General features: G+C 61.2%; 94 protein-coding genes and 4 pseudogenes (1 of these 98 running past the window's edge). 30 read left to right on the top strand and 68 right to left on the bottom strand.

Annotated features, from left to right (window positions below; all coding sequences use genetic code 11):
• From PQR08_RS08385 to PQR08_RS08355, 7 genes are all read right to left on the bottom strand, one after another.
• Nucleotides 1–1,969 carry the 5' portion of an adenylate/guanylate cyclase domain-containing protein gene (locus tag PQR08_RS08385; RefSeq protein ID WP_250485924.1) on the bottom strand. Its footprint begins 1,373 nt before the window's first position, so only the first 1,969 of its 3,342 coding nucleotides appear in the window; its start codon is at nucleotides 1,967–1,969; its stop codon lies off the left edge, out of view.
• 404 nt (nucleotides 1,970–2,373) lie between these two features.
• Nucleotides 2,374–2,796, bottom strand: coding sequence for a RidA family protein (locus PQR08_RS08380; RefSeq protein WP_250485923.1), 423 nt, complete (start codon nucleotides 2,794–2,796; stop codon nucleotides 2,374–2,376).
• Entirely contained in the window at nucleotides 2,783–3,544 is a 762-nt protein-coding gene (locus tag PQR08_RS08375; RefSeq protein WP_408161252.1) for a DUF3726 domain-containing protein, read from the bottom strand. Before PQR08_RS08375 ends, PQR08_RS08380 begins: the two co-directional genes overlap by 14 nt.
• Nucleotides 3,502–5,250: a hypothetical protein gene (locus PQR08_RS08370; RefSeq protein ID WP_250485921.1), complete on the bottom strand. Its 1,749-nt coding sequence runs from the start codon at nucleotides 5,248–5,250 to the stop codon at nucleotides 3,502–3,504. Before PQR08_RS08370 ends, PQR08_RS08375 begins: the two co-directional genes overlap by 43 nt.
• Nucleotides 5,247–6,806: a BCCT family transporter gene (locus PQR08_RS08365; protein WP_408161251.1), complete on the bottom strand. Its 1,560-nt coding sequence runs from the start codon at nucleotides 6,804–6,806 to the stop codon at nucleotides 5,247–5,249. The genes PQR08_RS08370 and PQR08_RS08365 overlap by 4 nt, the downstream gene beginning before the upstream one ends.
• Nucleotides 6,807–6,865: 59 nt before the next feature.
• Nucleotides 6,866–7,858: a dipeptidase gene (locus PQR08_RS08360; RefSeq protein WP_408161250.1), complete on the bottom strand. Its 993-nt coding sequence runs from the start codon at nucleotides 7,856–7,858 to the stop codon at nucleotides 6,866–6,868.
• 17 nt (nucleotides 7,859–7,875) lie between these two features.
• A complete protein-coding gene (locus tag PQR08_RS08355; RefSeq protein WP_250485917.1) occupies nucleotides 7,876–9,318 on the bottom strand; it encodes an aldehyde dehydrogenase family protein in 1,443 nt (480 codons plus the stop codon).
• A 104-nt stretch (nucleotides 9,319–9,422) separates the two neighbouring features.
• Here PQR08_RS08355 and PQR08_RS08350 point away from each other — a divergent pair, with 104 nt between their 5' ends.
• From PQR08_RS08350 to PQR08_RS08340, 3 genes are read left to right on the top strand one after another with little or no spacing between them, the layout of a single operon-like run.
• Nucleotides 9,423–10,340, top strand: coding sequence for a LysR family transcriptional regulator (locus PQR08_RS08350; RefSeq protein WP_250485916.1), 918 nt, complete (start codon nucleotides 9,423–9,425; stop codon nucleotides 10,338–10,340).
• A gap of 4 nt (nucleotides 10,341–10,344) precedes the next feature.
• The gene (locus PQR08_RS08345) at nucleotides 10,345–10,596 is read left to right on the top strand and encodes a 3-keto-5-aminohexanoate cleavage protein (protein WP_250485915.1); all 252 of its coding nucleotides are present in this window, start codon (nucleotides 10,345–10,347) and stop codon (nucleotides 10,594–10,596) included.
• A 48-nt stretch (nucleotides 10,597–10,644) separates the two neighbouring features.
• Complete coding sequence (locus tag PQR08_RS08340) at nucleotides 10,645–11,163, top strand: IclR family transcriptional regulator (RefSeq protein WP_250485914.1); 519 nt, start codon at nucleotides 10,645–10,647, stop codon at nucleotides 11,161–11,163.
• Between the two features lie 75 nt (nucleotides 11,164–11,238).
• On the opposite strand, the gene PQR08_RS08335 is transcribed toward PQR08_RS08340, so the two are convergent.
• On the bottom strand, nucleotides 11,239–11,988 hold the full coding sequence (locus tag PQR08_RS08335) for an IclR family transcriptional regulator (protein ID WP_250485913.1): 750 nt from the start codon (nucleotides 11,986–11,988) through the stop codon (nucleotides 11,239–11,241).
• Between the two features lie 228 nt (nucleotides 11,989–12,216).
• Between PQR08_RS08335 and PQR08_RS08330 the strand changes: the two genes are divergently transcribed.
• From PQR08_RS08330 to PQR08_RS08310, 5 genes are read left to right on the top strand one after another with little or no spacing between them, the layout of a single operon-like run.
• Nucleotides 12,217–13,365, top strand: a complete 1,149-nt coding sequence (locus PQR08_RS08330) for a CaiB/BaiF CoA transferase family protein (protein WP_250485912.1) — start codon at nucleotides 12,217–12,219, stop codon at nucleotides 13,363–13,365.
• Nucleotides 13,362–14,090 carry an enoyl-CoA hydratase/isomerase family protein gene (locus PQR08_RS08325; protein ID WP_250485911.1) on the top strand — a complete coding sequence of 243 codons (729 nt, stop codon included), beginning with the start codon at nucleotides 13,362–13,364 and terminating at the stop codon, nucleotides 14,088–14,090. The genes PQR08_RS08330 and PQR08_RS08325 overlap by 4 nt, the downstream gene beginning before the upstream one ends.
• Before the next feature lie 12 nt (nucleotides 14,091–14,102).
• Nucleotides 14,103–14,936 carry a CoA transferase subunit A gene (locus PQR08_RS08320; protein WP_250485910.1) on the top strand — a complete coding sequence of 278 codons (834 nt, stop codon included), beginning with the start codon at nucleotides 14,103–14,105 and terminating at the stop codon, nucleotides 14,934–14,936.
• Nucleotides 14,929–15,663, top strand: a complete 735-nt coding sequence (locus PQR08_RS08315) for a CoA-transferase subunit beta (protein ID WP_238217971.1) — start codon at nucleotides 14,929–14,931, stop codon at nucleotides 15,661–15,663. The genes PQR08_RS08320 and PQR08_RS08315 overlap by 8 nt, the downstream gene beginning before the upstream one ends.
• Nucleotides 15,664–15,676: 13 nt before the next feature.
• The gene (locus PQR08_RS08310) at nucleotides 15,677–17,212 is read left to right on the top strand and encodes a class I adenylate-forming enzyme family protein (protein WP_250485909.1); all 1,536 of its coding nucleotides are present in this window, start codon (nucleotides 15,677–15,679) and stop codon (nucleotides 17,210–17,212) included.
• Here the strand turns inward: PQR08_RS08310 and PQR08_RS08305 are convergent.
• On the bottom strand, nucleotides 17,200–18,216 hold the full coding sequence (locus PQR08_RS08305; protein ID WP_250485908.1) for a TauD/TfdA family dioxygenase: 1,017 nt from the start codon (nucleotides 18,214–18,216) through the stop codon (nucleotides 17,200–17,202). The genes PQR08_RS08310 and PQR08_RS08305 overlap by 13 nt on opposite strands.
• 158 nt (nucleotides 18,217–18,374) lie before the next feature.
• Between PQR08_RS08305 and PQR08_RS08300 the strand changes: the two genes are divergently transcribed.
• Nucleotides 18,375–19,271 carry a LysR family transcriptional regulator gene (locus PQR08_RS08300; protein ID WP_250485907.1) on the top strand — a complete coding sequence of 299 codons (897 nt, stop codon included), beginning with the start codon at nucleotides 18,375–18,377 and terminating at the stop codon, nucleotides 19,269–19,271.
• Nucleotides 19,272–19,286: 15 nt separating this feature from the next.
• On the opposite strand, the gene PQR08_RS08295 is transcribed toward PQR08_RS08300, so the two are convergent.
• From PQR08_RS08295 to PQR08_RS08275, 5 genes and pseudogenes are all read right to left on the bottom strand, one after another.
• Nucleotides 19,287–20,585, bottom strand: a complete 1,299-nt coding sequence (locus tag PQR08_RS08295) for an MFS transporter (protein WP_250485906.1) — start codon at nucleotides 20,583–20,585, stop codon at nucleotides 19,287–19,289.
• 256 nt (nucleotides 20,586–20,841) lie between these two features.
• Nucleotides 20,842–22,281 (bottom strand): annotated as a pseudogene (locus PQR08_RS08290) (TIGR00366 family protein).
• Between the two features lie 114 nt (nucleotides 22,282–22,395).
• Nucleotides 22,396–23,511 carry a Rieske 2Fe-2S domain-containing protein gene (locus PQR08_RS08285; RefSeq protein ID WP_250485904.1) on the bottom strand — a complete coding sequence of 372 codons (1,116 nt, stop codon included), beginning with the start codon at nucleotides 23,509–23,511 and terminating at the stop codon, nucleotides 22,396–22,398.
• Nucleotides 23,512–23,605: 94 nt separating this feature from the next.
• Nucleotides 23,606–24,625, bottom strand: coding sequence for a PDR/VanB family oxidoreductase (locus PQR08_RS08280; protein WP_250485902.1), 1,020 nt, complete (start codon nucleotides 24,623–24,625; stop codon nucleotides 23,606–23,608).
• Between the two features lie 160 nt (nucleotides 24,626–24,785).
• Nucleotides 24,786–25,694: a LysR family transcriptional regulator gene (locus tag PQR08_RS08275; protein ID WP_250485901.1), complete on the bottom strand. Its 909-nt coding sequence runs from the start codon at nucleotides 25,692–25,694 to the stop codon at nucleotides 24,786–24,788.
• 182 nt (nucleotides 25,695–25,876) lie between these two features.
• Here PQR08_RS08275 and PQR08_RS08270 point away from each other — a divergent pair, with 182 nt between their 5' ends.
• On the top strand, nucleotides 25,877–26,728 hold the full coding sequence (locus PQR08_RS08270; protein ID WP_051626623.1) for a GntR family transcriptional regulator: 852 nt from the start codon (nucleotides 25,877–25,879) through the stop codon (nucleotides 26,726–26,728).
• A 19-nt stretch (nucleotides 26,729–26,747) separates the two neighbouring features.
• Here the strand turns inward: PQR08_RS08270 and PQR08_RS08265 are convergent, their stop codons facing one another.
• Both PQR08_RS08265 and PQR08_RS08260 read right to left on the bottom strand, forming a co-directional pair.
• Nucleotides 26,748–27,242: an aconitase X swivel domain-containing protein gene (locus PQR08_RS08265; RefSeq protein ID WP_213233659.1), complete on the bottom strand. Its 495-nt coding sequence runs from the start codon at nucleotides 27,240–27,242 to the stop codon at nucleotides 26,748–26,750.
• On the bottom strand, nucleotides 27,239–28,474 hold the full coding sequence (locus PQR08_RS08260) for an aconitase X (RefSeq protein WP_250485900.1): 1,236 nt from the start codon (nucleotides 28,472–28,474) through the stop codon (nucleotides 27,239–27,241). Before PQR08_RS08260 ends, PQR08_RS08265 begins: the two co-directional genes overlap by 4 nt.
• A 353-nt stretch (nucleotides 28,475–28,827) precedes the next feature.
• Between PQR08_RS08260 and PQR08_RS08255 the strand changes: the two genes are divergently transcribed.
• Entirely contained in the window at nucleotides 28,828–30,072 is a 1,245-nt protein-coding gene (locus PQR08_RS08255) for an SLC13 family permease (protein ID WP_250485899.1), read from the top strand.
• Here PQR08_RS08255 and PQR08_RS08250 read toward each other — a convergent pair.
• The 16 genes from PQR08_RS08250 to PQR08_RS08175 all read right to left on the bottom strand — a co-directional run bounded on the left by PQR08_RS08250 (nucleotide 30,065) and on the right by PQR08_RS08175 (nucleotide 50,233).
• The gene (locus PQR08_RS08250; protein ID WP_250485898.1) at nucleotides 30,065–30,961 is read right to left on the bottom strand and encodes a LysR family transcriptional regulator; all 897 of its coding nucleotides are present in this window, start codon (nucleotides 30,959–30,961) and stop codon (nucleotides 30,065–30,067) included. The two genes, PQR08_RS08255 and PQR08_RS08250, sit on opposite strands and share 8 nt — an antisense overlap.
• A gap of 67 nt (nucleotides 30,962–31,028) precedes the next feature.
• Nucleotides 31,029–32,363, bottom strand: a complete 1,335-nt coding sequence (locus tag PQR08_RS08245) for an MFS transporter (protein ID WP_250485897.1) — start codon at nucleotides 32,361–32,363, stop codon at nucleotides 31,029–31,031.
• 122 nt (nucleotides 32,364–32,485) lie between these two features.
• Complete coding sequence (locus PQR08_RS08240) at nucleotides 32,486–33,172, bottom strand: isochorismatase family protein (protein WP_187609075.1); 687 nt, start codon at nucleotides 33,170–33,172, stop codon at nucleotides 32,486–32,488.
• Nucleotides 33,173–33,370: 198 nt separating this feature from the next.
• Complete coding sequence (locus PQR08_RS08235; protein WP_408161249.1) at nucleotides 33,371–34,405, bottom strand: porin; 1,035 nt, start codon at nucleotides 34,403–34,405, stop codon at nucleotides 33,371–33,373.
• Entirely contained in the window at nucleotides 34,402–35,739 is a 1,338-nt protein-coding gene (locus tag PQR08_RS08230; protein ID WP_456264721.1) for an MFS transporter, read from the bottom strand. The genes PQR08_RS08235 and PQR08_RS08230 overlap by 4 nt, the downstream gene beginning before the upstream one ends.
• Nucleotides 35,740–35,874: 135 nt before the next feature.
• Complete coding sequence (locus PQR08_RS08225; protein WP_250485893.1) at nucleotides 35,875–37,629, bottom strand: hydantoinase B/oxoprolinase family protein; 1,755 nt, start codon at nucleotides 37,627–37,629, stop codon at nucleotides 35,875–35,877.
• A 13-nt stretch (nucleotides 37,630–37,642) separates the two neighbouring features.
• Nucleotides 37,643–39,736 (bottom strand): hydantoinase/oxoprolinase family protein, encoded by a 2,094-nt coding sequence (locus PQR08_RS08220; protein WP_250485892.1) that lies wholly within the window; start codon nucleotides 39,734–39,736, stop codon nucleotides 37,643–37,645.
• A 523-nt stretch (nucleotides 39,737–40,259) separates the two neighbouring features.
• Complete coding sequence (locus tag PQR08_RS08215; protein ID WP_250485891.1) at nucleotides 40,260–41,441, bottom strand: porin; 1,182 nt, start codon at nucleotides 41,439–41,441, stop codon at nucleotides 40,260–40,262.
• A 145-nt stretch (nucleotides 41,442–41,586) separates the two neighbouring features.
• Nucleotides 41,587–42,987 carry a GntP family permease gene (locus PQR08_RS08210; RefSeq protein ID WP_250485890.1) on the bottom strand — a complete coding sequence of 467 codons (1,401 nt, stop codon included), beginning with the start codon at nucleotides 42,985–42,987 and terminating at the stop codon, nucleotides 41,587–41,589.
• Between the two features lie 307 nt (nucleotides 42,988–43,294).
• Nucleotides 43,295–44,065 carry an SDR family NAD(P)-dependent oxidoreductase gene (locus PQR08_RS08205; protein WP_250485889.1) on the bottom strand — a complete coding sequence of 257 codons (771 nt, stop codon included), beginning with the start codon at nucleotides 44,063–44,065 and terminating at the stop codon, nucleotides 43,295–43,297.
• Between the two features lie 67 nt (nucleotides 44,066–44,132).
• Nucleotides 44,133–44,429: a DUF1330 domain-containing protein gene (locus PQR08_RS08200; protein WP_250485888.1), complete on the bottom strand. Its 297-nt coding sequence runs from the start codon at nucleotides 44,427–44,429 to the stop codon at nucleotides 44,133–44,135.
• A 29-nt stretch (nucleotides 44,430–44,458) separates the two neighbouring features.
• Nucleotides 44,459–44,917, bottom strand: coding sequence for a cupin domain-containing protein (locus PQR08_RS08195; RefSeq protein ID WP_250485887.1), 459 nt, complete (start codon nucleotides 44,915–44,917; stop codon nucleotides 44,459–44,461).
• A gap of 57 nt (nucleotides 44,918–44,974) precedes the next feature.
• The gene (locus PQR08_RS08190) at nucleotides 44,975–45,970 is read right to left on the bottom strand and encodes an NAD(P)-dependent oxidoreductase (RefSeq protein ID WP_408161247.1); all 996 of its coding nucleotides are present in this window, start codon (nucleotides 45,968–45,970) and stop codon (nucleotides 44,975–44,977) included.
• The gene (locus PQR08_RS08185) at nucleotides 45,904–47,445 is read right to left on the bottom strand and encodes an acetolactate synthase large subunit (protein ID WP_238217947.1); all 1,542 of its coding nucleotides are present in this window, start codon (nucleotides 47,443–47,445) and stop codon (nucleotides 45,904–45,906) included. The genes PQR08_RS08190 and PQR08_RS08185 overlap by 67 nt, the downstream gene beginning before the upstream one ends.
• An 84-nt stretch (nucleotides 47,446–47,529) precedes the next feature.
• On the bottom strand, nucleotides 47,530–48,753 hold the full coding sequence (locus tag PQR08_RS08180) for a CaiB/BaiF CoA transferase family protein (RefSeq protein ID WP_250485885.1): 1,224 nt from the start codon (nucleotides 48,751–48,753) through the stop codon (nucleotides 47,530–47,532).
• 40 nt (nucleotides 48,754–48,793) lie between these two features.
• Nucleotides 48,794–50,233 (bottom strand): aldehyde dehydrogenase family protein, encoded by a 1,440-nt coding sequence (locus tag PQR08_RS08175; RefSeq protein WP_250485884.1) that lies wholly within the window; start codon nucleotides 50,231–50,233, stop codon nucleotides 48,794–48,796.
• A gap of 554 nt (nucleotides 50,234–50,787) precedes the next feature.
• Between PQR08_RS08175 and PQR08_RS08170 the strand changes: the two genes are divergently transcribed.
• Nucleotides 50,788–51,594, top strand: coding sequence for an IclR family transcriptional regulator (locus tag PQR08_RS08170; protein WP_250485883.1), 807 nt, complete (start codon nucleotides 50,788–50,790; stop codon nucleotides 51,592–51,594).
• Between the two features lie 573 nt (nucleotides 51,595–52,167).
• On the opposite strand, the gene PQR08_RS08165 is transcribed toward PQR08_RS08170, so the two are convergent.
• Nucleotides 52,168–52,986, bottom strand: a complete 819-nt coding sequence (locus PQR08_RS08165) for an IclR family transcriptional regulator (RefSeq protein ID WP_250485882.1) — start codon at nucleotides 52,984–52,986, stop codon at nucleotides 52,168–52,170.
• A gap of 156 nt (nucleotides 52,987–53,142) precedes the next feature.
• Between PQR08_RS08165 and PQR08_RS08160 the strand changes: the two genes are divergently transcribed.
• The 4 genes from PQR08_RS08160 (at nucleotide 53,143) to PQR08_RS08145 (ending at nucleotide 57,919) form a co-directional block, all read left to right on the top strand.
• On the top strand, nucleotides 53,143–54,126 hold the full coding sequence (locus tag PQR08_RS08160; RefSeq protein WP_250485881.1) for a hydroxymethylglutaryl-CoA lyase: 984 nt from the start codon (nucleotides 53,143–53,145) through the stop codon (nucleotides 54,124–54,126).
• Nucleotides 54,123–55,397 carry a CaiB/BaiF CoA transferase family protein gene (locus PQR08_RS08155; protein WP_250485880.1) on the top strand — a complete coding sequence of 425 codons (1,275 nt, stop codon included), beginning with the start codon at nucleotides 54,123–54,125 and terminating at the stop codon, nucleotides 55,395–55,397. Before PQR08_RS08160 ends, PQR08_RS08155 begins: the two co-directional genes overlap by 4 nt.
• A gap of 81 nt (nucleotides 55,398–55,478) precedes the next feature.
• On the top strand, nucleotides 55,479–56,786 hold the full coding sequence (locus PQR08_RS08150; protein WP_250485879.1) for an MFS transporter: 1,308 nt from the start codon (nucleotides 55,479–55,481) through the stop codon (nucleotides 56,784–56,786).
• A gap of 2 nt (nucleotides 56,787–56,788) precedes the next feature.
• Entirely contained in the window at nucleotides 56,789–57,919 is a 1,131-nt protein-coding gene (locus tag PQR08_RS08145; RefSeq protein WP_250485878.1) for an amidohydrolase family protein, read from the top strand.
• A 561-nt stretch (nucleotides 57,920–58,480) separates the two neighbouring features.
• Here PQR08_RS08145 and PQR08_RS08140 read toward each other — a convergent pair.
• The 7 genes and pseudogenes from PQR08_RS08140 to PQR08_RS08110 form a co-directional block, all read right to left on the bottom strand.
• Nucleotides 58,481–59,665, bottom strand: coding sequence for an epoxide hydrolase family protein (locus PQR08_RS08140; protein ID WP_250485877.1), 1,185 nt, complete (start codon nucleotides 59,663–59,665; stop codon nucleotides 58,481–58,483).
• A 361-nt stretch (nucleotides 59,666–60,026) separates the two neighbouring features.
• Nucleotides 60,027–60,566: a YbaK/EbsC family protein gene (locus PQR08_RS08135; RefSeq protein WP_250485947.1), complete on the bottom strand. Its 540-nt coding sequence runs from the start codon at nucleotides 60,564–60,566 to the stop codon at nucleotides 60,027–60,029.
• 179 nt (nucleotides 60,567–60,745) lie between these two features.
• Nucleotides 60,746–62,278 (bottom strand): histidine ammonia-lyase, encoded by a 1,533-nt coding sequence (gene hutH, locus PQR08_RS08130; RefSeq protein WP_250485876.1) that lies wholly within the window; start codon nucleotides 62,276–62,278, stop codon nucleotides 60,746–60,748.
• 154 nt (nucleotides 62,279–62,432) lie between these two features.
• Entirely contained in the window at nucleotides 62,433–63,383 is a 951-nt protein-coding gene (locus tag PQR08_RS08125) for a LysR family transcriptional regulator (RefSeq protein ID WP_238294671.1), read from the bottom strand.
• A gap of 138 nt (nucleotides 63,384–63,521) precedes the next feature.
• A pseudogene (locus PQR08_RS08120) lies at nucleotides 63,522–64,333 on the bottom strand (LysR family transcriptional regulator).
• Nucleotides 64,316–64,620, bottom strand: a pseudogene (locus PQR08_RS08115) (aconitase family protein); the annotation flags it as partial. The pseudogenes PQR08_RS08120 and PQR08_RS08115, both read right to left, overlap by 18 nt.
• Before the next feature lie 3 nt (nucleotides 64,621–64,623).
• Nucleotides 64,624–65,502: an alpha/beta fold hydrolase gene (locus PQR08_RS08110; protein WP_250485875.1), complete on the bottom strand. Its 879-nt coding sequence runs from the start codon at nucleotides 65,500–65,502 to the stop codon at nucleotides 64,624–64,626.
• Between the two features lie 117 nt (nucleotides 65,503–65,619).
• Between PQR08_RS08110 and PQR08_RS08105 the strand changes: the two genes are divergently transcribed.
• Nucleotides 65,620–66,537 carry a LysR family transcriptional regulator gene (locus tag PQR08_RS08105; RefSeq protein ID WP_250485874.1) on the top strand — a complete coding sequence of 306 codons (918 nt, stop codon included), beginning with the start codon at nucleotides 65,620–65,622 and terminating at the stop codon, nucleotides 66,535–66,537.
• Nucleotides 66,538–66,704: 167 nt separating this feature from the next.
• Here PQR08_RS08105 and PQR08_RS08100 read toward each other — a convergent pair whose 3' ends face one another.
• Nucleotides 66,705–67,562: a PA4780 family RIO1-like protein kinase gene (locus tag PQR08_RS08100; protein ID WP_250485873.1), complete on the bottom strand. Its 858-nt coding sequence runs from the start codon at nucleotides 67,560–67,562 to the stop codon at nucleotides 66,705–66,707.
• A 777-nt stretch (nucleotides 67,563–68,339) separates the two neighbouring features.
• Here PQR08_RS08100 and PQR08_RS08095 point away from each other — a divergent pair.
• From PQR08_RS08095 to PQR08_RS08080, 4 genes are all read left to right on the top strand, one after another.
• Nucleotides 68,340–68,807 carry a cupin domain-containing protein gene (locus tag PQR08_RS08095; RefSeq protein ID WP_250485872.1) on the top strand — a complete coding sequence of 156 codons (468 nt, stop codon included), beginning with the start codon at nucleotides 68,340–68,342 and terminating at the stop codon, nucleotides 68,805–68,807.
• Between the two features lie 139 nt (nucleotides 68,808–68,946).
• On the top strand, nucleotides 68,947–69,153 hold the full coding sequence (locus PQR08_RS08090; protein ID WP_250485871.1) for a DUF2970 domain-containing protein: 207 nt from the start codon (nucleotides 68,947–68,949) through the stop codon (nucleotides 69,151–69,153).
• Nucleotides 69,154–69,416: 263 nt separating this feature from the next.
• The gene (locus PQR08_RS08085) at nucleotides 69,417–69,854 is read left to right on the top strand and encodes a DUF3331 domain-containing protein (protein ID WP_408161246.1); all 438 of its coding nucleotides are present in this window, start codon (nucleotides 69,417–69,419) and stop codon (nucleotides 69,852–69,854) included.
• A gap of 124 nt (nucleotides 69,855–69,978) precedes the next feature.
• Complete coding sequence (locus PQR08_RS08080; protein WP_250485870.1) at nucleotides 69,979–71,037, top strand: porin; 1,059 nt, start codon at nucleotides 69,979–69,981, stop codon at nucleotides 71,035–71,037.
• A 410-nt stretch (nucleotides 71,038–71,447) separates the two neighbouring features.
• Here the strand turns inward: PQR08_RS08080 and PQR08_RS08075 are convergent, their stop codons facing one another.
• Together PQR08_RS08075 and PQR08_RS08070 are read right to left on the bottom strand one after the other, a co-directional pair.
• Nucleotides 71,448–71,651: a hypothetical protein gene (locus PQR08_RS08075; RefSeq protein ID WP_250485869.1), complete on the bottom strand. Its 204-nt coding sequence runs from the start codon at nucleotides 71,649–71,651 to the stop codon at nucleotides 71,448–71,450.
• Nucleotides 71,652–71,769: 118 nt separating this feature from the next.
• Nucleotides 71,770–72,519 carry an SDR family NAD(P)-dependent oxidoreductase gene (locus tag PQR08_RS08070; RefSeq protein WP_250485868.1) on the bottom strand — a complete coding sequence of 250 codons (750 nt, stop codon included), beginning with the start codon at nucleotides 72,517–72,519 and terminating at the stop codon, nucleotides 71,770–71,772.
• Nucleotides 72,520–72,601: 82 nt separating this feature from the next.
• On the opposite strand from PQR08_RS08070, the gene PQR08_RS08065 reads away from it, so the two are divergent.
• Together PQR08_RS08065 and PQR08_RS08060 are read left to right on the top strand one after the other, a co-directional pair.
• Entirely contained in the window at nucleotides 72,602–72,943 is a 342-nt protein-coding gene (locus tag PQR08_RS08065; protein ID WP_238218534.1) for a winged helix-turn-helix transcriptional regulator, read from the top strand.
• Nucleotides 72,944–73,347: 404 nt separating this feature from the next.
• Nucleotides 73,348–73,593: a DUF4148 domain-containing protein gene (locus tag PQR08_RS08060; RefSeq protein WP_309297560.1), complete on the top strand. Its 246-nt coding sequence runs from the start codon at nucleotides 73,348–73,350 to the stop codon at nucleotides 73,591–73,593.
• Between the two features lie 90 nt (nucleotides 73,594–73,683).
• Here PQR08_RS08060 and PQR08_RS08055 read toward each other — a convergent pair whose 3' ends face one another.
• Nucleotides 73,684–75,099: an aminotransferase-like domain-containing protein gene (locus PQR08_RS08055; RefSeq protein WP_250485867.1), complete on the bottom strand. Its 1,416-nt coding sequence runs from the start codon at nucleotides 75,097–75,099 to the stop codon at nucleotides 73,684–73,686.
• Nucleotides 75,100–75,769: 670 nt separating this feature from the next.
• On the opposite strand from PQR08_RS08055, the gene PQR08_RS08050 reads away from it, so the two are divergent.
• Nucleotides 75,770–76,576, top strand: a complete 807-nt coding sequence (locus tag PQR08_RS08050; RefSeq protein ID WP_250485866.1) for a helix-turn-helix domain-containing protein — start codon at nucleotides 75,770–75,772, stop codon at nucleotides 76,574–76,576.
• An 89-nt stretch (nucleotides 76,577–76,665) separates the two neighbouring features.
• Here PQR08_RS08050 and PQR08_RS08045 read toward each other — a convergent pair whose 3' ends face one another.
• The 4 genes from PQR08_RS08045 to PQR08_RS08030 all read right to left on the bottom strand — a co-directional run bounded on the left by PQR08_RS08045 (nucleotide 76,666) and on the right by PQR08_RS08030 (nucleotide 79,342).
• Nucleotides 76,666–77,547 (bottom strand): MBL fold metallo-hydrolase, encoded by an 882-nt coding sequence (locus tag PQR08_RS08045; RefSeq protein WP_250485865.1) that lies wholly within the window; start codon nucleotides 77,545–77,547, stop codon nucleotides 76,666–76,668.
• Nucleotides 77,548–77,711: 164 nt separating this feature from the next.
• Entirely contained in the window at nucleotides 77,712–78,545 is an 834-nt protein-coding gene (locus PQR08_RS08040) for an alpha/beta fold hydrolase (RefSeq protein WP_250485864.1), read from the bottom strand.
• A gap of 74 nt (nucleotides 78,546–78,619) precedes the next feature.
• Nucleotides 78,620–78,961: a hypothetical protein gene (locus PQR08_RS08035; RefSeq protein ID WP_250485863.1), complete on the bottom strand. Its 342-nt coding sequence runs from the start codon at nucleotides 78,959–78,961 to the stop codon at nucleotides 78,620–78,622.
• 30 nt (nucleotides 78,962–78,991) lie between these two features.
• On the bottom strand, nucleotides 78,992–79,342 hold the full coding sequence (locus tag PQR08_RS08030) for a BON domain-containing protein (protein WP_250485862.1): 351 nt from the start codon (nucleotides 79,340–79,342) through the stop codon (nucleotides 78,992–78,994).
• 830 nt (nucleotides 79,343–80,172) lie between these two features.
• Here PQR08_RS08030 and PQR08_RS08025 point away from each other — a divergent pair.
• Entirely contained in the window at nucleotides 80,173–81,573 is a 1,401-nt protein-coding gene (locus PQR08_RS08025; protein ID WP_250485861.1) for an FAD-dependent oxidoreductase, read from the top strand.
• A gap of 658 nt (nucleotides 81,574–82,231) precedes the next feature.
• Here PQR08_RS08025 and PQR08_RS08020 read toward each other — a convergent pair.
• The 3 genes from PQR08_RS08020 to PQR08_RS08010 all read right to left on the bottom strand — a co-directional run bounded on the left by PQR08_RS08020 (nucleotide 82,232) and on the right by PQR08_RS08010 (nucleotide 87,620).
• Entirely contained in the window at nucleotides 82,232–85,552 is a 3,321-nt protein-coding gene (locus PQR08_RS08020; protein WP_284509106.1) for an adenylate/guanylate cyclase domain-containing protein, read from the bottom strand.
• Between the two features lie 136 nt (nucleotides 85,553–85,688).
• Nucleotides 85,689–86,135, bottom strand: a complete 447-nt coding sequence (locus PQR08_RS08015) for a YybH family protein (protein WP_238294667.1) — start codon at nucleotides 86,133–86,135, stop codon at nucleotides 85,689–85,691.
• A 912-nt stretch (nucleotides 86,136–87,047) separates the two neighbouring features.
• On the bottom strand, nucleotides 87,048–87,620 hold the full coding sequence (locus PQR08_RS08010; protein WP_238210579.1) for a hypothetical protein: 573 nt from the start codon (nucleotides 87,618–87,620) through the stop codon (nucleotides 87,048–87,050).
• An 80-nt stretch (nucleotides 87,621–87,700) separates the two neighbouring features.
• Between PQR08_RS08010 and PQR08_RS08005 the strand changes: the two genes are divergently transcribed.
• The 3 genes and pseudogenes from PQR08_RS08005 to PQR08_RS07995 all read left to right on the top strand — a co-directional run.
• Entirely contained in the window at nucleotides 87,701–89,116 is a 1,416-nt protein-coding gene (locus PQR08_RS08005; protein ID WP_250485859.1) for an MFS transporter, read from the top strand.
• A complete protein-coding gene (locus PQR08_RS08000; protein ID WP_250485946.1) occupies nucleotides 89,113–90,891 on the top strand; it encodes a winged helix-turn-helix domain-containing protein in 1,779 nt (592 codons plus the stop codon). The genes PQR08_RS08005 and PQR08_RS08000 overlap by 4 nt, the downstream gene beginning before the upstream one ends.
• Before the next feature lie 831 nt (nucleotides 90,892–91,722).
• Nucleotides 91,723–91,845 (top strand): annotated as a pseudogene (locus PQR08_RS07995) (IS5/IS1182 family transposase); the annotation flags it as partial.
• Between the two features lie 413 nt (nucleotides 91,846–92,258).
• On the opposite strand, the gene PQR08_RS07990 reads toward PQR08_RS07995, so the two are convergent.
• The 10 genes from PQR08_RS07990 to PQR08_RS07945 all read right to left on the bottom strand — a co-directional run bounded on the left by PQR08_RS07990 (nucleotide 92,259) and on the right by PQR08_RS07945 (nucleotide 103,354).
• Nucleotides 92,259–93,191, bottom strand: coding sequence for an amidohydrolase family protein (locus PQR08_RS07990; protein WP_250485858.1), 933 nt, complete (start codon nucleotides 93,189–93,191; stop codon nucleotides 92,259–92,261).
• Nucleotides 93,192–93,193: 2 nt separating this feature from the next.
• On the bottom strand, nucleotides 93,194–94,519 hold the full coding sequence (locus tag PQR08_RS07985; RefSeq protein WP_250485945.1) for an MFS transporter: 1,326 nt from the start codon (nucleotides 94,517–94,519) through the stop codon (nucleotides 93,194–93,196).
• A 25-nt stretch (nucleotides 94,520–94,544) separates the two neighbouring features.
• A complete protein-coding gene (locus PQR08_RS07980) occupies nucleotides 94,545–95,774 on the bottom strand; it encodes an MFS transporter (protein WP_250485857.1) in 1,230 nt (409 codons plus the stop codon).
• Nucleotides 95,771–97,051, bottom strand: a complete 1,281-nt coding sequence (locus PQR08_RS07975) for an MFS transporter (RefSeq protein WP_250485944.1) — start codon at nucleotides 97,049–97,051, stop codon at nucleotides 95,771–95,773. The genes PQR08_RS07980 and PQR08_RS07975 overlap by 4 nt, the downstream gene beginning before the upstream one ends.
• On the bottom strand, nucleotides 97,051–98,094 hold the full coding sequence (locus PQR08_RS07970; protein ID WP_250485856.1) for an amidohydrolase family protein: 1,044 nt from the start codon (nucleotides 98,092–98,094) through the stop codon (nucleotides 97,051–97,053). Before PQR08_RS07970 ends, PQR08_RS07975 begins: the two co-directional genes overlap by 1 nt.
• 26 nt (nucleotides 98,095–98,120) lie before the next feature.
• On the bottom strand, nucleotides 98,121–99,272 hold the full coding sequence (locus tag PQR08_RS07965) for a porin (protein ID WP_250485855.1): 1,152 nt from the start codon (nucleotides 99,270–99,272) through the stop codon (nucleotides 98,121–98,123).
• Nucleotides 99,273–99,324: 52 nt separating this feature from the next.
• Complete coding sequence (locus PQR08_RS07960; RefSeq protein ID WP_250485854.1) at nucleotides 99,325–100,698, bottom strand: MFS transporter; 1,374 nt, start codon at nucleotides 100,696–100,698, stop codon at nucleotides 99,325–99,327.
• A 72-nt stretch (nucleotides 100,699–100,770) separates the two neighbouring features.
• Entirely contained in the window at nucleotides 100,771–101,697 is a 927-nt protein-coding gene (locus tag PQR08_RS07955) for an SMP-30/gluconolactonase/LRE family protein (RefSeq protein WP_250485853.1), read from the bottom strand.
• A 20-nt stretch (nucleotides 101,698–101,717) separates the two neighbouring features.
• Nucleotides 101,718–102,662 (bottom strand): NAD(P)-dependent oxidoreductase, encoded by a 945-nt coding sequence (locus tag PQR08_RS07950; RefSeq protein WP_250485852.1) that lies wholly within the window; start codon nucleotides 102,660–102,662, stop codon nucleotides 101,718–101,720.
• Nucleotides 102,662–103,354, bottom strand: a complete 693-nt coding sequence (locus PQR08_RS07945) for an RraA family protein (protein WP_250485851.1) — start codon at nucleotides 103,352–103,354, stop codon at nucleotides 102,662–102,664. Before PQR08_RS07945 ends, PQR08_RS07950 begins: the two co-directional genes overlap by 1 nt.
• A gap of 203 nt (nucleotides 103,355–103,557) precedes the next feature.
• Between PQR08_RS07945 and PQR08_RS07940 the strand changes: the two genes are divergently transcribed.
• Entirely contained in the window at nucleotides 103,558–104,271 is a 714-nt protein-coding gene (locus PQR08_RS07940; RefSeq protein WP_250485850.1) for an IclR family transcriptional regulator, read from the top strand.
• 554 nt (nucleotides 104,272–104,825) lie between these two features.
• Here PQR08_RS07940 and PQR08_RS07935 read toward each other — a convergent pair.
• The 7 genes from PQR08_RS07935 to PQR08_RS07905 form a co-directional block, all read right to left on the bottom strand.
• Nucleotides 104,826–105,026 (bottom strand): copper chaperone, encoded by a 201-nt coding sequence (locus tag PQR08_RS07935; RefSeq protein ID WP_250485849.1) that lies wholly within the window; start codon nucleotides 105,024–105,026, stop codon nucleotides 104,826–104,828.
• Between the two features lie 147 nt (nucleotides 105,027–105,173).
• Entirely contained in the window at nucleotides 105,174–106,727 is a 1,554-nt protein-coding gene (locus PQR08_RS07930; protein ID WP_238210596.1) for a DHA2 family efflux MFS transporter permease subunit, read from the bottom strand.
• A gap of 57 nt (nucleotides 106,728–106,784) precedes the next feature.
• Nucleotides 106,785–107,978: an HlyD family secretion protein gene (locus PQR08_RS07925; RefSeq protein ID WP_250485848.1), complete on the bottom strand. Its 1,194-nt coding sequence runs from the start codon at nucleotides 107,976–107,978 to the stop codon at nucleotides 106,785–106,787.
• 27 nt (nucleotides 107,979–108,005) lie between these two features.
• Nucleotides 108,006–109,475: an efflux transporter outer membrane subunit gene (locus tag PQR08_RS07920; RefSeq protein WP_250485847.1), complete on the bottom strand. Its 1,470-nt coding sequence runs from the start codon at nucleotides 109,473–109,475 to the stop codon at nucleotides 108,006–108,008.
• Nucleotides 109,476–109,533: 58 nt separating this feature from the next.
• Nucleotides 109,534–109,971: a MarR family winged helix-turn-helix transcriptional regulator gene (locus tag PQR08_RS07915; protein WP_238210599.1), complete on the bottom strand. Its 438-nt coding sequence runs from the start codon at nucleotides 109,969–109,971 to the stop codon at nucleotides 109,534–109,536.
• Nucleotides 109,972–110,051: 80 nt separating this feature from the next.
• A complete protein-coding gene (locus tag PQR08_RS07910) occupies nucleotides 110,052–110,747 on the bottom strand; it encodes a CBS domain-containing protein (protein WP_250485943.1) in 696 nt (231 codons plus the stop codon).
• Between the two features lie 156 nt (nucleotides 110,748–110,903).
• Nucleotides 110,904–111,722, bottom strand: coding sequence for an alpha/beta hydrolase (locus tag PQR08_RS07905; RefSeq protein WP_250485846.1), 819 nt, complete (start codon nucleotides 111,720–111,722; stop codon nucleotides 110,904–110,906).
• A gap of 403 nt (nucleotides 111,723–112,125) precedes the next feature.
• Between PQR08_RS07905 and PQR08_RS07900 the strand changes: the two genes are divergently transcribed.
• Nucleotides 112,126–115,260 carry an acetoacetate--CoA ligase gene (locus tag PQR08_RS07900; RefSeq protein WP_250485845.1) on the top strand — a complete coding sequence of 1,045 codons (3,135 nt, stop codon included), beginning with the start codon at nucleotides 112,126–112,128 and terminating at the stop codon, nucleotides 115,258–115,260.
• The last annotated feature ends 83 nt before the right edge of the window (nucleotides 115,261–115,343 follow it).

Below are 115,343 nucleotides of genomic sequence, written 5' to 3'. Positions count from 1 at the left end.
TGGCCAGCGCGCGTGCAATCGCCGCATGAATCTGCTTTCGCCGGCTCATCAGTAGCCCGTCGTAGGCGACATCGCGCACGAGCGCATGCTTGAACATGTACACGGCTTCCCCACCGCTGCCATGCCTGAAGACCAGTCCGCTGTCGACGAGGCGGTCGAGTGACTCCTGCAAATCAGCCTCGTTCGTCGGGCTGATCGCCGCGAGCAGTCCGCGATCGAACTCGCGGCCGATGCACGCGCCGATCTGAGCGACTTCTTTGCATGTTCCGAGACGATCGAGGCGTGCCATCAACGAGTCCTGAATCGTTGTTGGAATCGCTGGCGGCGGCAGCGGTCCCGGCAGTTCCCAATGGTCGCCAGCATCGCGCAGGATACCGGACTCGAGCACCGCCTGTGTCAGCTCCTCGACGAATAGTGGCACCCCGTCGGTACGTTCGAGAATCTGGTCGAGCAATTCCCCGGGCAATGGCTTTCCGCTGACGAGTTGATCAGTGATCGCCTCTCCCTGCCGTCTCGACAGGCGGTTCAGATGCAGCAGCGTCACGTTGCCGTGTCCCGTCCAAGGTGGCACGAATTCGGGGCGACAGGTTACGATGAGGAGGACGGGTGCTTCACGTATCCGCTCGACCATCAACGCCATCGTCTCGAGTGTCGCTGGGTCGGCCCACTGTGCGTCTTCGCAGATCATCAGGATGGGCTGGCGTTTCGCCAAACGCAGCATCTGCTCGACCAATGCGGCTATCGTCTTCTCCCTGTGCTTTGGCGGTGCGAGCATCTGCGTCGGATAACGATCGGTCGGCAGCGACAGTAGCGCGGCAAAAAAAGGTGCGACGAGCGGCAACTCGTCGAAGTCGAGATTCAGTGACGCTTCCAGCCTATCGAGCTTCTGCTCTGGCGTATCATCGCGCTCAAATCCAAAAGCGCGCTCGAACGGTTCGACAAGCGGATAGAAGGCCGAACCGTTGTGATAGGGAGAACATTGATAGAACTGCCGCAGATGATGTGTGTCAGCGAGATGTCGACTGAGCACGTGTGCAATGCGACTTTTCCCGATGCCGGGTTCCCCGGTCAGTAATACGACCTGACCTTCGCCTTCGTGCGCGTTGTCCCAGCGGGACAGAAGTAAAGCAACTTCGGACTCGCGACCAACAAAAGGTGTATAGCGGCTTTTTCGGTTCGCGTCGAACCGGCTTTCACTACGTGTCAGATCCCTGACGAGATATGCCTTTACGGGTTCGGTGATGCCTTTCAGCGCGTGCTCACCGAGATCCTCGATCCTGAAGGCATTTCCGAGCAACCGACATGTGCCCGAAGAAATCACAATTTGATCTGGGTCGGCAAGCGCGGTCAGACGCGCGGCAAGGTTGGGGGTTTCGCCCACGGCCGCATTCGATCGCAGAGCGTCCCACGCGCCGCTGTCGCCGACAACGACCGAACCGGTTGCGATGCCAACATGCACTCTCAACGGAGTTGAAGCAGGCACTTTGCTGACGACGGCTACCATTTCGAGCGCAGCGCGCACGGCGCGCTCCGCGTCATCCTCATGCGCCTGGGGAAAACCGAAGTACACGACTATGCCGTCGCCGAGGTATTGCGCCACGTGACCGGCATAGCGGGAAACAATATCCCCGCATGCGCGTTGGTAAGCGTGCATCAGGTCCCTTAGCATCTCCGCGTCGAGCCGCCGCGCGAGTTCCGTCGAGCCGACAAGGTCGCAGAACAGTACAGTGAGTTGTCGGCGCCCGGCATCCTGGGCCGATTGCATTGTCGACGCCACAACGTGCCTGTCGTTGTCAAGCGTGCAAATAGCTTTTAATAAAAGCCTGCGGTGCCCGAGCAGCACGCCGAGTTTGACTAGATCTTCCTCCGAGAGAAGTGGCAGCGAATGCAGGTCAATGCCATGGGATTCGAACAATGGCACGTACTGGTCAAGCCCGAGGGGGCGCAGCCACGATGCGAGCGTATCCATGGACAGACTCTGGTGACGACTGCAACCTGCTTGCCAGGCCAGGGCGTCAAGGTGAAACGCAATTAATCTGGGCAACCAAACCTACTACATACCGTAGCAAGCAGATGGCTCGTAGGCAAGGCGCATTTTTGTGGGCTACAAACCATACATCATGCACGTGCGGAAACTGAAGTCTGGGAGTATCACGCGTTTGCTGGCAGCGGGACCTGACAACGGTTGGACGGCAGGAAAGCGACTTCTGTACCGCGTCACCGATGTCGTTAGGCGTTGACGAAGGTGCCATTGCGGGCCGGCTCGTCGACGCCTGCGGTCTGCCGTTTGAATGTCTGCAGTCTCTCGACGGTGAACGTCTGGAATTGGCCGAGCCAGCCCTCATCACATCGACACCGCAGCAACGCATCTAGTCAGGCATTGTTCCCCACGCCTGCGTACGCAACGATCTCGATTAGCATCTCTTCGCGCGCGAGACCGGCCACGACGAACGACGCACGATTTGGAAACGGCGCCCGAAAATGCCGCAGCCAGACCGCGTTAACGAAAGGAAGCCACGCCCGGTCCGTCACGTAGATGAGCACCTGAGCGACGTCGCCGGCCGTAGCGCCCGCGGCCTCGAGCGTCCGGAACAGGTTTGCGAACACCTGCTCCGTCTGTGCCTCGATGCCGCCGCTCACAAGCGCGCCGTCCGCGCTCACGGGAATTTGTGCGGTATAGAGTGTTCCGTTCGCCGCGACCGCCCAGGAGAAGAGCGACTCGGCGCGCTCCGGTAGTCCGGTGTGAATCTGCCTGATGCTGCCCGCCCCCCGCGCGTTTCGGTCAGAAGCCGTCATCGGAACCTCCTGCCCCATGCGTGCGCGACGCCTCGCTCTCGGCCACTAGCACGCGGCGCTTCCAGTCGACTAGCCGCGCCAGTTGCGCGGGCTCTACATCGACGCCATTCCAGATCGCTCCGTGATGCCGCGCTTCAAGCTCTTCCGGATCAACCTCGTGCGAGAGGCCGGGTTCTACGTCGATCGGCGAAGGAATCGCTTCGCTCGTGCGGCAGCATACAACGATCTCCCCAGTAACCGCACCGGAGCGCGCGTTGCAGCCCAGATAGGTGGGGTAAAGGCCGCGCCCATCCGTCCAAGCGAAATGACAGCCGGCCGCGTCCCGCCACGAAAGATCGAAGCGGCGCGAGCGCCCGCTCATCGTCTTAAGACCATGCAGCGCGAGACGCGGCGCAAGTGCACCCGAAACGCGCACCACGCCGATTCCTTCTTTCGTCGCCCTCGCCCATGCAAGCTCGAACGCCAGCACGCATCCGGCGAGACCGGGCGCTTGCCGTGCCGGATGTTCGCCACAGGCCGCGCCCTTGACGGTGTATTGCTCGCGCGCCTGCGCGCCGAGCATGCCATCAAGCGCTTCGAGACCGCCAAAGCCTACAGCCTGAAGCCATACGGCCGCATCCGCTGCATCCTCGTAATCGCCCTGCGCCCATCCGCTGCCTTCCAGCGCCGCGCGGCACAGCGACGTCAACTCATTCATCGCCGTCTTCATGCTTGTCCAATTCCTCTTTCGTTGCTGTCCGGCACGCACGGAAAAATCCAGTCATCGGCCATGTCTGCCGCGAGCTCATCGAGTGTCGGCGCGCCCTGGAACAATGTGACGCGCACCCAGAGGTTCGACTTGGGATCGAACTTGCTCGCACCGAACATCGCGAGCTTGGCACGCATCAGGTCGATCGGCAGGGTGTCCGCCGCCAGCAGGTTCTCGCGGATCTCGCCGTATGGCCGGCCAATCAGGGTCTGCACGCGGCGCACGATCGCGCGGTGCTCCGGATGCATCGCGACGAACTCCGCGACGCTCATGTCGTCGTCGCGCAGCGCGTGCAGGGCCGCGTGAAGCCGTCCGACCTGGCGCGCGATATCGAGTGGCAGTTCACGCTCCGAGCCCGGCTCACGGTCTCGTACGCCCAGACGCGGCTCCTCTTTTTCCGCCGAGCGATACCAGAAGAAATGCGTATCGTCGCGGAGCGCAGAGGGCTGCTGCAACGCCCATCGATAGTCGTCCTCAACGAGCTGGCGCAACTCGCCCGTACGCATATCGGAATCGAGGCGCAAGGTATCGTCGACGGGCGCGCCGCAATCGATCGAATCGACGAGTTCTGGATAGAGTTCCAGCAGGACGGCCACCAGCACCTCCTGCGCGGCGCTCGACACCCGCTCGCCGGTCCACGCCAGCAACATATCCCAGTGGAATGCTTCAGGCGTCGCGGCAAGGCGCCGCAGCGCATCCTGGATGATCGGCAGCTCGCCGACGATCACCGCGTTGCGCGCGGCCTCGCGCGGATGGTCCGTGTGCACCTGCGCGATGTGACGCGCCGCACGGGCCAGCAGGGCTTGCGCGCGTGTCGTCGCAGGGGCATCGACGGACTCGACGGCCAGCACGCGTGCTAGCGCGGTCTCCCGTCCGCGCACCCATTGATCGAGCTGAAGCGGATGCCGTATGAGGAACGGCGCCATGCCAAGCCCGGTGGCGTTGCCGACGCCGAGATAGCGCCGGCAACTGCGCGCGAGCTTCACGGCGATGCGTGGATTACGGCGCACCGCGACGTGTTCGGCGAGACGCACGCTGAAGTCCCGCAGCACATACACGGCGCACATCTGCGCCGAAAAGCCCGAGCGAAACGCTCGAGTGCCGGCAATCCGCGGATAGTCCGCGATACCGAACTTGCCGTTGCCATACACGGCCGTCGTGCGAACCAGGTAGCCGACCCGCTCGAAGACGGATGAATCCGGCTGACGCCCCTCGGCGAGACAGCTCACCACATGGTCGAAGTTGCGCACGCTCTTGTTGGCACGGCACAGCACGAGATCGTTCGCATCGAGCCGGCCCGCCTCCTGCAACGGCACATTGGCGCGCAATCGCTCGAGGTCGCCCGGCTGCGGCACGCCGCAGATGAGTGCGGACGTGATGTCCCACTTCTGCGCGATCACGCGATCCGTGCGCTCCGCCGCGTCGAGATGCTGCGAGAAAATTACCTGGCTGTAGCGCTCGCCGTAGGCTTCGATCGAATAGATGCAGACGCCGTAGCCCTCGTCGTCCAGCTCCATGTGCGCGACGCGAACCCGCCACTGGTCGCGCGCCATGCGCCTGACGAGCGCCCGCACGAAGCTCAGCCGCGTGCCGTGCATCGCGCCGAGACGTTCGGTGCGGTTCGTGACGTCGGCGCTGCGCAGCGCCGGATGCGTGTTCTGCATGATGTTCACGCTGTCGTCATTCATGATGGCCTCATCGTTCATCGGTCGACTCCTTGCTCGATCGCCATCGTCCGGGCAATGCGCACGGCGTCCCAAAGCGAGGGCAGAATCAGGATCGACACCGGCACCGCCGTGATGACGATGAACGACTGCAGCGCGCTGACGCCGCCTGAGCCCATCGTGATCAGCACCGCGCCCACCAGCCCCATGCCGATGGCCCAGAAAATCTTGAGCCAGTGACGCGGCTCACCGCGATCACCCGACATCGCCATGGCGATCGTATACGCCATCGAGCCGCCGTTGGTCACGACCGAAAAGAAGCTGAGAAACAGGAACAGCGCCGAGATCAGGTTGCGCAACGGCAGCGCCTGCGCCACGCCGAGCAACAGCGCCTCGGGCAGGCTTCCGTGCGAAACGACGCTACCCGGTGAGGCAAGCTCGATGCCGATGCCCGCGCCGCCCACCAGCGTGAACCACAGCATCGTGATCACGGGCGCTGCGATGGAAAGCAGCACGACCAGCTCGCGAATGGTGCGGCCGCGCGACACCTTCGCGACGTAGATCGCCATCATCGGCGCATAACCGATGAACCAGCCCCAGTAGAAGAGCGTCCAGGCATTGAGCCACTTGTCGTCGCCGCGATACATCGCGGTCTGGACGAAATCGACGACATGCGTCGCGAACGCCTGGAAGAACACGCTCGTCAGAAAGGCCGTCGGCCCGAAGACGTAAAGATAGGCCGCCAGCCCGAGCATGAGCCACACGTGGATCTTGCAGACGAAGCGCAGCCCTTCCAGACCCGCGATGCAGGCCGACGTGAAAATCACGGTCACCGCGAGAATCACGAGCGCCTGTGTCACGACGGTGTCGGGCACGGCCCAGACCGAATGCAGCACATAGGCGATCTGCAGCCCGAGAAAGCCGATCGGGCCGATGGTGCCGGCCGCCACCGCGATGATCGAGGTGGCGTCGGCGAGCGTCGCGATCGGGCCCTTGAGCGCGCGCGCTCCGAAGAGCGGATAGAGCAGCGTGCGCGGCGCGAGCGGCAAGCCGCGGTCGAAGTGCAGATGCATCAGCACGATCGCGAGCAGGCTGCCGAGCACGGCCCACGCGAGAAAGCCCCAGTGCAGGAAAGACTGGGCGAGCGCCGCCACGGCCCCTGCCTGTGTGCGCGGCGCCGCGCCGAAGAACGGCGGAGGGCTCATGAAATGCATGAGCGGCTCGGCGGCGGCCCAGAATGCGCCGCCGCCGGCCAGCAGCGCGCACATGATGATGACGACCCAGTTGAACGTCGAGTTCGACGGAACCTGCGCGGCGCCGCCCAGCTTCACGCGGCCGAGCTTCGAGAAGGCGATCGCGAGACTGACCGCGAAGGTCGCGAGCGTCAGCACCTGCCAGTAGAAGCCGAAGACGCGCGTCGCCCAGCCGAAGGCGGTATCGACGACCGTCGAGAGCCACGAGAGGTTGCACAGCGCCGCCACCAGGAACAGCACGAAGAAGCCGCCGCTGATGAGAAAGATGGGCCAGTCGATGCTGCGCGCATGAACTTCCCGCTCATCGCGTCTGGCCGCAAGCGCGGGCGTGGTATCTATTTCCATGTCTCCTCCAGTTCGAATAGTAGTCTCGTGCGATGTAGTCTCGTGCAACGCACCGCGCGCTAGTCGCGCCGCTCGGCGTCGCACAGAATGCGCATCCAGTTGCCGCCCATGATCTTCGCCACCTCGGCATCGGAGAATCCCGCGCGGGCGAGCGCCTCGGTGAGCTTTGGAAAGTCCGCGTTCGAGCGGAACCAGTTCACGGGGTCGGGCCACGCGGCGTGCTCCGCGCTGCCTTCGCCGTAATCCGTCTGCTTGCTCCAGCGGCCGTTGCGCATCCATTCGAGCACGCTGTATGGCTGTGCCTGACACAGGTCGCTGCCGATGCCCACGTGGTCGACGCCGATCATGTCCACCGTGCGCGCCACCATGTCGGTGAACTCGCCCGTCGTGCAGCGGCTGCCGTTCTTCAGGTGAAACGGATAGAGGCTGAAACCGACGAGACCGCCCCGCTCCGCCAGCGCGCGCAGCACCGCATCCGACTTGTTGCGCTTCGCCGCATGAAAGAAGGAGGGGTTCGCGTGACTGATGACGATCGGCCGCTTCGACAGCGCGATCGTCTCGAGCGTCGAACGCTCCGCGCTGTGCGACATGTCGACGATCATGCCGACGCGGTTCATCTCCTCGATCACCGCGCGCCCGAAGCGCGTGACGCCGCCGTCGCAGGCTTCATAGCAGCCCGTCGCGAGCAGGCTCTGATTGTTGTAGGTCAGTTGCATCGTGCGCACGCCCAGATCGCGGAACACCTCGACGAGACCGATGTCGTCCTCGATCGGCGAGCAGTTCTGCAGCCCGTAGAGAATCGCGATCCTGCCGCTGCGCTTCGCGACGAGCACGTCGTTCATAGTGCGTGCCGGCATCACGAGATCGGCATGGCGCTCAAAGCGCGCGTTCCATTCGGCAATGCGCGACAGCGTCTCACGCGCGTTTTCCCAGTAGACGATGGTGGCGTTCACCGCCGCCACGCCACCTTCGCGCATCTCCTCGAAAATCTGCCGGTTCCAGTTCGAATACTGCGTGCCGTCGATCACCACCAGCGAGTCGTGCAGGCTCATCATCTTTCCTTGTCCGTTCATGCCCGTGTGTAGGCGGTCTTGAGCGTCGTGTAGAACTCCGCCGCGTGCGGCCCCTGCTCGCGCGGACCGTGACTCGACGCCTTGCGGCCGCCGAAGGGCACGTGATAGTCCGTGCCCGCGGTCGGCAGATTGACCATCACGCAGCCGGTTTTCGCGTGGCGGCGGAAATGCGTCGCGTGCCGCAGCGACTGCGTGACGATGCCCGCCGTGAGCCCGAAGGGCGTGTTGTTCGCAACCGCCAGCGCTTCCTCGTAGTCGCGCACGGGAATCACGCATGCGATCGGCCCGAAGATCTCATCGCGATTGATCTGCATGTCGTTGCGGCCTTCGTCGAACAGTGCGGGCGACATGCACCACGCGCGCTCCGGCCGGGCCAATGCCTCGCCGCCGCACACGAGCCGCGCGCCCTCCTGTCGGCCCAGCGCGACGTATCGAAGGTTCGATTCGAGCTGACGCTGGTCGACCACCGGCCCCATCTGCACCCCGTCGTCCAGCGACCGTCCGACGCGCACGTCACGCAGACGCTGCGCGAGCCGTTCGACGAACGCCGCACGGATGCCGGGCGTCACGACGAGGCGCGACGAAGCCGTGCACTTCTGTCCGGTGCCGGAGTAAGCGCCGTTGAAAGCGCAATCGACGGCGAGATCGAGATCGGCATCGTCGAGCACGACGAGTGCGTTCTTGCTGCCCATTTCCATCTGCAGCCTGATGAGCTGCGGCGCCGCGGCGGCGGCCAGGCGCCGGCCCGTCTCGAGCGAACCGGTGAAGGTGATGCCGTCCACGTCCGGCGAATCCGCGAGCGCGCGGCCGATCGCCTCGCCCGGTCCCATCACCAGGTTGAACGTGCCGGCGGGCAGCGCCTGGCGGCTGATGATCTCGGTCAGCGCCCAGGCGCTCGCCGGCGTCAGATTGGCCGGCTTGAACACCACCGCGTTGCCGAACGCGAGCGCGGGCGCGATCTTCCAGCTCGCGGTGGCCATCGGGAAATTCCAGGGCGTGACGATACCGACGACGCCGAGCGGCTCGCGCTGGATATCGATTTCGACGCCGGGACGGACGGAATCGGCCTTGCCGCCGAGCTGACGCAGCACTTCCGCGGCGAAGTAGCGAAAGAACTGTCCCGACCGCGCGACTTCGCCGATGCCTTCGGCAAGCGTCTTGCCCTCTTCGCGCGACAGCAGCCGGCCCAGTTCGTCGCGGCGCGCGATCAGTTCATCGCCGATCGCGCGCAGCACGTCGTGACGCGCTTCGAGACCGTTCGCCGCCCAGCGCGGTTGAGCCATGCGCGCCGCTTCGATCGCCTCGCGCGCCTGCGCTAGCGTGGCCTGCGCGTAGCGGCCGATCACGTCCTCGGTGTCCGACGGACTCCGGTTGTCGATGAACTCATCGCCGGCCTGCCAGCGTCCATCGATGTAATTCAAAAAGGTCTGCGACGTCATACCCGATCTCGCTTTTTCCATTGACTTGAAGCGATTCTAAAAATCGGGCTAAGATAATCAAAGCCAAATATTTTTATGATTTTATTTGCTTCTCTTATCGATAAATGGACCGCCTCCCCGACGTCAAGATCACCCAACTGCGTCATTTCGTGGCCGTGGTCGAGTATCGCGGCTTCAAGGCTGCCGCCGCCGCCGTGTTTCGGAGCCAGCCCGCGCTGTCGCTGTCCATCAAGGAGCTGGAAAGCGCGCTGGGCGCCGCGCTCTTCGAGAAGGGCAGTCACGCGTCGCCCACACCCTTCGGCACCATGCTCTACGGCGAGGCGCGCAAGCTGGTCGAGCATTACGAGCGCGTGATCGGCTCGGCCGTCGACGTCGTCCGGGTGCGGCATGGGCGCGTGCGCGTGGCCGCGGTGCCATCCATCGCGCACGAAATGCTGCCGCGCGCGATCAGCCGCTTCGCGCAGCGCTATCCCGGCATCGAATTGCATGTGGAAGACGGTACCGCGGACTATATCCACGACCGGGTGCGCTCGGGCGTGATCGACTTCGGCATCGCAGGCGAGCCCAAGGGAGAGCCGGAGCTGAGCTTCACACCGCTTCTGTCCGATGTGATGTGCGTCGTGGTGAAGGCGGGCCATCCGCTCTTCCGGCATCGGAAGATCAAGTGGAAGGATCTGTCTGGGTATCAACTCATCGGCAACGGTACGATGCGCGCATTGCCGGCATCCCTGCTCGATGCGATTGGACAGATGGAGATCTTCATCGCCAACACCACCGCCCTGCTCTCGGCCGTCGAGGGTGAAGTCGGTCTCACCGTACTGCCTTATCTCGCGCAGCAGCGACATCGGGACATGCTGCGCTTCATTCCGCTTGACGAACCGCCTGTCGAGCGCACCGTGGGCTTCGTCGAGCCGACCGGAAGGTCGTTGAGTCCGGCAGCGCTCGCGCTGCGCGAGAGTTTCCTGGAGAATCTCGGCGTGTCGGCACTACCGAAGCAGGTTCGCCGCTTGGCGTTCGATTGATGCGATGGTCTGGAACGCGCAGATCGCGGACATGCTGAATGTGGGTCAGCGTGATCGCACTATCGGTAAAGCGTTCAGCCGCCTTGGGACTGCAGCGCGCCGCATTGCTGACCTCCGCGATGCGGTGCAGACGCGGCTCGCGTCGAGCAACGCGGAACTCGTCGGCAAGATCGTCGACGCTTGCGAGCGCTTCGATCGCGTACCCGCGACGCCCGAGGAAGCGCGCGCGATCCTGAAGCTGCCGCAGGCGGCGTGAAGGGGTGCTCACGTACAATGGCCGCTTCGAGGAATCTTGCGACGCGCAATGCTGAACGTTGACCCACAGAAGCCGGAATCGACCGCGTTGAGGGCGTTTGCCGTACTCGAATACGTGGCGCATGCGAACAAGCCCGTTTCCCTCGACGACGTGACCCACGCCTGCAAGCTGCCCAAGCCGACGGTGTTCCGCATCCTGTCAATGCTCTTCGAGGCCGATCTCGTCTATCGCGAACCGCTCGGCAAGCGGTACACGGTGGGCGCGCGCTCGGCCGCGCTCGCGCTCGACGTGCTGCGCCATTCCACCTTGCGCTCGCAACCTCACACGGTCCTGCAGGAACTCGTGGACGCAGTGGGCGAAACCTGCAACCTGACGATCCTCGACGGCAATCAGGTGCTCTATCTCGATCGCGTCGAAACGCCGATGCCCTTGCGTCTGCATCTGGAGCCGGGTACGCGCGTGCCGCTGCACTTGCGTGGAGCGGCCAGCGCCATCGCGGATGCAATGGCGCCGCTCAACAAACAAGCCAGCCACGTGACCCAGAGCGATTCGGCCGAATTGTTGTAGGAAACGACCCGCATCCGCCCAACGCAGCGAACATCCGGCGCCAGGGCAAATGCCCCGGCGCCAGCATCGCTCACTTCACTTGCGATATCCCATGGCCCGCGAGATGTTCAGCGCCGCATCCTGAACCGCCGGCGCGAATTCCTTCATGCGCTTGACGCTCAGGCGCTCCAACGGCCCCGAGATTCCGATGGCCGCAGCCGGAAGGCCGAACGCATCGAAGATCGGCGCGGCAACACCGCCCACACTGTCCCGCCATTCGCCACGATTGATCGCATAGCCATTGGCCGCCGCGCGCGCGAGCTCGACCTTGAGCGCCTGCAGATCCGTGATGGTGGCCTTCGTATGCGCGGAGAGATCGACCAGATGCCGCGCGAGGAATTCCTGCGTCTGATGCGCGAGAAGAATCTTGCCCGTCGCAACGCAATACGCAGGCGCATGGCCGCCGAGCACGGAATACGCACGCACGGGCTGCGCGCTCTCGATCTTGTCGACATACACGACCGAGGCGCCATCGAGAATCGACAGGTGCACCGTCTCTTGCGTGAGATCGACCAGCGCACGCATATGCACGGCCGCGAACTGCCGCACGTCGATCTGCGCCATCTGCTTCGCACCCAGCTCAAAGAGTTTGAACGTGCTCCGATAGTTGCCCGTGGTTTCATCGCGCGTTGCATAGCCTGCGTGCGCGAGCGTTTGCAACGTGCGGTGCGTGTTGCTCTTCGTGAGCCCGACCTGCTCGGCCAGCACCGGGATCGTGACGGGCTTGCCATTCTGATCGGCGAGCGCCTCCAGCAGCATCAGGCCCTTCAGCAACGTCTTGTCCATTGTCCTAAGATTTAGGATTAAAAGTTCATTCTACACCGCGCGTAGCGGCAAGAGCCGCGTATCGATCCGGCAATCTCCCCGGTGCGTGTTCACGGTACTCTGCCACACCATCCTATTTTATAGGATGCGTATATCATTTTTTGGTTTACACGCCCGGAAGATCGCGCCACAATCGAATCGACGCGCACGAGCGCCGCCGCATGCCAACGGGATCGCCAGGGAAAACACATGGATCAGCCACTTCAAGGAATCAGGGTCATCGAGTTCTGCAACGTCGCGGCGGGGCCGTATTGCGGAATGCTGCTCGCGGACATGGGCGCGGACGTCATCAAGGTCGAGCATCCGAACGGCGGCGATACGTTGCGTGCGTGGCCACCCATTTCCGATGGCTATAGCGAGAATTTCGCGTCGCTCAACCGCAACAAGCGCTCGGTCACGCTCGATCTGAAAAACCCCGAGGACATCCTTCAGGCGAAGTCGTTGATTCAGACAGCCGATGTCGTCATCGAGAACAATCGTCCCGGCGTGATGCATCGCCTCGGGCTCGGTTACGAAGACATTCGCGCGATGAAACCATCCATCGTCTATTGCTCGATCTCCGCGTATGGTCAGACCGGGCCGCGTTCGCAGGAAGGCGGTTTCGATCTGACCGTGCAAGCGATGAGCGGCATCATGAGCATCACGGGCGAACCCGATGGTGCGCCGGTCAAGTGCGGCGTACCGCTCGCGGATTTCTCCGCTGGCCTGTATGCCGCGTTCTCGGTGACATCGGCGCTGCGCGGTGTTGCGGCAACGGGCGAAGGCACGCATATCGACGTGCCGATGCTCGGCGCGACCCTCGCCATCGCCGCATTGCAGACGTCCGAATACTTCGGCACGGGGCGCGATCCGCAGAAGCTCGGCTCGGCGCATCCGCGTAACGCGCCCTATCAGGCGTTCAAGGCGCGGGACACGTATTTCGGCATGGCTGCAGGCAATAACGCGCTGTGGGAATCGGTGTGCAAGGTCGTGCAACGTGACGATCTCAAGGCGGACTCGCGTTATGCGACGACCACGCTGCGCGCGCAGCATCAGGTCGAATTGCGCGACACGCTGGAGGCGATCTTCGCCGCCGACGACGCCGAACTCTGGATCGAGCGCTTTCGTGCGGCGGGCGTGCCGTGCGCGCCGATCAACACGTATTCGCAAGTGTTGAAGGACACGCAAGTCGAGCATATGGAATGGGTGCAGCCGCTCGAATTGCCCAACGGCGTGCAGACGAAGACGTTCGCATCGCCCGTCAAATTCTCCGGTAAAACGCCTGACATTCGCCTGCGTCCGCCGGGACTCGGTGAACACAACGCCGAGCTGCTGAAGCGCTCGGAGGTCGAGGCATGAGCGGCATCATCGTCGAGAAAATGCCGACGCATTGGTCGATCACGCTCAATCGGCCGGACAAGCTGAATGCGTTATCCGCGAGTATCGTGGAAGAACTGATTCAGGCTTTCGACGCTGCCGATGCCGCAAAAATATCGCTCGTCACGCTGCAAGGCGAAGGCCGATGCTTTAGCGCGGGATTCGACATGAGCGACGTGCATGCGCAAAGCGAAGGCGATCTTGTGCTGCGTTTTATCCGCATCGAAACGTTGCTGAACAAGATTGCGAGCGCGTCGTGCTTCACCGTGGCGCTCGCGCATGGCAGAAATTTCGGCGCGGGTGTCGATCTGATTGCGGCGTGCAATCTGCGCGTGGCCGCGCCCGGTTCGACGTTTCGCATGCCGGGGCTGAAGTTCGGACTCGTGCTGGGTTCGGCGCGATTCGCGCGAATCGTCGGCACGCGTGAGGCGCAGCGCATTCTCGAAACAGCCGCCACGTTCGATGTCGAACGTGCCTGCGCGAACGGGTTTATCGAACGCGTGGCGGGTCCGGAGCAGTACGCGGAAGTCGTCGCCGAAGCGGTGGAACGCGCGCGCGCGTTGCCCGCCGAGAGCCGCGCCATGTTGCGACGCGCGCTGGACACCGAAGAGGCCGATACCGACCTCGCCGCGCTCGTTCGATCGGCGTCTGCGCCGGGCATTCACAAGCGCATCGAAGCGTATCTGGCGTCGTCGAAGAAGGCTTAGGAGACATCTCGTATGAGTTCGGGATTCGCAAGCAAGGACAAACAGGTCTCGCTCGCCGAACTGGCCGCGCTCGTACCCAATGGCGCGTCATTGGGCCTGGGCGGCAGCTTTCTGCATCGCGGGCCGTTCGCGTTCGTGCGCGAACTGATCCGGCAAGAGAAGCGCGACATCGAAATCATCAAGCAGTCGCCGGGCTATGACATCGACATACTTTGCCGCGCGGGCGTGGCCTCGCGCGCGCGTTGCGGCATCGTCGCGATGGAAGGCAATTTCGGGCTTGCGCCATGGTATCGGCGCGCGGTCGAGAAGGGTCATCTGAAGCTCGAAGAACACGCATGCGCGAGCCTCACCGCGGGACTGCGCGCGGCTGCCTTCGGCGTGCCGTTCATGCCGTGCGGCGGCTTGCACGGCAGCGATCTCGTGCGGATCAACGACTGGAAATGTCTCGACGATCCCTATGGCAGCGGCCAGAAAACCTACGTGATTCCCGCAATTTCGCCGGACTTCGCCGTGATTCATGCATCGAGCGTGGATCGCGATGGCAACGTGCGCGTGGCCGGCACGTATCACTGGGACCGAATCATGAGCCGCGCCGCCAAAAGCGTGCTCGTCGTGGCCGAAGAACTCAGCGATATGCGCTTCGCCGATCAGCCCGAACTCACGATCGTCCCTTATTTCATGGTGCAAAACTACGCGATCGTGAAGAACGGCGCATGGCCGGGCTCGTGCTGGCCATCATATGCGATCGACTATCCGGCGGTAGATGCGTATCTTCAAGAAGGCCCCGAAGCGCTCGCACGCCATATCGATGCCGCGCCCGAAGCGGAGGTTCATCGACATGGCTGAACAATGGAGCGGCTTCTCCTACATCGTCACGAATCTCGCGCGCTTCATCCGGCCGGACGAGATCACGTTCAGCGGCGTGAACTCCACGCCGCCGATGCTCGCATGTCTGCTCGCAAAGCGCGCTTATGACTGGGACTTCGTGTATATCAACGTGGCCGGCGGCGTCGATCCGTCGCCCTCTTCCATTCCGATTTCGAGCTCCGACCCATTGCTTGCGGAAGGCTCGGCATCGATCTTCGCCAACGAGGATTTCTACGATCTTTGCACGCGCGGCCGCATGGATCTCACGTTCCTCGGCGCGGCGCAACTCGACGGCGCAGGCTGCGCGAACAACTCGTGCATCGGCGAATGGGCGCATCCGAAAGTGCGACTGCCGGGCGGCGGCGGCGGCGCGGTCATGCTGCCGACGGCCAGACGCGCCTGCACGTGGCGCACCGAGCATTCGAAACGCACGCTCGTCGCGAAGCTCGACTTCGTGACATCGTGGGGCGGCATGCATGGCGTGGTCACGCCCATCGCCGTATTCGTGAAGCGCGACGGCAAGCTTGCATTGCAATCGTGGCATCCGGAATCGAGCCTCGATGAAGTGCGCGAACGCACCGGCTTCACGTTCGATGCAAGCGACGCCGAGCCCACCGCGCCGCCGACATCGCGCGAACGTGAAGCGCTCGAATCACTCGACCCGCACGGGCAATTCGAGCGCGATGCAGCCGTTCGACTCAGGTAACGAGAACGACACAGTGACGACGGCCACCGCATTGCATTTCGATGTCAGACCGACGAGTCTCGCGCAAGCCTTCGAACAGTACTGGCATGTGCGCAATGTGCAGAACCTTCCCGCAATCGGCGATGGCACGCGTTCGCTGACGTATGCCGAACTCGCACGCGAGACCGGCAGCGTCGCGGCGCACTTGTCGGGCCGCCACGCGCGCCCCGGCGATGTCGTCGCTATCACGATGTCGCGCTCGCTCGATGCCGTTGTGTTGTTGCTCGCAGCGATTCGCGCGGGACTGTGTCCGTGCGTGTTCGAACCGAAGCTCGCACCGGACGAAGTGAGCGCGCGTCTCGTCGAGACAGGTGCACGCTTTCTCGTGCATGACGACGACAACACATCTCTCGTGAGCGAACTTGCCATTCCTTCGCATACGACCATCATCGACTTCGCGCGTCTGACGGAACCGTCGTACTGGCCGCCTGTCGATGTCGCCGCCGATTGCCCTGCCCTTCTGCTCTTCACTTCGGGCAGCACGGGACGTCCGAAAGTCGTGCAACTCACTCAGGCCGCGCTGCTGAACAATGCACTCGGCGTACTCGAACAAAGCGCCTTAGCGAGCGACGACAGGCTGCTTCATGTCATGCCGATCTATCACACGAATGGCGTGAACAATCAGTTGTTCGCGCCATTGCTCGCGGGCGCGAGCGTCGTGTTTTGCCCGCGTTTTCGTGCGGAAGACATGCCCGATTTGATGACGCGCTTCAGGCCGACCATCATCACCGGCGTGCCTACGATGTATTCGCGCATGCTGGCGCAGCACTTCGACGCCGACTCGCTCGCAACGCTGCGCATGGCGCGCTGCGGTTCCGCGCCGATCATGGAAGCCTTGCACCGCGAAGTGGAAGCGAAGCTCGGATGTCCGCTCGTGATTTCCTATGGTTTATCGGAAGCGACATGTACGAGCACGCTCAATCCGCCGAACGCGCGACGCGTGGGTTCGGTCGGCAAGGTCGTGCCGGGACAGACGGTCAGGCTGCGCGCCGCCGACGACACGATGATCGATACACCGAATGTCGAAGGTGAAATCTGCATTGCAGGGCCGAATCTCATGACAGGCTATCTGGGCGCCGCCTATGAAACCTCGCGCACGATCGTCGATGGATGGCTGCGCACCGGCGATCTCGGCCGCTTCGACGACGATGGCTATCTCTACGTGACAGGCCGCATCAAGGACGTGATCATCCGCGGCGGCGAAAACATTTCGCCGTTGCTGATCGAGAGCGTGATCGTGGCGGAAGGAAATGTCGCTGCGTGCTGTGTCGTGGGCCGCGCGGATCGCGATCTCGGTGAAGTGCCGGTTGCGTTCGTCGTGCCGAGAGACCTTACCGCGACACATGCCGAACGCGTGAAGGACGCCGTACGCAAGCGCCTTTCACGCATCTACGTGCCGCACGACGTGGTGTTCGTCGAATCGTTGCCTGAGACGGCGGTCGGCAAGGTGGATCGCAAGGCGCTCGCGGCGCGCCTTGCCAAAGGCTTCTACGATACTCAGCCGTTATAGAACCGCCGGCGTGCATCGCGAAGCCACAGACGCACGAGATGCCGCTTGCGATGCTCTTCATCGAAATCGACGAAGTTCGTGCGTCGATGTCCACAACGCAAGTTATCGACGATCTGAATCTGGCCTGGCTCGAAGAAAAACTCACGCGCCCATTGCGGTTCGCGCATGACGGCTTCGAGCGTTTCCAGTGCTTCGAGGGTCTCCTCGTCCATCTCCCGCTGCGCCATCCGATAGCCGTTGATCACATGACGATGCGAAAGCCTGCACACGACACCGTCCGCTTCTTTGCAAAATAGAGGATGACTGATGATAGTCGAATCGCCGGGTGCGTGCTCGCGTTGCCGATCGAACAGATACGGCCGATGCAAGCGCTCAAGCAAATGCGGATAACGCTCGATCATCTGGTTGTAGACGGTATAGAAACTGACGATACTGCTCACGCCGCCTTCCTTGGCGGGATGCAGGCACAACAGCGCGACGTAATCCGGCGGGCAGACGTTATAGCTATTGTCCGTATGAAAGTTCTGTTCCGCGTTGGTGATGTCCGGCCGCACGCCGTTGCCGGGCGGCTTGCCGAGATCGCGCACGTCATAAATCATCTTGCCGTCCCAGCTCTGCGCGACGGGACGCGAGACCATCTGCGCGAGCAGCCAATACACCGCCGTCGCTTCTTCCTTGCTCCACAGTTCCATCGGCAAGCGATCGACGATCACGAAGCCCGGCCCGTCGCTCAGCAATTGCGCCGCCTCGCGCATCATCGCGCGGCAGCTTTCGAGCGAAAAGTCGTCCGGACGCAGAAGCGGCGTCGGCAGCGGATTCGCACGCAGCGTCGCCACGACTTCATCGAGTTCGCGGCGGCACGCATCGTCGATCTTCACGATGCCGTCTCCGGGCGCGAGGCTGTCACGCGTCCACGCAATCTTGCCGGTGAAAGGCGTCATGCGTACCGGCTCGCCGAGATCGTGCGCGGCGTCTTCTTCCAGTATCATCGTTTGATCCGTCATCTCCGAGGCTCCTTTTTTTTGCGGCGCAATGTCGTGTGTTTTATGCCGCGATGCAAGCCAGTCTAGGGCGTGCGCGCCGCGCCGGATAGCGAGACTTTCCGATCGCGCATCATCGAAATAAGCGATGAAGTGATGCCGCCCAACCGCCATGAAGAGCAATGGACATTCGACAACTGGAGACCTTTCTGCGCATCGTGGATACGGGCAGTTTCGCGGCCGCCGCGCAAACGCTCAACGCGACGCAATCGACCGTTTCCGCGCGCATTCGCGAGCTTGAACGCTCGCTCGGCGTCGATCTGTTCGATCGCAGCCAGCATCGCGCGCGGCTCACGGCGAAGGGGCAAGACCTCGTTGTATCGGCGCGCGAGATCGTCGCGCTTGCATCGCGCGTGAGGCATCGTATCGGCGATAAGGACGCGCTCACGGGCACGGTGCGACTCGGCGTCGTGGGGCTCGTCGCGATTACGTGGCTGCCGAAGTTGATGGGCGCATTGCGCGAGCGCTATCCGAATCTCGCGGTCGTGCTCGATATGGGTCTGACGGCGACGCTCGTCGACAAGCTGCGCATCGGCGATCTCGATCTCGCGCTCGTGACGGGCCCAGTCGTGCAAAGCGGGCTTCGAGCCATTTCGCTCGGCTACGACGAATTCGTCTGGATGTGCTCGCCCGCGCTTGCCGTGCCCGCGCGCAAGCTATCGCCCGCCGAGCTAGCGACGTGGCCTGTGCTGGGCTTGTCGTCGCAATCGCATCACTATCCGGTCATCGAACGATGGTTCCGCGATGCGAACGCCGATTATCGTCCGGTCATCTCGTGCAATAACGTGCGCGTGCTCGCGGAGTTGACCGTATCTTGTCTGGGCGTGAGCCTCTTGCCGCGCGCGTCGTATCACGCGGAAATCGCGGCGGGCAAGCTGCGCGTCATCGATACCGCACCGCAGATCGGTCCGGTGCAGTTCGTCGCGCTGCATCGGCATACGACGACGGATCCCATCGTCGCGGCCGTGGCCGAACTCGCGCTGGAGACGAGTGAGTTCGAACGGCCAAGCAATGCGTGAATGCGCTGTGTCGGCTCAAGGCAACGCGGTCCGGGGCTCACCGGAAGGCCGCGCGAACATGCGGAAGGTCGCGAACAACGCGATCAGCGCGGCGAACGAGAGCCACAACGCAGGCACCGCCCGATTCTGCGTGACCTGAATCAACGCGGTACAAATGAACGGCGTGAAGCCGCCGAAGATGGCCTGCGCGAGACTCCATACGAGCGAGAAGCCCGTGCCGCGAATGCTCGCGGGCATGATCTCCGTAAGCGCGACCACCATGCCTGCCTGATACGAGCCGTAGATCATCGCGTACCACATCTCCACGGCGAGCAAGCGCGTGAAACTGGGCGCCTGCACGAGCCATAACATCGCGGGATAGGCAGTCAGAATCACGAGCACTGCGCATACGGTGAGCACGGCCCGCCGCCCCACCCTGTCCGAAATCGCGCCGACGATAGGCAGCATCGTGAAGTTGATGATGCCGACAGCCATCGTCACGAGGAAGGAATCGATGGCGGGCAGGTGAAGCACGCGCGAGCCGTATGTCGGCGTGTATGCGGTGATGAGATTGAACATGACGGCTGTGAGCGTCACCAGCATGATCGCCCCGCCGATGAGACGCGCGTTGTCTCGCAGCGACGCAAAGATCTCCTTGCTCGTCGGATGCCGCGCGCGCGATTCGAACTCTTTCGTTTCTCGCAGACGGCGGCGAATCAGGAAAAGCACGGGAATGATAAGACAGCCGATCATGAACGGAATGCGCCAGCCCCAGCTATTCATCTGTTCGGCCGTGAGCGTGAAGCGCAGGCCCACGCCGAGCACCGCTGCGAATACGACCGCCGCCTGCTGGCTCGCCGATTGCCAGCTGACGAAGAAGCCGCGTCGTCCCGGCGGCGCGATTTCCGCGAGATACACCGACACGCCGCCGAGTTCCGCGCCCGCGGAAAAGCCCTGCAACAAGCGCCCCACCACGACAATGATCGGCGCGGCGATGCCGATTGTGTCGTAGCCTGGCACGAAGGTGATCATCAACATGCCGACTGACATCAGCGCGAGCGTAAGCAGGAGGCCCGCACGCCGTCCGCGCCGGTCGATGTAGGAGCCGAGCACGAGCGCACCGATCGGCCGCATCAGAAAGCCGACGCCGAATGTAGCGAACGACAGCATCAGCGAGACGAATTCGTTGCCGCGCGGAAAGAGCGCCTGGGAGATCGAAAGCGCGTAGAAACCGTAGACGGAGAAGTCGTACATCTCCAGGAAATTGCCGCTCGTGACGCGCAAGATCGTTCGTGCCGATGCCTCGTGCGCTTTACCCGATGTGCCTGATTGCATGACGTGCGTCTCCATTTGATTCGCGCTCTCTGCTCGCAGCCCTCTTGTTCGTCCACATTCTGCGACGGACCGAGCATCGTGTAAACCACATTTTGAATGTAGAGTCCTATATTATAGGACGCACGGGCTCATCTGTCCGATACGAGCGCGCCATCTCGACGAAGTTGATAGGCATCCCATCGAATGCTAATAATGCCGATGCCCGCGCGGGTGTGAAGCGCGCGGGCATCGTCGAACGATCAGTGAAATAGCCGGACTACGTGCCCGCCCACACCGGCACGACGAACAGATACACGAAGCCGAGCAGCGATCCCGCCGTCAGGAAGATAACCAGCGTGAAGCCCAGCACGCGCTGCACGCCGACGCCCGCAATGGCGACGACTGGAATCGCCCAGAACGGCTGCAACAGACTGCCTGCCATTTCGCCCGCGGCAATCGCCATCGACGTGCCCGGCAAGGACGCGCCGAGCTGCATGGCGGCGGGGATCGTGAACGGCCCCTGCACCGCCCAGTGACCGCCGCCGCTCGGAATGAACAACGTAATCACGCCCGATGCGAGATAGCTCAGGAACGGCAAGGTCGTGCTCGAAGCAACGTGAATGTAGGCATGCGCGACGGTTTCATCGAGTGCGGTCGCGCTCATGATGCCCATGATTCCGCCATAGAACGGATACTGCAGCAACATCGGCCCCGTGACCTTCGGGGCCTCCGTCACCGCGCCGACATACCGCCGCGGACTGCCGTGCAGACACAATCCTGCGAGCAGAAAGATAAAGATGACCGTGTTGATGTCCAGGCTCACGCCGTGACGCGTCTACTGGATTGCCAGGTAGCCCACGCCCGCGAGCACGAAAAGGAGGGCGCAGGTGCGCGAGCGTTCGAGCCGGCCCGCGAAAGTCCCGGCGCGCGAATCGGCCGTATCGTCGACCTTCTTGTCTTCCGCTTCGAGCAATGCGGCGTCGGCGGCGATCACGTCTTTATCGGCGGGACGCATGAGGATGAAAACGACCGGAATCAGCACCATTGCAGCGATGCCCGCGAGCAGGTTCCATCCCGCGAACACCGTATGCGCGAGCGGCACCGCCGAGTGCGTATGTTGCTCGACGATATTGAGCGGATTGCCCGGCGACGCGATAGAGAGCGCTATCGAACTCGACATGCCGGTGAACGCCCACAGCACCCATGAGCTATACGCGGCGGCCACGAGCCATGCGAAGTCCACGCGCACTTGCCGCGCGACCTGTTTGGACAACAATGCGCCGACGACCAGGCCGAAGCCCCAGTTCAGGAAGGTCGCGACAGCCCCGACGCCGAACACGAGCAGCACGGCGGAAACCGGCCCCACCGCGAGCTTGCTCACGCTGCGCAAGCCCGATTTGATGAGCGGCGCGCTCGCGAGCGCATAGCCTGTGACGAGCACGAGCACCATCTGGAACGCGAAGGTGAAGATGCCGAAAATGCCTTTGTACCAGCCGGTCAGGATCACTTCGGGCGTGCCCTTCGGTGCGAAGACGAGCGCGAGGCACGCAACCATCGCCGTGAGCAGAATGACGATGACGAACGGATCAGGCATCACGCGTTCGAACAGATACACGCAGGAAGACACCGCTCGCTGCAACAGGGTCTTGCCTTCGTCCGGATGATCGGGGACGGCTTGAGGCCTCACCGCCAGCGGCGGGGAATCATGGGTTTCCATCGTGTGTCTCCTGAACCGGGGTCGATGCTCTCTCGTATGGCGCCTTGTTTTCAGGCCTTTTTTGCAGGCCTTTCACGCGGGATCGCGGGTAAAGGCGGCAGTGACCTCAAGGATTTACGCCATCGCAGATTCGTTCGCCGGCGCATTCTGTCCTGCCAAGCTGATCTGAAGCTCGCGCTCCTTGCGCTGCAGACCGACGAGAATCTGACGGGCGCGGCGCAATGCCTTGTCGGTCTTGAGAAAGAGTTCGGAATAGCCATCGTCCGGGTATTCCATCATCCGTTGCTGCCGCTCCAGCGCCCATTGATCCTGCGCGACGACCTCAGGGAACATCTCCGCGACCTTCTTCGCGGTGGGCATGTTCGCATCGCTCAACGTGGTGTGCCAGTTCTTGCATGACACGTTCCAGCGCCACACGAGATTGCGTTCATCGACCGGCAAGTGGAGATGCAGAAGCGTATACCCGCGTTCCTTGTCCGTGCCGAGTTCTCCCTCGGGCGCGACGCGCATCACCACGCGCGTGAGTCCGGGCGTGACCATGCAATGTGTGTGAACGCGCTCTACTTCGTCATACAGAAACCATTCCTTCAGATACGGCGGCTGCCGATAGCCATGCACGTGGCGCGTCGTACGCACGAATGTATAGCCTTCGTTGTCGCCTTCTTCGAGGTCCACCGGAATCTTGCTGTTTTCCTTATCGCCGATATTGCCGTCGTGCAGCGGATAAAAGTGCGTGATGTCCAGCAGATTTTCGATCAGCAACAAGTAATTCGCGGGCACGTAAAGCGGTTCGGGCGAGCCGATCGACAGGTTCTCCGCATCGGTGACCTCGGGCGTGCGCGGCGGCTCACAGCGCTGCGAAGCCGCGATGTTGCCCGGCCAGATCCAGACCACGCCGTCCTGTTCGCGCACGGGCACGACGCTCAGGCGCGCTTGCGGTGGAATCGGCTTGTCAGGTGCGGACGGAATCGCCACGCATTGGCCCGCCGCGTCGTAGCACAAGCCGTGATATGCGCATTCGAGCTGACCGTTATCGAGCAGCCGGCTTTGTGAAAGCGGAAAGCGCTTGTGGCAGCAGCGATCGTCGAACGCGACGACATCGCCGCTCTCGGCTCGCCACATCACAATGGGACGATTGACGATCTTATGCCCCTGCAACTGGCCGATAGCAAACTCCGACGAAAAGCCGATCGGATACCAGCAATCCTTCACATATTCGAATGTGCTCATGACGTGCATCCTCTTTCTCGATGAGTGTGGAACGTTGAGTCGAGCGGAACCAGTCGCTCCGCGTGTACTTACTGAAACCGCTTGAAAAGGCGCTTCAAAGATCGAGCACCAGCTTCGGCGACTTCGAACGCGAGCAGCAGATCATGACGAATTCCTCGCGGTCCTCGTCGTCGAGCACGGTGTCGCGATGCAGCGGTTCGCCCGCGAGATAGCGCGTCATGCACGTGCCGCAATAACCTTCGCAACACGACGTATCGACTTCCACGCCGTTTGCGCGCATGACATCGACGATGGATTCGCCCGGTGGCACCGTGAGGATTTTTTGCGAGCGCCGCAGTTCGATATCGAAGGGTGTCTCGGTTTCGGTCGCTGCCTCGCTTTCCTTGATCGCGCCGCTTGCGGAAAAGCGTTCGCAATGACGCGTGCCCGCGGGCCAATGCGCACTGGCGGCTTCGATCGCGTCCATGAAACGGCCGGGGCCGCAGTAGTAGAGATGCGTATCGGCAGCCCGTCGTTCGAGCGTCGATACGAGATCGAGTCCATTGCGCGGATCGCCGTGATCGAAGTGCAGCGAGACATCGCCGCGCTCGATGAGCGTCTTCAGGCGATCGAGAAACGCGGCACGTTGCGAGGTGCGCGCGCAATAGAAGAGATGGAACGGTTCGTCGCGCTTTCGCACTTCCGCGATCATCGCCATGACCGGCGTGATGCCGATTCCGCCCGCGATAAACACATGCCTGCGCGCCGACTTCGATAGCGCGAAGTGATTGCGTGGCGCTGAAATAAAGAGCTTATGGCCCGCTCGCAAGGTGTCGTGCATCGCGACCGACCCGCCGCGCCCCGTCGGATCGCGCAGCACGGCGACCACATAGCGATGTCGTTCGTCAGGCGAATTGCAGAGCGAATATTGTCGAATGGTTGCGTCGGGAAGGTGTACGTCGATATGCGAACCCGCCGTGAACGCGGGCAAGGGCTCGTCATCGGCGCTCACGAATTCGAATGCGTTGATGTCGTCGGCCAGCGAGGTAATGGACTTCAGCGTGACGCACAGTTTCTTCTGCCGTTCGTCGTCCGGACGAGCAACCGCCTCCTCTCGCATGAGGACCGTTTCCATGTGTCTCTCTCCTTATCTCGCAGCAACAGTCGGTGCGGGTCGTGTGGGAACGCGCGCTGTGCTTGAAGAAAAGGTTAGGCGTGACGGCACATGAACTCAAACGAGTAATTTGCGCGAAAAAACATCAGGAAACTTGATGTGTCATGGCGCGCCGCACCATTCATCGCGACGAAGCCGTGGTCCTGATGCACTCGAAATCGCTGACTTCGCGAGCCAGTTCCGCAATCGCGCGAGCGAGCGAATAAGAATGCCCGGCGGGACATGCCGCGATGAATTCGACCGGCTCCAACGGATTTTCCACGTGCACGATAGCGAGCTTGTTCTGATCGATCTCCTGCCTGTACGAGCGCACCGGCAGATACGAAACGCCCATGCCCGCAATCGTCATCGACGCCGCAACGGCCACGCTTTTGCAGCGCGCGAGATAGCGGCATCGCACATGTTCCGTGAGGAACCAGTCCTCAAGCGCGGCGTAATGAAACGACGATTGCTTCATGCCGATGATCGGATACTCGGCCAGTTCGTGAGGCTTGTACGTGCGCGCGTCGAGGCCCAGCGCGGGACTTGCCATCCACTGAAAATCAACGGTGCCGAGCGAGAGTGTCGATAGCTCCGGTGTGCGCGTATGCCCCGGCGCGAGCACGAGCTCCAGTTCGGCCTGATGCAGACTCGCCATCAATTCCGCAGTCAGCGCTTCTTCGATTTCCAGACGCACATTCGGATAGCGTTCCGCAATCGTGGTGATGAGACGTGGCAGCCATGTCGTGGTGACGACTTCCGCCACGCCGAAGCGCACCGTGCCCGACACCGCTTCGGGCGCGCCGATCCGATGCTCCAGTTCGGTCGAGAGATCGAGAATGCGGCTCGCATAATCCATCAGTTCGCGGCCCTTCGGCGTGAGCCGCGCCGTGCGATGCGTGCGGTCGAACAACTCGACGCCCAGCGTGCGTTCGAGTTCGCGCACGCGCATGGACACAGCGGATTGCGTCGCATACAGGCGCTCGGCGGCGGCAGCAAAGCTGCCGAGCTTCACGGTCCAGAAGAAAGTCTCCAACTGTTGCAAAGTCATGATCGCGCTGCCTTATGACTAATGGCCGGTCTGGGCGTAGCGCGAGTTTACGGATTTCATCGTCATGCGTCAGCCGTGGAAAGCCCTAGCGATTGCAACTTGTATGAGCATGTCTTATTATCCGAATACATGTGTGTCACGTGTCTTGTCGCGGACACACGACGCTAGCTCAAAGGCAATCCATGCAAGGCAATTCCAGCAAACGCGCCGCCGCTCCGAAACGCGGCAAAACGACGAATGAACCGCTGCTCAATCGCGACAGCGCCACCGCGCTTTATATCCAGATTGCGGATCGTCTCCGCGCGGAGATCGACGCAGGCACCTTCGCGACCGATAGCAAACTTCCCGCCGAAAGCGAGCTGACGCAACGTTTCGACGTAAGTCGCGTGACCGTGCGGCAGGCCATCGCGCAGTTGCTTGCGGACGGGTATGTCGTCAGCAAGCAAGGCAAAGGCACCTTCGTCTCGCGCAACAAGTTCGTCCATGATCTGAAGCCGATGCGCGGCTTCTACGATGCCCTGGTTGCACAAGGCGTGGAGCCGAAGACGAAGCTGCTGGAGTTCGGACCCGTGAGCACGCCGGAACCGTTGCGGCAGGCATTCGGGAAAGACGATGGCGAAAGTGATTGTTTTCGCCTCAAGCGGCTCTATCTCGTCGACGGCGAGCCGATCGCGCTCGTCGTGTCGTATCTGCCGCCGCAGGCAAGCGGGCTCACCTGGGAGCAGGCGAACCGCAACCCTATCTACGTGCTGCTCGAAAATCTGCTCGCGATGCCCGTAGCTCAGGCGCAGATTCGCATTCGCGCGTGTTCGGCGGGTACGTCGGTCGGGCGCGCGCTCGGGCTATCGCCGCGTGCCGCACTGCTCGTGATGGACCGCGAATCGTTCGATGGAAACGGCATGCTGCTGGAACGCACGTCGTTTCATATTCGTCCGGAGAACTACGAATTCACGCTGAGCGTGCAAGGACCGTTGCCGGTCGGCTCGTCGATCAAGAACGTGAACGGCGCGGCATCGCACGATCACGCGGCGTGACCGTGCGACGCTGGCTCGTTTAACGATGCGCAGGTTTTACATGCACCGTCGACGTGCCCTGCTGCCCTTGCGCGAACGTCGCCGAAGCAGGTTCGCCCGCTGCCGCGCGCAACACGCGCAGCGTTTTCGTTGCAGGATCGATCTCGACGAACGCGCCATGCGGCACGACGGCCGTCACGTCGCAATCGAAACCTGCGATCATCGAGATATCGCCGAGGGCCGCGCCTTGCGCGAGAATCGGGTTCACCGTGTTGAACACGATTGCCGCCGGCGCCATGTTGCGCGACTGCATCTCGTGCAACATCCACGCGCTGGCTACGCCCCCTTTCGCCGTATCGAGCACGAGTACCCGGCCGATATACGATTGCCCCACGAGCTTGTGCGACGGCCGCGAAAAGACGCCTTCCAGACGGTTCAGATCGTAGCGGGCGGAGAAGCCGTCGCTTGCAACCAGCGCTTCCGCCGACACTTTATTGCCGAGCGCGTGACGCGCGACAAGCACGATTTCGTTCATGCGAGTTCTCCTGTCACGGCTGCGTCGATGCATGCCTGCATCGATGCCAGCATCGGTGTATAGCCGTATCCGCCGAGAATATTCACCAGCTTCGCGCTGTTGGTGGCGAGCGTTTTCCAGCCCTTCGCCTCGGACATCTCGCGCGCATACGACTGATAAAAGCACATGCCCGCGAGCACCGTGCCGCCCGCATTTTCGATGCGGCGCGTATAACCGAACCGCTCGGCATCGGGCGCGACTTGCGGGCTCGTGATCGCGAGCATCGGCACCTTGAAGGTGCGGCCATCGCAGAGATCAGCGAGCGCGCGCAGTTCGTAAAGACTCAGTTGCGGCGCGGAAAAAACCACGACGTCCACTTGCTTCGCGACTGCATAACTCGCGGTCAGCGCTTCGATTTCCGCGCGTCCGATACGATGATGCACCGGCAACGCATCGCCGCCGACATCTTCGAGCCGCGATGCTTCCGGCGTAATGCCGATGATATGAAACAGCGCGATCGATCCGTAACTCGCCATCGCCGCGCCGAAGTGCTTGAGGTCGTCGGAAGTCGGCGCGGCCTCGATGCCTTCGATCACCGGCACTTCCCAGTAATTGCCCGCGAGACGGCCGATCACGCCGCCGAGGGCGCCCCATTCGTTGAGCGTGCGCGGCGTGAAATCGACGCGAAAACGCTTTGTCGCGCGACGTTTCTCATCGAGATGAAAGCCATAACGCGGCGTGCGTCCCGTGAGGCCAGCGGACAACGCAGACGGGCCGCCTTCGAAATTCGTGCGCGCGCCGCTCACCGAGTTCGAATAGATCACGACGCCGGTATCGCCGAACGCGACGTGTTCGCCGCGCGTGGCCGCAAGCACGGTCTGATAGTTGATGCAGGTGTCGGTCATGCTGACGCCCAGGCGCTCGAACGCGTGAATCGTGCGGCGTTCGAGCTCGACCATCCAGTCGCGCTGACCGAGATCGCTGGCCTTCGAAAAATCGGTGCCACGCGGATCGGTGATGGTCGGAATACGCACGGTGTGACGGCCATCGCCGAATTCGGAAAGCCGCTCCAGCCACATGACGCCCGCCTGTCCGAGACTCTCGGTATCGGCCATGATGTGCGCCTGAGTGACCGGCACGAAATCACGCGCACCGAAGAATTCGCCGACCTGTATCTGATGGCGCATGGCCATTTGCAGGACCTTGCCTTGCTCTCCATTGAGCATGGCGGTCTCTTCATCGTCGAGCAGCATTCGCAATCTCCCTACGGATATCGTCGCTGAAAACTACACCTTGATTGTCTTATCTTGTATTAAGACAAGATAGGCGGATAGTAACGACGTGCTTTACCGATGTCAACCCGCGTCGATCCGTGATTGGCACCGGGCGGCGGCTCGCAAGGCGTCGGCGATTCCACCACTTGACAGGTGCGAAAGCACGGCGATAGCATGCATCACAATGTATTGATACAAGCTAATACAACAACTGAGCCACATGTCTGACCCAGAACATCGCAGCATTTTCGTTCCCGCCGGCGTGAGTCCGCGTGCGCATCAATGCGCCGAACGTTCCCGCGTCGAAAAACAAATCGAGGGGAGACACCGGTATGACCAACATCCATATCGTTGCGCTTGTCCTGCTGGTGGTCGTATTTGCGATCAGCCTGTGGCGCGGCATCAATCTAGGGCTGGTTGCGATTCCCGCGAGCTTCTTGCTGGCGGTGCTCGCGAGCGTTCCGCAAAAGCGGATATTCGCATCCTTCCCGACCGATCTCGTCATGCTGATTCTCGGCGTGATGTATCTGTGGAATCTCGTGCGCGATAGCGGACTTGCGGAACTGATCGTGCATCAGGCTGCCGCGATGTCTCGCGGGCGGCCATGGCTGCTGCCGTGGACGACGTGTGCCCTTACCGCCTGTATCTGCGCACTGGGCGCGTTGCCGATCGCCGCGCTCGTCATCACGTTACCGGTTGCGCTGGAGATTGCGCGGCGCGAGAAAATCCGCCCGTCGTTGATGGGCATTGTGACCATTCAGGGCGGGTGTATCGGCGGATTGTCGCCGTTGAATCCGTGGGCCAAGGTGGTCGCCGCGCAAGCGGCCAAGGGCGGCGTGACGCTGCTTCCCATGCACTTTTTCTTCTGTCAGCTCGCGATCAATTTCACCTTCGCGCTCATGGCGTTCTTCGCGTTTGGCGGAGCCGAACTGATCGCGCGCGGCAGGAGAGGCTACACCGCGTCGGAAAGCGCTTCGGGAGCGGACTCCTCGCGACTCGCGCTGACCTGGCAGCAATGGGCCGCGCTCGCCGCGTTGCTCGGTTTTGTCGCGCTGGTGCTGACACACCACGATGTCGGCCTTAGCGCGTTTTCCATGGGCGTTCTGCTCAACATGGCGGTTCGGGCGGACCCGCGCAAGGTCATCGCCGATCTGCCGTGGAGCATGGTCGTGATGATCTCGGGCATTCTGATTTATATCGGCATGCTCGAACACGTCGGCGTATTGAAGGCGACCGGCGAGCTGCTGCAAAATCTGGAACAGCAATCGCTGGTCCGCGTAGGCATGACGTACCTCGGCACGTTGATGGCGAATTTCGAGGCTTCGTCGGTGGTCGTGCTCGGGTTGGTCATTCCGGTGGTGACGCACTCGCTGGCGAACGAACCGTCCGCGTTGCTTGCGTCGATCCAGTTAGCGCTCTCGGCGACGAGCATCGTCGTGATTACAGCGAGTCCGTTTCATCTGGGCGGCGGACTTGTTCTGGCGGAGTTGCATGGAGATGAGAGAACGTTCAAGGATCTCTTGAAGTGGACGGCGGCGTTGACGCTTTTTGTGCCGCTGGGTGCGTTTTTCATCTGAGGCCAAAGCGAGCAGCCTTCAACTCACCAATGAAAGTGTCGACGGACGGGTTGCGCGTGTCGCCGCGCCAGCAGACGACCATATCGATCGCCGTGTCCTTGTCCGAGAGCGGCCGGATGCACAATCCGCTGCGCTGAATGTTGCGAATGCACTCGGGATAAATGCTCACGCCCGTATTCGCGGCGACAAGGCCGATGATGCCGTCGCTTGTCGATGCCTCCTGAGCGATCGCAGGAGCAAAGCCCGCCCGATGGCAGATTGAGAAGAAGTGATGGCGAAACGCTTCCCACGAATGCGGCGTGCCGAGCACGAAGCGCTCGTTCGCGAGGTCGGTGAGTTTCAGCGCTTTCTTCTGCGCCAGCGGATGCGCGCTCGGCAGGAGCGCGACCATCGGTTCCCGGCCGAACACCCGCGTTTCGACGCCGGGCGCCGCGAATGGCCCGATCATGAAGCCGACGTCGATGGTCGAATCGAGCATCGCTTCTTTCTGCACCGTGCTTGGCATATGCACGAGATCGATGTTGATCGACGGAAACTTCTTGCCGAACGCCTCGATGATGGCGGGCAACGTGCCGTTGATCGCGAAGTCCATGTAGGCGATGCGCAAATGCCCGATGTTGCCCGCCTCCGCGCGTCGCGCGAGCGTGATCGCCTGATCGATATGCGTGAGTGCGAGCTGACAGTGCTCCGCGAACACGCGGCCCGCATCCGTCAACTCGACGCGCCGCGTCGTGCGCGTGAGCAACGCCGCGCCCACCGATTCCTCCAGCGCCTTGATGATGCGGCTCAACGCCGGCTGCGTCATGTGGAGCCGCTCCGCCGCGACATTGAACTGCAGCGCGTCGGCGACCGCCAGGAAGGCTCGGATATGATGAACGTCGATTCGCATGTCGCGTCGTGGACCCTTCAGCGTCTGTCGGGCCGGACGCGAGGTCCTCGCGGTCCGGACAAGTGCCCTATCTTACCGGTCGTCCGGCCGAGCCCAGCGTGATCAGCGCGCCAACGACGACCAATGCCGATACGACGAACAGGCCGTTGTTCAGGCTTCCCGTGACCGTCTTCACAAAGCCGAGCATACTCGGGCTCGCAAAGCCGCCAAGCAGACCCAGGCTGTTGACGAACGCGATCGTGCCCGCTGCCGCGCGCGTGCCTGCGAGGAAGTCGGTGACGATCGCCCAGAACAGCGGCTGCAAAGTGAAGATGCAGGCCGTCGCCACGCTGATGCACGCGAGCGCGAGCCACAGATCGGAACCCGTGCCCGCAATGGCCGACAGCGCGGCTGCGCCGATCAGGGCACAACCTGCCGTATGCCAGCGCCGTTCGCGCGTCCGATCGGAATGGCGACTGACAAGCACCATCGTGAGCGCGGCGACGCCGTAGGGAATCGCGGAGAGCATACCGATCGAGTACGCATCGTTGACGCCCGCACCCCTGATCAGGGCCGGCAGCCAGAAGCTGATCGCATACACGCCGCAGATGAACGTGAACCAGACGAGCGCGAGCGCATAGATCCGGCCGCTTCTCAGCGCGCCGCCAAAGCCGTGTCGCTCGAAGAGAGACGACGCGTCACGCTCCTGGTCGAGCTCGTGCAGCACGACCGCCTTCTCGGCATCGGACAGCCAGCGTGCCTCGCGCGGATTGTCGTCGAGATAGAAGAACGCGGCGATGCCAAGCAGGCACGAGGGCAATCCCTCCACCAGAAAGAGCCATTGCCAGCCTTGCAGCCCATGCACACCGTCGAGCCGGTTCAGTGCCCATCCTGACACCGGCCCGCCCAGCACGCCTGCCATCGCCACCGCGGTGAGAAAGAGCGCCATCACGCGGCCGCGTCGCGCGGCCGGATACCAGCACGTGAGATAGAAAATCATGCCCGGAAAGAAGCCCGCCTCGAAGACGCCGAGCATGAAGCGCATCACATAGAACGCCGTGGGCGATTTCACGAACATCATGCCCGCTGAAGTGAGCCCCCAGAGCAGCATGATCCGGATCAGCGTCTTGCGCGCGCCGATGCGTTCGAGGATGAGATTGCTCGGCACCTCGAAAAGAAAATATCCGGCGAAGAAGATGCCGGCTCCGAGTCCGTACACCGCGTCGCTGAAGCCGAGGTCGCTGCGCATCTGGATCTGCGCGAAACCGATATTGATGCGGTCCAGATACGCCGCCACGTAGCAAACGAAGAGAAACGGAATCAGCCGCCACGTAATGCGGCGATACGTGGCGTTCGCCATCGCGGACGAATGCGGCACGGCATCCTCCGTCAAAACTGCGGCTTGTAATGCACCTTCGTTCATTGCGCTCTCCAAAGATGAGCAATAAATGGCGAAGCGACGACCCCTCGGGAGTCGTCGGTCATCTCGTTCCCGTTCGAAACCGCATGTGGAGCAACGCGGGCCGCCAGCGGCCCGCGCAACACTCAGCCCTTCACCGATTGCAGATAGTCCACGCAGCGATCGACCGATTCGACATCCGCGAACTTCGCATCGATGTCGAACAGGTTCCATTCGACCGCACCCGGCACCCGGTCGCCGATGCATTCACGCACCGCGATCGTGCGGAAGCCTTCGGCCAGTCCATCGCACAGTGTCGTGCGTACGCAGGCCGAGGCCGTCACGCCGGTCACGAGAATCGTGTCGACGCCCGCTGCGCGCAGAAAGCCCGCGAGGTACGTCCCGTGAAACGAGCTCGCGCGCTTCTTGATCAGCACCTGCTCGCCTTCGATCGGCGCGATACGCGAATCGATGGCCCAGAGGTTCTCGTCCGATTGAGCGACCACATCGACGGGAATCTTGTTGTGCCAGAGGCCCATGTCGGTATGCGGATTCTTGCGGTCGGTGACCTGATAGCACGTCGTCACGTGAACGACCGGATGACCGTTCGCGCGGCATGCGGCAAGCAGACGCTGCACGCCGGGAATGATCTGGTCGTCGATGTGCTCGCACGTGAACGGATTGCCCGGTCGCGTCCAGGCGTTCGCGAGATCGACGTTGATCAGCGCGGGCTTCTTACCGAAGCCCACGCGCCGCTGAAAACCGCGCTCCTGATAGAGCTTCGTTGATTCCGCGAAGGCTTGCGCCAACATTTCGTTCAGTCCTGCATTCATCTCTTCACTCTCCGATAGTTACTCTGGGACGCTTGTGCCTTGTGTGTCGGCAAGAAAACTATAGGATCGTCATTAATGCTCGTCCAATTCCGTTTTAGCCGTGTTTAATAGCGATTGTGGTACTAATAACCAGCCCTCCATGCACGCACAAAAAAGCCCGGGACAGGCCCGGGCCAGGATGGCATCAACCATCGCGAATCAGAATCGGCTGCGAATTCCCACGCCGTAAGTCATGCCCGAGGACAGCGCGCTCGCGCGATCCGCGAGCACAGCGGCGTAGAGGTCCGTTCGTCTCGACACGTTGTAGTCGAAGCCGACTGCGAGCGTGCTGCGGCTCGCCTGTGACGCGCCCGAGGACTTCGAATGCATATACGATGCGAGCGCCTTGCCGTCACCGATCGGCACGGCAAGGCCGATCTGTACGCCATTGACCGTCGTGTCCGCGCCGCTTATGTCGTTGGATAAGCGCTGATACTGGCCGTAGAAGCGCACCACGTTCAGATCGCACAACGCGGCGACCATCACGGCAGTCTGTCGCGAATAGCCTGGCGCGATCGCATTGAGATCGCCGGGTGTCGTGTCGAAGGGCTGGCTCTGGAACGCAACATTCACGGAGAAGATGCCGCCTGCATACCCGGCCGATCCGCCCCATTTGTGCGCGTTGCCCGGTTGATTGCCGAGCGCGTAGATCGCATCTGCGCTGAAGCCCGACAGGACCGGCGTGCGATACAGCGCCGCGTTGTTCCAGGCATATCCGCCGATGAGTCCCTGCCCGTTCACGCCGAGATACGTGTGCAGTACAGTCGGCGAGAACGTGTAAGAGTCGATGAACGGATTGAACAGCACCGCCGTCACGAAATAGGGCGAGACGACGCGCCCGAGGTGGATCGATCCGTAAGGGCCGCCGATCGAAACCTCCGCGCTGCGTCCGAAGAACGGTTCGCCGTCGAAGCTGCCCGCGCGCCCGTTCTGTGGCCGGAAAAAGTCTTCCAGCGTGAAGCTCGCGTGCCATCCGCCGCCCAGATCGTCCGCGCCGCGCATCCCCCAGTACGACGTCGACATGCCGCCACCGCCGACCGTCCATGCCTGCGCGCTGCCCAGCGGTTTCGATGAGCCCATCCACGCATCGACCAGTCCGTACAACTGGACCGACGACTGCGCGTGTGCCGCCTGTGCCTGCCACGCCACGACGAGCGCGGCGGCGATTCTTGTCATGGTCCTCACGCGCCTCATTTGTCCGCCACCTCGCCGCCCTTGCGCGCGAACATCATCAGCAGCGCGGATGCGAAGCACGGCAGCGCCCCGAAATACAGCGCGCCCTCCTTCCACGAGCCACCGTGCGCGAGCAGCGCGGTGACGCCCGCGCTCGCGATGACCGCGCCGACGGGTCCCATCGCGGTGACGATTGCGCCACCCGTCGCGCGAATGGACGTCGGATAGCTTTCGCCGATGAAGAACAGCGCCGCGGCATACGGCCCGATCAGGAAGAAGAGCCCCAGGCTGTAAAGTGCGACGACCACGGCGAAATCGCTCGGCGCGCAGAGCATCGCGAGAAACGAAAGAGCACCGAGCATCCATCCGGCGACGATGGTATTGCGCCGCCCCAGCCGGTCGCCGATGTAACCGTGCGCGACATAGCCCAGATAGCCGACCACGTTCGACAGCACGAGCACGACCAGCGAACTCTGAAACGATAACGCGTGAACCTTGGTGATGACGGTCGTGCCGAGAACGCTGAAGACCTGAATCGTCGACCAGTTGAGCATGAAGCTCAGCCCCAGAACCAGCGTCGAGCGCAGCGCCCGTCCGCGAAACGCCGCGCCGATTCCTCCACCGTGTTTCTCATAGTCGAGGCCATGCGCCCGCGCGAGTTCTCGCGCTTGCGCCGTATCTCCGGCGCGCGCCGCATCGACGATGCGCCGGTGCAGCAGAAACTGCGGGCTCTCCTTGAGCCGCCGCGTCATGAACAGAATCGCGACAGCCGGGAACGCCGCGAAAACGAAGCAGCCCTGCCAGCCGACGAGAGGCAGCAACACAGCGGTGAGCCCGGCCGCGACCAGCGCACCGATCGGCCAGCCGCCCTGTACGAGGCTGAAGAAGAAGCCTTTGCGGCGGTCCATGCGCGGATCGTCGAGGGCCGCGTACATCTCGTTCAGGTAGGTCGCATTGACCGTCTGCTCGGCGTAGCCGAGTCCCGCCAGCGAACGCACGAGCACGAGTACGGCCTGCCCCGCGTTGCCGGCCGCCGCGGTGAGTCCGGAGCAGAGCGCGGCGCCCGCGACCGTCGTGATCATGCCGGTGCGCCGCCCGAAGCGATCGACGATCGGGCCGACGAGAAACGCTACGACCGCCGAGCCGATCGCCACCAGCGTTGCGATCTCCGCCTGCTGCGCCTCGCTCCATTGATAATGCAGGCCAATCTCGGGCAACAATGTGCCGAACAGGATGAAGTCATACACTGCGAAAAAACACGCAAAAAAGGCCGTCCAGCTTGCGCGGCTCACGTCGCGGACGTCGACGGGCGGCGGGGCCCAGAATCTCTGCGATACGGCGTCTTCTCGTTTCATCATGTCTCTCTTTGCGCACGCGCGATTGATCGTATCAACGAATACACGTTGATACGCATAACTAAGTGTTAATTTCGGAAATCGAAACCAGGAAGGCAGCGGCGAGCCGGAGAATCCGGCTCGCGATCTGATGCGTTAGCTACGAATCTTTCCGCGCAGCGCCTCGGTCGCCGCGAAATCGAGGGTGAGTCCGGCGGTAATCACGACGCCATAGGCATCGCGTGCATGGTCGATCGTGCAGAAGTCGTCGAGCACGTCGTCGAGGACCTGCTGCGCGGGTCTGTCCAGTGGATCGCCATACCCGCCACCGCACGGCGCGTAATACGCCATCGCTTCGCCTGCTTCGAGCGCGACGTTGGAGAACTTCGCGGGCATCGGTTTCACGCTGCCTTCGCGCGCCACAATCTCGACCTTCCCCACCTGACCCTCGCCTCCGCCGAACGCGCCCCAGGGCACGTCCTCATGACGCTCCGATTCGTGCGTGAGCGTGCCGCCCTCGAGCAGGCGCTGCGTCTTCACGACACCGATGCCACCACGATACTTCCCCGCGCCCGGCAGCACATCGTCGCGCAACTCGTAGCGGTCGCATACCATCGGCAGATGCATGCCGAGATCTTCGATGGGATTGTTGCGCGTGTTGGCCATCAGGTTGTCGATGCAGTCGGGGCCATCCGACCTGGGGCGCCCGCCGTACGCGCCCTCGTTCACTTCGAGAAACACCCAGTAATCGCCCGTCGGACGAATGCCCGAGTAGGCTGCGAAGGACAGCGTCGCCGAATTGCCCGCCGTCGTGCGCTCGGGCAGCACGGGCGACAGCGCCTTGATGATCAGGTCGATCATGCGGTTGCACTGCGTGAAGCGCGCTTCCGCCGCAGCCGGGAAAATCGGATTGAAGATGGAGCCCTCGGGCGCGGTCACGCTGATCGGCCGGAACGAGCCTTCGTTCGGCGGCAGTTTCACGTCCATCAGCGCCGTGTCGGTCAGGAGCGCGCGGAAAGCGCAATAGCAGGCCGGCTTCGTCGATCCCTCGAACGGCACGTTGAAGCCCGTCGGCACCTGATCGGCGGAGCCGGTCAGATCGACTTCGACGCCGTCGCCACGCACCTTCACGCACACCTTGATCGGCAGACGCTTGTCGCGATTGAGCCCGTCGTCATCGAGGAAGCCTTCGGCGGTGTAATCGCCGTCGGGAATCTCCGCGATACGGTTGCGCATCATCGTTTCGGTGTAGTCCATCAACTGATCGGCGGCGCCGAACACCGTGTCGCGGCCGTATTCGTCGAGCAGCTCCTGCATGCGCCGCGCGCCGAGCTGGGCCGAGGCGATCTGTGCGTCGATGTCGTCCTTCGTCTGACGCGCGGTGCGGCTGTTGTAGCCGATGAATTGCCAGAGCCCCTCGTTGCGCCTGCCGCGCTCGTAGAGCTTCACGCCTGCGAACAGCATGCCTTCCGCGAAGACATCGGGGATATCGATGATGAGCCCGGGCGTCGCCGCGCCGATATCGACGTGATGCGCCGTGTTGGCCGCGAACGCCACCAGTTCGCCGCGCCAGAATATCGGCACGACGATGCAGAGATCCGGGCTATGGCTCGATCCATAGTACGGGTGATTGTGGATGACGACATCGCCTTCTTCCCACGTGCCGCCCTGCAGGCAGCGCGAAATGCCTCGCAGATACGCGGGAATCGAGCCGATATGCAGCGGCGAGCCTTCCGATTCGGTCAGCGTGTTGAAGTCCAGATCGAAGAGTCCTGCTCCGATGTCCTGCGATTCGCGAATGATCGACGAAAACGACATGCGATACAGCACGTGTCCCATCTCTTCCGCGATCGTATGCAGCGCCCCGCTGATCACCTGCAAGGTGATGGGGTCGACGCGTCCGTTGTCCATGGTTGCTCTCCTCTTACGCCGCAAGACGGTTGATATGGATATTGCCGTTCGAGACGACGCGCGCGCGATAACCCGGCGGCACGAGCGTCGTCGAATCGCGCTGCACGACGATTGCGGGTCCGTCGAGCGTATTGCCGGCGAGCAGGCGGCTGCGGTCGTAACGCGGTGTGTCGTAGGTCGCGCCGTCGTCGAAGGTCGTGCGGCGCACGAACATGAGCGCGCGATCGTCGGGCCGCACCGAACCCGTCGACAAGGGCGGCCACTGCAAGGCCGGCGTCTTCGCCACGCCGATGACGCGCAGCGTGACGATCTCCACTTCGACGTCGTCGAAGGCCCAGCCGTAGTCGCGCTTGTGCTGCGCGTGAAAGTTCGCTTCGATACGCTTCACGTTCGCGAGGCCGATCGCACCGTCGGGAATGTCGGCACGCAACTCGAAGCCCTGGCCGTGATAGCGGCATTCCGCCACGCGCACGTAGTGCTGGCGGTGCGCCGGAACGCCGTCCGCTTCGAGGCGGGCACGGCATTGCGCGGTCAGTTCTTCAATGACGCCGTTGATCTTGTCGATGTCCTGCTCGGTGACGTTATCGAGCACCGTCATCACCGAACGCGTGAATTCGTATTGCATGTCGGTGACGAGCAGGCCGATGGCGGCCGTGATGCCCGGCGCGGGTGGCACGATCACCTCGCGCGCGCTGACTGCTTCGGCGAGCGCGACGCCGTTGAGCGGACCCGCGCCGCCGAACGGCAGCAGCGCGAAACGGCGCGGATCGAATCCCTTCGCTACGGAATTCGCGCGTATCGCGAGCGACATGTTGGAGTTGAGAATGCGGATGATGCCGAGCGCCGCTTCCTTGACGCTCATGCCGAGCGGCCGCGCGATCTTCTCCTCGATCGCGCGATGCGCGAGCTCCGGATCGATCTTTACGCCACCGCCGAGGAACTGGTCGGCGTCGAGTCGGCCGAGCACGACTTGCGCATCGGTGACCGTGGGCTCCGTGCCGCCGCGCCCGTAGCAGGCCGGGCCCGGATCGGCGCCCGCCGAGCGCGGTCCCACGCGAAACGCGCCACCCTCGTCGATATACGCGATCGAGCCGCCGCCCGCGCCCATCGTCGCCATGTCGATCATCGGCGCGAGCACCGGATACGCGCCCACATAGGTATCGCGCGGATTCATGATCTTGACCTGACCATCGGGAATCGTGCTGAAATCCGCCGACGTGCCGCCGATATCGACCGTGATCACGTCGCGCGCATCGGACATCGCGCCTGCCCATCGTCCGCCCATCACGCCGCCCGCGAGTCCCGACATGAGGATCGACACGGGCCGCTGCGCGCACATCTCGACCGTCGACACGCCGCCGTTCGACTGCATGATGCGCAGATGCGCGTGGATGCCCGCGTCGCGCAGCTTGCCTTCGAGGTTGTTCAGATAGAGCGCGGTCTTCGGACCAACGAAGGCGTTCATCGCGGTCGTCGAAAAGCGCTCGTACTCGCGGATCACATTCACCACTTCCGACGAACACGACACGTAGGCGTCCGGCAGCACCGACTGGATCAGCGCCTTGGCGCGGCGCTCGTGCGTATCGTTGAGAAAGGAGTACAGGAAGCACACGATCACCGAGTCGATGCCACGCGCCTTGAACACGCGCGCCGCTTCGAGCACTTCTTCCTCGCTCAGCTCCACGGCGATCTCGCCGGTCGGCGGCATGACGCGCTCGGTAATCGCAATGCGATTGCGGCGCTTCACGAGCGGATGCGACTGCCACGGCACGTCGAACTGCAACGAGAAGTTGTGCGGCCGCTTGTGCCGACCGATGTGCAGAATGTCGCGAAAACCGCGCGTCGTCAGCATGCCGACTTCGGCGCCGTTGTGCTCGATCGTGATGTTGGTGGCGACGGTCGTGCCGTGCACGATCATCGCGACATCAGCGGGCTTCACGCCGGCGAGCTCGCAGATCTCGAGCACGCCGCGCAGCACGCCCACCGACTGGTCGTGCGGCGTGCTCGGTACCTTGTGGACGAACACGCTCGTGCGATCGTTCTTGTCCGCTTTCTCGAGGACCAGATCGGTGAACGTGCCGCCGACGTCGACTCCTATTCTTGCCATGGCCATTTCCTCATTGAACCCTGATGAAGCGCCTGCGCTCCGATTCAGACTGATCGAAGCCAAGCGCACGTCCGTGCTGCCGCGCAGTGGAAAAGTGGAAGCAACAGGAGGAATTTGGCCCGCCCAATATTCGCATGTCTATTGATATCTCGGGCTCGATTCATACCGTGTTTGAGATGAATTCGGTAATCGTCGTCGGGCGTTTCGCGGGCTGGATGCGTGCCTTTGCGATCGAGTTGATTGCGCTTCACGTGAACAGACTGGTAGAGGGCACAAAGGAACCGTAGTCTCTGCAGCGGAAAATCGGCAAGGATTGGTCTGCGAAGAAATGCGCGATACCGGCCCTCGTGCCGGAGAGGTACAGACTCGGAGCGGCGTCCTCAAGAGAACTCGACGGGCTACCCCGCGTCACGATTGCGGGGCACTCAGGATTTGACCGCCGCGAGACGCGCTCATGCCTCGCTGCGCCACGTTCAGCAGGTGGGCGAACCGGACCCCGCCTCACCCCTGCCGCTCATCGCACTTAGAACTTGTGGCGAATCGCGAAACGCAGCGCTGCCTGTCGATCCGTGCTGGAAGGTGTGATCTGACTGATCGACGCCACCGCCGGGTTTCCGGTCGAATCGGTCCCATTCGCCTTTTGATAGACGCCCACCATATAAACGTCCGTGCGCTTGGAGAGGAAGTAATCGACGCCCAGCGCGCCCTGGTGATACCTGGCACCGCTCGCCCCGTCCACTCCGCTGCTCTTGGTAAAGACGTATGCGGCGCCAAGCAGCAGCGCGGGAGTCAGTTGATATCTGAAGTTGACTTCGGCGTTGTTCAACGTGGCGGTTCCGGCGATGCCTGTCAAAGGCGCGGGGCCCGAGGTCGTGTCACCGAGCCCCTTGAATTTCGTGTTGGAGTAGGTCGCGCCGATCGTCGCCGCACCGAAGGTGTACGAAGCACCCGCGCCGATCACCTGCAGCATGTGCGCCGAGGCATATCCCGAGATGACCGGAGAATTGCCGAGGTTGGAGCCTGGAACGCCCGCTGTCGCAGGCGCGACCGTCCCGCCCGATCCGTAAAATGAGACATTGGGGTTGCGCACATTCAAGTACGCTGCACCCAAAATCAGCGGACCGTTCGTGTACCCTCCGCCGAGCGACCATATCTGATTGCGTGTGGCGTCGCCGGCCACGCCGCCGAGGCTATACATGCCGCCAAAATTGAAACCACCGAGGGTCGGACTGGTGAACTTGATCGCGTTGTTCACGCGATTCGTGTTGTTGAAGTTATCGTTGTCTGCGGGATGCGCCCCAAGGTATCCGGCCCACTGATCGCCCGCTTCCAGCGGACCCACATAGTCGACGACCGAGTCGTACTGACGTCCAAGCGTTACCGTGCCGACACCGCCCGACACGCCGACGTATGCCTGACGGCCGAATTCAAGACCACCTTGCCCGAGTCGCCCCGTGTTCACATCGAAGCCATTTTCCAGGACGAAGATGGCCTTCAATCCTCCGCCCAGATCCTCGCTGCCGCGCAGCCCCCAGCGGCTGCCGTTCAGTTCGCCGCTTGCGAGGTAGTACTGGCGCTTGCCGCCCGCGTTGTTGTTGAACTGGAATCCCTCATCCACTATCCCATACAGCAGGACGCTACTCTGTGCGCAGGCTATGCCGCTGACCGCGCTGAATACGAGTGCCACGAAAGCCGACTTCTTCATCTAAAGATCTCCGTTAAATTCTTATTTGAATTACCGCGACCGCTGAAGGAGTAACCTGGAGCGGCATGAACCGAAACATCGTATGGAACCGCCAACGCAAGTCTTCGGCGAAGCGAGCGAAACTGAGTGCGGCGAGACGCCCCCTTCAGACGAGGCCCGTCGCGTAGTAGACGGCGATCACAAAAGCCACCGCGAGCGTCTTGATCAGCGTGATTGCGAAGATCTCCCGATAGGACTGCCGATGCGTCAGGCCAGTCACGGCCAGCAACGTGATCACGGCGCCGTTATGCGGCAGCGTGTCCATGCCGCCACTCGCCATTGCAACCACGCGATGCAGGACCTCCATCGGGATGTGCGCAGCCTGTGCGTTTTTGATCAGAAGGTCGGATGTGGCGGCGAGCGCGATGCTCATGCCACCCGAAGCGGAACCCGTGATGCCGGCCAATGTGCTCACCGACACGGCGGCATTGACGAGCGGATTCGGAATCGTCTTTAGCGCGTCGCTGACCACCACGAAACCCGGAAGCGCCGCGATCACCGCGCCAAAGCCGTATTCCGATGCGGTGTTGATCGCAGCGAGCAAAGCGCCAGCCGCCGCCGCCCGGCTGCCGTCCGCAAGTCCCGCGGACACGCGACGAAAGGCCGTGCAGACAACGAGTGCGATTCCGAGAATCAGCGCAGCCTCGACCGACCAGATAGCGGTCACCGTCTTGATTGAAGTCGTCACCGGGACGTGCACGCCTGGCAGCACCTGCGGCGCCACTGTGTACGAAGTCCCATACCAGAGCGGGATCCACTTCGTGAAGCAATAGTTCGAGACGCCGACCAGGATCAGCGGCATGATCGCCAGCACCGGGTGAGGTAGCATGTTCTCCGTCACACGCTCCGGTTCGTTGACGAGCGACGTGCCGTAACCTTCGCCCTTTGCCATCGCGCTCTTTCGCCGCCATTCGAGATAGATCAAGCCGATGACGAGCATGAATACAGAACCGCTCATCCCAAGCGCAGGTGCGGCCCAGCCGGTGGTCTTGAAAAAAGTCGACGGAATGATGTTTTGAATCTGCGGCGTGCCGGGAAGCGCATCCATGGTGAAGCAGAACGCGCCGAGCGCAATGACGCCTGGCATGAGCCGCTTCGGAATGTTGCTCTGCCGATAGAGTTCCGCCGCGAATGGATAAACCGCGAATACGACGACGAATACTGACACGCCGCCGTAGGTCAGCAACGCGCACACGGTGATGATCACGAGGTTGGCGCGCGAACGACCGATGTATCGGATGGCGGCAGCGACAATGGCGGCTGCGAATCCCGATATCTCGATCAACTTTCCGAATAACGCGCCAAGCAAAAACACTGGAAAGTAGAGCTTCACGAAGCCAACCATCTTCTCCATGAAGATGCCCGAGAATACCGGCGCGACGGCTGCCGGGTCTGTGAGGAAGACGGCGCCGAGCGCGGCGATTGGCGCAAAAAGAATGACGCTGTAGCCGCGATACGCCGCGAGCATCAGAAACGCCAGCGAACAAAGAACAATTACCAAGGCCATACCTGTCTCCGGTCTTGACTATATTTTTCGGTTTTGATTTTCAAACTATCTGTGAAAATTTCGTCTGCTTCAAAAATTCTATCTTCATTTTATTTAGTCATACGAACTTAATACAATGAAGTGTTGCGTTGAACAAGCCGCGCCTTATATATACGTGCTGGAGTCTCGCTACTTATTCCGCCCGCTTGTCGAAACGCTCAAGCGATATCGACGTTGCCGCGCCGGTTCCCAAACATCGCATTGGCTTCTACGTGCACGTTCGCGATCGATATTTCTTCGGCACGGCCACCGTCGTGCCTGGTGACAATCACGAGATTGAAAAGCCACCGTCGATGGCGAAGATCTGCCCTGTCGTCTTCTTCGATTCGTCCGATGCCAGGAACAGCGCGGTCATCGCCACCTCCTCCGGCTCGACGAGACCGAGCAACTGACGCTCGCTCGTCTTGTTCATCACCCCCGGTTGCGTTCCGATAAGACCGAGCACGCGTCGGGTCGTCGTTACCGCTGGGGCGAGCGCATTGACGCGGATGCGATGGGGCGCGTACTCGACGGCCATCGATCGCGTAATCGAAGCGATGCCGCCCTTGGCGGCCGTGTACGCGTCCTTTCCCCGCGTGCCGACGAGCGCAAACACGGAGCAGCTATTGATGACCGACCCTCCACCGGTCTCAAGCATCGCCGCAATTCCATACTTGCAGGCGATCCATGTGCCGAAGAGATCGAGCTTCACCGCTCGCCAAAACTCGTCGGCCGGGCAATCGGTGACGCGTGCATCGATCGCGCTCGATCCGCCTGCGTTGTTATAAAGCACGTCGATCCTTCCGCCAAATTCGACCGCCGACTCGATGGCTTCGCGCACGCTATCCTCGTTCGTGACATCGGTCCGCACGAACGTCGCCTTGCCGCCTTGTCTGAGGATGTTTTCGGTAACGGCTTCACCGCTGTCTGTATCGAAGTCCGCAATGATGACTGCCGCGCCCTCGAGCGCGAACCGCTCGGCCGCGGCTCGTCCAATGCCCGCGCCCGCGCCGGTGATGAACGCCACCTTTCCTGCGAGTCGGCCTTTCGCTTCGATCATTCTGCCTCCGGTTATGTGCGCAATGAGTTCCGTCCGTCGATAGAACTAGCGCAACGTTCGTGTGTGGTCAGTTCGTACCGGCGAGACACATGACTCGCGCATCCGCATTACGTAGTCGTAGCGGCAGGATGTCCTGATAAGCAGTCGATGCATACCATTCTTCCGCGCGTCGGAGGCTTTCGAATTCAAGCACGACAATCGTGCCGCCATCCGTTGTTCCTTCCAGCACGTTTTGCGTTCCGCCGCGAATCAGGAACACACCGCCGTATGCATCGAGTGTTGCCTGAACCTTGCTGCTGTATTCGTTCCACTCAGCGTTGACGGAGTGGATATTCACTTCGGCGAAGATATAGCCTTTGGTCATTTGAAGTTCCTCTGCGTTCGACATGTCGTTCAACGTTGGGAAGCGAAAGCCTCGGGCGGGTCGCACGCCACCGTGCCCATCTTCGCTGGCACGGACACTTCGAGAAGCTCAAAGTCTTTCGAGACGGCGATCTCGTTGTGCTTGAGTCCACCGGGAATGAGCAGCGATTCGCCTGCGCTTACGCGAATCTTGCGTCCATCCTCGATCAGGAGATCGACCCAGCCTCGCAGCGTGAAGATGAATTGGGACTCGCACTGATGGTAGTGCCATCCTGTTTGCTGCATCTCGCCCGTAGCAATAGTGAGTTGCGCGCGCATGCGGCCGCCTGTGGCTTCGGTGACGCCAAGATCACGGTATTTGAAGAACTCGCGGCGCCCCGGCACCAGTGGTGCGGTCTCCGGGGTGGCATAGGCAAGTTTCGCAATCAGCTCGGCGGTGTCGCCGGTCATTGCGGGAGAAGCGGCTTTATCGCTGTCGGCAGAATTCAAGATTTTCTCCGTTAGGTTCGAATAGTTGATGGATGTAATGAAGGCGGGGCCGCAGGCTTATCGTCGTGGTACGCCACGAACCGTCACGCCGCCGCGGGCTTCCACGATTTTGAGTATCGACGTGAAGTCGTCGCTTCCCCGGCCTTCTTCGATGGCGCCATGCCAGAGGCTTCGCGCTTCGTTCAGCACAGGCACCGGAACATCGAGCGCATTTGCTTCAGCAATGGCAAGCTCCACGTCCTTCGCCACGATCGACATGTGCGCGCCGAAGTCGAATGCACCGCAGATGGCGAAGCGGGCAAGAATGTCCGCCGCCGCGCTGTGCCCGGTGCTCGACCGGATCACCTCGATCATGGCGTCCGCGTCGAGCCCTGCTTTTGCGCCGATGGTAAGCGCCTCGGAAGCCACGGCCATGTTGGCTGCGAGCATGATGTTGTTCACCAGCTTCATCGCCTGGGCCTGGCCGGGCTGTTCGCCAAGCCTGCAGATCTTCTTTGCGATGAGCGTGAGCCACGGCATCGCAGTGGCAACCACATCGTCATTGCCGGACAGCATGATGGACAAGGTGCCTGCGCGCGCCGCAGCAGGCCCGCCGCTGACAGGCGCATCGGTGGTCGCGATGTTCGAGGCAGCGAGCCGCTTCGCATTCGACGAGACCACGGTCGGCCCCAGCGTGGACATCTCGATGTACGTTCGCACGGCCTTGCCCGCGACAACGCCGTCCTGTCCGAACAACACGCTCTCGCACACGTCGCTGTTAGGCAGACAGGCCAGGACGATTGTGGCCGCATCCGCCACCGAGCGCGGACTCGGATGCGCGATCGCGCCAGCTTCGACGAGCGGCCTGACCGCTTCCGGATTCGGGTCGAACACATGCAGCGTCGAGCCTGGATGAATGAGCCGCAGGGCAATCGCGGCACCCATGTTTCCGAGGCCCAGAAAGCCGATATGCGTGATATCGCTCACGATGTTAAGTCTCCGTGATTTCAGATGATCAGTTCGATCAGGAAGGGGCCGTCCCGCATGAAGCTCTGCTTCATCAGGTCCGCGCAAGCTTCCAATGTCGTTGCGCGCGCCGCCTCCACGCCCATGCCATTGGCCAGCTTTACCCAGTCGAGATCGGGGTTGGAGAGATCGAGCATGCCCATCGCGGTCGGACCCGGGATGGCGCCGACATTCTGGTATTCACCGATCAGGATGTTGTATTTCCGGTTGCTGAGAAGGATCGTCGTGCAGGGCAGCTTCTCGCGGGCTTGCGTCCATAGGGATTGCAGCGAATACATGGCCGAGCCGTCGGCCTGCAGGCTGATTACGCGCCTCGATCCACCGCTCGCCACCGCTGCGCCGGTCGCCACAGGCAGGCCGTCGCCGATGGCGCCGCCCGTCAGTTGAAGCCAGTCGTGCGGCGCGGCCCCATGAGTGAGCGGGTAAAAGCCGCGCCCGAACGAAATACTCTCGTCGGACACGATGGCGTTCTCCGGCATCAGCGCGGCCAGCGTCTGCGCGAGGCCTTCCTGCGTCGGTGTGCCGCGGACCGCTTCGGGTCGCGGGCCGGCATCGGGCATGGCGGCAGGCGGCGCATCCAGCGCGTCCGCGAGCGCCAGCAATGCGGAAACGGGGTCCTGATCGACGCGCGACAAGGTGTGAATCTGCGCGCTGCTCGAATATTGAATGGAAGGCTTGCCGGGGTACGCAAAGAACGCGACGGGTGCTTTCGCATTGACCAGAATGATGTGCTGGAACGGCTCAAGCAGCTTGATGGCCTGATCGGTGTTGTACGGCAGGCGCTCAATAGGCAGGCGGCCACGTCCGCGTGCGACTCGTCCATTCACATACTCGTACTTGAGTGTCGCGCCCGTCGCGCTCGCGATGCGCCATGCCAATGCCTGCGCTTGCGGCATCGCGCAGTGTCCGCCGAGCAGAATCAGCACGTTCGGGTTGCCCCGCAGGATGCGCGCGGCCGTCTCGACCGCAAGCGGGTCGATGGCGGGCGCGGCGGGAACGGGCATCGCGCGGGCGGCGACGCCGCCCGCGTCCCACGACGTATCGGACGGCAGAATGAGCGTGGCGATCTGTCCAGGCGCGGTGCGCGCCGCCGCCACCGCCGCCGCCGCATCCCTGCCGACATCGGCCGCGTGCCGGCTCGTGCGCACCCAGCGCGAAACGGCACTGGCGAGGCCAGCGGTATCAGCGGTGAGCGGTGCATCGAACGGCTGATGATAAGTCGCCTGATCGCCCACGATATTGACGATGCCGCTATTGGCCCGACGCGCGTTGTGCAGATTCGCCCAACCGTTGGCAAGCCCCGGCCCGCAGTGCAGCAGCGTGCTCGCGGGCTTGCCGGCGATACGGTAATAACCATCGGCCATGCCGGTCACGATGTTTTCCTGGAGACCGAGCACGCAACGCATGCCCGGGATCTGATCCAGTGCCGCAACGAAGTGCATCTCACTGGTTCCGGGATTGGCGAAGCAGGTGTCGATGCCCGACTCCAGCAACGTGGTAACAAGACTCTCAGCGCCATTCATGCTGTGCTTTCTCCAATTCAACGATATGCGACCCGGCTGGCAAAGAATGCCTGCCCGGTTCGCGATTGCAGTGGTGCCGTTGCTTCATACGATCGCGCGGCTGCGTAGCGCCTCGATATCGCCCGCACGCATCCCGCAGAGCGATGCGAGCACTTCGTCGGTGTGCTGACCGAGCGTCGGCGGCGGCGTGTCGTAGGTCATGGGCGACGCGGACATGCGGATCGGACTGGCCACGCTCGGCACACTGCCCGACAACGGATGCGCAATGTCCACCCGCATCTGCCGATGCTTCACCTGCGGATGCTCGAACGCCTGCGCGATCGTGTTGATCGGCCCGGCTGGCACGCTCTTCCGATTGAGCTGCACAGTCCACTCGTCCACCGTGCGCGTGAGCATGATCGCTTCGAGCAGGGGGATGAGCACATCGCGATGCGCCACACGTCCGGCGTTGGTCGCGAACCTCGGATCGGCCGCGAGATGCAGGCAGTCACCGGTCTCGCAGAACTTCGCGAACTGACTGTCGTTGCCGACGGCGATCACCATTTGCCCGTCCTTCGCGTCGAACACCTGATACGGCACGATGTTCGCGTGCGCATTGCCTTGCCGGCGCGGCGTCGTCCCGGAGACGAGGTAGTTCAAATTCATGTTCGCCATCGTCGCGACCTGAACGTCGAGTAACGCCATGTCGATGTATTGCCCTTCTCCCGTGTTCGCGCGCTGGGCGATGGCCGCGAGTATCGCGACCGTCGAATACATGCCGGTCATGATGTCCGCGAACGCGACGCCGACCTTCTGCGGCCCGCCACCTGGACAATCGTCGCGCTCGCCGGTGATGCTCATGAGACCGCCCATGCCTTGCACGATGAAGTCGTAGCCGGCCATCTCGGCGAGCGGTCCGGTCTGTCCGAAGCCCGTCACCGAGCAATAGACGAGGCGCGGGTTGAGTTCCCGAAGGTCCTCGTATGACAGACCATAGCGGGCCATATCGCCCACCTTGTAGTTCTCGATGAATACGTCGGACTGCGCAGCAAGCTGGCGGACGATCGCCTGACCCTCCGCATGCGCTATGTTCAGTGTCACGGACTTCTTGCCGCGATTGGCCGCAAGATAGTAGGCGGCTTCGCCCGTGGGTTGACCGTCGATGTCCTTCAAATATGGCGGCCCCCAGCCGCGCGTGTCGTCGCCGCTTCCGGGCCTTTCGATCTTGATGACTTCTGCTCCCAGATCCGCGAGCGTCTGACTCGCCCAGGGTCCGGCAAGCACGCGCGACAGATCCAGCACACGAACACCGGATAATGCTTTGGACATCTCTTGTCTCCTGCTTGAGTCGTGTTGATGCGGGCAGTCTTCAGGCATGCGCCCAGCCGGAGATCGCCTTGACCTCGAGAAACTCCTCGATACCCCACACGCCACCTTCACGCGCGCGACCCGATGCCTTGATCCCGCCGAAAGGCGATCCGGCTCCACGCGGCTTGCCGTTCATCTCGACCATGCCGGAACGCAGCCGCGCGGCGACGCGATTGCGCTTCTCGCCATCCGTGGATTGCACGTAATTGGCAAGGCCGTAGGGCGTGTCATTGGCAATGGCGATGGCTTCATCCTCGCTATCGAACGGGATGATCGAGAGCACGGGGCCGAAGATCTCCTCGCGGGCAATGGCCATCTGGTTATTCACGTCGGCGAAGACCGTCGGACGAACGAAGTAACCGGCCTCATGTCCGCCTGGTCGACCGGGCCCGCCTGCCACGAGTCGCGCGCCTTCGCCGATGCCCTTCTCGATCATCTCCTGGACTTTCATGAACTGCGCCTCGGACGCAAGCGGCCCCATGTGCCTGCCCGGCTGATGCGCCACGTCGACGGCCACGCTTTCCGCGATCTCGCGCGCTTCCTCGACCACGCGCTCGTAGATCGACCGCTCGACCAGCATGCGCGTCGGCGCGTTGCAGCTTTGTCCCGTGTTCTTGAAGCAATGGAGCACGCCGCGCTTCACCGCGCCTGCATCCGCATCCGCGAAGACGAGATTCGCGCCTTTGCCGCCGAGTTCCAGCGATACACGCTTGAGGGTCTGCGCCGCCGCGATCGAAATGGCGATGCCCGCGCGCGTCGAACCGGTGAAACTGATCATGTCCACATCCGGATGGGATGAGAGCCGTGCGCCCGCTTGCGCGCCATCGCCATTGACGAGGTTGAAGACACCGTTCGGGAAGCCCGCTTCATCGACGTATTCCGCGAAGAGCAGCGACGACAACGGCGCGATTTCCGATGGCTTGAGCACCGCGGTGCAGCCCGCGAGCAATGCGGGCACGACCTTCAGCGCGACCTGGTTCATCGGCCAGTTCCACGGCGTGATGAGGCCCGCTACGCCGATCGGTTCCATCAGGATGCGGTCATTGGGCGCGTGCGCTCCCAGCGGGCGTTCGAACCGAAAGTCGCGAAATGCGGTGATGAAGTTTTCGATGTGGAAAGCGCCTGCGCCGACGTGATCGTTCGCGGCAAGGTCGATGGGCGCACCCATTTCCAGGCTGATCAACTTGGCCATCTCGGGCGCGCGACGCTTGTAGATCGCAAGGAGCTTCTCCACGAGCGCGAGGCGCTCCTCTGGCGCGGTGCGCGACCAGTCGGCGAAGGCCCGGCGCGCAGCATCGACGGCACGATCGATGTCGGATTCATCGCCGGCCGAAATGATTGCGAAGGGCTGTCCGGTCGATGGATCGATCACGGAAAGCGTCCGTGCCGTTCGTGTTCCGTCCCAGCGTCCATCGATATAAAACTCTCTTTTTTCAAGCACGATTTCTCTCAGGCGGCAGATTGCAAAATCGATGCTTCCCGCACGAAACGCGCGCTCCTGATCGATGCGAAGGGGCGGGAAGTCCCATTGCCCGAACGGTAAGCTCGGTCATTGGACGTTGCAAATAGGGATAACCCGTTGTCTATAGGATAATGTTCGAGAGACGCGTCAGCCGGTCGTTTCACCGTGATCGAAGGGTTTGAGTCGGAGCAAAAAGAAACGCGGAAAACTGCCGTTCCGCGGAGAGCGGGCGGCGCGGGGGGCGGCCTTCTGTCAGGTGAAGGGCGAATGCGCACGCGGGCGTACCCTGAAGGGGGGCGGCATCGACCGCACCAGACAGCGTGATGCAAATGGTAGAGTTAACCGCGCCCGAGTGTGATTACCCACGTCACGCTGGCGCTTGACGAAGCCGGTCCGCGCCCTGGGTCTCTTCGTTTTTCCATAGGCCGCGGGCTCGCTCTGCGAATCAATCGACGATCTGAATCAAGGAAATAACCGCATTGCCCCCAACGAAAAGACGAGTTGCGCAGCCCTCGACGCCATCCAGGCAAGAATTGTCTGCCGGATCCGCCGACGGCGGCAGCGGGCGGCGGCGCATCCAGTCGGCGGACAAGGCGACGGAAATGCTTCTTGCGCTCGTCGCCGCTGGAAAGGCTGCGCCACTACGAGAGCTAGCGCGTGCGGCAGGTATGCCGAACAGCCTTGCGCATCGTTATCTCGCCAGTCTGACTGCAAGCGGTTTGGCGGTTCAGGACGAAGTCACCGGACTTTACGACCTGGGTCCTGCTGCGATTCGCATCGGCGCGTCCGCGCTCGGACGTCTCGATCCTTTGCGGCTTGCCGGCGAAGCCATGCCGCAACTGGTCGCCGAGACAGGTCTGCCTACCCTGCTCAATGTCCTTGGTGATCGTGGTCCAACCATCGTCCGTTGGGAGCGCAGTTTTGTTCCTTTCATTACGACGCTGTCTGTCGGATCGACATTCCAATTGACGAACTCGGCAACGGGGCGTGCGATGCTCGCCTTCATGCCGTCTCAGATAAGAGATCATCTGATCGAACTGGCTGTATCAAAGAATCACGAAAAGCCGCCGTCAGATCTGCTTGAGCGTCTGGCAACGGTTCGTCGACGAGGATATGACGAAGCGGAGTCGGTCCTCATCCCGGGCCTCGCCGCGATAAGCGCGCCAATTCTCGACGTGCAGGAAGAAGCAGTTGCCTGCCTGACCTTGATTGGCGCGAGCGTTGAAGTGTCGGCGATCAGAGACACGGCTATCGCGCGCCTAGTCGAAGCGAGTTCGCGCGTATCGCAGGCATGCGGAAGCCGGTTTTCGCTTGGAGGCGGTGGAGTCGTGGACCTTTGACCCGCGTTAGCCGGCGCCCAATTGTGACATCGATCGGAATCGCTCGACTTACTGTTACGGAAGAGCTTCGAATGGCGTGAGGACTGCACGAATGGTTCACGTGGGGCGGGACAGATCTCCTTCACCTCACGGTCCGCCATGTGAATAACGACGTCGACTGTTGTGATGGCGGTTTTGAGAATCACATCATAGTCGACCGTGCGCCCCACTCCTGAAGCCTTCACGTTGTTGCAGCGTTGTCCGCATGCGTCGAGAACATCCCTCCTGGATGCACAGTGTTTGCGCCGGTGGGGTAATCCCACGCGGCGTCGTCGCGAAGCTCCGTCAGGAAAATCACGCGTTCCTTAATGTGCCGTCAGCCACGCCGATCACATAGACGCCTGTCGAAAGACGCCTGAAGAGGTCAGCCATTCCGTTGGTCATAGCACTTCGTCCTCGGCGTCGGAAGAACTCGAGCAATCACTGAAGGCGGCCGTCGAAGCGTCGGCGCATGCCATGCCTCAGCGGGCAGCAATTCTCGCACCGACCTCCTTCAGAGACCGACCGTTACCGCTTCCTTTGACCACAAGAATTTCAACGCCCCGTCCGGTCGACGTTGTTGCTTCCGTCGGTAGCCGCAGGCGTTTTCGCGAAACTCGCTATGCTCGCGTCATATCTCGATCCTTTGCCGCCCAACGCAATCGTTGCGCGCCGAGCGCTATCGAGCAATGCCGCCAAGGCAGCATCGATGACCGCCGGGGCATCGAAACGGCCTTTGGGTCCAGAAAGGGTCAACGCGCCTTGTAACTCCCCGGTTGAATCGAACACGGGCACCGAAGCCGATGCTGTTTCCGGATCCCTCTCGCCGAACGAGACGGCCCATAGCCGTTCCCGGACCTCTTGCCAGCGCATATCCTCCGTCTCCGTGAAAGCGAGCAATACCTTGCCGGAAGCGCCTTTGTCGATCGCGAACTCCTCTCCGACGCGAATCGATACCCGCACGCTGCGGCTAGGTTCCACGCGATACAACACAAGGCGATGATCGCCCTGGCGCACGTAGAAACTTGCCGTCTCGCCAAGATCCCGGCTCAACTGTTGCAGCAAGGGTTCCACGACAGGCCCCACCTGAAACGACCGTTGATAGAGCGTCGCGAGCCGTAATGGCTGATGACCGATTGCATACTGCCCGTCACTCAGTTTTCGGATGAATCCGCCGTGCTCCAAAGCGCCGAGCAGCCTCAAAACCGTGCTTTTATAGAGCTCGGTCCGGCGTGACAGCTCGGTGAGCGTCAGCCGGTCGTCGGTCGGCCCGAACGCATTGAGTATGGCGAACGCCCGGTCCAGTACGGCAACGCCACCGGACACTTCACCTTTGCCAATCGGCCGACCTTCGTGCGGCGCCCCTTCTGTCATCTAAGCCTCCTCATCAAGGTTTCATAACTATACAGTTCTATCTAACAGAACTAAAGTTCTAAAAATTTGGGTTAACCCCTCTTTTAGGGCCCTCGGTACGCGCCTATAGTTCTCTCTAATGAAACCTAGGTCTATCTGACAGAACTAAGGAGCGAAATGAGCGCTACACGTCATCGAATATTGATTAGCGAAGTCGGGCCACGCGACGGCTTGCAGAGCATCAAAAGCGTCATGTCGACGCCGGCGAAACTCAGATGGATCTCCGCCCTGGCCGCAGCGGGGCTTAGGGAGATCGAAGTGGGCTCGTTTGTTCCCCCGAAGCTGTTGCCGCAAATGGCCGATATCCGCGAAGTCGTCGCTTACGCTTTGTCCATTCCAGACCTTCGTGTCGCCGTATTGGCGCCGAACTTGCGCGGCTCGCAGAGCGCGTTCGAAGCCGGCGTGCATAAAGTCACGTTGCCTGTATCGGTAACCGATGAACATGCGTTGGCCAATGTCCGCAAATCCACCGCGCAGTTGATCGAGGAGGTGCGCAACATCGTCGCGTTGCGCGATGAGCGCTTTCCCGGGATCGAAATTGAAGCGGGTGTATCGGTCGCATTCGGCTGCACGATCGCGGGCACCGTGACCGACGACCAGACCATGCGCATGTGCCTTGCGATGGCCGAGTGCGGAGTCGACGAGATCGGCCTATCCGATACGAGCGGTTACGCCAACCCCGCGCAGGTTCGTCGCCTGTTCCGCCGGTTGCAAGCTGAAGTCGGCGAGAAGGCAGGCGGCGCTCACTTTCACAACACGCGCGGTCAGGGTCTGGCGAACGTCGTCGCGGCACTCGATGCAGGCGTCACCACGATCGATTCGAGCCAGGCGGGCCTCGGCGGCTGTCCCTACGCGCCCGGGGCAACGGGAAACATCGTCACCGAGGATCTCGCGTTTCTGCTCGAGGCAATGGGTTACGACACGGGCGTTGACATCGACAGCCTCATTGCGGCGCGGGCGATTCTCGCGCAGGCGCTTCCGGGCGAAGCACTCTACGGACACGTACAAGACGCAGGTTTGCCGAAGGGCTTCCTGTATGCAGATGGGCGCGCACCCAGTGCGCCCCAACCGGAAGGCTGTTTGTTGGGAGCGGCGCAATGAGCGAAGCGGAATCGAATCAATCCTTGCCGTACAGCGGCGTGCGCGTCGTGGAAATGACGCACATGGTGATGGGGCCGACGTGCGGCATGGTGCTGGCGGACCTCGGCGCGGAAGTCATCAAGGTCGAGCCGATCACCGGTGACAGCACCCGCAATCTGCGGGGCTCCGGAGCGGGTTTCTTCAGCACGTTCAACCGGAACAAGAAAAGCATCGCCGTCGATCTGAAAGACCCGCGAGGTGTGGAGATCGTGCACAAGCTTCTCGCAGGCGCCGATATCTTCAGCGAGAACTTCAAGAGCGGTACGGTGGACAAGCTGGGGCTCGGCTATGCGGCCCTGTCCAGACTCAATCCTCGTCTGATCTACGTTTCGCACAAAGGCTTCTTGCCCGGTCCCTACGATCATCGCACCGCGCTCGATGAAGTCGTGCAGATGATGGGCGGTCTCGCGTACATGACCGGTCCCGACGGGCGACCCTTGCGGGCAGGCACGAGCGTCAACGACATCATGGGCGGCATGTTTGGCGCTATCGGCGCAATGGCGGCGCTGGCGCAACGCGAGCGTACCGGCTGCGGGCAAGAGGTGCAGAGTGCCCTGTTCGAGAACAACGTGTTCCTCGTCGCGCAGCACATGATGCAGTATGCCGTCACCGGAAAGGCCGCCGCGCCGATGCCGAGCCGCATTTCGGCCTGGGCGGTCTATGACGTCTTCTCGGTCAAGGACGGCGAACAGATCTTCCTGGCAGTCGTCTCTGATACGCAATGGGCGCTCTTCTGCGACGCCTTCGGCCTCGACGACTTGAAGGCCGATGAGCGCATCGCCACCAACAACCAGCGCGTACAGGCCCGCGACTGGCTGATGCCGCGGCTTCGCGCGCATATGGAGGCGTTCACCGCAGCCGAGATCAGCGCCATCTTCGAACGCTGCGGACTGCCGTACGCACCGATTACGAAGCCGCAGGATCTATTCGACGATCCGCATCTGCTCGCAACAAACGGGCTCGCCAACGTCACCTTGCCATCCGACGCAAGCGGCGCGGGCCAGCCGGTATCGACGAAAACGGCATTGCTGCCGTTGACCCTCGGCGGCGAGCGCCTGCAACTTCGCGCAGGTCCACCTTCGCTGGGTCAGGACACGCAGGCGCTGCTTATGGAGCTGGGTTACTCGCCGGAAGACCTCAGGCAATTGGCGGATGCCGGCGTCGTGAAGTATCAGGCGACCCATTCTCGCGATACGTCCAGTCCCTCCGCCAACGAACTGGCGAGCGCCTGAGCAAAACAGCACAAAAAGGAGCACCGCTTCGCGCATGCCGGCATGAAGGCGCGCGTTCGGTGCTTCTTCCGGAGACGAATCATGACATCCCTATCTTCGAATATCGCGGCCGAAACCGCCGTCGACATCACGCTCGAGCAGCAAGCCGTCAAAAAGGCGGCGTGGCGTTTCATCCCGCTTCTTGCGCTCGCTTACTTCTTCAATTATCTCGATCGCACCAGTGTCGGCTTCGCGGCCCTCACGATGAACCGCGACCTCGGCCTGACCGCGACACAGTTTGGCTGGGGCGCGGGCATCATGTTCGCGGGCTATTGTCTTTGCGAAGTGCCGAGCAATCTCGCGATGTATCGCTTCGGCGCTCGACGATGGCTTGCGCGCATCATGATCACGTGGGGTTTCTTCGCTGCCGCGACGGCGCTCGCGGTCGGACCCAAGAGCTTCTACGTGATTCGCCTTCTGCTGGGCATCGGCGAAGCGGGCTTCTTTCCGGGCGTCATCTTCTTTCTCGCGGTGTGGTTCCCGGCCAGTTATCGCACGCGGGTGCTGGCCTGGTTCACCGTCTCGACGCCGCTTTCTTCGTTGGTGGGCGGGCCGTTGTCCGCGTGGCTTCTCAAGCTGGACGGCTTGCTCGGACTCGCCGGATGGAAATGGATGTTCATCGTCGAGGGCCTGCCGGCTTGCATTCTCGGCTTCTTCGTACTGAAAATGCTTGCGGACAGACCCGCCGATGCAAAGTGGCTCTCACCAGAAGAACGCCAGGCCCTGCAAAGCGCCTTCGATCGCGAAGGCAATGCGAGCCAGAAGAATAAGGATTTCGGCGCAGCGCTCAAGGATGTGCGGATGTACATCCTCGCGATGATTTCCTTCGGCTTCACGATGGGCTCCTACGGCATCGGCATCTGGCTGCCGCAGATGCTCAAAGCGCATGGCATGAGCGTGACGCAAACGGGCTGGGTATCGGCTGTGCCCTACTTCTTCGCGACCATCGCGCTTTTGTGGTGGGCAAAACGCGTCGATCGGCGCGGCGGCCATATCGCTAACCTTGCGGCGGGCCTCTTCATCGGTGCGGTTGCGCTTGGCATCTCGACCTATTTCGAGCAACTGGTGCCTGCGTTGACGGGCATTACGTTGGCGTTGATCGGAACCATCGCGGGTCGCACGATCTTCTACACGCTGCCCGCACGGTTCCTGTCCGGTCAGGCCGCTGCCGGCGGGCTGGCGCTGATCAACTCTATCGGCGCGCTGGGCGGCTTCGCCGGTCCGTATCTCGTCGGCTATCTGAAGGACAGTTTCGGCACCTTCACCGCGGGCATGGTCGGTCTTGCCGTCGTACTCGTGATCACGACGTTGCTGACGCTTTCCCTATACGCATTCAACAAGGGGAAGTGAAGATGCCATCTCCTCATTCGATTCGCCGGCGCCACTTGCTTGGCGCGGCCGCCGCATCCGTCCTGATGCCTGCGCTCGGCGTGCGCAACGCTTTTGCCAAAGAGGAAACACGGAGTATGAGTACTAGCGGCAATTACCTGCCCGTTCGGGCCGAGTGGCTCGCATCCGGAACGGAAGCGGCGCTCGAACCGGACATGCCGATCATCGACGCGCATCATCATTTTTATGAACGCCCGGGCTGGACGTATTTGCTCGACGAGTATCTGGAGGATGCGCGGTCTGGACACAACATCACTGCGTCTGTCTTCATGCAGGCATTGACACGGTACCGCACCACGGGCCCGGAACCACTGCGGCCGGTTGGCGAAGTCGAGTATGTCGCGCAAGTCACCGCGCCGATGCAGAAAGAAAAGCCGCAGATAGCAAAGGGCATTGTCGGATACGCGGATCTCCGGCGTGGCGCCGCGGTACGAGACGTACTCGAGGCGGAACTGGAGGCAGGCGATGGCCGCTTGCGCGGTGTACGGCACCTCGTAACCTGGGATGCCGACGCCACGCTTGTGAACCCACTGTCGGCCGTTCCTCCTGGACTCTTGCTCGACACCGACTATCGGGCAGGGGTTGCTCAACTGAGATCATTGGGACTCTCCTACGATGCATGGTTGTTCTTCCCCCAGCTTCCCGAGTTATTCGATTTGGCCAAGGCAAATCCCGACACGCCGTTCATCGTCAATCACTGCGGGGGGGTGGTGAGAATCGCCAGCTACGCGGATCAGCGCAAGGAAGTGTTCGACACATGGTCACGTTCGATGCGCAAGCTCGCGCAGTTACCGAACGTTTATGTGAAGGTGGGCGGACTCGGAATGCGGATCAATGGCTTCGACTTCGAAAGAGGTGAGCGACCACCCTCTTCGATTGAACTGGTCGAAGCCTGGAAGCCGTGGATGCTGACCTGCATCGAAACGTTCGGCGCGGATCGTTGCATGTTCGAAAGCAACTTCCCGGTCGACAAAGGATCCTATCCATTCAGCAACGGCTGGAATGCTTTCAAGCGAATGACGAGACAGGCAAGCACGGAAGACCGACAGGCGCTGTTTCGAGGCACGGTTTCAAGGGTCTATCGCCTGAGCTGAGTCGCAGACGCAGACGCAGGCAGCATCGACGTTGCTCAGTCATGCCAATCTTTGCAGCTTATCGCGTGCCACCTTCGTCAGGCACTTCAATCGGACGTTTGGTCGTTCCGCGCTTGATATGCTGACCTGGCGTCAAGCTCAGGGGTTAGTTGGCATGCGATTCAGTGGATTGACGCAGATCGCGGGCGCGTCCGTCCCTTCCGGGTGCACAGTTCAGGGTTTAACGGTGGTTCGAAGTGCCGCGTGGCGTGTATCTCGCAAGTCGAGTCCGTTTCAATCCAGGCGTGGAAAAAACTCCCATAGCCGTTTGAGTTGCTCGGGCTGCTCCTCCGGTATGAAATGACCGCTACCCTGGACGAAGCCGCCCGACACCTTTTCTAAGTAAGCCCGCCAGATGTCTAAAACATCCGCATTCTTGAGATAGTCGAAGGTCTACTCACCATAGAGCACGTGTAAGGGCATACTTATCGTTCTGCGCAGTCGACTTGGTCCTGTTCCTGACCGCCGGGAAACGATGCGAGTCGATGAAAGTCTCGATCAAACCGCTTTCCTCCTTATTATTCAATTCCCGCTTCCAGCTCCGTATCCACCGGCGTGACGAAGCGGGCGGAAGAAAGCCCGAATCTCCTCTACGAGCAGTTCCGGTTGTTCCAGTGCCGCGAAATGTCCGCCACGTGGCATCGAACTCCATCGCTGTACTTCGAAAACCCGTTCGATCCAGGAACGAGGAGGCATCGGCAACTCGCGCGGAAATACCGCCACGCCCAACGGAGTCGCCACTCGTTCCGACGGGCCGAAAGCCAGCGGGCGGAGGCGATTTTCCTTGTAAATTCGAAAAGACGCGTCGAGCGTGTGGCCGAACCAGTAGATCGAAATATCGGTCAGTAGTTGATCCATCGTGAAGACGCTTTCGATGTCGCCGTTGCAATCGCTCCAGGTCCGGAACTTCTCTGCAATCCAGGCTGCAAGGCCAACAGGAGAATCGGTCATCGCGTATGACAGGGTTTGGGGCTTGGTGCTTTGGACCGACGCATACGCACCTTCTGCACTCGACCAAGTTGCGACGGCGTCGAGATAGGCTCGCTCCTCTTCGGTCAGCGCATGCACGCTGTCGCTCACGGTCGGCCGAAAGCTCGCAGGGATGTAGTTGACATGCGCGCCGATCATCCGTGCGGGGAAACGGCGCGCAAGCCACATCGAAACTCCGGCGCCAATGTCTCCTCCCTGAGCCCCGAAGCGGTCGTAGCCGAGTTCAGTCATGAGTTCGAGCCACATCCCGGCGACGCCATGGGAGCCGCTTCCGGGAGTCCGCAAAGCTGCAGAAAAGCCGAAGCCAGGTAATGACGGAACGACGACATGAAACGCGTCAGCCGAATCGCCGCCATATGATGCGGGGTCTGTCAGAAGCGGGAGAACGCGCTCCATCTCAACGAACGAGCCAGGCCAACCGTGAGTCAGCACGAGCGGCATCGGCTCTGGACCTTTGCCTTTCTGATGGACGAAATGAATATCGCATCCGTCGATGGTTGCCTGAAAATTCGGCAACTCATTGAGCCGCGCCTCCTGCGCACGCCAGTCGAACCGACTTTGCCAATAGTCCGTCAATCGCCGTACGAATGCCAAGCTCGCGCCATCATCCCACTGCTGCGCGTCGAGACACGCGGGAAAGCGAGTGTTCCGCAGGCGTTGCAGGAGATCTTCTATCTGGCTGTCATGCACATTTATGCTCAGAGACCGTGCGTACATTCCTGTGCTCCATTCGACGGAAAAGGCGACCAGTCGACCAGAACTCGTCGAGTGCGGCCGTTGGCTTGCTACTTCGATTCGACCTCGCGACGAAATGCTGCAGGAGTCGCGACAAGCGATCATCGGACAGCCGCTTAATGCGGGTGGGCGATGCGTTATCCGCCTTCCACCCGATGGTTCTCGCAAAACCGTACAGGACATCAATACCAGCATCACATACGATTCTCTTCGTCCCCACAAGTCATTCCCGCGTTGGCTGAACATGGACGTCCGACAAGATGCCCATTAGTAACGACACTTGCCCCCGAGCCGACCTTGAAGGCATGCAGCCGATGAACCACGCTCACCCTCGTCATCCATCTTACGAATTCGGCTTGGCCAGCGAGACCACGCTAACGCCTGAGAGACTCAACAACGCTGAAGGTGGCAAGAGAAGCTTCGCCTCTCGTATTCCAGCGCCCATGACGATCACCTTCCGCTCCAGCACAGCCGTATCCACCAGTATTCGCCAGCCGACGGGCAGACCGAACGCCGTGATACCACCGTACTCCATTCCAGATGCGCTAACGGCGTCCTCGCGAGAAGCGAACGATACGCGGCTTGCTTCTAGCGCTCTCCGGGCAGCGCCATTGATGTCGATTCGTTTGTCCGCGAGCGCAACTATCGCGGCCAGGTGCGCAGCGCCATTCTTCTTGAAGCGCACGATGATGGTGTTAGCATTGTCTTCAACCGGAATATTGTAACGAGTCATGCATGCGTCGGTATCCGATGCATCGTCGGGCACGTTGAACACAACCACGTCGAGATCAGCAATCGAATTGCCGACCCGTTCGGGTAACCGAGCGACGCGTTCGCTCTCTGGAACGAGATTTAGTTTGGAAAGATAGTCGGCGGTTAGCATGAACCATGCACATGAGAGAAAAACTGGAATTGCTGCGAGGCCAAAACGCGGCTCGTCAGATCGTCGCTGAAAACCGGCATTGCGATAAATACCGTTACTGCCCAATCCCGCAGAGAGCATGCGCCGCCTCGGTCGCAGTGACACAAATCGCAAAAGCGACGCACCAGCTCTTGGACAGTTCATGTATCGAAACGTGGTACGACATCCAATCCAGCGAGCCTCGCGAGTTCGCCGCTGTTCACAAGCGACTGTGCATGGCCCAGCGCGCCAGAGAACTCCCAGTCCGTGGCCATCGAAGGCACGCGCTCGCGCACGGCGGAACGCAGCAATTCGAGCGTCGCGCAAGAGCGCAACGCACCGTGACAATCCATCGCTTCCGTTGCGGCGAGAAGCTCGATTGCGACGATCGCATCTGCGTTGCGCGCCATATCCAGAAGACGGCGCGCACCGTGCGTAGCCATCGACACATGATCTTCCTGATTGCCCACCGTCGGAACGCTCTCGACCGACGCGGGATGCGAACGTTGACGGTTTTCCGCTACGAGCGCAGCCGCCGTGATCTGCAGGCTCATGAATCCAGACGTCAGTCCGCTGGTGCCCGTCAGAAATGGCGGCAAACCACTCATCGATCCATCAAGCAGGAATGCGATACGCCGCTCGGCCATGCCGCCGGTTTCCGCCGCGACGTTTGCAAGCGCATCGGCGACGAACGCGACAGGTTCTGCATGGAAGTTGCCACCCGAGATGACGTCACCGTTATCGACAAGGATCAGTGGGTTGTCCGACGCGCTGCGTGCCTCGGTTTCAAGCATCGCGCAGGCGAAGCGAAACACTTCATGGCATGCGCCCATCACCTGAGGAATGCAGCGCAAGCTGTAGGGATCCTGCAAGCGCCCCTTAGTGCGTTGCAACTCGCGGAACTCACTTTCCTTAAGCAAATCGCGCAAAGCAGCGGCGACCTCGACCTGCCCGCGATGCGGCTTGAGCGCGTGAATGCGGGGATCGAGAGGCGCGGTCGACCCAAGCGCGCCTTCGAAGGTCAGCGCAGCAACGGCCAGTGACGATTGCACAACGCGCCAGATTTCGAACAGTCCAGCAAGGCACAAGGCCGTGGATACTTGGGTGCCATTCAGCATCGCGAGTCCTTCCTTCGGACCGAATCGGACAGGATTCAGTCCAGCGCGCGACCATGCGTCCGCGCCGCTCAGCAGTTCGCCGTTGAACGTCGCGCGGCCTCGGCCGATCATCACCGCCGAGAGATGGGCGAGTGGCGCAAGATCTCCGGAAGCACCGACCGAACCCTGCCCAGGTATCATCGGCAACACACCTCGCATCAGCATCTGTTCGAGCAGCGCGACGACTTCGCCGCGTACACCGGATGCGCCCAACGACAGCGCCGCCAGCTTGAGCGCGATAACGAGGCGCACGACACCCTCCGGCAGTGGATCGCCCACGCCGACCGTATGCGAAAGCACGAGATTCTCCTGCAACGTATGCAGGTCGGCTGCATCAATCCGTCGGTTCGACAACTTGCCGAAGCCGGTATTCACCCCATACACCGCGTCGCCCTTCGCAATCATTTCGTCAATAATCGCCGCCGAGCGCATGATGTTGATGCGGGCCGCATCACCGAGTAACGCGGTTGCGCCTTGAGCGTAAACGGCGTACCAGTCCGCAAGCGTGTTCGCGCCTGGCACGATATCGATGTTCATCTGAACTCCTGTTCTATAGCGGCGAGAATCAATTCAACGTCGGTGAGTCTATGTGCGCAACATGGTGAAGTTCGCGCCTGCTTCATGACGAAGACATCGGCCTTTTAGCGAAATCTTTAAGATGATGGATGTTCCTGCACTAGCGCGCCAATTATTATTTCGTCGCCTTTGATAACGCACGCTTATTAATGACGCGCGTTTGATGAGGGCCGGACGCACCGTCTCGCTCTCGCATCGCTCGAATAAACTTCTCGACGGCGACCTCGCCACGGTCACGCCGATAAACCAGATACGTTTGAAGCGTCGACAACGACGCGTCGCTGATCGGCACGACATTCACGCCGGGTGTCGCGATGCCCGCGTAAGCGCTAGGCACGAGCGCTACGCCGTCGCCAAGCGCTACTCGCGCGAGCAGATTAGTGAAAGAAATCTCATGACCCACGATGCGAGCCGGCCGGCCGCGCCGCCTGATGATGGCAATAAGACTGTCGTACACTTCAGGATGACGGTCGCGCGGCACCGTGTAGAAGGGTTGATCGGCGAGATCGCCGATCGACAGCATCGGCTCTTTCGCGAGCGGATGGTCGCTCGGCAATGCTACTCCCATCTCGATGCGCGATCGAAGTTTTACGTTGTGGAGTTGATCGTCGCGCTTGGGTAGTGTGGTGACAAGAACGTCGACGAGCGACGCATCGAGCAACTCATACAAACGATCCGCCCGCTCGACGGTCGGGGATATTCGAATCAGCGGATGTGCGTGACGAAAGGCCCTGATACATGCAGGCACGGTGCTATGAATGATCGCAGATGAAAGTCCAATCAGCAGGTGACCGCCCAAACCATCGGCCATCGCGTGCGCATCGGCATGCATGCGATCCGCTAGCGCGAGCATTTGCGATGCCTGCCGAAGCAGTGTCGTTCCCGCTTCGGTGAGCGACACAGCGCGCTTACTGCGCCGAAGTAACTGGACGCCTAGTTGCTCTTCGAGCCGGGCAATGTGTTGCGTGACACCGGGCTGCGTGGAGTGAAGTGCCTCGGCGGCACGGCCAAAATGCAGCAGATCACCCACGACCACGAACGTCTTCAATAGCTTCAAGTCGAGCATCCTGCCTCCCTGTCCTTTGCTCCGCCTAGTCGCTTTGGACCTCGTCCAAGACCGATTCCGGTGCTCAAGCGAATTTGCTTCCGATGACGGTCATAAACACTCATTCGGCTGCCGCGTGCAGATACAGCGGGAGCACGATCAAGCCTTCTTGCCCCTGCGTGAAACGGAGCGCTGGCTTGCATCCTTTGGCAAGGTCTGACGATTGCCGAGGAGCGCGATTAGTTGCGTCTCGCATGCGGAACACGAGTATGCGCGCCGCTGCGAGATCATGAACCTGAGTGGACGCATGTGCCAGGCGCGCCGATGCAGTTCAACGAGCATTCCGTGCACGAGGTCGTCCGCGACCAGATGATGCGGCATGTGCCCCTAAGCAAAAGCCTCCCCTCAGCAGATCGTGCTTCGCGCCGAGGTCATTCACTAGCCACTGGCGTTCGCTTGCGACCCCGTGCTGCGTCTTCTCTGCGTCGGGCTGATTGTCGGTTAGGACAAGCTGGATGTGTCGACCAAACTCCTCTCGCGGAATCGGCCCCGCGATCGCGGCGAGCGGATGCGATGGCGCACAGACGGTCACCATTCGCGCTTCGCATAGATGCAGCAGCCTCTCGATCGCACTTGGGTCGAGTTCGGGCACATCCGCGATCGTCACAGACAATGCACAGGTGCCATCGGGAATCAGACGCTCGCCGCCCTGCATCGTCGTCATGCGCAAATTGATCGCAGCCGTCGGAGCGTCCGCCTGCAGCGTGCGCGAGCATTCGATCAGGGGCGCACGCTGCCGTAAGTGTCGCTTTGCGAGTATTGCGCTCGAACAGCGCTACATCGAAGACACTTTCGAGCGCGGCGATCGCGTGACTGATCGCCGACTGTGCACGCCTGAGCTCACGCGCCGCCCCGGAAAAGCTTCCTGCGTCACACACGGCTACGAAAGCCCGAGCGGCGAAAAGCCGTATGCCGGCCCGTTCGCAGTTGCACGCCAGGTTCTGCGCCTGCAACAGCGAGGCCGCATCGCGAATCACGCGCGGCGTCTGCGCATGCGTCGGGATGATGTGGCTCACGACCGCGAGTTGCTGGCGCGGACCGCGCACCGCGCGGCCGCGGGCATCGAGCGCGCTGAACGCTTGCGGGCTGGTGTACTCGTTCATCAGATGCAGATCTGCGTACAGCAGCACGTTGTGTTCGTCGATACGCGCTACGGTGTGCGAATGACCAGCTTCCGGTAAAGGGTCTGGTCTGACATGACTTACTCGCTGAGAAAAGGCAGCACGCGCTCGAGCAGCCGCTCCGGCGCTTCTTCGGGGATGTAGTGGCCGCAAGGCAACGCCTTGCCCTGCACGTTTGGCGCATACGCCCGCCATTCGGCAATCGGATCGAAGCACTGTTCGATCACGCCCTGCGCGCCCCACAACGCCATGAACGGACAGCCGATGCGCTGCTCTGAAGCGAGCGTCGCGCGGTCGTGTTCGAGGTCGATGGTCACGCTCGCGCGATAGTCCTCGCAGATGCCGTGCGCCGTATCGGGATCGGAGAGACAACGCAGATATTCCGCGTAGGCCGCCGGCGTGAACGGCGCGAGACCGGCACTGCGCGCGCCGATGGTCTGCTTGAGATAGAGATCGGGGTCCGCGCGGATCAGCGTCTCCGGAAACGGCGCCGGGCGTACCAGCATGAACCAGTGCCAGTAGGCGCGCGCGAAGGCGAACGAGGTCTGCTCGTACATCGCGAGCGTCGGTGCGACATCGAGCGTCACGAGGCGCGTCACCGCATCCGGGTGATCGAGCGCCATGCGCGCCGCGACACGCCCGCCCCGATCGTGGCCCATCACCGCGAAGCTCTCATGGCCGAGGCCGCGCATCAGTTCGATCTGATCGAGCGCCATGCGGCGCTTCGCGTAGTTCGCGTGGTCGGCGGCGCCCGCCGGCTTGCCGCTGTCGCCGTAGCCGCGCAGGTCCGCGGCGATCACCGTGAAATGTTCTGCGAGCGCCGGCGCCACCTTGTGCCAGATCGCGTGCGTCTGCGGATGCCCGTGCAATAGCAAAAGCGCAGGGCCGCGCCCGCCCTGAATCGCGTGAATGCGTATGCCGTCGACGGTCGTCGACACGTTCCTGAAGCCTTCGAACATGGTTGTCTCCTGATCGTGATTCGAGTCTAATTGATGAATTCCGCGATTGGGTTTCCTGAAAAGCATTCCGGAAGTAACTTCAGGGAACGAATCAGCGAAAGCATATGGAGCATGGAGATGGATGGCTTTTCTGACCTGAACCTGTTCGCGCTCGTGGCGCGGCACCGGAATCTGGCGGCGGCCGCGCGCGAACTCGGTGTGACGCCGCCCGCGGTCAGCAAGCGGCTGGCGCAACTTGAACGGCGCCTCGGCGTGCGCCTGATGAACCGCACGACGCGGCGTCTGAGTCTCACGCCGGAGGGCGAGCTGTATCTGTCGAACGGCTCGCGCATTCTCGACGAGTTGTCGGAACTGGAGCATCTCGTCACGCAAAGCCGTGGCGAGCCGACCGGCCTGCTACGCGTGAACGCGTCGTTCGGTTTCGGGCGTGCGCGCATCGCGCCCGCGGTTTCGGAATTCGTCGCACGCTATCCCGCGATGAAAATCCTGCTGCATCTGACGGACCGGCCGGTGAGTCTTCAGGACGAGGGATTCGATGTCGGCATCCGCTTCGGCGAGGTGCCGGATGCGCGCATCAACGCGCGGCTACTGCTGGAGAACAGGCGCCTCGTGTGCGCGTCGCCGGACTACGTGGCGCGGCACGGCAAGCCTTCGGTGCCGCACGATCTGACGCGGCACGCGTGCATCGTTTTGCGCGAGAACGAGTCGGCCTACGGCACATGGCATTTCGCGCGCGGCAAGCGCACGGAAACTGTCAAGGTCGATGGAGCGTTGTCCAGCAACGACGGCAGCATCGTGCTTCACTGGGCGCTCGAAGGTCGCGGGATCGTCGTGCGATCGCAGTGGGAGATCGAGGGCCATCTCGCGCGCGGCGAACTCGTGCCGTTGCTCGCGGACTGGGCATTGCCGGATGCCAATATCCACGCGATCTATCTGGAGCGCAATCAGCTTTCGGTCAAGCTCAGGACCTTCGTCGACTTTCTCGGCGAGTTTGTGCGCAGACTGAGCGGCACTGAATGGACACGCAGTCGATGAACGCTCCTTAGATAGGTTTCGAAGTGCGTTCCAAGAGGCAGATTTCAGCGGTCAAAGAGACATTCGGACGTCGCTCGGAGGCTGACATTGAATGACGCTTAATGGCCGAGCGGCGACTTCCTCGAAGCCCTTCACTTTCGGGCGATCTTCGGGGACATCAAGTACGGTTACCGGCCTGCGCTCAGTTCCTCCTGCCGAAGCACTCGCGCATCTTCCTCAAGACGTGTCGCTTCGAGTTCCTGCAGCACGCCGTCGAGGTCCACAGGTCGCGTGTCGGCTTCGATGCGACCGGTCAGTTCGGCCTCGACATGTAGCCGCCCTGCCTCGAAAAGCGCCCAGATCTCCGTCCCATAACTCGCGGTGAGTATTTGCGGTGCAAACCGTCCGAAGTACGCGGCCAGGTTGTCGACGTCTCGCTTGAGCATAGAGGCAGCTTCGTTGTTTCCGGCTGCGTCGACGGCCTGCGGCAGATCAATGATCACCGGCCCGTCTGCTGCCAGGAGGATGTTGTATTCCGACAGGTCGCCGTGAATTACGCCCGCGCAGAGCATGCGGACAACCTGGTTCAGCAGCAACGCGTGCAGTTCGAGGGCGCGGGCTTCGGTCAGCTCGACGTCGTTGAGCCGTGGTGCGACGTCACCCACCTCGTCGATCACCAACTCCATCAGCAACACGCCGCCGGTACAAATATAGGGTTGCGGCACGCGCACACCTGCGTTGGCGAGCCGGAACAGCGCGTCCACTTCAGCGTTCTGCCATGACGCTTCCTGCATCTGACGACCGTAGCGCGTACCTTTTTCCATCGCCCGCAACTGCCGGCTGTTCTTGACCTTGCGACCGTCCCGATACGACGCTGCTTGCCGAAAACTGCGCTGCTTCGCGTCCTTGTAGACCTTGGCGCAACGCGTCGATTCGCCGCAGCGCACGACATAGACTGTCGCCTCCTTGCCGCTCATCAACTGGCCGATGACTTCGTCGATAAATCCTTCTTCGAGAAGCGGTGCAAGCCGTTTGGGCATTTTCATACGATCGTCGCCCGCGGTTCGTGAAACGTGCATTCCACGCGCGTGGGTCGTGAATGGCCCGCTGAGGTATGCGAGACCAACAAACCGATGAATCGAGAAGCCGTTGCCGGCGGCCGTAAGCTTTCTACGTGGGAGATGGGTGGAGTCATGCCGGATTATACGGGTGGTCGAGGACGAGCAGGCGAATATCTCCCGGCGACTGCGTGGATGCATTGCGCCGCCTCCAGACAGCTCCCGGCTTGGCACGACAGGCAGCACGCGACCCGCTTCTGCAGGTCGAGCCCGTGCATTATCTAAGGCTGGTATGGGAGCGATGCAGGCGTTCGCAAAGAGACCTGGCCACTAGGCGAATCGGCTTGGCTAACACAGGACGGCAACATTACTCCAATGATGGTGCGTTCGGTGTAGATTAACGTCAAATCGCCTTAACACCGCGCCGACGCACGCCCCGTGGACTTCTCAGGTTGGAAACGGCGACGACGCCCACCCGGTGTCGAGATTCACTTAGCTTTGAACTTTGTTTAACAACCGTGAACTCCACGAGACGTCGCAGGCACTCACGCGAAGACTGAAGACAGTGCGGGGCGAAACCTACAGTGATGGTGCGCTTCCACAATAGGTCGAACACTCTGACTAAATATTCATACTTTGGCGTCGGACGGGTTGTAGTATGCACCGCGTCGCCCCATGCAACTTGCTAGAAGCTTTATTCGTAACCGGCATCCATTTCATAGATGACCGAAACTCCGCAACTTTAGTATCAAATGGGAGGAAGACATGATCCAGTTCCACGGACAGTTCACAGCATTGCAGCGAACGCTGATCGCTGCTGCGTTGTCCATCTCCGTCTTAGCCGAGACTGCCACGGCGCAAACAGGCGATCAAAAAGAAAGCATAGCTAAGACGACAGCGGGCAACTGGCAGTCAGGACTACACAGAACGGACCTTGTCGCACATGATTTGACCGGGACGAACCAACAAGTCATCCAGGTACTGGTTGACTTCGATGCAGGCGTCGCAGCGCCGAAGCACTCACACCCGGGCGTCGAAGTTGCCTATGTCATTAAGGGGACCATTGAATACACGGTGGAGGGACAGAAACCACGAGTTCTGAAGGCCGGCGAATCTCTCTACATACCGCCCGGGCTTCCACATGTCGCTAAAAACATCGGTAAAGACGTTAGTTCCGAGCTCGCGACCTACATCGTGGAAAAGGGGAAGCCGCTGGTCAAGCCAGAGAAATGAAGCAGTCAACGTGCCAGAACTCGCATTGCCGTGACCGCTATGAGCGCCGAACATCATCTTCGGAAGAACATTCGTAGTTGATGTTTCTTGATTTCGGACTGGCCATCCTGCCGACCCCAACGGACTTTGGAGCAAAACCATGCATCTCGTCAAAATGGCGAGGATGGTTCTTTGGAACTTCTTCGGAATACGCAAAACCTCAGCTCACGAAGAAGACGTTTCAACCACTGACTTCCGAAACCTTCGAGTTGTTGCGATCCTCATTGCAGCGGTCATGGCCATGGCAATCATCTGGCTTATTCATCTGGTTTCGAATGGCACATCGATGCAGATGCAGGGTTTATAGAAGAAGCGTGCGCGTCGTCACGACCGCTGGGTGCCGAGATGAGCGTGTTTGATGCAGCGATTGAGTCGCACGCTATGGCTCAACCGATGTAGAACAAGGATAAAGTGTTGGCCTTGCGCGAAGATCCGCTTCAATGCATCACCCAAGCATTCTTGCATGTAATCTCCGTGCGAAAAAAGAATACAACATCCTCCAGTCCCCGCGACCATTTGACTTCGATTCGCCGAGACAAACACGAAGGATGCTGCGGAGGCTGAAAGATCATGGACGCAGGCTCTAGCGACGGAGCGGTTTGGCTAGCGATACTGGCTCGGCTTGGCGGAAGTATGGCTACCTTGCATCGACGCAGCAACCAGCGCTTCCGCTCGCGCGACAATCCGCCCACATCTGATGTGAATCTGGCACGTCGACATTCCCACGCGCGCGCAACGCTGACGGCGACAATACAGATTCTCGACATGACGGGACAATCGGTTTTCCTGTCTTGGCACGACTCCACCGCTTGTCACTATGACTATCAAAGGTGGACTCGAACAAAGGCACGGAAAGGAGGCACCTGTGCACTAAGTGGCGCTCAGATTATGAGAGGAACTTACGTCTATAGACCGTCACAGGTGCCTCGTCCCGTCAACTCCGAATCCATGATTCTCGCGAGCGCAGTCGAAGCGCTGATACGGGAGGGGTTTTCGTGCATCGTATGACGGCGTCGTCAGTATCGAACCCATTGCGCTCAAGTGAAGCCGACGAAGTATGCGACAGATGCGGTGGCCAATGCTATGCGACTGCGCCGAACCCCGGCGGTTTATTGCGACACTCTGTGCGACCATGTTCCTGGGCTGTGCGTTCGCGCCGACAGCATACGCTCAAAGCAATGTCTCGATCTACGGCAGCATCGACGAGGGTATTACCTACACAAGTAACGCGTTGGGAAAACGTACTGCGACAGTTGCACCGGCGGCAGTACCGGATTTTATCGGGCTGCGAGGCAGCGAAGATCTTGGCGACCATGCCACCGCTTTCTACGCTATGCAGCAGGGGTACAGGTCAAACAACGGACAGGCTATAGTCCCCGGGAGCGCCTACGGTTTCTTCAGCTACGTCGGTCTCTCCCATCCACAATATGGAACCGTGTACCTTGGCCGTCAGCTGGACCTCGCGGCCGAGGCGCTGCGGGTGAACTCGAACGGGTCAAATCTTTTATCGTTTTATTTCTTCCATCTGGCCAACCTCGACAACCTCGGAATCCTTGGCGACTCAATCAATAACTCGGTGAGATATACGTCGCCCAGCTTGTTTGGACTACAGGCGAGCGTTATTTACGGCCTAGCGGAAAGCGGTATTCAGCCCGGCCGCATTCTTAGCATGGACGTCGTTCACGACGAGGGCGCAGCACGATTTTCGCTGGTGTACAGCAGTTGGCGGGATCATGCCGTTCCACTTGTTTCCGGACTTGGCCGAGCCGAGTTCCTTGGGCAGTCGCTTGTCCAGGGGGCTACTTTCGTCGCGAAAAGACAGGACATCTTTGGCTTGTCGACCTATTATACGGCCAGCCCGTCTGTCGCCTTGCACGCGGTTTTGTCGCAAGTAAATCTGGCGTCGTCAGCGCGGACGACTCGAATGCGCAACGTCGAAGTAGGCGTCAATTTGCGCATGGCAAGCAACCAAACCGTGGCGCTCGGCGGGCACGCATCTTGGCTGGACGGTACCCGATATTTGCAAGCTGGCGTCGGCGATCTCCTCACAGCGTCGAAGAGAACGACGCTTTATGCACAAGTCGTTTATCAGCATGCTGATGGGTCGGCGAACGCGGCAATACCGCTATTGTTGCCGTCGACAAGCCGAAGTCAGTTAGCACTGCGCGTCGGCGTCCATCAATTCTTCTAAGCTGTTTCAGAAGGGCATCGAAACCCACGTCCGCAGAACGCTTGATATTCGGCCTTCAACGATGATCCAGTTCTTGGACTCGCGGATTCTCTCTCTAGCGCCGGACCATCGGATGGCGCTAGGCTATCGACGATCTTAGCAAGCGTCAGTCGCTGAGGAGAAAGCCATCCACGCGTGTAGGCAAAAGCGGCAAAGCATGATCACGACTAAGGCAATCACGGCCATCGAAAGTATGTCCGTTTAGGACCTTACACACCGCCCCGGCGGTTTTGCGTGACCTCCGTTCATCAGTGTCGAACAAGCTGCTCCGATTCGCCGACGGTCATGCGTTCGGGCGAAGCCGTGCCGCAACTCTAGGGGCCCTCCCATCGGACATCGAATCGTCGCCTTGAGTGGCTAGCGACGTCCGACTACCGGGCCGTCAACAGCGCGCGTGTTTGTTCGAGTTGCGTGCGATGCGCCTGCAATCGGTCCAACTCGCGTTGCAGTTCAAATGTATTGTTTCCGATTGACCGAACAATAATAAGTTGTTCCTGGCAATCATCTATACGTCGCCAGCATTCAGCAATCTCGCGTTCAACTTTTGCAGGCGACCGCTCGTCCGGCTCATCCATCGACCCGTAACATCCATTCGTTATCCTGCAAAATTCCAATAGACCATAAAATTAACTTCAATAGGTGGACCGCTGACTTAGCCCAAACAGCCGCCTGTGGCTTCGTGTCCTCAGAGAACTAGATTTGGGCGGAGCCGCCGTCAACGAACAGTTCGCTTCCATTTACGAAGCTACTTTCATCAGAGGCCAGAAAGAGGGCAGCGTTCGCGGTCTCATCAGGAGAACCCAAGCGCCCAAGCGGCGTCGCCGTCTCAAAAGATGCCATCATCGCGCCATGCACTTCCTGAGACGGCGCGAGGTTATGCAGACCCGGCGTCGACGTGGCGCCTGGCACCAGCACGTTCACGCGAATTTTCCGGGGTGCTAAATCCAAGATCCAGCCTCTTGCGAAGTTGCGGATTGCAGCCTTCGTCGCACAATAAACGCTGAACGCGGGGATACCGGTTGTGGCACCGGTAGATCCAGTCAAGATAATAGAGCCGCCGTCCACAAGCAGTGGAAGGGCCTTTTGAACAGTGAACAACGTCCCTTTCACGTTGATCCTGAACGTCCGATCAAAATGATCCTCGGTTATTTCGCCAAGCGCTGCGAACTCCCCGCCGCCCGCGTTCGCGAACAACACGTCGATCCTCCCGACCTCTTCGCGAATCACGCTGTAGAGTCGGTCAAGATCTTCCATATTGGCAACGTCACCGGCGACGCCTCTTGCTTGTCCGCCAACCTGGGTCACCGCCTTTTCGAGCTCGGCCTCGCGACGCCCGGTCATATAAACAATCGCACCCTCAGCTGAGAACCGTTTCGCGGTTGCTAGCCCAATACCGCTGTTCGCGCCTGTTATAAGCGCCACCTTGCCTGCAAGCTTAGCCATTCCATACTCCTGAAGTGTTCTGCATTATCTATTCACACCGTCTGTTAAGATAGTACCTACCTAAAGGTAAGTGGGTGCGATTATGGAATCGAGATTGGACGGCTGCGGGCTCGACGTCGCGCTAGAAGTAGTCGGTGGTAAGTGGAAGCCGCTTGTCATCTACCATTTACGCGGGGAGCCGCGCCGTTTCGGTGAGCTGAGGCGCTTGATCGGTGGCATCAGCGAAAAGGTTCTCATCCAGCAGTTGAGGGAACTGACCAACGACGGCGTGATCGTTCGCCGGGACTATCAAGAGGTCCCGCCTCGCGTGGACTACATAATGACCGACCTAGGACGCACGCTTGCGGAAGCTTTAAAACCTCTTTGCGACTGGGGCGAGTCGCACCGGTCGCAAGTGATTGGCTTACGGTCGGCTACCGGATGATCATTGCTGCTGCGGCCTGCGAAGCCACCCATCCATAACATCTGAGGGGCGCCAGAGCGAGCGGTTCCCGCATCCTTAGTATCAGCGCGAAGTGGCCTCCGTTCTTTCCAAATCGCACTGTGCCGTAGTTTTCGGACGGCAGGCTGGTTCGGCTGCGCTGATCGAAGTTGGGACCAACGCGTCCGCTGCGACCACTCCCAAGGGTGTCGACGCTTTTGAGTGCCGGTGTCCTTGTTATTGACAACGCCGTCTCGGAAGACCGCGTTGCGTTCGTCTCTTTACGTATCTGCCGACAGCGCTCCAATGATCTTCAGTGCGCTCGTGTAACGCTCGGTGCAATGTGGAAAGATTCGCTGTATGGCAGCAGCTAACAATGGCATGTCTCACTCTCCTTTGAGGTCTCCATGCGCAAGAATCTTTCGATCTTTGCGATCGCCATTGCCCCGCAGGTCACGTTCGCGGATGGCGATCCTCATTATCCAGAATCTGTCGGCTCGCCCACGTCCTCGCAAGCTCAGGTAACCCGAGACCAGGTTCGCGCAGAACTTCGGTCGCTGCAGAGCGTTGGCTATCATGTCGGCGACGGAGAGCAAACCGATTACCCTGCTGCGATCCAAGCGGCGCACGCTCGCCTGTCTCGAATGCATTGATCAATTCCGCCAGGACGCCCTGGAAAGCGGCCGAAGGTATTCCCCTAGCCACGAATCACCGAACGCGGCTTGCATGCTCAAAGCGCGCCGTTAGACGACTTGACTAACAGGGTACGCGCGCATATGAAGAATTTCGGCAACACGATTCAAGCATAGTTCAAAGTCGCCCCGTGTCGCAGGGGCACCCAAGCATAGACGGACACCGTCAGGCATATTTCCCGCGGAGAATGCGTCCGTCCCTGCGACCCAGATGCCAGACAGACGCAATTGCGTTGAGAAAGCGAGAACCGTCCACGGCGGTTGCAATGGTAGCCACATATGAAAGCCGCCATCTGGCTTGTGGTGAATGTCAGGACCCAAGGCTCGGACGGCTATAGCTTGACGTGCGTCGCCTTCAGCACAAATTGCGCGGACCGTTTCTTCGGCTAAGCCCGTTTCGATCCAGTGCGTCGCAATAGAAGCAGTTAGCGGAGCGGCCATCGTTGCGGTTGCCCGAAGAACGACCGCAGCCCGCTCGACGGCTGTCGCGTCCGGAACAATTAAGAATGCAATCCGGAGCGCTGGGGAAACGCATTTGGAAAGACCGGACATATAGTAAACAAGCTCCGGCGCGAGCGACGCCAAACTGGGCGCTGTAGACAGCAAAGACCTGTCACGGCTTGTCCGTACGAGGCAAGGCCAATAATTGTCGTCTTCGATGATCGGCAAGCCATGTCGTCGTGCCACTTCGACAATTTCCTCTCGCCGTTGTATCGGCATCGTGATCGCAGTTGGATTATGAAGACTCGGGGTGCAATAAAACGCCTTGGGGCGATCCCTTACACAAACCTCGTCTAACGATTCAGGAATCGCGCCTTGCTCATCCATCTGTACAGGCACAACGCGGACGCCAAGCTCGCGAGCTAACAACAAGTAGCCGGGGTACGTAAGAGATTCGACACATACCGTTTCGCCGGGGCGCGCCAGCATCATCGTTGTTGCAAGTAACCCGCCTTGTACTCCGGGGCAAACCAAAACGCGATCGGGATCAAGAGTCGGAATGCGCGGTTCGAGCCATGCGGCGCCGGCTATGCGGTCCCTCCTCGCCCCGTTCGGCGTTTGGTAACGCATCAGCAACTCCATGCCACGATCACTGACTGAGGACTCCAAGCTTTCGCGAATCTTTTTTTCTAGCGCGGGATTTTGAAACAGTGGCGGGTGATTGATGAGCATATCGACGGTAGATATGCTGCTCGCAACGAAAGCGGGCGATTTCGATGCCTTAACGTACGTGCCCCGTCCAACCTGTGCTTCCAGCAAGCCCCGGCGCTGAGCTTCAGCGTAGCCCCTGCTAACCGTGGTGAAATCGATCCCAAGCGTAGCTGCAAGCGCGCGCTGCGGTGGTAGGCGATCCCCCACCTTAAGTTCGCCGCTCCCGATGCTATCTTCGACCGCTTTCGCTATAGCCAGGTAAGTCGGACCTTCCGTGCCGCGGAGCATCGGTGCCCATAGCAATTTGTGAGCCATACCAACCTCGTATGAAGCAATGCTTCATTGTATGCAACATTTCAACTCGCCGTACATTCAATTCGAGTTCAAAGCCACTGTCGAAGGGACAGATTCAAGCCCCCGGACTTGGTGTTCCCACAGCCGCCGCTTTATCTAGCACCCGTCGCTGGTTATTGTATGCACAAAAATGGGGAATCACGAGACGCAATCCATTCAATTTTAAAAAATTGCTTGCATTCTACGTTCGATGTCCTAATGTGAGATGCAGGAGCAACGGTTCTGCGCAGCGACCGACACGGATTCGACGTTCGGTTCGACCTGCCCACCCCCGACGACCTGATTCTCCAAATTCCCGCAGGCGACTTCAAACTCAGCGCGTTTCTCCAAGCTCGACGACCGAGCCGGCGATTTCACGCCTGTGAAATCCGGTTAGCCATTGCCGCCGTCGGCACTGCAACGCGCCGACAATACCATTACTCCGTAGTCCTATGTATGAGGTGTGCTTATGCAAGCTTCCACAGGATCGGGCTCGTCCTCCCACTCAGGTCCACAACTGACACGAGCACGGCTGCTCGATGAGAATTCGTGGCGCTCAGGCGCCGAGCTAGGGGCGACGAACTCGTCGGAGACAATACTTGTAGGTTTTTGGCGCGACACGAGCGACGACGAGAGACGTTACTGCGCCCCCGTGCTCGATTCGCACTTTACGATTGAGATCCTCTTATGCAGTGCGGTAGTAGTCTGTTTTAGAAACGGTCGCCGCGTCGCCAACGGGATAGTGGGTTATGGGGGGACGCAGATCACTTCGCCCGGCGAAAAGATCGAACTCAGCTTTCGAAAGCCGATTGAAGCCATTCATTTGTTCGTTCCTCTTTCGGTGGTCGCCAGCGCCTATGAAGAGGTTGAGCAATCAAGGCTTCCGTCAGACTACCGAATGACCGATCCTGCCTACGCCTCGGACCTAGTCATGGCCAAATTGGGAGAAGTGTTATATAGAGAAAGCGAGTTGCAGGGACAGTTTGGTAGTCTCTTTTTGCGGAGCCTTGCAATGGCAGCCCTTGCAAGGGCCATGGGATTCGAACCGGACTCGGACCCAGGTCGCAACCGCGGCGGTCTTGCGCCATGGCGCCTTGCTCGTGCGATAAAGTTTATCGAAGATCATGTCGGCGACGATCTCTCACTCGATGAAATCGCAAAGCATGCTGGTCTTAGTCGGATGCATTTTGCGGCGCAGTTTAGAAAAGCGACTGGCCGAAGCCCGCACTCATTTCTCATGGCGAGGCGAATCGAGCTTTCGAAAATGCTGCTGACGGAAGGCAAAATGCCCCTAGTTCAGGTGGCGTTCACTGCCGGGTTTAGCTCACAAGCTCACTTCACGACGGTCTTCCGAAAAGTTGTCGGCGTCACGCCAGGTCGATGGCGGCAAGCTCCAATCATCCGCGAGCAAGGACGGGGCGCAACGCCGCTGGCGGCCGACCAAGAAGACGACCTCTAGTTGTCGACACGACGTGACGATAAAAAGCCTGGGCGTCAGAGACGGTTAACGGCCCGGTTTCGACGGGTCGGGATGTAGCACCTAGCGATCTAGACGCCGTGATAAACCAGTCTTGCAAAGAAATCAGGGCCGACGGGACCATTCCCCCAGACAGGGTCGAAGGCGGCGGTGGGCTTGGCGGCGACGACCTCCTCTACAGTACGGCCCTGCTGTTTTAACTTCGAAACGTTGTCTCGTATCCCACTCAACATGTCTCGAAAGGTGATAAGTTGCTGTCGATTGCCTACCGGGTTCGCGTGCCCAGGAATTACGATCGTCTTATCCGAAACCGATGAGACGTTCAACGTCGCGGCATCAATGAGGCCGTTGATACTTCCACCAGTCGAATAATCAATAAAGGGATAAATCCCGTTCCAGAAAGTGTCGCCGCAATGAAACACGTCCGCATTCGTGAAATGCACCGAGATGTCGCTATCGGTGTGCGCCGGTTTGTAGTATCGCAGCTGAATCGCTTGCGAATTGAGGTGGAGGGCAAGCTCTGACGTAAATACTTGGGTCGGGATGGCGGCAAGTGGTGAGGACGGAAAAAGGAAATCCCAATCGTCGACTCGGTGCGCCGACTGCAGATACTTATGCGTATTCACATGAGCGATGATGGCTGCGCCTTCCTCAGCGAGCCATTGGTTACCGTCCGTGTGATCGAAGTGCCAGTGGGTGTTGATGAGGTGGGAGATCGGCTCATGGCTCAGTCCGTTGGCAGCCTCCAGCAATCGCGGTCTACTGCCCGTAATACCAGCGTCGATAAACACTTTCCCATCGCGACCAGTCAGTACCGCGATGTTTCCGCCGGACCCCTCTAGCACAGCAATATTGCCGCGAAGCCTGTGAACTTGTATTTTTGCTTTAGCTGCCTCATCGCGGAAGGCATCAACGAGATTTTGTGCCTCGGCGAATGCTTGCGACGGTGTCAACCAGCATCCAGTAGCGGCAAGACCGGCTGCCGATGCGCAACACAGGCAAAACTTACGCCGGGACATTGTATGTGCGTTTGCGGTCGACATGGGGCAAGCTCTCGAAAGTTGGTCAGCTGCTAGAGATGCTAGTCGTCATGCATCAATTGGTCTTAGTCTCATCATCAGCCTTCGCCTTCAACGAACTTCAGGATTTCTGCATTTATCTCGTCAGCGTGGGTTGTAAACATACCGTGTGGGTAGCCCTCGTAAGTTTTGAGACGGGCGTTCTTTAGCAACTTGATGGACAACGGAGCAGAGTCGGGGTATGGCACGATCTGGTCATCGTCGCCGTGCATGACGAGTACGGGTACCTCAATCTTTTTCAGATCTTCCGTAAAATCCGTTTCTGAAAATGCTTTGATGCAGTCATATTGCGCTTTCGCCCCTCCCATCATTGCTTGCCTCCACCAGTTCCGTGTCACCCCTTCGGAGACGGCCGCATTGGGGCGATTGAAACCGTAGAAAGGGCCCGAGGCAATGTCCAGGTAGAACTGCGCGCGACTCTGCTTTAGCTGCGCCCTGAGGTCGTCGAAGACGCCTAACGGAAGACCTCCAGGATTCTTCTCGGACCTGACCATCACCGGCGGAACGGCTGATATGAGGACCGCCTTAGCGACTCGCCCTGCTTCAGCGCGCGCTACGTAATGCGCGACTTCTCCCCCGCCGGTTGAATGACCAATGTGGATCGCGTCGGATAGTTCGAGAGCACTGGTCAGTTCCGCGACGTCGGCTGCGTACGTATCCATATCGTTGCCAGTTGCCGTCTGTGTCGAGCGGCCATGACCGCGTCGGTCGTGCGCTATGACACGATAGCCATGCTCAAGAAAGAAAAGGAGCTGGTTGTCCCAATCATCAGCGCTTAAGGGCCATCCATGGTGGAAAACGATCGGCTGCCCTGTACCCCAATCTTTGTAGAAAATCTTGGTTTGATCGTGCAAGGTTATGAAACCGTCCATCGTTAGCTCCAAGTATAGATGAAATTCATATGCTGCTATGGAGACAGTCTAGGGCGGCGCTAGCGGGGTCGATATCACACCTGAATCGCTTTATCGAATTCGCACGGCAACGACCAACCGCCTGCTGGCAGTTGCTTTTTGGCTGATCGCAGTTCGACGTGGATCATGGCCTGCACGCGCGACGACAGTAGTAGGCGTGAGGTTTCACTTTTCTCGCAGGCCATGATTGGGTTGAAGTCCATGGGGGCTTGTTCCTGGCCCAAAATATACATGCGCGTGAAGGACAGGCTCGCAGTCACATAAGAGCAAAGAGGTTCGAAAGCCAAATCCTTAAGCGCATGGTTGGCGATGTCTAACGCACCGCGCCGCGAACGAAGCCAAACAGCGCTTTGTGGAGGCCTAGTCAGATAGGTCATTATCTAACTGAGGCTGAACCCGCAACCTAATCATTGACCACCCGCTCGTATGGTCAAACGGTTTGAAACCGACGTCACGTCTTGGACGTTTTGTGCCACCCTAGACGCCGTGTCGATTTGGGACTGGTCGGCAACGCTACCGGTCAGTACAACGGCGCCGCCCTTAGCTAAAACGTTCACATTGGTAGTCTGAACACCACCCTTTGATAGGGCACGCTCAACGCGGTTGCTGAGGCTATGGTTCGCTTTTCTGACGTCAGACCGGGATTGCCCTTGCGGCGTTGGTTGCGCCGAACCACCGGTGTCCTGTGCGAGGGCATTTCCGCATGCGATGAAAACGAGCGTTGCCGTCGCGATTGCGAAGATCTTCCGGACTTTCATGATTCACTCCATCGCCAGTAGCCACAGGTTCGCCGTTCGTTTCAACCTCCGGCACCATTACGGCCATTTCGGTCTGCAGGACTTTGACTTTAGGACTGCGTGCACGATCAGTCTTGCAAATTCGCACGATGAAGTCTTTCCGGTCCCCGAATCGTCAAAAAATGGCCACCGGGCAATGTTGGCCACGAAGATCTACAAACCTGAGTGGCCCAACAGGCGATGGGCTATGTTCATCGATGTTGCGCCGTCAAAAAGCATGTAGGCGGATGCCCTCGCTCGCAATGACGCCGACACGGAATGTTATTGCCTTGACCGCCAGCACTTGAGCAGAGCGAGTAGTCTTCTGAGACTAACGAGCATTTCAACGAAGGGCGTTCGCGCCTACAGTTGGAGTTACGCGCCAGGGAGGCGCGTCTCCTGAGGAACTGTGCAATGAAAGCCATATACCTGGATCATCAGGATCGCTCTAGCACTTGATTTCCCATTCTCGCCTACCCTCAAACTAACGTGGCACCGATTTCTCGTGGCGAGGTCCGTGCGGATCTAATAGCCACAGAACTGCTGGGCCGGGATACTCAAAGTGACGTTCTATCCCGCACGAAGTCCGAACCAGGAGGACACTTGTCGCGGTAAAGAAAGCTGGGCGCACTGCTAGTTCGCGTGTAGATCACGCGCATGGCGGTCTCGGAAAGGGTGGCGCTGTGTCCGGTTCGAAAGGGATCTGAAGCCATGTTAAGAACAGTGATCCGATGTCCGTGGAGCAGGTCTACAAGGGGTTTGGATTGTTAGCCACGGTGACGAGTTCTCATAAAAACGTCAAGGAGTCCATCATGCAGAACATTGACGGTCATGTCGAAATGTTTGACTTTTTGTTTCTAGGTGGCGGAAAAGGTGGAAAGTCACTCGCGATTGAGCTTGCAAAATCTGGCAAGCGCGTCGCTGTGATCGAGCGGGGAATGATCGGCGGCTCCTGTATTAACGTCGCCTGCATACCAACAAAGGCGCTAATACGAAGTGGGCGCATCGCACACGCGGTAATGCATGCCAACGACTTTGGCATCGAAACAGGCCCAGCCCGCGTCGACATGCATTACGTGCGGGCGCGCGTAAAAGGGATCGTCGAGGAACTCATCGACGTGAATCGGAATGGCTTCGAGGCGGCGGGCGTGGAGCTTGTGCTTGGCAACGGAAAGTTCGAAGGTCCGCGCAGGATCAACGTGCAGCTAAACAATGGCGCTTCGCGCGTTCTTGAAGGCGAGCGCGTCTATATCAACACAGGCACGCAGGCCGATGTGCCTGCTTTGCCGGGTCTGCGCGAAGCGGCTCCGCTGACCCATGTTGAAGCACTGCAAGTTGAACAAGTGCCCGAGCATCTGATCGTAATTGGTGGTGGGTATATCGGACTCGAGATGGCGCAGGCCTTCCGACGGCTCGGTGCGAAGGTGACGGTGCTGCAACGAGAATCACGAGTGGCGGTGCGCGAAGATGAAGATGTCAGCAGCGCGATCGCCGCCGCATTCATGGCAGACGGAATCGAAATCCGAACGAATGTCGCGATCGAGTCAATATCGGGACGCTCGGGCGACGCGGTGCAGGTGCTCCTAGGGGACGGCGTGCGCATACGCGGCTCGCATATCTTAGTCGCGACGGGAAGGGTGCCAAACACGCGGAACATCGGACTAGATATGGCGGGCGTCGAGACTGATGCGCGAGGCTTTATCAAAGTCGACGAGCGTCTGCGCACGACAGCGCTCGGAGTCTTCGCGATTGGGGAAGTTGCTGGTACGCCAATGTTCACGCACGCATCATTCGATGATTACCGCGTACTGATTGCTCAAATGAAAGGCAGCGATAAGACAACGCGCGAACGCGTGATTCCCTACGCGATGTTCATTGAACCGGAATTGAGCCGCATTGGACTAAATGAAAGGGAAGCAGCGGCGCAGGGCATTCCGGTTCGTATTGCGAGGCTGCCAATGAGCGCTGTGCCACGCGCGCGGACCAATTCTGACACCCGGGGCTTCATGAAGGTTTTGGTTGCCGCCGACTCAGATCAGATTCTCGGTTTCGCGATGCTTGGCAGCGAAGCAGGAGAGGTTGTGTCTACGGTGCAGATCGCAATGCTCGGGAAGTTACCTTATACAGTTATCCGCGATGCCCCGCTGGCACATCCAACCTTGGCGGAGGGGCTGAATCTGTTATTCGCGGAGGTTCCAGCACGAGGAAACTAAGTTCGGCATGTATAGAGTGGGTTTATGTTCGTTGTATGGCCCTCCTTAAACGCTGAACCTGCCTGTACGGCAAGGCTTTATTCCACCTTATAAGGAATCGCCCCTGCCGCGCCGTACGCTGTCGTTGCGAATGCCATCCGGTGGCGTCGACGGGTTCTGACCTGTGGTAGCCGGTTGGCATTTGCAACGCACTTTGCTTTTTCACGTCGAGTGGCTGTTTGCGAGCCGAAGCCGATTGCCAAATGTCCAAGGGGCGACGCAAGCCATCGTCACTTCTTGGCCGGTTGCCGAAGACCGCAGATCGAGGCCCACCAACCGATGTGCCTCCAAACCTGCGCACTCGGCGGTATTCCTGCTGGTAAGGTATTCGACGTTAGAAGGGTAGCTAACCAGAGGAACTAGTCACGGCAGCGGTCTTGTTAGACCGAAGTGCCTTCAGCGAAGGTTTGGCAAAGCGTGAGACGGCTTTAGCGCAGACGCGCAGTTTGCACCAGATCTTTTTCGCTGGGTGGACTAATCATGCTTTCCGCGGACTCGGTGGATGGCGGGACGTGGCTCCTCGCGGTGAAAGCCCGTGCCGCAATTCGAGTGCCCTTGATTGGCGGATCGGCGAGAAGCGACAAGCCCGACCCGCCATCTGCTCGCACGGATGGATACACTATTTTTCACCCAGCAGTCCTTTCGCTTCCCTTAAATCAGGTGTGTCGAATCCTTCAGTAAATGAGTTGTAAATCGGAGCGAGAAGCACTCGACCCGCGTCGGCGTGGCTTCCCTCATCACGCCACAAACGGGCGAGACTGATTGCAGCCCGTAATTCGAATGACTTGGCGTACTGGTCGCGGGCGATTGCAAGCGCCGCCTGGAAATGTCCCTCGACCTCGGCCGACGGAGCGCCCTTCATCCGCCAGAGCTCGCCTTCCATACGCCTGAGCTCCGCCTCCCACATGTGCTCGTCGGTGCGCGTCCCGAGGTTTCTGGCTTCCGCGAGGGCCGCCAGGCCTTCGTCGGGGCGGCGCTGTTGCAGGGAGGTGGCCGCCAGCATGCACAGGTATCGGCTCTGATACCAGCTGACACCCATTGCAAGGCGCTCCGTGCAACTCCGACGCATCAGCGCAAGGCCCTCCTCACCCGCTCCGGCCTGCGCCATCGTCCAGCCCCGCAAGATCAGGCCGCTCAGCCGGAAGTAGCGCAGATTGTGTTGATCCGCGAGATCGACGATGGCGTCGGCATGAGCGCGTACGGCGCTTGCGTCGAAGCGCAGTTCGTCGAGTCCTGCTCCGCCGTATATTTTCACGTGAGTCGCGAGCGTCGCCTGATTCAATTCAGCCGCATATTCGAATGCTTTTGCTTGCCAGCTTCTCGCCTGCTCCGGGTGCCCGAGAACCCAGTAGATGACCGGCAGATAGGCCAGCGCATAGAACTTCGGATCATGGATGTAATGCACGGGCTGAGGGCGATGCCGGGTCGCGTCATAGATACGCAAGATCGTCTCGAACGCGTATCGGGCCTCCACGAACCGCCCGAAATATATGGCGTTGAGCCCGGCCAACCGATACCCCGCCAACTGGAGCGCTTCATCGGCCATCTGTTGAGACGTGCGTCGTGCCTCGTCGGCCAGTTGCCGCATCATGTCGTGATCACCACGCACGAAGTGAAAGGCCCACTGCCCGCTGAGCGTCGCGAACAGGGCGCCGGCGTCTCCGAGTCGTTCGCCGAGGATACGCGCCCGGTCGAAGGCCACGCCCGTTTCCTGCCCGGCGTAGCCGTAGACAGCGATCAGTGGAGTCCCGATCGTGCTCTGTATGGTAAGTTCCTGCCGATCCCGCTCAGGGCTCTCCGGAAGCATTCTCACCGACTCGAGCGCTCGGGCAAGATGCCTGATCGCCTCCAGATTTGCCGAGGTTTCGGCGCTTTTCTTTCCCGCCTTGAGCCAATAACCCGCGGCACGATCCGGCCGTTGCGCTTCGGAAAAGTGGCGTCCCAGCAGCTCCGGCTCGCGGGCCACCCTTTCCGGAAAGCGCTGTTCGAGCACCTCGGCGATCCGTGCATGCAATTGCTGGCGCGTCCGGCGTAACAGGGTGCCGTAGGCGGCATCTTGCAAGAGCGCATGTTTGAAGAGATAGGATGCTTCGGGCGGCACGCCACGGCCGAAGACCAGACCCGACGCGACGAGTTGATTCACGCCCGCGCGCAACGCCGGCTCGGATAGCGACGCCACCGCAGCCAGCAGATCGTAGGGAAATTCGCGCCCGATTGCCGCGCCGATTTGAGCAAGCTCCTTCGCCTGACCGAGCCGGTCGAGACGGCCCATCAGCGACGCGTGCAAGGTCGCCGGAATGGTGCGAGCCGGCGTTCTGGACAGCGTATTGGCGGCTTCAAGTCCATCGAAGCCGGCTTCGACTACGGCCTTCGTCAACTCCTCGACAAAGAGCGGAACCCCATCTGTGCGCTCGACGATTTCACTGACGATCTCTGGCGGTAGCACCGTGCCGCCCGCAATCGTATCGACGAGTACCGAGACATCGTCCTGCTCGAGCCGGCGCAACGCCATCATCGTAACGTGCGGCTGGCCGACCCACGGCGGGTCGAACTCCGGCCGGAAAGTCATGAGGAGCAGCACGGGTAACTGGCGTATATGCTCGACCGTCCGATCCAGCGCCTCGAAGCTCGTCGGATCGATCCAGTGAATGTCCTCGAAGATGTGCACCACGGGTTCCCGTCGGGAAAGACCGTCGAGTTGCCGCAGAAGCGCGTCGATCGTCCTCTGCTTGCGTTGCGGCGGGCTAAGATGAACTTCCGGATGCCGTCCAATATCGGGCAGCAACAGCAGATCGGCGATGAGCCGGCTGTCTTCCGCCGTAGCCGTTGCGCGCGAAAGCAGGGCGTCGAGCTTATCGACCTTCGAGCGCGCATCATCGTCGCGCTGGAAAGCTGCGGCCCGCTCGAGTTGGTGAATGATCGGATAAAACGCGCTATCCACGTGATGCGGAGAACAGAAATAGCGCAAGCGGGTGTGCGCTTCCTCACCGATCCGTCGAAGAATTGCAGCGGCCATGCGCGACTTGCCGATCCCCGCCTCGCCGGATATCAGCACAACCTGGCCGCAGCCGCTTTTGGCCTTCTCCCATCGGCGAAGGAGCAATCGTGTCTCTTCGTCGCGCCCAACGAGCGGCGTGAGGTCCGTCGAATGAAGGGCTTCGAATCGACTATCGATGGCGCTCAGTCCGATGACCTGGAATGCCTGAAGCGCTTGCGCAAAGCCTTTGACCTGCACTTTGCCGAGGTCGCGGTATTCGAACAGGTTTCCGAGAATCAGGCGTGTCTGCGGCTCGATGACGACCGCGTCGGGTTCCGCCAGGGCTTGCATTCGAGCCGCCAGGTTGGGTGTCTCGCCGACGATGCCCCGCTCTTGAGCTTCGCCCGCGCCGATCAGATCGCCGATGACCACGAGTCCAGTTGCGATGCCGACGCGCACCTGAAGCCGACCGGGCGCATGACCCGACGCCTTGAGAGAGCAGGCCTCGATGATGGCGAGGGCAGCCCGCACTGCCCGTTCAGCATCGTCCTCGTGCGCGCGCGGATAACCGAAGTAGATCAGGACGCCATCGCCCATGTACTTCGCGACGAAGCCGCCAAAAGAGCTGACCGCATCCGCGACGCATGTGTGATACGCGTTGATCACATCATGGAGATCTTCCGGGTCGAGTTGCGTAGCGAGCGCCGTTGAGCCGACGAGATCGCTGAACATCACGGACACTTGCCGCCGTTCCGCCGAGGGCGTTGGCAGCACGGTTGCCGGTGCCTCGACACATGCAGTGGGTGCGCCGACATTCAGCCGGCTACCGCAGCCTCCACAGAACTTCGCGTGCGGCGAATTCGGATGTTTACAGGACGGACACTCGACCGGCAGCAGTTCACCGCACTCGACGCAGAACCTGTTGCCATGAAGAAAGACAGTCTTGCAGGATGGGCATTCCATAGGTTACGTGATCTTCCAGGTCGCTCCTCGCGAACCGAAGGGAACCGCTGACAGAACGATCTCCCGCGGCAACGCTTTGACCGCTTGCGCGTCGAGTTCGGCCACACGGCTCCTGCTCGACGTTATCGCCCGTCGCTCATTGCGCCGCGTTCCACGTATGCGCGGTTGTGCGCCATTTTCCATCGGCGCCCTTGGTCATGACCTTTACCAGAACGCCTTTGTATGGGGTCTTCTTGCCATCCTTTTCCGCAACGGCCGTCCAGTTCGCGGTCTCGTACATCACGTTGCCGACGCGGTTTGCCTGCACGACGTCAATCGTATGATCGTGTACGCCGGCGTCGAAATAGCTCTTGAAGAGCTTTTCGATATCGGCGCGTCCCTGAACGGTCGTTCCGTTGCCTGGCGAGACCACCGCGTTCTTGTCGTACATGTTGGCGAGCCCGTGAGCATCTCTCTGGTTGAAAGCCGTGTTCCAGGCCGTGTTCGCCTGATCGACCGCCTTGTCGTGCTGCGCCAGCGCCGTTTGCGAAGCTGCAAGCGCCAATACTGCGCACGCGGCCAATTGTCTTGTGAACTTGTTCATCACGTAGCTCCAAATGGCGAAGTCGCAGAACTGGACAATGGGTCAGGGCGCAGGGTTAGAGGAAACCCCATGCGCGCATTCGGCTCGCGCCGGCAAGCGTTTCGATGCCAGTCGCCCGTCTGCGTGTGGAGTATAGAAACCGGGCGTTCCCGTAATCAATTAACTCGGAGATAAACGATCAAGGTAGCGCATGGCCGGACGGTTTACAGCCTAGCGCCGACCTCATCTCGGCGGTACGACATAGCCGATGTGGTTGAGGTCGATCCGTCGGACCGCCTCCAGCCGGCCCGGGAAATCCCTGAAGATCGCCGAGATCGGCCCGACAGAGCATGGGGGTAACGGCCCATTGATCGTCCGCGTCAGGCAGCAGCCGACCCGCAACTGACGTTCAGGGTGGCGCGCCGTCAACGGCCGCTTGCGAGATGGAACCGACCTCCGAGTGTCCGAACGACGACACCTCAGAGCGTTAGCTCTTGGCGCCGAATCCATTCATATCCTCGCTCGATCGACTGGATCAGGCCGCTCGATGATGTCGTTTTCGAACTACGCGCTCTTTTGCGCAGGCTTCGCTTTGGGCGTTCGCATCGCCGGGTCCGCGAACAGGTCGATCGCAACTTCGCGCAGCCACCGATTGGCTTTGTCCTGCTGGACTCGCGCGCGTGCCAGAGCAAATGACAGCTGCATCCGTGCACATGGAACAAGTCAACACGCGGCGTCAAGGCGAGCGCGTCCGGGTGTGACAATGTCGGCCCCTGCCTGTTATCCGGGCCATAGCTGACATCCCACGTCACGGGCCCGGCGTAGGACTGATCCTTCACGTGGGGCACATGTGGCGGCGGGATCGATCACGCGCAGCAATGCCGCCAGCATGCATAGAAGTAAGCTCGGCGTTTCCAACTGATCGATCGAACCTTACCTCCATGATTCGAAGTCCCCCCGGGTTCCTTCCAGACTGATCTGCGGCGCAAGCAGGCATGGAGAGCCGCATGGCGTGCCGTTTCCCGATGGCATCGAGCCGGGAACCTGCTCACGGCTCAGCACCCCTCTGATGACGCGACCATCACGCTCGACGACGATCTGAACATCGAGTATCGCACCTGCCTGCGGTGCTCCCGGAAACTCGATGTGCATCGAACCCGTGCAGTCACTATTCACCTGATACGTGCCGGTCTGCCCTTGCGCGAAGCCGGCGGAATTGGCCGCGCCCGGTCGCGCCATGCCGGTGTTCATCAGGAAGTCCTTGCGCGTGAACGATCCTCTGCCATCGAACGTCTGTACGGCTACGCCGTCGATCAGTTGAGGACTCGCGTACGGATAGATCGTTCCGCCAACAATGATGCCTACCAGCGAACCGTGAGCGGCGAAGGCGTATGTCCCTCTCAGGGTAGCGTTCGAGCACTGGTGATCATCGGCGTGTGCGACGCCGCCAGAGAGGAGCAATGCGCCGGCCAACGCCGCGTAAGCACTCGAGAATCGGTGTTTCATTTAAATCCCCTTTGTCATCGACCTTTATCCATACTGCGGCGGCGGCGGGTGACGAACAATGGAGACACGATGAAGAAATCATGAATGACGGGCGCTTTTCAGGCGTCGGAAGGAAGAAAACTGCCCTACTCTTAATCGCAACCGAACGCCGGCATCAATGGGGGCGCCTCGTGTCGAGAAAAGCATACAACCGTTCACGAACCACGATGGCCATGACTGCCCGCCAGCGCTGGACCATACTGGTGGCCAGTACAGGTGGCGCACTCGAAGTCTTCGATTTCGTGATCTATGGCTTCTTCGCCCGCAACATTGGCGCCGCATTTTTCTCTAGGCACGCGGGCACATCCGGCGAGATGCTGTCGTTCATGGTGCTTGCTATCGGCTATCTGTCGAGACCTGTCGGCGGCATCGTGTTTGGCTGCCTGGGCGATCTGTATGGCCGGCGCATCGCTTTTCTGTCGTCCGCGATGATCGCGTCCGTTGCGACCTTCCTCATTGGAGTGCTTCCTACATATTCCGACTGGGGCATCGCCGCGCCCGTGCTTCTCGTGCTGCTGCGACTGATTCAGGGATTGTGTCTCGGCGGAGAACTCCCGGGTGCCGTCGTCTATGCGGTGGAAACCGCCCGCGCACGGCCAGGGTTCCTATGCGGCATCGTGTTCGTCGCCGTCAATCTCGCCCTGCTCCTCGCGACCTGCGTCAATCTTGTCGTGCAAAAGTCGCTTGCTCCCCTTCAGATGGACGATTACGGCTGGCGGCTCGGCTTTCTCATCGGCGGCATGATCGGTCTACTGAGCTTCTCGATACGCAGGCGTCTCGCCGAAACCGACGAGTACGCGCGCGCCGTCAGCGCGCGCCATCGTGAGCCCTTCAATACGCTCTTCCGTCGACATTTCACGCGGCTGGTGACGGGCACGGGCGCGTGCCTTCTGGTAGGTGCGTCAAGCGGCATTTTGCTCGGTTATCTACCGACCTATCTTCGTGGACTCCGCTATGAGCAGGCCCAGATTATCGACGCTCAAATCAGCTATCTCATCTCCGTTGCGGCGTGCATCCTCGTTACATCGCATCTCGGCGACCGCGTGTCCCGCCGCCAAGTGTTCAGACTCGGGACGATTCTGTCCGCACTCTTCGCGCCTGTCTTTTTCATCGCGGTGACGAATCGTTCGTGCAACCTCTCCGCGCTATATGTAATGGCCGGGGTCATCGCTTCACTGGCGAACGGAACGTACGCTTGCGCGATCGCCGAATCGTTTCCGCTCGACGTCCGGTTCAGCGGCGTCGCCACCGCGATGAATCTCGGGCTCACCCTGGCGCTCGGGCTGACACCACTCGCGGCAAATCTTCTGGATGCGCGACTGCGCGCTTCGCCCGCGCTCGTCATGGTGGCGTGCGCGCTGCTGTCGTTCGCCGCATCGTTCGGGATGGCGCGCAACGCCCGGTCGGCCGACGCAACGAATGTGAACATACGATCGCCCCTGAGAGAGCGCCCATGAACACGCCCGGCCCCGCAGACATGGAAGACGTCGAGCTGGACATGCGCCGCTACGAGTTGCGGCGCCGCGGCGAACCGGTCAAGCTCGAACGTCTGCCGATGGAGCTGCTGATCCTGATGGCATCGCGCAACGGGCAGCTCGTCACGCGCGCGGACATCGTGCGGGCGCTGTGGGGCGCGAACGCGTACCGTGACACCGACACGAGCATCAACACAGCCATCCGAAAGATCCGTATCGCGCTCGACGAAGACCCCGACGTCCCGCGCTATCTGATCACAGTCAAGGGCAAGGGCTACCGCCTGGAAGGCATTCGAGCGGTGGCCGGGGAGCCGGGCGCGGAAGCCGCGCCTGCTGCGGCATCCGCCGCTCCGATCCGCGTCCTGGTTTTGCCGTTCGAGAACAACAGCGACGACACCAGCCTCGACAGCTTTTGCGCCGCGCTCGCTGACGAGACCTCCGCGAATGTCGGCATGCTCGATCCGCAGCGGATCCTGGTGATCGCGCGCACCACGGCCGCTCGCTATCAGCGGGCCAACAAGAGCATCGCCCAGATTGCCCACGAGCTCAATGTCGACTATGTGCTGGAAGGATCGCTGATGCGCGAAGGCGGACGGGTTCGCATTCTGGCGCAATTGATTCGCTCCTTCGATCAAGTGCAGCTCCTGGGCTGCGCGCACGAGCCGATGGCGAGAGGCGCGCTCGATATTCAAAAGGAGGTTGGCGCAGCGCTCGCGAAGGAAGTCTCGCCCGCGCTCGCCGAGCGGCAGCAACACAGGTTGTCACGCAGGCTGCCGATCGATCCGGCCGCGCACGACGCGTATCTGCGCGGTCGCTACTACTGGACGCGCCGCGTGCATTTCGATGCCGGCTTCGCCGCGCATCATGCGCTGAACGACGAGGACTTCATCCGTGCACACAGCTACTTCGAGACCGCGCTGGATCTCGACCCGACCTATGCACTGGGCTACGTGGGGATGTCGAACATCTACGGCTCCACGGCGACGCATGGCTTCTACGCGCCCTCGCAGGGGTATCCGAAAGCGCGCGAAGCGGCACTGCGCGCCTTGGAGCTGGACCCAAGCCTTCCCGAGGCGCATCAGGCCCTCGCGGGCGTTCATTACTTCTACGACTGGGACTGGCGCCGCGCGGAAGAGGAGTTTCTCGCGGCGCTGCGTCTGAATCCGAGTCACGCTGAAACCAGCCGCCTCTATGCGCGACTGTTGCTCGTGCTCGGCCGAGAGGCGGAAGGACGCGCCCAGTTTGAACTCGCGGAAAGAGTCGATCCCCTCGGATTCGAAGGTTCGCGTGTTTTCGGGCTCGTGCAGTCGGGCCGGTATGACGAAGTGATTCGCGAGTATCTCAGCGCGGGGCACGGCCCGAGTTCGCCGCTCATTTATCAACTGCTCGCGACCGCTTTCGAGGTCGAGGAGCATTTCGAGGAAGCGATCGACGCAACCATCGACGCGCTCACGCGCTGCAATGAATTCGCCCGTGCCGAGGCGATTCGGACAGTGTGGTGTTCCGGTGGTTATAAAAAAGTCCTCGAATGGTACTTACAGGATTTGCTGGCGAGACGACGAAACCGCTACACCTCGCCTTTCCTGCTTGCCGAAATCTACGCGCGGCTCGAGAGGCCGGACGAAATGTTCCATTGGCTCGAAGTCGCGCTCGCGGAACGCTCGCCCCTGCTCTGCGAGCTACGCACGAACGCGTGGTTTAGGCGTTTCCGTTCGATGGGACGTTTCCGCAATGTCGAACGGCGCATCGGCCACTGACTTTTCCGTGCGACCGTTCAGTGATGGCGAAACGTATCAGACCGCACGCGCATCTCACTCGACCGGGCCGAATCGCCAGGACTAGAATAACCTCGGTCCAGGGACGAAAGCGAACCTGAGCTCGTGACCGACGTATCAGCGACCCCGCCGATATCCTTTGCGGACTGCGTTGATTGAGGCTGCTGGGCCGACGGTCCGTCTTGCGCCCAAACGTGGCACGAGACGACCATCGCTGCGACAACCGTTACGACTTGGATCATTTTCATTTCGACTTACTCCGGTTCCGGATTCGGCACGCCTGTCGAGAGACCAGCCGTGGACGTCGGCGCGTAGAGGACGCCTGAGGTGGCCCTTGACTTCGCGCCTCGCAGAGTCAGGATGCCCCGAGCTGCACACGAAGACCATCGACGAAACCTGAAGAAAAGCTGAAGCACGCTCGGTTGAGCCGGCGTCAAATGATGAGCGGGCCATGTCGGGTCCCGCCATATACGTGTCGCGCACTTCCACACATATGCGAGCGCCGTGACTGTGCCGTACGCAAGAGTGAACGCCACCGAATAACTCAATTGTGGGTTCAAACAATTGGGTTAGCTATTTAACACGTATCTTTGCTCCTGCACGGGCGTTGTAGTTGCCGTATTCCGGGTCATGCGGGTCGGCCTCTGGCGCTCACACGCAAATGGGCTGGGAAGTCGACGACATCGAGGCAACCGTTAGCGAACTGCGACAGGCGGGCGTCACGTTTGACGAATACGATCCTCCCGACCCAAGACCGTCAATGGGATCGCTGAGATTGAAGAGAACCGTTGCGACCGATTCGACTGTAGTTGAACAGTCGGGAGGATTCAGCAGGCGATGTATCGAGGTCTGTAGCGCGTCGACCAACTCTTTCTGCTGACTCAGGCAGCCTACAACCTGACGCGCATGCGAACGCTGGCCGCTCGGGCGGCATGAGCGCGAACGCGCAGGAGAATGCGACATTAGCAGCACCTGAATCAACGAAGTTCGGCGTCAAATTAGTTTGGATTCTAGGTCGCGTTGGCTCTTTCGAGTGAGCGAGCGCATTCAAGAAGGGATATTTCAACAGCCTGTTAGACCACCAACCGTCGCCGCCCCGCCATCTACCGCATTCACGTCGGATTCGCGTACGCGATTGCCCGCAATCGACCCAACTCGGCCACTAGACGTCTGCCCTCATCAGCGTCTGAAAGCGGCGAGTTCCAGGCACTCGGGTCGTTACGACGTCGAGCCGCATTCACGCGAGCCGTGTGTACTGAAGCTACCAGAACAAATCATTATTCGAATAACAGTGCACTCGCGCTATTCAGGAATTCGGGCAGCACGTCCTCACGAAACGCCGCTGGCTACTAGTCGAACCCATAAAGCCTCGCGGGGTTGTCTACAAAGATCTTCTGCTGCCAGTCCGATCTGCCGATCCACCCGGCGATAGTGTCGAGAAGACTTGCGTCATCTGGCTTGGCGCCTTTCTCAGTCGGATGCGGCCAGTCGGTGCCCCAGAGCATTCGCTCGGGTGCCATGCTGATTAGCGTTTTCGCGACAGGCGCAACATCTGCGTAAGCGGGCGCCCCGGTCTTCGTATCGACATAGGGGCCCGACAGAGTAGTGAATGTGTTGCCTTGGTCGACGAGGCGCTGCGCCGTGCGGAGTGCCTCCGACGAGAGACCGCCTGGCTCGGGAACATGCGCGATATGGTCGATCACCAGCGGACAAGGGAGCGCCGAGAGATGACTTTCCAGCTCAGGCAGCCGGACGCCTTGCACAACGAGTTCGATATGCCACTTCATCTCAGCGATTCGCGCCGCGAGCGGCGCCAGCATATTCACCGTTGTTGCGCCGGGATAACTGAGATTGAACCGTATTGCTCGAATGCCGCCCGCGTGAAGTTCGTGCAACTCCTTGTCGCTTACCGACGTGTCTACGACCGCCACGCCGCGTGCGTTGCTTCCGAAGCGCTTGAGCACATCCAGCGTGCAGCGATTGTCGGTTCCATAGGTCGACGGCGTCACAACGACATTTCGGTCAACGCCAAGACGAGCCTGCAGCAGACGATACTGCTCCACCGTTGCATTGGGCGGCCGCAGCGTCGTTCCGGGGGCACTAGGAAAACGATCGTCGTAGATATGCATATGACAATCGACGGCTCCGGCAGGCAGTCGGAACGAGGGCGGCTCAGACCCGCTGGACCATGTTTCGATCGCCTGGACATACGTCGGCAACGTCGACGCTGCCATCAGCGCCCCACCCATCTTGAGGAAACCTCGTCTGGTCGCTTTTTGCATGGTCAGACGGTCTCCGTCTTGCGTGCCAGGTGTTTCGTCTGTCCGTTGCGCGTCAGCATTAAGAGCGTTGCGACGCTGACGAGCGTGAGGACCGCGAGCGGCATCAGCGCCAACGCGTAGCTGCCCGTCGCTTCCTTGACCCATCCATACACATTGACCATCAGCCCGCCGCCGAGAAGGTTGGCGATCGCGTTGATGGTCGCGAGGCCCGCTGCAACCGCGCTGTTAGACAACATGTCCGTGGCAAGCGCCCAGAAAGGCCCCTTGAAGGAATAAGCACCCACGAGCACTGCGCACAGCATGAAAATCGTCGGCACGAGCGAGCCGCTCAGCGAGGTTGCAAACAGCCCGCCACCAATCAGAAGCATCGGCACGACAGTGTGCCAGCGACGTTCTCCCGAACGGTCGGAACGGCGACCCCAATAGACCATCAGGACAGATGCCACTGCGTAGGGAATCGAATTGATGAGACCCGTTTGCATGACTGACAGACCGAACGACTTCAGCAACTGAGGCTGCCATACCGACAACGTGCTGCCGGCAGCCGAAGCGCAGGTATCAACGAGCGCCAGACACAACACATAGCGATTGCGAAAGAGCTTCGTCAGCGGCATGTCGAGCACCTTCTTGGGTGCCTTGGTCTCACTGGCGAGCGCATCGACGAGCCACTGCCGTTCGTCGTCCTGGAGCCACTTTGCATCAGCAGGTTTGTTCGTCAGGACAAACAGGCAGACAACGCCGAGCAGCACCGTGGGAATGCCTTCGAGGATGAAGAGCCAGTGCCAGCCGCGCATCCCCCAAAACCCGTCCATCTGCAGCAGCGCCGCGGAAATGGGTGAGCCGATGAAGCTCGCGGCCGGGATCGCGACCATGAACGTGGCGACAATGCGCGCCCGATATGAAGCAGGAATCCAGTACGATAGATACAGCAACACTCCAGGAAAAAACCCCGCCTCGGCAGCACCGAGCAAGAAGCGAAGGATGTAGAACGTCGTCGCGTTATGTACCAGCGCCGTTGCCGCCGACACGATGCCCCACGTAATCATGATGCGGGCAATCCAGATGCGCGCGCCGTACTTTTGCAGCGCCATATTGCTCGGCACTTCGCAGAAGAAGTACGAGATGAAGAACAGGCTGCTGCCGAATCCGAACACCCTCGCCGACATGCCGAGGTCATGATTCATCTGCAACGACGCCATGCCCACGTTGCCGCGGTCGATGAACGCCAGAAGATAGCAGATCATCAGGAAGGGAATCAGCCGCCATACGACCTTCCGTATGGTGCGGCGCTCAATGTCCGATTTCGCCATGACACCGGTAGCTTGCATGTTTGTCTCCACTCTATTTTGCGCCTCAGCGCTGTTCCTTGAATCGTTGCCACAAGACGATGGAAATGACACCCACTGCGAGCACCACGGCCATCGCCGCAAATGTGTGCCGCACGCCCAGCGCTTCGGATACCGTCCCGACGAGCAGGTAACCGAACGGCATCGTCCCGTTGTAGGCCATGCCATACATGCCCACGAGTCCGCCGCGCACGTGTTCCGGGCACTGTCGCTGGATCGTTGCGTTCGTCGAGGTCGCGGCGAAGGTGAGGCTGAAGCCCAGGATAAAAAACGCCGGCATGGACGCGGCGGCGGCATCGGTCGTCGCGAGGACCATCAAAGCAGCAATGGCCGACCACGGTGCCCATGCGATGAACCGAGCCGATGCACGCGGCCCGAGCGCCGACGACAACAGCACCGCCGAACTCAGCGAGCCGGCGCCCGCGCACGCGAAGAACACGCCGGTGAAGCGCGCGGCGTCGTGGAACGCCCTATCTGCGAGCAGCGGCACCAGCGTTTGATAGCTCGCCGCGAACAAACCGATGCACGCGAGAATCGGCAGGTAGCGCGCTGAAAAAGCGTCCGACATGACATAGCCGACCGCGTCACGCAGGCTGCTTTCCGCGCGAGACGGTGCGGCCTTATCGGACAGGGGGATCGAGCGCACGCAGGTCGCCATGAAGCAAAGCGCCACGGCGTAGATGGCGAACGATACGCGCGGTCCGAGCGTCGGATAGACGAAGCCCGCGATCGTTGGCCCGACCATCCGCCCGACGTTGTAGACCATGGTGTTCATCGCCACGGCATTCGACGTGAGGCTTCCGTCTTGCAGGCTCGTCAGCAGTAGGACCTGGCGCGCGGGCACTTCCACGGCGCTCGAAATGCCGATCGCCAGCGCGTGCGCGAGGATCAGCTTGACACCCAACACGCCCAGCGTCGACAGAGTAATCAGGCTGACGGTCAGAACGAGCGACACGGTCAACACGCAAAGCGTGACGCGCCTCGCGTTCTCTGAACGAATCCGCGAACCTGCAATCGGCGCGACGACCAACTGCGGTCCGTACAGGAGGAAGTTCAGCAGAGCAAGAATCGCCGCCGAACCCGACAGGTGATAAACGAGCAGATTCAACGTCACGTTCTGCGTCCAGCTGCCCAGAACAGATGCGACCTGCCCGCTGAGATATCGCCGCAGCGCCGGCTCGGTCAGCGCGGGAAAAAGCCGGCTGACGATGCCCGATGACCGTGCGGCAGTGTTCATGAAAGCGCCTTGCCCCGCGTCTCAGGCGCGAAGAAGACGACGATGGCCGCAGCGATGAACGCGACAATCGTCGTCGACAGCCCGAGAACGAAGCCGCCCGATGTCGACGCCAGCGTGCCGATGACCAATGGCGCGATAAAGCCCCCGAGCCGCCCGCCGTTGTACGCGAGCCCCATGAAGAACCCTCTCGACGCCGTATTCCCGATAATCTCCGCGAGAAATGGCCCCGCGCCCGCGAAGATGCCGTTCACGCTGAAGCCGGTGAAGAAGATCGCCACCATCAAAACCAGTGCGCTCGACGACATGATGTAGCCGAACACCGCCGCCGCGCCGACGAGCAGGTACGCCATGAACATCGGCCGGCGGCCAAGACGGTCTACGAAGGCCGAGAACAACAGAAAACCGCTGATTGCGCCGAACTGAAGGGCGAAAACGAACTTGAGGCTACGTACGAAATCCAGGTGCTTCACCGCGACGAGAAACGTCGGCGTCCAGGTGAACACGCCCCAGTAGAGGTACTGGAGAAAGAAGATGAACGTGAACGCCGTCACGAGACCACGAACGTTGAGCGCTTCGTCGGCCGGTGCTTTTCGCATCACGGGTTGAGCATTCGCGCGTTTGCGTTCAAGCCAGATCGCCGACTCGGGCGTTTTGCGTGCGACAAAGAAGAGGATGAAAAACGGTAGCGCGCCGATCAAAAACAGCACTCGCCAGCCGTTGCCGCCCAAGCCGTCATTGACGCTTGCGACGATGCTCGAAATCGTGATGGCGAGAATCGCGCCAATCGGCAAGCCCATCTGCATGAGCGCACCGCCCTTGCCCCGACGGCTCGCGTGCCAGGTTTCGGCAATCAGTGCCGCGCCGGCAGTCCACGTTCCGCCCATCCCCAACGCGCCGAAAAAGCGGATGGTGGCGAACCAGTGTTCGTTCGGTGCGAACGCGAGCAGCCCCGAAAACAGCGAATAAATGCCGATGCACAACATGGCCGTGCGCACGCGTCCGAGCCTGTCCGACACATAGCCGAACAGAATCCCGCCGATGATCTGCCCCGCTGCCGTAATGCTCGTGAACAGCCCGAGCTGTGCTTTCGACAGACCGAACTGTAGGGCGAGCGTCGGCAGAAGAAGCGACAGCAGGAACGAGTCGTAGCTCTCGAACGTCCATCCGAGTCCCGCAAGGGAAAGCGACCGCCATTCGACGCGGGTGATGTCCCTGTAGCGCTTTGCCTCGACCTCGTTATCGGGTCGAATCTGCGCAACGCTCGCGCTTGTCTTCATCATTTGTCTCCGTGAAGTGACAGTCGGTAAGTCGCCGCCGCGGTTTTGCTAAAGAGCGCTGCCTTCTCTTGCAGCGTCATCGAACCAGCCAGTCGTTTGAAGGCGTTCCACAGGACGCCGTAGCCGAACATGCCCTTATCGACGGGAAAGTTGCTCTCGAACATGCAGCGCTCAACACCGAACAATTCGATGCACGTATCGAAGTACGGTCGCCACGCGGCGGCGAGATCCTCGGAAGAAGGCGGTAAGTCGCGGCGCGCGAAATCGAAGCCGAATACACTCATGCCCGCGCCGCCGAGCTTGATACGTGTATTTGGCAGAGTCGCCAGACGTGCAAGGCCACGTTTCCAGTCGGCGAATACCTGCTCACGCTTGCCTTCGTGCGGCCCCACGCCGACCGGTCCTCCAAAGTGGTCGATGACGACCGTCACATCCGCTGCAGCGCCAGCCAGCTCGTACAACTCCCCCAACTGCGTGTGATACACCCACGCGTCGAGCGATAGACCGAAGCGTGCCAACGTCTTCACACCGCGCTGGAACGCTGAATCGAGCATCAGATCGCGCGGTGGCGTAACCGGGCTCGAACTCACCTCGGGACTTTCATGCCACGCCAGCGGATTGCGAATGCCGCGTAACCGCCCGCCCGAAACCTCCAGCATCGTTTCGAGCACGTTCTCGAGCGCGTCGCCGAGCGTGAGATCCGCACCGCCAACGATGGCCTCGCAACCGCGCGTCGGCCCATACCCTCTACTTGCGAACATCGCCGCGATGCCGCTCGCGAATTCGATCTCGCCGACGGGTTTCATCGACTCGGGACCGTCGTGGCGCAGCATCGAACGACACTGCACGTAGACGGTCGATACGACTCGATGACCGCATCGCACATCCTTGCCGAACTCGTCGGTCAGGTATCGCCCTGTCTGACGATCCCAAAGGTGGTGGTGCGCATCGACGATGAGAAGCTCGGGCTCGAGGATCGGCTCCTCGCGCAACGCAAGCCATTCTTCGCGGACAGGCAAGTGAGGGGCATGGACGATTTGCACGGCGGTTTCTCGTCAGGATCGCGTCGTCAGAACTTCTGGCGAAGACCGACGGTGACGCCGGTCTGGTTATGGCCCGCCGCGACCGTGCCGTAGCCGTTCACGCCGAGCGCCGAATTGTCCTTGTTGTGCGCGTAGGCGACGGTCGCGTACAGGTCCGTACGCTTGGACAGGAAGTAATCCGCGTTCAGTACGGCGAGCCACGGATCCGCGCCCGTCGAATGAACGTCGTGGTAGTAGCCGGCAGCAGTCAGCTGGAACGACGGCGTGATCAGGTACTGCGCACCGAGCCAATAGAGATTTGCGGCATTGGCATCCGAGCCGTTGGCGACTGCGATCGGATTCGTCGGCAGGAATGCATTCGACGCACGCAGATAGCGATAGCCGGCGTAGGCCGTCACGGGCCCGAAGTTGTAGCTCGCAGCGGCCAGTGCCCGACGTTCGGTGCTCGTGTTGGTGGCGACCGTGTTGCTGTTGCGTTGCTCGTAGACGGCGGTCGCGGCAACCGGGCCGCTCGCATACGTCAGGGCGCCGCTGAAGAACCGGCCGGTGATGAGCGCGCCGGGCACTTCGGCACCGTATCCTGTGTCATAGCGCGTGCTATACATCGCCTGGGCCGTCACTGCGCCAAACTTTCCCGTGTACTTAGCGGAATTGTCGATGCGCGCGGCCAGCGCATAGTCGAGCGAAAGCGCGGAGTAGCGGGACGACACGCCCATCGGGTCGAACACGATCGACTGTTCATAGATAAGGGCGTTCTGCCGACCCAGCGTCAGTTGCTGGCCCTTGTAGGAAAGTCCGACCCACGCCTGACGGCCGAAAAGCCGGCTGGTCGTCGTCGGATTCGCGCCGAGGCCGCGGGTCGATTGCGCGGTCGTGCCGTCGTTGATGTTGAAACCGTTCTCCAACTGGAAGATGGCCTTCACGCCGCCGCCCAGATCCTCGACGCCTTTCAGGCCCCAGCGTGAGCCGGACAGATTGCCCGACACTTCCCTGACCTGCGATCCGCCCGCCGTCGTGTTGTTGAGGAATTCGACGCCGACATCGGCAATGCCATAGAGCGTCACGCTGCTTTGCGCATGCGCCAGGTTGGATCCGAATACCAGACTTGCCGCTGCGACGGCGCCAAGCGAGAAGCTAGTGTTGAGGTTGGCTTTCTTGGGAGCCTTCTTCAAAGACATGGTGTCTCCAGACAGTGGGTAATAGATTTTGTTTGTTCGACGCGCGTGTTTTCTAATGCGTCGCCGATGCTTCGCCCGCATTGGCGCCGGGATCGCCAAGCCATGCGATGGTCGCCGCACCAACGAGCATCACTGCCGCAATGGCGAACAACGGAACGGTGAAACCGCCTGACATCTGTTTGAGTGCACCGATCATCGACGGGCCGACGAAGCCGCCGAGATTGCCGACAGACACGATCAACGCGAGACCTCCCGCCGCCGCGCGGCCCGTAAGAAAGCCCGACGGAATCGCCCAGTAGGTAGCCTGAAACGACAGGATTCCGCTCACCGTGAAGCACAGGCACAGCAGCTTGAGAACGGCGCCGTCAACGTATGTGCTCAGGCAAAGGGCCGCTGCTGCAACCACCAGCGCGCCTGCAACGTAGGGAATTCGGTTCGCCGCTCGGGCAGCGATTTTTGCCCACAGCAGCATGACCACGGCGCCTGCGACGTAGGGAATCGCGGTCAGCCAGCCGACGACAGCGTGCTCGACGCCCAGCTGCTTGATGATCTGCGGCATCCACAGGCCGACGCCGATCGACCCGACGATGCCGCAGAAGTTGATGAATGCAAGCACGAACACGCGCCAGTTGGTCATCGCGTCGCGCAGCTTGTTGCCGTGCTTGGCGCCAATGTCGCGTTGCTCCGCCGACAGCCTCCGGGCGAGCGCGGCCTTCTCGTCGTCGGAAAGCCATTTAGCCTTCTCCGGCCGGTCGGCCAGCACGAACAGACACGCGATGCCAAGAAGGACCGCGGGCAAGCCTTCGATCAGCAGCAGCCATTGCCAGCTACGTAGCCCATGCATGCCGCCCAGTTGCAGCAGCGCACCGGAGATGGGCGAGCCGATGATATTGGCCACCGGAATACCGACGAGAAAGGCTGCCGTCACTTTGGCGCGCCACTTTCCCGGGAACCAGTGCGTGAAATACAGATAGATGCCGGGTGTAAAGCCCGCCTCGGCCAGCCCGAGGAGAAAGCGTGCCGCTGCGAAGCTCTTCGGACCGACGACGAATGCCGTCGCCATCGACAGGATTCCCCAGGAAATCATGATGCGAGCAATCCAGATGCGCGCACCGACCTTCTGCATGATGAGATTGCTGGGAATCTCGAACAGGAAATACCCGATGAAAAACATGCCCGCGCCGAACCCGAACTGCTCGGCCGTCAAGCCGAGGTCTTTGTTCATGGTCAACGCGGCGAACCCGACGTTCGTTCTGTCGAGGTAGCTAATGACGTAGCACGCAAAGATAAAAGGCAGTATCCGGCGAAAGACTTTCGCCAGGGTGCGCTCGCTCGCGGCGTACTCCTCGTGGCTGATGTTCCGGACCGGCTTCGTTTCGGTCACCGGCGAAGTCTGTGCGCCGTTCACACTTTGCGATATGTTCATGTGTGCTCCTCCATCGCGCTCTTTTCGGCGCGACGTGTTTCTCTCGTGGCTTGGATGAGTCGAGCGCGCGGACTAGCTCGTCTTCGCTCGCTTGGGCAGTGGGCCGGCGACCGCCATGTCGGCTCGCAGAATCGTTCCGGATACCGATTCGGTCATGAAAAGCGTCTTCATGTCGGCGCCGCCGTAACACAGATTCGTGAGCGAAGCGCCCTCCGGGCTCGTCAGAATCTCGACCGGTTCGGCGCGATGATTCAGCACCCACACGCGGCCAAGCCCAGGATTGGCGACCAGGATGCGTCCGTCGAGATCGACCGTCAGTCCGTCAGGACCGCTCGGTCCGTACGACGTAAAGAACTGGCCGACCTTGCTCACGGAGCCATCGGCCTGAAGCGGAACGCGCCATACGCAATTGCCCCGCGTCATGCCGACGAACAGAACTTTTTCGTCGGGCGACATCACCAGTCCGTTGGGACTCGGGCAGTTGCCGAGCAGCACGTCCAGCTTGCCGCCCGCCGAAAGCCGATAAACGCGGCCGGTCGGATCGTGCAGCCCCGTCTGTCCCTGATCGGTGAAGTAGAGATTTCCGGCGGAATCGAAGGTCAGGTCGTTCACGCCCCGGAAGCGCTCTGTATTGCGCCGCTCGAGGTAGGGACGAACCTCTCCGCGCGCGATGTCGAGCAGCATCAGCCCGTTGCGATAGTCCGTGATGAGCAGATGGGCATCGTCGAAACGCTTCATTCCGTTTGGCTCACCGTCGTACTGAGCGACGAGTTCCCACTCGCCCGCCAGCGAAATCCTGAAGATGCGACCGTGCGGGATATCGGTCACGAACAGAAAACCGGCCGGATCCCAGACGGGCCCTTCGAGGAAGGAGTCCGTGGACACGCCGCCTCGGTTCGCGCGCGCCCATTCCGTTTGAACGTCCGGCTGACGGAACTTCTGCGGCATGCGCGTGAAGACTTCGGCGGTGCGGACTTCGGGCGATGTGAGATAGAACATGCTTGACCTCTCTTACCGAATCAGGCCACGTTGCGCGCGTTTTCCGCGACCACGGCCAAGACATTCGCTGCCGCGCCCTTGCCCATGTTCACGTACGCGGCATCGCTCACTCCGCCGATGTGCGGTGAAAGGATGACGTTGGAAACGGACTGGAACGGGTGCGTCGTCATCGGCTCGACGGCGAAGCTGTCGAGCCCTGCTGCCCGCAATTGACCGCTCGCGAGCGCTTCGATCAAGGCTTCTTCATCGATGAGACCGCCACGCGCGGTGTTGACCAGAATCGCGCCGCGCTTGAATCGGCTCAGCACTTCACGATTGAGCATCGCGCGGTTCTCAGCAGTGAGCGGGCAATGCAGCGAAACGATGTCCGACGTGGAATAGATATCTTCGAGCGACACGAGCTTGACGCCCTCGGGCGTCTCCTTCGCGAACGGATCGAACGCCTGAACCTGCATGCCGAAAGCAAGACCTGCCTTCGCGACGCGACGGCCGATGGCACCCAGCCCGACGAGTCCGAGCCTGCGTCCTTCGAGTTCGAAGGACTTGTGTGTCGACTTATCCCAATGACCCGCGCGCATCCGCACATCGAGTTGAGGAACCGATTTCGCACATGCCAGGATCAGCGCCCACGCGTGCTCGGCCACGGCCGCGGCGTTGGCTCCGGCAGCCGCGCGAACCGCGATACCGCGTGCAGCTGCGGCTTCCTGGTCGATTACGTCGATGCCGCTGCCGTGCTTGGAGATGACTTGCAGGTTCTCGGCCGCGTCCATGATGCGGGCATTGACCTTGCCGTACCGAACGATGATGGCAACCGGCTTGTGCTGTGCGCACAGCGCGACGACGTCGTCTTCCGTCGGCTGCTTGCCGGCGAACACGAGTTCAAAATCGTCGAGCATCTCCAGCGCTTGAGGAGCGAGGTCCGCTGCCGTCACCAGCAGCACGGGCTTGGCAGAATTCGCGGCCATTACAGCACCTCGCCTTCCGAGAGCATGCCCGCGGCGCGGAGTTCCTTCTCGAGCCAGCCGGCACGCGTGTCGCCGTTGCGGATCGCCGCGATACGGGCGGTTTCGGCGTCGAGCTTCTTTTGCGCGAGTTCGACGATGCGCGCAACGTCGTCCTTCGGAATCACGACGACGCCATCAGCGTCGCCGACGATGAGATCGCCCGGATTGACGCTGGCGCCCGCCACCGAAATCGGGAAGTTGACGCGGCCTGCGACGCTTTTGGTCGGTCCGCACGGATTGAGGCCGGCCGAGAATACCGGAAACTCGCCTTGCGCGAGTTCGTGTGAGTCGCGCACGGCGGCGTCGATGACGAAGCCCGCGATACCTGTGGCGTGGGCCTGAGTCGCCATGATCTCTCCGATCAGGGCGCAGCTGACGTCGCCCTTTCCATCCACCACGATCACGTCGCCTGGCTTGGCCACGGCGAGCGCTGCATGGATGGCCAGGTTATCGCCCGGCCGCACTTCGACGGTGACGGCGGGTCCCGCTACCTTCATCGTCGGCGCGAGCGGCTTCACGCGGCCGTTGAGCGTGCCGCGGCGGCCCGCCACGTCGGCGAGAATGGCTGCTTGGAACTTGCCAGCGGCCTCCACGAGTTCGGGGCTCACACGCTCGACACTGCGGTCGATGGAAGAGATGGACGTCGTGCTCATTTGAAAATCACCCTTGGTTGATGATGTTGTATTTGGTACAACTGTGGTGTACAGGTTGAAATGATATTAATCACGGCCTCGACGCGACGCCATCGGCGTTAACCCTTTTACTGTGTGCAACAGCGTTGTACTAGATACACCTTCGCCAAGGATGTTTTACTGTGTAAAATGCGGCGACGAGACAAGCGACGGGGAGAACAAGCGTGGGAAACGAAGGTGTGGCAGCGGTCGAAAAGGCGCTTTCGCTGCTCGATTGCTTCAAACCAGGTGTGGAGTCGCTTTCATTGGCCGCGCTCGCGCAAGCGTCGGGCATGCACAAGACGACTGTTTATCGGCTGATGAACTCGCTCGAACGGATGGGGTATGTCGTTCGGTCCGAAGCAGGGTCCTATTCTCTCGGTCATCGGGTTCTCTATCTTGGAAAGCTGTACGAGCAGTCTTTCCACCTCTCCACGATCGTCGAACCGATCCTGCACTCCCTTGCCGTCTCGACGAAGGAAAGCGCGTCGTATTACGTCATCGACAAGACGCAGCGCCTTTGCCTTTTCCGAGTGGAGCCGTCTGAAGGTCTGAGAGAGACCAGGCTTGCGGGAACATCCTTGCCTCTGGATGACACGGCGATCAGCCAGGTCCTGAGATACTGGGGACTAGGCGAGCCGCTTTACGAGAAAGCTCCTTCTTTGCCGCTCTTCACTTCAGGCGCGCGAGATGAACATACCGCCGCGTTCGCCACTCCGATTTTTGGAGCATCGGACAAGTTCATGGCCGCCCTCACGCTCTCCGGACCAGCATCGAGACTGAACGCCGCTCACAAGACCGGCGAGTTGACCGCGCTGCAACTCAACGCGGCCTCCGACCTGTCGCGAAAGCTCGGAGCGAGTATCGCGTTCTGCGAGTTCACTTACGCCATCCGCTAAACCGGTGGTGCTCGACATCCCGGCCATGTACTTATCGAGGCGTGTAGATACTCTGGCAGAACGGATGACTCGCGCCGAGTGTTCGCGAAAGGTTTGCCGCGGCGACACACGGGCGTCACGAAAGCGGCCGTGTGTGCATCGCGCGAGCCGGACTTGAAGATCGGCAATTGTGGTGGTTGGTCGAAGATGGGCTCGCCGCACCCCCAATGGCTTATGACATCGTGGGTCGCGGTTTGGTCGAAGTCCCTTAGACCTGACGCACGGCTTAAGGCCCTCGGCGGGCTCCACTCGAAATAGGCAGCGCCACCGAGCGTCTTCGGCAATTGAATTAGAGGCGCTTGCCCCGGTTGCATTCGCAAGCCTCTTCAACACGGGCACGACGACCGACTCCAGCCGAAACGATCGCTCGAAGAGTTTCCCTAGATAAAGCAGACGATGGCCCAACCCGTATGCGCCCGATTCTGTCCGAATAACGTAGTTTATCCGTTCGAGCGAATTGAGCAGGCGCGACCGGTCTTCCCCGAAACCCCTCGAAGAACCTCTCTGCACCCACCCTACCCCTCCACAATCCTAACCTCATACTCCTCATCAACAAAAGCAACGATAAACTCCTCAGGCATCAGCCACGAATCGACGCTAACCAGTTTCCCATCGATATCGACATGAACTTTCGCGTCCACATCGACAGTCTTCATCGCATGCTCCAGCGTGGCGACATCTTCCGATTGAATTTCCTGTTTGACCGAGAATTTCATTTCGCACTACTCCGGTAGTTAAAGAATCGATGCAACCATCCGCATCGCGGATCTACAAGCCCAATCTAGGCGCATTCACCCAGAATTTGCACACCCGCACAAGACGAACAGTCTTGCGCCACCCGTACAAATCCCGCGCCGCAGCGCTCAGTGCCCCCCAGCCCCCGCCGCGCCCGCACCCGCGCCCTTGCCCGGCTTCGTCAGCCAGATGAGCGGCACGATCGCGATAAAGATCACCGCGGACAGCCAGAAGATATCGTTGAGCCCGAGCATCGCGGCCTGCGTCGTCAGCGAACGCTCGAAGAACGCCAGCGCCTGCGCAGGACTCCCACCGAGCGTGCTCTGCACCGAACCGATCGCGTCGACGAACGTGGGGTTATGCACGCTCGCCTGCTCCACGAGCTGCGAGTGATGCAGGATGGTCCGGTCATTCCAGCCCGTGCTCGCGAGCGATGTGCCGACCGCGCCCGCGAACACGCGCACGAAGTTCGACAAGCCCGCCGCCGCCGGAATCTTCGAGGGCGGCAGGCCCGACAGGATGATGGCCGTCAGCGGCACGAAGAAGAGCGCGGTCGGAATCCCCTGCAGCAGCGTCGGGACGACGAGCGTGAACGTATCCACGCCGGTCGTGTAGTGCGAACGCATGAAGAACACCGCGGCGAAACCGAGAAACGCGAGCGTGGCGAGCACGCGGGCGTCGGATCGCGGCATCAGCTTGCCCATGACCGGCGCGAGTATTACGGCGAAGATGCCGAGCGGCGCGGTGACGAGACCGGCATCGACTGAACGGTAGTTGAGATACTCCTGCATCCATTGCGGCAGCAGCACGAGGTTCGAGAAGAACACCGCATACGCGACGGAAATCGCGACCGTCCCGCCCAGAAAATTGCGCCCCATGAAAAGCTTGATGTCGATCACCGGGTTTTTCTCCGTCAGCTCCCAGATCAGAAAGAACACGAAGCTGATGAGCGCGAACACGCCCAGCGCGACGATCACCGGCGAATTGAACCAGTCGAGGTCCTTGCCCTTGTCGAGCATGATCTGGAGCGACGCCACCCACGCGATCAGAGAGATCAATCCGACCTTGTCGATCGGCACGCGCTTCACCGGCGTTTCGCGTTCGCGGTAGATCGCCCATGTCACGCCCGCCGCGAACAGCCCGACCGGAATGTTGATGTAGAAGATCCACGACCACGAATAGCTGTCGGTGATCCAGCCGCCGAGCGCCGGGCCCGCGATCGGGCCCACGGTTGCGGTCATCGCCCAGAGCGAGAGCGCGGTCGAGCTTTTCTCCTTCGGATAGGAGCCCAGCAGAATGGCCTGCGACAGCGGAATCAGCGGGCCGGCCACCGCGCCTTGCAGAATGCGCGCCGCGAGCAGCACGGGCAGATTCGGCGCGATGCCGCACAACCACGACGACACGACGAACAGCAGGATCGCCCAGACGAACAGCTTGATCTGGCCGACGCGCTGCGTGAGCCAGCCCGTGAGTGGAATCGAGATGGCGTTCGCGGCGGCGAACAGCGTGATGACCCACGTGCCTTCATCGACCGAGACGCCGAGATTGCCCGCGATCGTCGGAATCGCGACATTGGCGATCGACGAGTCGAGCACGTTCATGAAGGTCGCGAGCGCAACGGCAAGTGTCGCGAGGACGAGCTTGCCGCCTTGCAGCGGCGCAGGTTGCGTGGTCGGGTTCATGGCTTTACCTGATTTGTTGATGACTGACCTGTCAGATATTCGGACAAAAAATGCGCGTCAACGTGACGTGACGTTTTCCGCGATGATCCTTTCGATCTCCGCGTTCGCCTCGTCGCCGTAGTGGCTGAAGACATCGGTTCGATACGAAGTCGTCGATGCCGCGCCGAGCTGCGTGCCCGACTGGTCGCGCGTCTCCACGTCCGTCTGCATCGACAAACCGATGCGCAGCGGGTGCGCGTCCAGATCGCGCTGGTCGAGCCGGATGCGCACCGGCAGACGCTGCACGACCTTGATCCAGTTGCCTGTCGCGTTCTGCGCGGGCAGCACCGCGAAGGCCGCGCCCGTGCCCGCCGAAAATCCTTCGACATGACCGTGGTACTTCACCTTCGAGCCGTACGCATCGGCGGTCAGCGTGACCGGCTGGCCGATGCGCATATGCGCGAGCTGCACTTCCTTGAAATTGGCATCGACCCAGACGCCGTCGAGCGGGACGATCGCCATGAGCGGCGTGCCCGGCGCGACGCGCTGGCCGACCTGCACCGAGCGGCGCGCGACGTAGCCTGTCACCGGCGCGGGCAGCGTGTTGCGCGCGTTGTCGAGCCAGGCGTCGCGCACCTTCGCGGCGGCGGCCTGCACGTTCGGATGCCGTTCGATCGACGTGCGGTCGGTCAGCGCGTGATTCGACTCGGCCTGCTGCCGGCCCGCATCGAGCGCAGCCTGCGCGGCGCTCACGGCATCGCGTGCATGAGCGATGTCCTCGCCCGAGACCGCGCCGGTGTCGGCGATCGCCATGCGGCGCTTCAGGTCCGACTGCGCGCGCGTCAGATCGGACTGGCGCTGCGCGACCGTCGCCGCGTAGTACGCGTTGTTGACGTACAGGCTGCTCACTTGCCGCACCGTTTGCGCGAGATTCGCCTCGGCATTGGCGAGCGCGACCTTCGCATCGGCGGCGTCGAGCGTGACGACGGGATCGCCCTGATGGACGATCTGCGTGTCGTCGGCGTTCACGGCGATCACCGTGCCGCTCACTTCGGGCGTCAGTTGCACGAGATTGCCGCTGACGTAGGCATCGTCGGTCGATTCGAAGAAACGGCCCGTCGTGTAGTAATAGCCGCCCCAGCCCGCGCCGCCGATCGCGATCGCCGCCGCGAGCAGCGAGAGCATCAGCTTGCGCTTGCTGCGCGGTTGGGTCGTCGTGTCGGCTGGCGATTGATTCGCGTCCGTGCGTTCGGTGGTGATGGTGTCGCTCATGTCAGTGCTCCGTTCCGTGTTGGCCGATCAGCGTGCGGCGAGCGCATCGGCTGATGTATCCGTGTAGCCGCCGCCCAGCGCGGCCGCGAGCGCGATCTGCTGATCGCGCCGGTCCATCTTCAGATTCGCGACCGCGCGTTCGGACGCGAGCGCGTTGGTCTCCGCGTTCAGCACGGTCAACTGGTTCGCGAGGCCCGCGCGGTATTGCGTGAGCGCCAGTCGCTGCGCGCTGTGCGCGGCGTCCTGCGCGACGTTGGCATCGACGAGTTGCGCATCGGTCGAGCGAATCTGCGAAAGGTTCGTGGCGACATCGTTCAGCGCGGTGACGAGCGTCTGGTCATAGGTCGCGACGGCGTAGTCGAAGCCGGCGTAGCGGTCCTTGAGTTGCGCTCGCAGCGCGCCGCCGTCGAAAATCGGCAGATGGATCGCCGGGCCCGCGGACGCGGTGCGGCTCGCCGCCGTCAGCAGCCGGCCGAAGCCGAACGCGTCGAGGCCGAGCGACGCGCTCAGGTTGATGTCGGGATAGAACTCCGCCTTCGCTTCCTTGATGTCGTGCGTCATCGCGTCGACACGCCAGCGCGCCGCGACGATATCCGGTCGGCGGCTCACGAGATCGGCGGGAAGATTTCCGGGCAGACGCACTTCATCGCCGATGCCGAGTTGCGGACGTGCGATCGACAAGCCACGGTCCGGACCCTTGCCGAGCAGCGCGGCGAGCTGATAGCGCGTCGCGACGATGCGGCCCTCGAGCGCGGACAGCGCCGAACGACTCGACGCGAGATCGGCTTCGGCGGTTTTGCGTTCGACTTCGGTATCGAGCCCGTTGGCGATGCGGCCCGCCGTGATGCGCACGATCTTGTCGCGCTCGTCGACCTCGCTCTGCGCGATGTCGTGCAGCGCATAGAGCCGCGCGAGCTGGTTGTACGTGCGCGCGATGGACGTGTCGAGCGCGAGCCGCACGGCTTCCGCGTCGGCGCGGCTCGCCTGCACTTGCGACACGGCGGATTTGAGCGCCTCGCGGTTCTTGCCCCACAGATCGAGATCGTAGGAAGCGGACAACAGCCCCTTGTTCTCCGACTGCCACGAACCGGCGTACGGCGGCGGCACGAGCGCGTTCTCGGAAAATCGCTGACGTGTGTAGGAGTAGGACGCATCGACGCGCGGCATCGTCCCCGCCTTCGCGGTTTCGCTATACGCCGACGCCGCCGCGATACGGGCCCGCGCCTGTTCGAGCGTCGGGCTGCCGGCGAGGGCTTCGTCGAGCAGCGCGCGCAGTTGCGCATCGCCGAACTGATCGGCCCAGTCGGACGCCGGCCAGCGGCCTTCGTCGGCGGGCAGGCTCTGCTGCGTCGCGTAGTCCTGCGGCTGCGCCAGTTCCTTGTCGCTATGGATGCCTGCGTAGTTCGCACACGCCGAAAGCACCGCGGCGACCATCAACGTGACGCCGGTCCGCGCGATCCGCGAACCGAACGTGCTGCGATTTTCTTGCTTTTTCATTTTCTGACCTGTCAGATAAATGGACGAAAAAAATGCGCGGACGCCGTGCGCCGCGCGCTCAGTCTTCGAGAAACTTGTTCAGCAGCCGGCGGAATTCCTGGAACTCGCTTTTGGTGAACTTCCTGAGGCGCTTGTTCAGCACGACCGGCGCGATATGCGGCAACTCCGCCGCGACTTTCTCGCCTGCCTTCGTCAGCGTGAGATTCACGACGCGGCGATCTTCCAGGCTGCGCGTGCGTTGCAGCAAGTCGCGGGCTTCGAGTTTGTCGAGCATGCGGGTCATGAGGCCGGTGTCGATGCCGAGCAGCTTCGACAGCTCGAACGGCGTCTGCGTCTTGCCGCCGCGCATGGACATGAGAATGCCCATTTGCTGCGTGGTGATGCCGAGATCTTTCAGCGCGGCGTCGAGTTCCGCGGCCAGCAGGTTGCGCGCCTTGTTGACCGCGAAACCGACGCTCTGCGTCAGTGTGAAGCTTTCGGGAGTGTAATGGTCCATGCCTGTTCTCCAGTGCGGCGAACTGCCATGGAACGTAACTTTACTGCAAAGTCAGATTTTGTCAACGTCTATTTCTTCATTTAGAGACCGGGCATGATCGGATAGGGAATCGTGTGATCTTCGACGCGCTTCACGCCCGGAATGCTTTCCGACGCGATGCGCATGGCGTCGAGCTGATCTCTCGACCACACCGTGCCCCACAAATGCACGACGCCATCGCGCACGACGATATTGCGCCCCGGAAACGCCCAGCCGCGTCCCGTGAGGTCGCCCATCAGCATCGCGCGGATTTCCGCATCGCTTGCCAGCGCGTCCGGCGCGGCCTCGATGGCGAGCGACGACGCCAGCGCCTGCACCAGATTCGAACGGCTGACGATGCCGACGAGACGCCCGTCGCGCAACACCGGCACGCGCTTGATGTGATGGCTTTCGAGGATCGCGGCGATATCGGGGAGCGACGTCTCCTCTGTCACGCAGATGGGCTCGCGGCTCATGATTTCGCCGACCGTCGGCGCATGCGACCTGATGTAGTCGGCCGCGCCGCCGTCGGAGCCGAGCATGTCGAGCCACCACGAGCGGCGCTTGCGCTTCTCGGTGCCGATCTCTTCCCGATGCAGCAGATCGCCCTCGCTGACCATGCCGACGACCTGCCCTTCCTGATCGACGACGGGCGCGGCGCTGATGCGATGCTCCACGAGCAAACGCGCCAGTTCATGCACTCTGGTTTCGGGCGTGACGGAAACGACGGGGGAAGTCATTACATCGCGTGCTTGCATCATGTGCTCCGGAAGTCGATTGACGAGGCCGTATCGGCATGCGCGCTTCTGCTCGCGCAAGTCCGGAATCACTTTAAGGATCGCCGTACTTTCAACCGTTGACCTGCATCAAGCATTTCGCTGGAGCACACCTGCGGCCGACGGACGCGGCCCGGCTCAATGCGCGTCGATGAACGCGGTGACATCGGCGAGAACGGGCGAATCCTTGCGCCGTTTCGCCGAAAAAGACTTGACGACCGTATCGTGGCCGTAGCCCGCGTATTTCTTCAGCACGACGGCATCGTGATGCGCGCGCAACGCCTCGGCGAAGCGATCGCTGTTGCGCGGATCGACGTCGGTATCCGCCGTGCCCGCGGCGAGCAGCATCGGCGGTTCCTTTCCCGAAACGAACGCGATGGGCAACGCTCCCGCGCGCAATGCCGCCGGAAAGATCTCGTCCATGTGCGGGTCGCTCGTCGGGATGGCGGCGTACGGGCCCGCAAGTCCGATCATCCCCGCAAGCGACGTGTTCGCGATGCCCTGCGCGGCCAGATAGCGCGGATCGGTCGCGAGCAAGGCGGCCATATGCGCGCCCGACGAATGACCCATCAGGAAGATGCGTCGGGGATCGCCGCCGAACTCGTGCGCGTGATCGCGCGCCCAGCGCACGGCTGCGGCGGCGTCATCGAGAAAGCCCGGAAAAACGGCCTCCGGATAGATGCGGTAATCCGGCGCGACCGTCACGATGCCGTGCGCGGCGAGCGCCTCGCCGACGTCGCGCGAGTCCGATCGATGCCCGCTTTGCCAGCCCCCGCCGTAGAAGTACACGACGACGGGCAGGTTCGTCCGATCGCGTGATTCGGGTGCGTAGACGTCGAGCCGCTCACGCGGCTCCTTGCCATAGGCAATGCCGTCGGCGCGCTCGGTGCCGTGCTCGAACGCGCGCGTCGCGACCACGCCGCCCACGCATGCTGCCAGCGCCAGCGCCAGCGCCATGAATTTTCTTCTTGCCGGGAAATGCATATTGCCGTCTGTTCTCCAACTTTCCAACTGCCATTAGACGCTGTGCAATTGCGAATGTCCGTACGCAAGATATCGAAAGCTTTTTGCAAGCATATAGTTCGTTCTCCAATCTGTTGCATGGCGTGATGCACGGCATCAAGTGTCATTCATACCGATTCCTGACACGTGCCTGCAACCAGCCGACGACTTTTGTATCTCTCCGCACATTACGACACGATCTGGCTGGATACGCTTCATCGTCGATGACACCGGTCCGCCCGGAATCGGACCTCATATATCGAGAGCGCCCAAGGCGCCGCGCACAACTCAAAGAGTCAAGAAAAATAAGGCAAGCCGTCGGGACTCGGTATTGCCATAACCGCTGAGGGAGCTTCACATGGATCGTTCGGAACCGCCCAACGAGGCGAGAGCACGCCTGCCGATTTTCGACCAGGAACCCGTTCGCACCGCACAGTCTCAGATGACTGCGTTCACCGCGGCGCTGCAGGCACACACGGGCCGGCCATTCACACACTACGACGAACTGCACGACTTCTCGGTCCGGGACTATCGCGTCTTCTGGAAGTGTTTCATGCAATGGACGCCGGGACTGAAGTGGTCGGGCGAAGCGGAGCCCGTGTGCGTCGGCGATATATGCGAGCAAGCGCGTTTCTTTCCCAACGTAACACTGAACTATGCGGAGAATCTGCTCGACTTCGCCGTCGCCCCCGCCGATGCGCCCGCGCTCACCGCCTGCCATGCCGACGGACGCCGCGTGCATCTGACGCGCGGCGAGTTGCGCGCGCGCGTCGCCCGCCTCGCCGATGCGCTCACGCAATTGGGCCTGCGCGAAGGCGACCGCGTCGCGGGCGTGATGCGCAACGACGCCGATGCGATCGTCACCGCGCTCGCCGTGACCGCGATCGGCGCGACGCTGTCGACCGCCGCGCCCGAGATGGGCATCGAGACGCTGCTCGACCGTTTCACGCAACTGGAGCCGCGTTTCCTGTTCGCGCATACGGCCGCACAGCCGTTCGACACCGGCACGCCGCTCGCGCAAAAAATGGCCTTGCTCGCCGACGCGCTGCCGACGCTCGCGGGTATCGTCAGCCTCGACGGCGATCCTTCGGCCCTGCGCGCCGCGCCGCCAATCAACTCGCTCGACGCATTGCTCGCGGCCGGCGATCCGCGCCGGGTCGAATGGAAGCGCTTCAACTTCAATCATCCGCTCTTCGTGATGTTCTCGTCGGGCACGACCGGCAAGCCGAAGTGCATCGTGCACGGCACGGGCGGCAGTCTGATCGAGCATCTGAAGGAGCATCGGCTGCACTGCGATCTGGGTCCGGGCGATCGCATGTACTTTCACACCAGTTGCGCGTGGATGATGTGGAACTGGCAGTTGTCGGCGCTCGCATCGGGCGTCGAAATCGTGACCTACGACGGGCCGATCGCATCGGTCGATACGTTGTGGCGGATCGTCGCCGAAGAGCGCGTCAACGTGTTCGGCACGAGTCCCGCGTATCTGAAGATGTGCGAGGACGCCGGTCTCGTGCCGTCGCGTGAATTCGATCTGAGCGCCCTACGCTCGATGATGTCGACCGGCGCGATCCTCTTCGACGCGCAGTTCGAATGGGTCCGCAACAACGTGAAGCCGCTGCGGCTGCAATCCATTTCCGGCGGCACCGATATCCTCGGCTGCTTCGTGCTCGGCAATCCGAATCTTCCCGTGTATACGGGCGAAGCGCAGTGCAAGAGTCTCGCGTTCGATGTCCAGGCGTGGCGCGATGGCGCGCGTGCGCAAGGCGTCGGGGAACTGGTGTGCGTGAATCCGTTCCCGTCGCGCCCGCTCGGGTTTCTCAACGATCCGGACGGCGAGCGCTTTCACAAGGCGTATTTCAGCGCGAATCCCGGCGTATGGACGCATGGCGACCAGATCGAGTTTCCGCCGGAAGGCACCGCGCGCCTGCATGGGCGCAGCGATGGCGTGCTCGTCGTGCGCGGCATCAATGTCGGGCCGGGCGAGATCTACGGCGTGCTGAACGACATTCCCGAGATACGCGAGGGCATCGTCGTTCAGCAGCGCATGCGCGATGCCGCCAGCGCCGATAGTCCGGGCAATCCCATCGGCGAGCGTCTCGTGCTGCTCGTCACGCTGAAGCCGGGCGCGCGGCTCAACGGGACGCTGATCGCGCGGATTCGCCGCGATCTCGTGCGGCGCACGTCGGCTGCACACGTGCCGGATGTGATCGCGGCCGTCGACGACCTGCCGGTCACGCATAGCGGCAAGCTCACGGAAGCCGCGGTGCGCAACGCGGTCAACGGACTCGACGTGACCAACGCCGCCGCGCTGCGCAATCCCGCCTCGCTCGATGCGATCCGCACGCACCCGGCCCTGCAGCCCCGCTCCGCCGATTCGCCGCAGACCTACGCGACGCGCGAAGAACTGGAACGGCTGCTGCGGACCAAATGGGAGCAGTTGTTCGCCTTCGCGCCGATCGGCCGCGACGACAATTTCTTCGAGCTCGGCGGACATTCGCTGCTTGCGGCGCGGCTGCTTGCGGAATTGCAGCCGATCATCGGCCGCCCGATTCCGCTTGCGACGATGCTGCGCGCGCCGACCATCGCCAAACTCGCCGACGTGATCGAAAACGGCGCGCTGCCGCAGACATCGGAAGTGCTGGTGCCGATGCGCGAAGGCGATGGCGCGCCGCTCTTCTTCGTGCACAGCGTGACGGGCTCGGTGCTCGAATGCACGCGGCTCATCGGGAGCCTGCGCAAGCCGCGCCCGGTGTACGGTCTGCAAGCGGTCGGGCTGGACGGTGAAACGCCGCCGCAACGCCGCGTCGAGGACATGGCGAAGACTTACGTCGACGAGATTCGCAAGGTTCAGCCAAGCGGGCCGTATGCGCTCGCCGGCTTTTCTTTCGGCGGACTGATCGCGCTCGAAATCGCGCAGCAATTGTTCGGCGCGGGCGAGCGCACGGAATTCGTGTGTCTGCTCGACACCTACGTGCAGGAACGCTGGCTGCCGTGGTTCGCGTTGCTCGAATTCAGGCGCGATTATGCGAGCCGGCTGTTGAAGACGCTCTCCGGCATGTCGCCGAAAGCGCGCATCGGTTTCGCGGCGGCCAAGTTCCACGCCGCCGTGAACAAGGTGGCGATGCGGCTCGGCCGTGTGCCGCAGGCGCAGGCAGCACCGGCCGCCGCCGATCCCATGCCGCCGGTTTTGAGGCGCATGCGCGATACGTGCCGCACCGCGATGAACAACTATCGGCCGAAGCCGTACGCGGGCGGGCGGATCGTCTATGTGCGCGCGGCCTTGCGCGACGAGGACCGGGGCGATCCGCTGCCGCTGTATCGCAAGATCGCGCGCGGCGGGCTGACAGTCGCGGAAGTGCCGGGCAATCACGCGGGCGTGATCGAAGAGCCGGGCGTCTACGCCGCCGCCGCAGCGCTCGACAGAGAGTACGGCGTGGAAGACGAGTCGGAAGTGCAGCGCCGCGGTCACGGCGTCATGGTGCGGGGCGCGTAGCAGCAGTGGCAGGATCGTCGGCCGCTCGCCGATAAGGAGGGGGGGCCCCGGCGGGTTTTTTTTTTGGGGATTGTGGCGGGTTG

This window comes from Caballeronia jiangsuensis (genome assembly GCF_046030135.1).
Lineage (GTDB): Bacteria > Pseudomonadota > Gammaproteobacteria > Burkholderiales > Burkholderiaceae > Caballeronia > Caballeronia jiangsuensis.
This window is presented reverse-complemented; position numbering and strand designations above follow the sequence as displayed.

What these genes read in the sequence shown, in the direction of transcription:
- PQR08_RS08300 (WP_250485907.1), top strand. Translation starts at nt 18,375, where the DNA reads ATGGACATTCGACAACTGGAGACCTTTCTGCGCATCGTGGATACGGGC.
- PQR08_RS08080 (WP_250485870.1), top strand. Translation starts at nt 69,979, where the DNA reads ATGTTCCTGGGCTGTGCGTTCGCGCCGACAGCATACGCTCAAAGCAAT.
- PQR08_RS07955 (WP_250485853.1), bottom strand. Translation starts at nt 101,697, where the DNA reads ATGTTCTATCTCACATCGCCCGAAGTCCGCACCGCCGAAGTCTTCACG.
- PQR08_RS08090 (WP_250485871.1), top strand. Translation starts at nt 68,947, where the DNA reads ATGCATCTCGTCAAAATGGCGAGGATGGTTCTTTGGAACTTCTTCGGA.
- PQR08_RS08135 (WP_250485947.1), bottom strand. Translation starts at nt 60,566, where the DNA reads ATGCTAACCGCCGACTATCTTTCCAAACTAAATCTCGTTCCAGAGAGC.
- PQR08_RS08240 (WP_187609075.1), bottom strand. Translation starts at nt 33,172, where the DNA reads ATGAATGCAGGACTGAACGAAATGTTGGCGCAAGCCTTCGCGGAATCA.
- PQR08_RS08380 (WP_250485923.1), bottom strand. Translation starts at nt 2,796, where the DNA reads ATGACGGCTTCTGACCGAAACGCGCGGGGGGCGGGCAGCATCAGGCAG.
- PQR08_RS08065 (WP_238218534.1), top strand. Translation starts at nt 72,602, where the DNA reads ATGGAATCGAGATTGGACGGCTGCGGGCTCGACGTCGCGCTAGAAGTA.
- PQR08_RS08235 (WP_408161249.1), bottom strand. Translation starts at nt 34,405, where the DNA reads ATGAGGCGCGTGAGGACCATGACAAGAATCGCCGCCGCGCTCGTCGTG.
- PQR08_RS07905 (WP_250485846.1), bottom strand. Translation starts at nt 111,722, where the DNA reads ATGGCGCTGGCGCTGGCGCTGGCAGCATGCGTGGGCGGCGTGGTCGCG.
- PQR08_RS08220 (WP_250485892.1), bottom strand. Translation starts at nt 39,736, where the DNA reads ATGGCAAGAATAGGAGTCGACGTCGGCGGCACGTTCACCGATCTGGTC.
- PQR08_RS07985 (WP_250485945.1), bottom strand. Translation starts at nt 94,519, where the DNA reads ATGCAAGCTACCGGTGTCATGGCGAAATCGGACATTGAGCGCCGCACC.
- PQR08_RS08040 (WP_250485864.1), bottom strand. Translation starts at nt 78,545, where the DNA reads ATGGACGGTTTCATAACCTTGCACGATCAAACCAAGATTTTCTACAAA.
- PQR08_RS08260 (WP_250485900.1), bottom strand. Translation starts at nt 28,474, where the DNA reads ATGCTGCTCGACGATGAAGAGACCGCCATGCTCAATGGAGAGCAAGGC.
- PQR08_RS08215 (WP_250485891.1), bottom strand. Translation starts at nt 41,441, where the DNA reads ATGAAGAAGTCGGCTTTCGTGGCACTCGTATTCAGCGCGGTCAGCGGC.
- PQR08_RS08345 (WP_250485915.1), top strand. Translation starts at nt 10,345, where the DNA reads ATGGTCTGGAACGCGCAGATCGCGGACATGCTGAATGTGGGTCAGCGT.
- PQR08_RS08020 (WP_284509106.1), bottom strand. Translation starts at nt 85,552, where the DNA reads ATGGAATGCCCATCCTGCAAGACTGTCTTTCTTCATGGCAACAGGTTC.
- PQR08_RS08015 (WP_238294667.1), bottom strand. Translation starts at nt 86,135, where the DNA reads ATGAACAAGTTCACAAGACAATTGGCCGCGTGCGCAGTATTGGCGCTT.
- PQR08_RS07975 (WP_250485944.1), bottom strand. Translation starts at nt 97,051, where the DNA reads ATGAAGACAAGCGCGAGCGTTGCGCAGATTCGACCCGATAACGAGGTC.
- PQR08_RS08370 (WP_250485921.1), bottom strand. Translation starts at nt 5,250, where the DNA reads ATGAACGATGAGGCCATCATGAATGACGACAGCGTGAACATCATGCAG.
- PQR08_RS08285 (WP_250485904.1), bottom strand. Translation starts at nt 23,511, where the DNA reads ATGAGCACATTCGAATATGTGAAGGATTGCTGGTATCCGATCGGCTTT.
- PQR08_RS08085 (WP_408161246.1), top strand. Translation starts at nt 69,417, where the DNA reads ATGGACGCAGGCTCTAGCGACGGAGCGGTTTGGCTAGCGATACTGGCT.
- PQR08_RS08030 (WP_250485862.1), bottom strand. Translation starts at nt 79,342, where the DNA reads ATGAAAGTCCGGAAGATCTTCGCAATCGCGACGGCAACGCTCGTTTTC.
- PQR08_RS08070 (WP_250485868.1), bottom strand. Translation starts at nt 72,519, where the DNA reads ATGGCTAAGCTTGCAGGCAAGGTGGCGCTTATAACAGGCGCGAACAGC.
- PQR08_RS08265 (WP_213233659.1), bottom strand. Translation starts at nt 27,242, where the DNA reads ATGAACGAAATCGTGCTTGTCGCGCGTCACGCGCTCGGCAATAAAGTG.
- PQR08_RS08205 (WP_250485889.1), bottom strand. Translation starts at nt 44,065, where the DNA reads ATGATCGAAGCGAAAGGCCGACTCGCAGGAAAGGTGGCGTTCATCACC.
- PQR08_RS08000 (WP_250485946.1), top strand. Translation starts at nt 89,113, where the DNA reads ATGAACACGCCCGGCCCCGCAGACATGGAAGACGTCGAGCTGGACATG.
- PQR08_RS08250 (WP_250485898.1), bottom strand. Translation starts at nt 30,961, where the DNA reads ATGCGAATCGACGTTCATCATATCCGAGCCTTCCTGGCGGTCGCCGAC.
- PQR08_RS07935 (WP_250485849.1), bottom strand. Translation starts at nt 105,026, where the DNA reads ATGAAATTCTCGGTCAAACAGGAAATTCAATCGGAAGATGTCGCCACG.
- PQR08_RS08180 (WP_250485885.1), bottom strand. Translation starts at nt 48,753, where the DNA reads ATGTCCAAAGCATTATCCGGTGTTCGTGTGCTGGATCTGTCGCGCGTG.
- PQR08_RS08350 (WP_250485916.1), top strand. Translation starts at nt 9,423, where the DNA reads ATGGACCGCCTCCCCGACGTCAAGATCACCCAACTGCGTCATTTCGTG.
- PQR08_RS08160 (WP_250485881.1), top strand. Translation starts at nt 53,143, where the DNA reads ATGAGCGCTACACGTCATCGAATATTGATTAGCGAAGTCGGGCCACGC.
- PQR08_RS08275 (WP_250485901.1), bottom strand. Translation starts at nt 25,694, where the DNA reads ATGACTTTGCAACAGTTGGAGACTTTCTTCTGGACCGTGAAGCTCGGC.
- PQR08_RS07900 (WP_250485845.1), top strand. Translation starts at nt 112,126, where the DNA reads ATGGATCGTTCGGAACCGCCCAACGAGGCGAGAGCACGCCTGCCGATT.
- PQR08_RS08075 (WP_250485869.1), bottom strand. Translation starts at nt 71,651, where the DNA reads ATGGATGAGCCGGACGAGCGGTCGCCTGCAAAAGTTGAACGCGAGATT.
- PQR08_RS08010 (WP_238210579.1), bottom strand. Translation starts at nt 87,620, where the DNA reads ATGAAACACCGATTCTCGAGTGCTTACGCGGCGTTGGCCGGCGCATTG.
- PQR08_RS08035 (WP_250485863.1), bottom strand. Translation starts at nt 78,961, where the DNA reads ATGACCTATCTGACTAGGCCTCCACAAAGCGCTGTTTGGCTTCGTTCG.
- PQR08_RS08095 (WP_250485872.1), top strand. Translation starts at nt 68,340, where the DNA reads ATGATCCAGTTCCACGGACAGTTCACAGCATTGCAGCGAACGCTGATC.
- PQR08_RS08280 (WP_250485902.1), bottom strand. Translation starts at nt 24,625, where the DNA reads ATGGAAACGGTCCTCATGCGAGAGGAGGCGGTTGCTCGTCCGGACGAC.
- PQR08_RS07965 (WP_250485855.1), bottom strand. Translation starts at nt 99,272, where the DNA reads ATGTCTTTGAAGAAGGCTCCCAAGAAAGCCAACCTCAACACTAGCTTC.
- PQR08_RS08255 (WP_250485899.1), top strand. Translation starts at nt 28,828, where the DNA reads ATGACCAACATCCATATCGTTGCGCTTGTCCTGCTGGTGGTCGTATTT.
- PQR08_RS08315 (WP_238217971.1), top strand. Translation starts at nt 14,929, where the DNA reads ATGGCTGAACAATGGAGCGGCTTCTCCTACATCGTCACGAATCTCGCG.
- PQR08_RS08320 (WP_250485910.1), top strand. Translation starts at nt 14,103, where the DNA reads ATGAGTTCGGGATTCGCAAGCAAGGACAAACAGGTCTCGCTCGCCGAA.
- PQR08_RS08150 (WP_250485879.1), top strand. Translation starts at nt 55,479, where the DNA reads ATGACATCCCTATCTTCGAATATCGCGGCCGAAACCGCCGTCGACATC.
- PQR08_RS08365 (WP_408161251.1), bottom strand. Translation starts at nt 6,806, where the DNA reads ATGGAAATAGATACCACGCCCGCGCTTGCGGCCAGACGCGATGAGCGG.
- PQR08_RS07915 (WP_238210599.1), bottom strand. Translation starts at nt 109,971, where the DNA reads ATGGACCATTACACTCCCGAAAGCTTCACACTGACGCAGAGCGTCGGT.
- PQR08_RS08100 (WP_250485873.1), bottom strand. Translation starts at nt 67,562, where the DNA reads ATGAAAATGCCCAAACGGCTTGCACCGCTTCTCGAAGAAGGATTTATC.
- PQR08_RS07990 (WP_250485858.1), bottom strand. Translation starts at nt 93,191, where the DNA reads ATGCAAAAAGCGACCAGACGAGGTTTCCTCAAGATGGGTGGGGCGCTG.
- PQR08_RS08340 (WP_250485914.1), top strand. Translation starts at nt 10,645, where the DNA reads ATGCTGAACGTTGACCCACAGAAGCCGGAATCGACCGCGTTGAGGGCG.
- PQR08_RS08200 (WP_250485888.1), bottom strand. Translation starts at nt 44,429, where the DNA reads ATGACCAAAGGCTATATCTTCGCCGAAGTGAATATCCACTCCGTCAAC.
- PQR08_RS08145 (WP_250485878.1), top strand. Translation starts at nt 56,789, where the DNA reads ATGCCATCTCCTCATTCGATTCGCCGGCGCCACTTGCTTGGCGCGGCC.
- PQR08_RS07950 (WP_250485852.1), bottom strand. Translation starts at nt 102,662, where the DNA reads ATGGCCGCGAATTCTGCCAAGCCCGTGCTGCTGGTGACGGCAGCGGAC.
- PQR08_RS08155 (WP_250485880.1), top strand. Translation starts at nt 54,123, where the DNA reads ATGAGCGAAGCGGAATCGAATCAATCCTTGCCGTACAGCGGCGTGCGC.
- PQR08_RS08225 (WP_250485893.1), bottom strand. Translation starts at nt 37,629, where the DNA reads ATGGACAACGGACGCGTCGACCCCATCACCTTGCAGGTGATCAGCGGG.
- PQR08_RS07910 (WP_250485943.1), bottom strand. Translation starts at nt 110,747, where the DNA reads ATGCAAGCACGCGATGTAATGACTTCCCCCGTCGTTTCCGTCACGCCC.
- PQR08_RS08305 (WP_250485908.1), bottom strand. Translation starts at nt 18,216, where the DNA reads ATGACGGATCAAACGATGATACTGGAAGAAGACGCCGCGCACGATCTC.
- PQR08_RS08025 (WP_250485861.1), top strand. Translation starts at nt 80,173, where the DNA reads ATGCAGAACATTGACGGTCATGTCGAAATGTTTGACTTTTTGTTTCTA.
- PQR08_RS08060 (WP_309297560.1), top strand. Translation starts at nt 73,348, where the DNA reads ATGCGCAAGAATCTTTCGATCTTTGCGATCGCCATTGCCCCGCAGGTC.
- PQR08_RS08360 (WP_408161250.1), bottom strand. Translation starts at nt 7,858, where the DNA reads ATGAGCCTGCACGACTCGCTGGTGGTGATCGACGGCACGCAGTATTCG.
- hutH (WP_250485876.1), bottom strand. Translation starts at nt 62,278, where the DNA reads ATGAACATCGATATCGTGCCAGGCGCGAACACGCTTGCGGACTGGTAC.
- PQR08_RS08245 (WP_250485897.1), bottom strand. Translation starts at nt 32,363, where the DNA reads ATGAACGAAGGTGCATTACAAGCCGCAGTTTTGACGGAGGATGCCGTG.
- PQR08_RS07945 (WP_250485851.1), bottom strand. Translation starts at nt 103,354, where the DNA reads ATGAGCACGACGTCCATCTCTTCCATCGACCGCAGTGTCGAGCGTGTG.
- PQR08_RS07920 (WP_250485847.1), bottom strand. Translation starts at nt 109,475, where the DNA reads ATGAAAAAGCAAGAAAATCGCAGCACGTTCGGTTCGCGGATCGCGCGG.
- PQR08_RS08325 (WP_250485911.1), top strand. Translation starts at nt 13,362, where the DNA reads ATGAGCGGCATCATCGTCGAGAAAATGCCGACGCATTGGTCGATCACG.
- PQR08_RS07980 (WP_250485857.1), bottom strand. Translation starts at nt 95,774, where the DNA reads ATGAACACTGCCGCACGGTCATCGGGCATCGTCAGCCGGCTTTTTCCC.
- PQR08_RS08270 (WP_051626623.1), top strand. Translation starts at nt 25,877, where the DNA reads ATGCAAGGCAATTCCAGCAAACGCGCCGCCGCTCCGAAACGCGGCAAA.
- PQR08_RS08165 (WP_250485882.1), bottom strand. Translation starts at nt 52,986, where the DNA reads ATGACAGAAGGGGCGCCGCACGAAGGTCGGCCGATTGGCAAAGGTGAA.
- PQR08_RS08330 (WP_250485912.1), top strand. Translation starts at nt 12,217, where the DNA reads ATGGATCAGCCACTTCAAGGAATCAGGGTCATCGAGTTCTGCAACGTC.
- PQR08_RS08355 (WP_250485917.1), bottom strand. Translation starts at nt 9,318, where the DNA reads ATGACGTCGCAGACCTTTTTGAATTACATCGATGGACGCTGGCAGGCC.
- PQR08_RS07960 (WP_250485854.1), bottom strand. Translation starts at nt 100,698, where the DNA reads ATGAACATATCGCAAAGTGTGAACGGCGCACAGACTTCGCCGGTGACC.
- PQR08_RS08110 (WP_250485875.1), bottom strand. Translation starts at nt 65,502, where the DNA reads ATGTTCGAAGGCTTCAGGAACGTGTCGACGACCGTCGACGGCATACGC.
- PQR08_RS08005 (WP_250485859.1), top strand. Translation starts at nt 87,701, where the DNA reads ATGAATGACGGGCGCTTTTCAGGCGTCGGAAGGAAGAAAACTGCCCTA.
- PQR08_RS08055 (WP_250485867.1), bottom strand. Translation starts at nt 75,099, where the DNA reads ATGGCTCACAAATTGCTATGGGCACCGATGCTCCGCGGCACGGAAGGT.
- PQR08_RS08295 (WP_250485906.1), bottom strand. Translation starts at nt 20,585, where the DNA reads ATGCAATCAGGCACATCGGGTAAAGCGCACGAGGCATCGGCACGAACG.
- PQR08_RS08230 (WP_456264721.1), bottom strand. Translation starts at nt 35,739, where the DNA reads ATGAAACGAGAAGACGCCGTATCGCAGAGATTCTGGGCCCCGCCGCCC.
- PQR08_RS08125 (WP_238294671.1), bottom strand. Translation starts at nt 63,383, where the DNA reads ATGCTCGACTTGAAGCTATTGAAGACGTTCGTGGTCGTGGGTGATCTG.
- PQR08_RS08335 (WP_250485913.1), bottom strand. Translation starts at nt 11,988, where the DNA reads ATGGACAAGACGTTGCTGAAGGGCCTGATGCTGCTGGAGGCGCTCGCC.
- PQR08_RS08185 (WP_238217947.1), bottom strand. Translation starts at nt 47,445, where the DNA reads ATGAATGGCGCTGAGAGTCTTGTTACCACGTTGCTGGAGTCGGGCATC.
- PQR08_RS07925 (WP_250485848.1), bottom strand. Translation starts at nt 107,978, where the DNA reads ATGAGCGACACCATCACCACCGAACGCACGGACGCGAATCAATCGCCA.
- PQR08_RS08140 (WP_250485877.1), bottom strand. Translation starts at nt 59,665, where the DNA reads ATGTACGCACGGTCTCTGAGCATAAATGTGCATGACAGCCAGATAGAA.
- PQR08_RS08210 (WP_250485890.1), bottom strand. Translation starts at nt 42,987, where the DNA reads ATGGCCTTGGTAATTGTTCTTTGTTCGCTGGCGTTTCTGATGCTCGCG.
- PQR08_RS07930 (WP_238210596.1), bottom strand. Translation starts at nt 106,727, where the DNA reads ATGAACCCGACCACGCAACCTGCGCCGCTGCAAGGCGGCAAGCTCGTC.
- PQR08_RS08105 (WP_250485874.1), top strand. Translation starts at nt 65,620, where the DNA reads ATGGATGGCTTTTCTGACCTGAACCTGTTCGCGCTCGTGGCGCGGCAC.